We start from the raw sequence: 83,464 nt of genomic DNA on the forward strand, positions 1-83,464 counted from the left end.
AGGTCGTGGGCAGCGCGATCTGGGGCAAGCCGGTGCGCAGCGCAATCGCCTTGCTCAGGCCCGTCGTCGAGCCGCCCCCGATTGCCACCACCACATCGGCCCCAAGCGTCTGAGCGCGCAGACACGCCGCATCGCTGACATCAACGGGCGTGTGCATCACCGCCTCAGGGTGCACACCCACCGCGCGAGATCCAAGCAGGCGCGCGACCCGCTGGGCGTCGACTTCTTGCGCAGGCGTCGAGACGATCATCGCGCGCTCCACCCCGAGATTGGTCATCTCGGCGGGCAGCTCGGCAAGCGTGCCCGCGCCAAAGATCACCCGTGCGGGGTTTGCGGTGTAGAGAAACCGGGGTTGTGTCATCGGTCTTGGCCCTTCTGAAGCGATGCGAAAGGGACAGCGCCGCTCCCGGGGCCTCGTCGATTCGAGACCCGCGGGCTCTCGCGCCGCGGCATTCGCTGCCCTGCACCGTTTTTTACGGCGCTGTCGGGTTAAGCTTTGCACATCTGAACTACGGTAAAAATCAAGCAATTGCGCGAAACAGCGTTGCGCTCACAGCAATAATACTGCGCCGTATGTGAGATCTATGTTGATTTGTTACCAAAATAATACATGATTATTACCGTAACGGAGGGAAGAAACTCATGGATCGCATGACCGAACTGAAGATCTTCATATCGATTGCGGATGAGGAAAACCTGACTCGGGCTGCGGAAGCGCTGAGCATGTCGGTCTCTCGGGTCAGCCGATCGCTCACCGCGCTGGAGCAGAGGCTCGGGGTGCGGCTGATCCAGAGAAACACCCGCCAGCTCTCGCTCACCTCCGAGGGCGAGCGGTTCTCGCAAGCCGCCCGCGAGATCCTGATCTCGATGCGCGAGGCCGAGGAGAGCATCAAGACAGGCACCGGCCAGCCCCGCGGCACGCTGCGGGTTGGTGCCTCGCTGTCGTTTTCGCTGCTGCATCTGCTGCCGGTGATCGACCGGTTCAAAGAGAAATACCCCGAGATCCACGTGCATCTGCAAACCGGAAACCGCTATTGCGACGTGATCGAAAGCGGGCTCGACCTGATGGTGCGCGCGCGCCCCTCCGAGAATGACAGCACGGTGATGATCCGCAAACTTGCCGATTTGCCGCGCCAGATGGCCGCCTCGCCGGACTATCTCGCGAAATACGGAATGCCCCGCACGCCCGAAGATCTCGCGCGTCACAAGATGTTGCTCTACACCCTGTCAGACGATTGGGAGGCCCCCAACCTGACCCGAGACGGCAAAACGACCCGCTACCCGCTGAAAGGCGATCTGACCGCAAATGACAGTCAGATCCTGCGCCATGCAGCGCTGGCGAGCTCGGGCATTCTGGTGCAGCCCAGCTACATTTTGCAAAGCGATCTGGAGGCCGGGCGACTGGTGCCGGTGCTGCCGGAATGGTCGCTCGATCCGCTGCGGCTGACCGTGGCCTACCCCTCGCGTACCTTCTTGCCGCTGCGCACCCGGTTGTTCATCGATCATCTGGTCGAGTATTTCCGCCAGAAGGGCCTTGAGGATATCTGGGCGCAGCAGGCCAATGTCGTGCCGCCGCCCCATTCCGGTGGCGAGATGCGCTACGCCACGCATTGACGCGCCGCCCGGGCCTTGGGGCCGGACGGCGCAGAGATCGGTTTGCGTGCGTCAGGCCCGGGGATCGAGTGCGCGCGCGGTTGCGACCGCGTTGCCACGCTCGGGCAGGAATTCCAGCACCAAGCCGCCGGGCAGACGCCACCAGACCCGCCCGCGCGGATCGGGCGTCGCGCCATGGGCCTCTGCGCCCCGGATCGCGGCCTCGACATCCGAGCAAATCAGCCCGAGGTGATCGAGCGCGCCGGTCCCCTCCCCGACAGTCTCATCAAGGGTCAGCTGCACCCCGCCCAGCAGCCAGACCTGCTTTGGGGCCTCAGGGTCACCGTCGATTTTGACCACGGTCATCCCCAGCACGTCAGAGAAGAAATCCACCAGCGGGGCGAGGTCACGCACCCGCAAGGCGGGGTGATCCAGATAGGCTTCGGTCAGCGACACAGGTCGGTCCTTTCTTGCAAGATGAGCCGCCCCTCATCTCGAAGGGCGGCTTTGGTCAATTGGCGATCCGGCTTGGCAGCCAAAGCGCGATATCTGGCCAGATCGCCAAGAGCACGATCAGCACCAGCGTGCAGGCGATGAAGGGGGCCGAGGCCATGACCACATCGCTCATCTTCGTGCCTTTTGGCGCCACGCCGAGCATCACGAACAGCAAGAGCCCAAAGGGCGGCGTCGCAAGGCTCAGTTCCAGCGCCAGCAGCATCACCACGCCGAACCAGACCGGGTCGAAGTGATAGAGCGTCACCAGCGGCAGGAAGATCGGCAGGGTCAGCATCATGATCGACAGCTGATCCATGAACATCCCCAACACGATCAGCACAACCAGCATCGCCAGCAACATCGCATAGGCCGACAGATCGAAACCCGTTGCGAAGCGGATGATCCCCTGCGAGGCGCCCGAGAAGGCAAGGATCTGCGAAAATGTGGTCGAGCCCATGATGATGATCAGCATCATCCCGGTCACCCGAACCGATCCCATCAGCGATTTGCGGATCAGCTCGGGGGTGAGCTTGCGGTAGATCGCGGCGAGGATCAGCACGGCAACCGTACCGCAAGCCGCAGATTCCGTGGGCGTGGCCCAGCCCAGCAAGATCAGCCCGATCACCGCAAAGACCACCAGCCCCATTGGCAAGACGTCGCGCGCAAGCCCGATGAGCACTTCGCTCAGGCTGTGGTGCTCGGTGGCATAGCCCGGTGCCGCGTCGGGATCGAGACGGATCAGCAGCCAGATCGTGAAGAAGAACATCAAGGCCAGCACGAGCCCGGGCAACAGCCCCGCGATCAGCAGCGCGCCCACATCGATCCGCGCAAGCGAGCCCAAGAGCACCGCAAGCGATGAGGGCGGAATGATCATCGCCAGACCGCCGGTCGCAATGATCGGCCCCATGATCAGGCGCGGCTTGTAGCCTCGTTTGATCATGTCGGGCATCAGCGAGGTGCCTAGCATCGCGGTATTGGCCATCGATGAGCCAGACAGGGTGGCAAACAGCGTGCCGCCCCCGACCGTCAGATAGGCCAGACGTCCGCGCACGCCGCCAAAGCATTTGTCGAGCGCCGAGAACACTCTGAAGGCCAGCCCGGAGTGGAAGAGCAGCTCGCCCATGATCAGGAAAAGCGGCACGGGGGCCAGGGTGAAATTGGTGACCGAGGCGGTGGTGTTGGTCACCAATTGCTCGATCCCGGCATAGCCGCCCATCAAGACGAACACGCCCAGCATGTTGATGATCAAAAAGGCGATGGCCACCGGCATCCCGATCACCATAAGCACCATCAGGCCGCCGATCAGGAACGCAGCCGCGTCATACCATGGCATCATGTCAATGTCCTCCGCCGTCGCCGGAATAGATCTCGCCCCGCGCCAGAAGCCGCAGGAATTCGCACGCCATCAGCAAGAAACCTCCGCTGAGAAAGGCGTAGAGCAGCCAGCCCGGCATATTGACGGACCGCATATCGATGGTGCCTTGGCGCCAGTAATGCAGCGTCAGGGACGCCGAGACCCATGTGAGAAACAGCAAGGCCACAACCGAAAGCACCAGCACGACGCGATTGACCCAGACATGCACCCCGTGGGGCAGCATCTGGACAAAGCTCGTCAGCGCCACATTGCCCTGCACCCGCACGAGCCAAGGGGCCGCCGCCATCGTGGCGAAAAGCAAGACATATTCGACGATTGCGCTCACCGCCTGAAACGGTGGCAAGGCAAGATTTCGGCTGAGCACGTCATAGACGATCAGCACCGTGATCAGGCCAAGGCTCGCCGCTGCGAGCTGGGCCAGACCCAAAATCAGCCTGTCATAAAGAAAGAGAAGTGGTTTCATGCGCACCGTCCCCAAAAGCTGCCCGGAAAAGAAGACCGGCCCGGACAAGCCGGACCGGCGCTGCAGGTGTGTCCCTGCGATCAGTTCTTGTAATAGAGCTTCTTGAGCTCTGCGGCGTAGGGCGAGCCTGACTTCGCGAGACGATCCCAGACCGAGCCATAAGCCTTGGCCAGATAGGCCTCACGCGCGGCCCCTTTCAGCTCGATCGGCTGCATCCCCTCGGCATCGAACTTGGCTTTGACCTCCTTGGTCTTCTCCAGCCAGTCCTGATAGGATTTGCCTTCCATTTCGGTCGTCATGTCATTGAGCAGCTTGCGCGAGGCGTCGCTCATGCTGTTCCATTTGGCGGGCGAGATGAAGAGCCCCAGATCGGTCTGCAGAAAGCCCGGCTCGATGCGGTATTTCAGGAAGCGATCCCACGACCAGCCCACCATTGCAGAGGGCGGATAGCCGATCCCGTCGAAGGAGTGGCGCTCGAGCCCGGTATAGATATCAGGCACCGGCACGTTGACCGGCACGGCCCCCAGCGACTCCCAGAACGAGTTATAGAGCGGCGAGGCGCGCAGCCGCAGCCCAGAGAAATCAGGCGAACCATCCGCGTTCATCTTAGGCTTCTTGACGAGGAACAGGTTCAGCGGTGCGCCGGGCGCAAAGCGCGAGAGCACATGGACCTTGAGCTTTTCCAACGCGATCTTGCGGATCAGCGCCAGCCCGCCATTCTCATGGGTCTCGACAGGGCTGAGATTGGAACCAACCCAGGCATCGGCCTCGGGCATCGTGCCCAGCGCGTAGCTGATCGGCGACATCGTCATGTCGACCACGCCCCGCCCGACCGCGTCGATCTGCTGGAAGCCCGGGACCACTTCGGGACCGCCGACGATTTCGATATGCAGCACGCCCTTGCCGCGCGCATTCACCTCGTCGACGAAGGTCTTGAAGGCTTTCGAGGTGTCGTCACTGGACGGGAAAGCGGTCAGCGCGCGCAGCGTGTCCTCGGCATGGACCGGACCTGCAAGAAACCCTGCGGCGATCAGTGCGCCTACGGCAAGCGGCTTCGTTCTCCCAGATAGGAGGCTTTTGAGAAAAGACATTTTGTGATCCCTGTTGCTTTTGTCACGGGCATTCGCCCTGCATGGGACAAAGGCTAACACAGCCTCGCGGCTGCAGTTTTGCGACTTGCGCAAAACACCTTATCTGCACAAAACAGAGATCGCGCGCGAGCGCTGCCCGCATGCGGGGGCGCGCGTGTGGGTGCGGGTCAGGTCGCGCGCGGCGGCAGTTCTGCTTTCGCGCGGCTCGGGCTATGGCCGGTCCAGTTGCGATAGGCGCGCCAGAACGCGGTGCCATCGGCATAGCCCAAAGCTGAGGCAATCGCCTCGATGCTGGTGCGGCGGTCGCGCAGCATCGCCTCGGCCCGGCCCCGCCGATAGTCCTGCAGCATTTCGCTCAGCGTGGTGCCCTCCTCGGCCAGCCGGCGCTGAAGGCTGCGCCGCGACATCCGCAGCATCCCCGAAATCGTCGCGATATCGATCGGCTTGGCCCCAAGATTGAGCGCGATCAGCGCGCGCACCTGATCGCAGATCGACTGATCGCGATGCGTGACCTCGATCAGCTCGGCCAGATGGCGATCAATCAGCTCGATCATGTCGGGATCTTCCTCGCGGTAGATCTGATCGGCGGATTTGGGATCGATCACCAGCATATTCGCGGGCTGCCCGTACAGCACGGGGGCGTTGAACCAGCGCTCGGGCGAGAGCGGCGTCTCGGGGGCGCTATGCGAGAAATGCACCTCGAGCGGCCGCCAGCGCGGATCAAAGCCGCGCCGGATCACGCTGCAGATGCCCGACAGGGTAAACTCGCTGTCCTGACGGCTCGGGCTGATCAGCGGCGTGGTGATCACGTAGCGCAGGTGCAGCGTGTTGCCCTCCTGCTCGAAGCTCAGCTCAGTGCCGCTTTGCAGCGCCGAGGTGAAGCGGGCCAGACTGTCAAAGCCGCGCCGGATCGAGCTGCTTTGCACCGCGCGCAATCCGATTGGCCCAAGATTGCCCGGCCGCACGAGGCTGCCCAGCCGAATTCCCAGCAGCGGATCGCCCAACATCTGCGCCGCAGATTCAAAAAGCGCGAGGTAGCTCGTGAGCGCAACCGGGGCGTAGGGATCATCCAGAACGCGCGAATCAATCCCGTGGCGATGCAACAGATTTCGCATCGTGCTCAAGTCGTCATCAAACCGTGCCAGAATGGGCTTCAAAATTAGCGCCCGGACGGAGAGCAGCTTCGGCAGAGGGGCGAGTGGGCTCTTCATTACGACCTCAAATCCCGTTCACAGGCGCCATTTGGCGCACATTATCGGATCAATGGCGCGTTCTGCAATGGTCGGATCCCAATGCCCTGCCACTAAGAAAGGAACATCCAAAAAAAATCTTCAGGGAGTTTACTCATGACGGACGTAACTGGCGAAGGCCGGCTGAAGCGAAATTCCATCGGAACCGCGCATATCATCTTCTTTGTCGTCGCGGCCGCAGCGCCTATGACCGCCGTGGTGGGCGCCACCCCGCCCGCCTTTGCTTTTGGCAATGGCGCGGGCGTTGCCGGATCTTTCGTGCTTGCGGGCCTTTTGTATCTGATCTTCTCGGTCGGCTACACGGCGATGACCCCCTATATCAGCGGCGCGGGCGGCTTTTACAGCTACGTCTCACGCGGCCTTGGCAGCGCGGCAGGCATCGGCGGCGCGCTGATGGCCCTGATGGCCTATTTCGCGATCCAGATCGCGATCTATGCGCTCTTTGCGGTTTTCATGTCCGGCACGATGACCAGCCTCGGGATTGACCTGCCATGGTGGGTCTGGGCGCTGGCGGTGCTCGTCGTGGTCGTTCTGCTCGGGCGGCGCAACATCGTGATCTCGGGCCGCGTGCTGGGCGTGTGCATGATCGCCGAGCTGCTGATCCTGGTGCTGCTCGATGGTGCGATCGTGCTGCATGGCGGTGGGCCCGACGGGCTGACGCTGGCGGGTTTCCGGCCCTCGGAAGTATTCTCGCCGGGTCTGGGCGTGACCGTGGTCTTCGTGCTGGGCGCCTATGTCGGGTTTGAAGCCACCGCGATCTTTGCCGAAGAGGCGCATATGCCCGAGCGCACGATCCCGCGTGCGACATATCTCGCGGTGATCCTGATCACGCTCTTCTATGCTGGCTCGACCTGGGCGATCACCCAATATTATGGCGCAAGCGCCGTGCAAGGGGCCGCCGAAGCCTCGCTTGAGGGCTTCTATTTCGACGCCGCTGCCAACCTGCTCGGGCCGTGGTCTGTTCAGGCGATGAACATCTTGCTGCTGACCAGCCTGTTTGCCTGCCTGCTGTCCTTTCACAACACGCTCAACCGCTACTTCTACACGCTCGCCTCGGAAAACCTGCTGTGGCGTGCGATGAGCAAGGTGCATGTCACCCATGGCTCGCCCCATATCGCAGGTGTGGTTCAAGGCACGCTCGTGGCGATCATCATCGGCACGGCGGCGGCAGCCCAAGCCGATCCCTACACGGTCGTCTTCGCGTGGATGTCCGGCCTTGCGGTTCTGGCGATCCTCGGCGTGCAGGTTCTGGTCTCGGTCTCGGTGATCACCTTCTTCCGCAAGACCGAGCATCGGCTCTCCGGCCTGCGGGTTCTCGTGGCCCCAGCATTCGCCGCGATCGGCCTGATCGGCGCCTATATTCTGGTCTCAGCTAATATCTCGCTGCTGACCGGGAGCCATAACCCGATCGTGCTGTCCTTCCCGATCATCGTGGCCGGGTTCGGCCTGCTGGGGGTGGTCATGGCGCTGGCCCTCAAGCGTTCCAACCCGTCGCTCTATGACGGGCTCGGGCGCAGCTTCGAATAACGCCTCCAACCAAATCCGCCCCGATCCCGCACGCGCCCCTGCGCGGTGGGGTCGGAAGCCCCGCGCGGCGCCAAAGCGCGCCGTCCTAAACCCAAAGCCAATGCCAAAGAGTGAGCAGACTATGAACGAGATGTCCAAAACCCACGAACAAGATCTCCAAGCGGCGCTGCCCCGGATCGATTTTCTCTATCTCTCGGAAGACGACATGATCGCGGCCGGTGTGACCGACATGCCCGGCTGCGTCGATTGCATGGAAGAGATGTTCGGCCTGCTGCATTCGGGCGATTACCGGATGGCTGGCGCCAACAATGACAGCCACGGTGCAATGGTCATGTTCCCCGAAAACTCGCCCTTTCCGACCATGCCCAAACCCACCGCCGACCGCCGCTTCATGGCGATGCCCGCCTATCTGGGCGGCAGCTTCTGCACCGCCGGGATGAAATGGTACGGCTCCAATATCGCGAACCGCGACAAGGGGCTGCCCCGCTCGATCCTGATGTTCACGCTCAACGACGCCGATACCGGCGCGCCGCTGGCTTTCATGTCGGCCAACCTGCTGTCGGCCTATCGCACGGGCGCAGTACCGGGTGTGGGCGCACGCCATCTGGCACGCAAGGACTCGCGGATCGTGGGGATCTACGGGCCCGGCGTGATGGCGCGCACGACGCTCGCGGCCTTTATGGCCGCCTGCCCCAAGATCGATACGGTCAAGATCAAGGGGCGCGGCCAGAAAAGCCTCGACGCGTTCATCGGCTGGGTCAAGGAGACCTATCCGCAGATCACCCAGATCGAACTGGTCGACGATATCGAGGCGGTCGTGCGCGGCTCGGATCTTGTGACCTATTGCGCCTCGGGCGAGACGGGCGATCCGTCCGCCTATCCGATCCTCAAGCGCGAATGGCTCAAGCCCGGTGCCTTTGCCGCGATGCCTGCGTCGTGCGAGATCGACGCGGCGATGGAGGCCAGGGATGTGCGCAAGGTGGTCGACAATACCGGCCTTTATGAGGCCTGGTTCGAAGAGCTGCCCAAACCCGCGCATGTGCATGTGCCCGTGATCGGCGTGAAGTTCATGGACATGATCGCAGAGGGCCGGATGGACAAAAGCGAGCTTGAGGATCTGGCCGATATCGTCGCAGGTGCCACCCCCGGTCGCCAGAACGACGAAGAGATCATCATCATGTCGGTCGGCGGGATGCCCGTCGAAGACGTGGCATGGGGCACCCAGATCTACCGCAACGCGGTGGCAAAGGGCATCGGCCAGACGCTCAACCTGTGGAACGAACCGGCCCTGCGCTGATCGCGACACCCTCCCCCACGCGTGCCGCAGGCCAATTTCGGGCCTGCGGCACGCTCTGACATATGAGGCACAGATGACCCAAATCACCAAGATCAAGACCGGCACCAAGCTGGAAGAGCTCAGCAGCTACTCGCGCATCGTCGCGGTAGATAACTGGATTTTCGTCTCCAACACCGCCGGACGGAACCCCGAGACAAAGGAAATCCCCGAGGATCTCGAGGCCCAGACCCGTCAGGTCTTTGCCAATATCGAACGTGCGCTTGCAGCCGCAGACTCCAGCCTCGCCGATGTCGTGGCAACCCGCGTCTTCATTCAGGACCCTGCCGATACGCAGGCCGTAATGACGCTCTTTGGCGAGATGTTTCGCGGGGTCGACCCGACCACGACCGTGACCTGCCCGCCGCTTGGCTCAGGCGTCTACAAGGTCGAGATCGAGGTCACCGCCTATCGCGGCGCAGCCTCTGCACCGACCGAGCGCAAGACCATCGCGATCTGATCGCCCCCAACGTTTGACAAAGGAGAGTTTCATGGCACCTCGGATTGCTCCGGTGCAGACCACTCAGGACCTGCCCGCACGCAGCACCGTCGTCATCATCGGTGCGGGTATCGTCGGCCTCTCGGCCGCGCTCACGCTGGCCGAACGCGGCGTGCCGGTGGTCGTGCTGGAGAAAGGCCGGATCGCGGGCGAGCAGTCTTCGCGCAATCTGGGTTGGGTGCGCAAGATGGGGCGCGCGGCCCCCGATGTGCCGCTGGCGCAGACGGCAGACCGGCTTTGGGCCGGGCTGCCCGAACGCACCGGCCATGAGGTGGGCTATGCGCGCGCCGGGATCATGTATCTGGCGCGCACCGAAGAAGAGATGGAGATGCATCGCGGCTGGATGGCCTCGGTGGCCGATCTCGATCTGGACTCACAGCTTCTCAGCGCCTCGCAGATCGACGCGATGGTGCCGGGCGGCGTGGGCACATGGGCGGGCGGCATCCACACCGCCTCGGATGGCCGGGCAGAGCCGACGCTGGCCTCCAGCGCGATTGCCAATGCGGCCATCGCCAAGGGCGCGATCATCGTCGAGCATTGCGCTGTGCGCACGCTCTCGCGCGCGGGCGGCAAGGTGAGCGGCGTGGTCACCGAACGCGGCGAGATCGCCTGCGATCAGGTGCTGCTCGCGGGCGGTTTGTGGTCGCGCCGTTTTCTCGGCAATCTCGGGGCCAACCTGCCGACCCTGCCGCTGATTTGCTCGGCCTTTCGGACCGCGCCGATGGAGGGACCGACCGAGATCGCCGTGGGCGGACCCGATTTCTCGTTTCGCAAACATCGCGATGGCGGCTTCATCATCACCCAGCGCGGAGCCTTGCGTGCGCCGTTGACGCTCGATCACCTGCTGATCGGGCGGCGCTATCTCGATCAGCTCAAGGGCGGGGGCAAGTTCCTGCGTATCGCCGTGGGCCGCGAGACTTGGCGCGATCTGACGCTGGCGCGGCGTTGGGGGGGCAATAAACCCAGCCCGTTCGAGACGGTCCGGGTGATGGACCCGCCGACGATCCCCACGCTCAATTCCGAGGCGATCGACAATCTGCGCGCAGCATGGCCTGCCTTTGCCGATGTAAAGATCGAAGAGGCATGGGCGGGAATGATGGACATCACGCCCGATTCCCAGCCGGTGATCGGTCCAGTCGCCGCCATTCCCGGACTGACGCTGGCCACCGGTTTTTCGGGCCATGGCTTTGGCACCGGCCCCGCTGCGGGCCAACTGGCCGCCGAGCTTGTCATCGGCGCACAGACCGTGATCAGCGCGAGCCCCTACCGGCTCGAGCGCTTCGCGGCCTGAGCCCTCGATAGTAAGAGGACCGGGGGCAGGATCACTGCCCCCGGTTTGTCAGGTCACCATGAAGACCCGGATCAGCACCTGCTTGGGATCCATCGGATCCTCAAAATGCAACCGCTCCACCGTTCCGATAAACTGCCGCGTGTTCAGCCAGTCATAGCGGCCCTGCGCGACGGTGAATTTTACGTTGGAATAGGCATAGACCTCATCGGGGCCGGTCGGGCTGAGACAGACCCGGTTGTGCACGGTGATCACCACGCCATCCTCGGTCTCCATCTCATAGAGCGCGTCGAGTTCCACCGTGCCGTCTGAAAGATAGAGCTGGCGGTCGGCACCGCCCGCCAGAACGCGCCCGCGCAGCTGCGGCCCCTCGAAGATCCCGCCTCGGATCGGCACGATCATCCGCTGACCGCGCGGTGTCGGCCCCAGATCCCGAACCGGATCAAGATCGACGCGGGCATCATAGGTGAATTCGAATGTCGGCAGCACCAATGGGATTTTTGGCATCGAAGTATAAAGCGTCACGCAACCTCCCTGCCCCCGTTAGGGGCTTCCATTTAGGGGATCGCGCCCCCGCGGGGGCGCAACCGCTCAGAGTTTCGAGAGCAGCGTAAGATCGCCCTCGATCTCAAGGCCTTCGGGGGATTTCGGCCCCTTATAGACGATCTCCAACTCGTATTTGTATTTGCCGCCCTTGCGCCTGCGCCATTGCCCGCCCGAAAGCGTCGTCTGCGCGATGCCCGGGATATCGCTATGGGCAAAGTCGACTTTGCCGATGATGGTCTCCATATCGACATTCTGGAGCGCCTTGCGCAGGGCCTCGCTGTCGCCGGGCGCGCCGCTCGATTTGAGCGCCTGCACCGCCACTTCCCAGACCGCATGGGTATAGCCCAGAACCGGGGTCCATTGCCGTTGCTCGGCGCTTTCCCATTGCGTCGCGAGCGCCTGCGCGCTCTGCCCGGTCAGCGTGGAATGATAGGGAAGCTTGGGTGACCACCACACTTCAGTGGACAGCCCGTCGCCGCGATCGCCCAGCGCATCAATGCCGCCGGGGAACAGGAAAGCCCCCGCGACGGTCGCGATCTCGGGCTTGTAGCCGGTCTGCGCGGCAGTGCGCCAGAACGCTGCGAAATTATCGGCAAACATGAAGCCGCTCAGGATCTGGCAGCCGCTGGTCTTGAACAGGTTCACTTGGTTCGAGAAATCGCTGGTGCCCAACTTGAACATACCGCCATCGACCGTCTGATAGCCGCCTTTCGTCAGATAGGCAGGCAGACCGTGCTGCGGATCGGCAAAGCCGCGCGCGGCGGCCTGATCGACGAAGCTGACAGCGACCTTGTCATCAAGCTGCGCCTTGTAGGGGGACCACATCCCCAGATAGGTCTCGCTGATATCGGTCGAGGCAAAGCAGAAATGGAAGTTCCACGGCGTGCCATTATTGGAGTAGTTCTTCGGCCCGCCCAACATGCCCACCACCGCGTCGGCGGGCAGGATCGTGGAGAGGATCGGGGTCTTGTTCACAATCGCCATGCGCCCCGCTCCGATGGCGGCCACCGCATCGGATGCGACGATCAGATCGACCTTATTACTGGTCATCAGCCCAATCGCGGCTTGCGTGGCGGTGTTGACGTCGCTGCGGCTGTCGCGCAGCTCGATCTGCACCGAATAGGTCTTGCCGCCAATCTCCAGACCGCCGGAAAACAGCTTATCAAGCTGCTTGTGCACGAAGTCGGTCGCGATCCCGAAGAGCGCGCCCGGTCCGGACATCGGAGCGATCCAGCCGATCTTGATCGTACTGCTGCCCGAGGCATGGGCTGCCGGAAAATAGAATGACGCCGCACCAGCGCCCAACCCCATAAGGACCGTCCGCCGCGCAATGCGCGTGCCCCCCGCAGATGCGGGTTTCGTTGAGTTCATGACCTTCTCCCTTGCATTGACACTGAATGTCTTCAGCTCCTCCGTTGCTCATAATGCGAGAATGTGGCATCATGTCAATCAAATGATCGGATCATTTGATTGACATCCGGAGACGCCGCGTGATTACACAAGTTCAGGATGAAAGAGACAGATGCGAACGCCTGCGCCGGGGGCCAGCGCCGCGCAGGTCTACGGGTATCGCAAGGAGTTGGGTGTCAGCTCTGCTGCCAGATCTTGGTCAGAAGGGTGCGCAGCATGGCCCGCTCACTCGGATCCAGACGCGCCAGCAGGCGGTCTTCATGCGCGACGAGGGCCGCAAAGGCTGTGCGCGCGGTCTGCGCCCCCTCGGGCGTCGGGAACAGGTGCTGGATGCGCTGATCTCCGGGATCGGTCTCGCGATAGATCAAGCCGCGCTTTTCCAGATCGCTGAGGATCGGGACGATATTGGCGCGTTTGATGCGCAGGCGTCTGCAGGTATCGGCAGCACTCAGCCCCGGATGCTCGACGATACACATCAGCACGCTCACGGGCACCGTGCGCAGCTCTGTCGGGGCCAAAGCACTCAGCGCGCCTTGAAGATCAAAGATCGAGGCCTGCCGAAGGTGGAAGCCAATCAACTCGTTGAGCCGCTCCGCCCCGCCCTCGGATGCAGTCTCCGTCCGCTTGTCGCGCGCCCTGTCCGGCATCGCAGCCTCCCGTTTCAGACATCCGCCTGCTCACGGTGATATTGCTATACAGCATAGCAGTCAATTGCTATGCTTCATAACAATAATCGGTCCGCTTCGATTCGTAGGCCGATATGTCATTGGAAGGAGGAGTTTCACATGACCGCCGCATGCAGCCCGCTGGCAGGGCTTTTGCCGGCCCCGAGGCCCGCGCCTTCCCCGCTTTGAACGCACAGATACGGATTTTCCCGGACCGCCAGCCAGCGGCTCGGGCCCTTCAAGGAGACTATGATGGCTAATGATCACGATACCGTCGCCTATGATGTCGAGGATGGCATTGCATGGCTGCGCTTCAACCGCCCCGACAAGCGCAATGCGATGAGCCCGACGCTCAACCGGGCGATGACGGCAGCGCTCGATGAACTGGAATTTCGCGACGATGTTTCGGTGCTGGTACTGACCGGTGAGGGTCAGGCCTGGACCGCCGGGATGGATCTCAAGGAGTATTTCCGCGAAACCGAAGCCCATGGCCTCAAAGGCGTGCGCAAGGCGCAAAGCGAGTCCTATGGCTGGTGGCGTCGCCTGCGCTGGTACCAGAAACCCACGATCGCGATGGTCAATGGTTGGTGCTTTGGCGGCGGCTATGGCCCGCTTTACGCCTGCGATCTGGCCTTTGCGGCGGAAGAGGCGAAGTTCGGTCTCTCTGAGATCAACTGGGGTATTCTGCCCGGTGGCGGGGCCACCAAGGTCGCCGTCGAGCTGATGCCGATGCGCAAGGCGATGTATCACGCGATGACCGGCGAGATGATCGATGGTGCGACGGCCGCACAATGGGGCTTGGTGAACGAGGCTCTGCCGCTCGACCAGCTCAAGGCCCGGGTGACCGAGGTCGCCAATGTCCTCGCCGCGAAAAACCCCGTCGCGCTGAAGGCTACGAAGGATGCGGTGCGCCGCGTGGGCCTGATGGCCTATGACGAGGCCGAGGATTACCTCGTGCGCGCGCAGGAGGCCGCGAATTCCTTCGACAATGAGGGCCGCAAGGAAGGCATCCGTCAGTTCATCGACGAGAAGTCCTACAAGCCCGGTCTGGGGGCCTATGACAAATCGCGCCAGTCTTCGGACTGAAGCGGCCAAAAGGGAGGAGGAACATGATGGTGCTCAACACACCTGATCCGGTGGCCCTTGGCGCGGGTCTCCGGCCCGACGCGCTGGCCGCGATTGAGCTTGTGACGTCGCAACGCTGGAGCTACCGCGCGCTGGATCTCGACATTCAGCGCGCGATCACCGCGCTCAGCGCACAGGGCATCGGCCCGTCAGACCGGGTCGCCGCACTCGCGCATAACAGCGTGTACCTGATCATCCTGCAACAGGCGCTGATGCGGATGGGGGCGATCTTGGTCCCGCTGAACTGGCGGCTGTCTGCATCCGAGCTTGCGCGTCTGCTGGAGGATTGCGATCCAAAGCTGCTCTATTGCGACCGCGAAGTGCCGCCGCTGCCCGAGGGCTGCCGGGCGCTCAGCTTCGACAGCTTCCGCACGGCGCTTGCGACCGCCAACCCCGCGGCACGCCGCCCCCCGGGTTCGGCCAGCACGCCCTGCATCATTCTCTATACGTCGGGCACGTCTGGGACGCCCAAGGGCGCCCTGCTTACCCCGACCTTCCTGATGGCGACGGCGGTGAATTTCAGCGTTCTCGGCGAGGTCGGCGCGGGCGCCACCTTCCTGTGCGACACCCCGATGTTTCATGTCATCGGCATCGTCACACAGATCTGGCCCACATTGCTTCAGGGGGGAAAGATTGTCGTCTCGACCGGGTTCGACCCCGTCGAGACGAATGAGCGGCTCGGCGATCCTGAGCTGGGTGTCACGCATTACTTCTGCGTGCCCCAAATGGCCAATGCGCTCGCCCAAGCTGAGAATTTCGACCCGTCGCAATGGCGCAGCCTCAAGGCGCTGTTCACCGGCGGCGCGCCGATCCCGGCCAGCACGATCCATGCGTGGCTGGATCGCGGCGTGAAACTGGTCGATGGCTACGGGATGACCGAGACCGGCACCACGCTGGGCATGTCGCTTGCGCCAGAGCTGCTGCGGAGCAAGGCCGGGACGGTGGGCCTGCCCGGCCCACTCACCGCGATCCGGCTTGTCGACGAGGCGGATCGCGACGTCCCCGAGGGCACACCGGGCGAGATCCTCGTGCGCGGGCTGAGCGTGATCGAGGGCTATTGGAACCGCCCCGAAGAGCGCGCGCGCAGCTTCACCGAGGATGGCTGGCTGCGCACCGGCGATATCGGGCGGCGCGACAGCGATGGCTATATTGCCATCGTCGACCGGCGCAAGGACATGTTCATCTCGGGCGGGGAGAACGTTTATCCGCTTGAGGTGGAAACAGCCCTTAGCACCCATGCGATCGTGCGCGAAGTCGCCGTGATCGGCATCGCGGATGCGACATGGGGCGAGGTCGGCTGCGCCTTTGTCGTGATAGAGCCCGGCGCGCGGCCCGATCATGACGCGCTCACCGCCCATTGCCGCGCGCTGATCGCGCATTACAAAGTGCCCAAACGCTATGAGTTCGTGGAGACCCTGCCCCGGACGGCCTCGGGCAAGGTGATGAAACACGTGCTGAGCAAACAGCTCGCGGAGTGACGCGCGCTCAGAGACCTCGATCCCGGTGGCTCTGGGCTCCAAGACAGTGCGATGGCCTAAAAAACGCCCCCCGACCTTGCGGCCGGGGGGCTGAGCGTTCGGCGTCGAGGGAAGGAAAACCGCCTACTTGCCCAACGGGATGGCATAGGTGAGCTTGAAGACCCCGTCGTTCTCAAGCGTGTTGCGTGCGTAGATATCAGTCATGTAATAGGCGCTGAGCGAGCCCTTGCCGAGCTTCGTGGACACGCCCAGCCCCATGCCGACCTCACCGGCTTTGCCAAGCGTGGTCCCGCCGTAATACGCGCCGTGATTGCGGTCACTGGTCAACTGCCAGCGGCCATAGCCGACCAGCCCCGCGCTGAAGCCGCCCAAGTCCTTCATCGCCGTCCAGTCGACCTGAATCTCATTGCCCGAATGGTAGTCGGTATCCTTGTTTTTGCCGTAGACGTAATAGGTCGCCTGCGCCGTCAGGTTCCAACCGTCGCGCAGATAGCTGTAGCTTGCGCTCAGACCGGCGGAATAGCTGTTCGAGCCGATATTGGGCCGCACGCCCGTCACATCGAACGAACCTGTGGGAAGACCAAGGGTCAGGCCGGTACTCACGAAGATGCCCGGGCGTACCATCCAGGTCAGGTTGAGCGGAATGAGCGAGATATCCCCGACCGAATTCTTGGACGACTTCCCCCCCGGTGTGGTCTGCGCGACATGCACGAACGGCACGATCGCAAGGGCGGAATAGCGCCCGCCAAGGATGGTCTGGGTGCCGGCATATTGCAAGGTCAGCACACTATAGGCGACCTTGACCTTCACCGGCAGCGGGTGGCCCGATCCGTCCACGATATTCCCGCGCTGCGCGGTCCCGTTGATCGAGAAGTAAAATCCGGGCGGCGGGGCTGCGCCCGTCGGAATGCCCACGGTCGCGCCAGTTGGCGTCAGGGGCGGCGAGCCGGGCTCGCGGGCCATAGCCATCGGCGCGCTTAGCGCCAGCATGGCCGCAAGGGCCAAAGTCTTCTTCATCATTCTTGTGTCCTCCACTGTTTCTCCACGGTTTGTCAGACAAACCGCCTCCCTCCCCCCGGAGCGTAAGCTCCGGAGACAAACACCCGTTTTCGGGCGTATTCCTTTAAGTCAGGGTCAGCCTTTCGCGGGCGCGCGGGCGGCTTGCGCCTTGTCCTCCGTAGTTGGCTTGGGCCTGCGCGCAGCCAATGACGGGCCCGGAGGCCGACGCCGCGTCGGGAAAATCTGCAAGCCGGTGCGCTGCGCGATCACCCCCCAGATGCCCTGCGGGGCAAAGACCATCACGACAATCGCCGTGAGCCCCTGCAACAGCAGGAACATCTCTCCATTGTCCTGAAATGCCTGCTGGAGCACGAAATAGAGCGCAGTGCCAAGGATCGGCCCCTCCAACGTGCCGACACCTCCGATGATCACGATGAACAGGATCTTGATCTGCCAGCTCAGATCGAAGGCGCCCGACGGGTCGGCATACAGGATCGACAGGTAGTAGACCGCGCCGCCAAGCCCGCAGATCAGCGCCGACAGGATCAGGGCCGTGACCTTGGAGCGGCTCGCCCCGATGCCCACGCTGGCGGCGGCGACGTCATTGTCGCGCGTGGCCATCAGCCCCAGCCCGAAGCGCGAACGCAGCAGGATAAAGACCCCAAATTGCACCACGACCGCGAGCCCGATTGCCAGCCAGAACACCATGTCGGCGAAATGCGTCAGGTCCAGCTTGCTTGACTCCAGCATCACCCCGCGCGACGAGCCGACCCAGTCCCATTGACCGATCAGCAAGCGCACGCAATCGGCCATCACCCAGATCCCGATTGAGAAATAGGCATCCCGCATTCGGTGCAGGAACAGCGCCATCACAGCCGCCGTGGCCATCGTGACCAGCCCCGCCACGCCGAGTGCCAACGGCAAAGGCAGTCCGAAGGCATTCATCGACATGAAGAGCGAATAGGCTCCGATCCCGATAAACACCTGATGCCCAAAGGACAAAAGCCCCGCATAGCCGCTCAGAAGGTTCCAGCCCTGCGCCATGGCGAAAACGAGCAATATCTCCATCGGCAGGCGATTGTCCGAGGGCAGCCAGATCAGCCCCGCGAGGAGTGCGCCACAGATTGCGACGCCCGGAAGGTAGTCGCCCAAGAGGGCTGCGCGCGCGTGTCGGTTGGGCATCATATCTTTTTCCTCGCAAACAGAAACGTCACGTCGAAATGGCGCACGAGCAGGATCAGCAGGAAGGCAAGATGGCTGAACAGCGGCCCGGAATTGGGATTGAGCTTGAGCCCCACCACCTGAACGACGCCGAGAAAGATCCCCGCGATCAGCGAGCCGCGCAGCGAGCCCAGCCCGCCGATGATCACAACCTCGAAGGAGATCAGCAGCCGCTCCACGCCCGAATAGGGCGAGAACGATGAGCGCACCGCCAGCAACAGCCCCGCCACCGCCGCGAGCATGATCGCGAGCCCCATTGCGCTCGCATAGACCTTGCGGCGATCAAAGCCGAGCGTCTCGAGGATCTCGAAATCATCAGCCGCCGCCCGAAAGGCTCGCCCGATCGTGGTGCGCGTCATCAGCGCACCGACCGCAAGAAACAGCACGATCGCGATCGCGAAGATAATCAGCGGCAAGATCCCGATCGAGACCCCGAACAGCGTGATCCCCGCATCCTGAAGGCTGCCCAGATCGATGGCGCGGATATCGGTGCCAAAGACGCTGACCAGCGCGTTGCGGATGATGATCGACAGGCCCATCGTGGCGATCATCGCAGGCACCGGATTGGGTCCGATCAGCCGGTTGAGCAAGCTAAATTGCAGCAGCCAGCCCACCCCGAAGGCGATGATCGCAACCAGACAGACCACCACGAAGATGTTGAGCGGCATGACCGACAAAAGGGCAGCCCCCAGATAAGCGCCCAGCACGATGAATTCGCCATGCGCGATATTGACGACCCGCATGATCCCGAAAGCCAGTGCCAGACCGAGGCCAAAGAGGCCATAAAGCCCTCCGACCATGACACCGTTGATGATGGCTATAAGAAGGCTCATGCTGCGGTCTCTCCGAAATAGGCGGCCTTGATCGCATCCATCCGGATCTCGCTTGAGGCACCCTCAAGCGTCACCTGCCCCTTGAGCAGGCAATAGAGACGGTCGGACACGTCACGCGCCTTGACCGTGTCCTGTTCGACCAGAATGAGCGAAACGCCTGTTTCGCGGATGCGCGTGAAGCAGGTGTAGATGTCATTGATGATCGTGGGGGCGAGGCCCAGCGACAGCTCATCGCATAGCAAGAGGCGCGGATTGGTGAGCAACGCGCGGCTGATCGACACCATTTGCTGTTGCCCGCCCGAGAGGTTGCCCGCCAGAGAATAGCGCACCTCGCGCATCGCCGGAAACAGCTCATAGACCGCAGCGAGCGTCCACGGCCCCGGGCGTGCCCGCGCCGCGCCCATCAGCAGGTTTTCCTCGACCGTGAGCGAGCCAAACAGCCGCCGCCCCTCAGGCACCAGCGCCACCCCTGCGCGCGCGATCTTGTCACAGCGCAGCCCGGTGATGTCGCGGCCATCGAGCACGACCCGCCCGTTGCGCACCGGCGTCAGCCCGATGATCGCGCGCAGCAGGGTCGATTTGCCCGCCCCGTTCGCGCCGATGATCGCCACGGCCTCGCCTTGGCCTACACTCAGATCGACCCCAAACGTCGCCTGAAGGTCGCGATAAAAGACGTCGACTTTCTCAAGTGTCAGCAGTGTCATCGACCGCAATCCCCAGATAAATTTCGTGTACGATGGCCGAGTCCATCACCTCGGCGGGCGGCCCCTCGATCAGCTTTTCGCCGAAATGCAGCACCATGATCCGGTCCGCGACCGCCATCAGCGCGTGTGCGATATGCTCGATCCACAAGATCGTATGGTCTTGCTTGAGCCGCGCGACGATCTCGATCAGCGCATGAACCTCGCCTTCGGTCAGCCCGCCCGCGATCTCGTCGAGCAAGATCACCTTGGTGCCCACGCTCATGGCCTTGGCCAGCTCCAGCCGCTTACGGTCCATCAGGGGCAAGCCACCCGCGATCAGCGCCGCCTTGGCGTCGAGGCCAACCGTTTCAAGGATCTCCATAGTGCGCGCGGCGGCAGCAGCACCGCGCAGCCCCGGCCCATGGGTCACGCCGGCCAAGACGTTTTCATAGACCGACAGCCCGACAAAGGTCCGCGGCACCTGATAGGCGCGCCCCAACCCCTGACGCGCCCGCGCATGTTGCGGCGCATCCGAGATGTCTTGGCCGTCCAGCAAAATCCGCCCGCCATCCATCCGCGCGGTTCCGTCGAGCATGTTGAACAGCGTCGTCTTGCCCGCGCCGTTGGGGCCGATCACGCCCAGACATTCAGACGTGCCGACCGTGAAGCTCACAGTGTCGACGACGGTCTTGGTGCCATAACGCTTTTTGATCGCGCTTACCTCTAGCAATGAAGCGGCCTCCTTGTTGGTAATCGGATAGGAACAGATCGCTTGGGCGCGCGGGCACGGGGCTGACAGCCCGGCCCCCGCCCGCTCTCAGCTCAGTTCAGCTCTGACAGAAGCTTGAAGTCACTCGCGGCCTTGAAGACCGATTGATCACCGGCATAGGTCACGAGGAGGTCGTATGTGTAGGGACCGGAGCGCGCCTTGCGCCATTGCCCGCCCACCAGCGCCGTGCTCGCCAGACCCGATTTGGGCGCCGCCGCGAAATCGACCTTACCGACGATCGTGTCGATATTGACCTCGCTGAGAGCCGCGCGCAGAGCCTCTTTATCCTTGGGATCGCCCGAGGCCTTGAGCGCGGCCACCGCGACCTCCCACATGGCATGGGCATAGCCCAAAACCGGGGTCCATTGCGTGCCTTCCTTGTCTTCCCAAGCCTTTGCAAGCTGGGCGCAGCTCTGGCCCGTCAGGCTTGAAGTGTAGGGCAGCGCCGGGGACCACCAGATTTCAGTCGACATGCCATCGCCGCGATCCCCGAGCGCATTGATACCCGCCGGGAACAGGAACGCCCCGGCGACGGTCACGACCTCGGGGCGGTAGCTGCCCTGCGCCGCCGAGCGCCAGAACGACACGAACTGGCTTGGGAACATGAAGCCCGTCAGGTAGTCGGCCTTGCCGTCCTTGAAGCTTGCGACCTGATTGGAGAAATCGGTGGTCTCGGGCTTGAACATGCCGCCATCGATGGGGCTGTAATCATGCGCCTTGAGCGTCGGAAACACGCCATGCTCGGGATCTGCAAAGCCGCGCGAGGCGGGTTGATCCACGAAAAACACCCCGACCTTGTCATTGAGCCTCTTGCGGACAGGCTCCCACATCCCGACATAGGTCCGCCCGATATCCTTGGCCGAAAACAGGAAATGGAAGGTCCAGGGCTTGCCGTTATTCGAATAGGCCACCGGCCCGCCCCGCGCGCCCACCAGCGCATCCGAGGGGATCAGCGTCGAGAGCATCGGCGTGCGCGAGATCGCGGCCATCTGCCCGCCGGTGATCGGTGCATAGCCTTCGGTGGCCACGATCAGATCGACCTTGTCGCGCGTCATCAGCCCGGTTGTGACCTGCGCTGCGGTGTTGACCGAGCTTTGGCTGTCGCGCACGAGGATCTCGACCGAATAGCGCGATCCGCCGATCTGGAGACCGCCATCAAAGAGCTTGGCCAGTTGGTCTTTCACGAATTCCGTCGTCTCGCCAAAGCCCGCGCCGGGCCCGCTGATCTGCGCGACCCAACCGATGCGCAGCGTCTTGTCGGTGGCGGCATTGGCCGAGGGGAAACGCAGCGTGAAGGCCGCAGCCCCGGTTGCAAGCGACGCCTTCAAGACCCCCCGTCGCGTGAGCGCGGACCTTGAAAGCCCTGAATGTTTGATGTCCGTCATGCCGTCCTCCCTGAGCAGCATTGCGATATTTCGGCCGGTTTCCGGCTCATTTGACGAAAACCATACGAAGCGAAAAAGATAATGTCAATCACTTGATCGGATCATATGATCGGTTTAGCTTGCGCCATGGTCCGCACATCCGGGCCGAGACATTTGCGCCCGCGTTGGCCGCGCGCATAGGGAGGAGACAAGCCTTGGAAGACAAACAGATTTGGGAGCTGGACGCCGTCGCAACCGCGGCCGCAATTCGCGAGCGCAAGTTCACCAGTCGCGAGGCGGTGATGGCCGCGCTCAACCGCCTCGATGCGGTCAATCCGAAAATTAATGCCGTCGTCAATGTGCTGCGCGAGGAGGCTCTGGCAGCCGCCGATGCCGCCGATGCAGCCCTTGCCAATGGCGATCTGCTCGGTCCGCTGCACGGGGTGCCGATCACCACCAAGATCAATGTGGATCTGGCCGGTCAGCCCACGACAAACGGGCTGGTTGCGCTCAAGGATGCCGTTGCCCGCACCGACAGCGCCCCGGTTGCCAATCTCAAGGCGGCGGGTGCCGTGATCATCGGGCAAACCAACATTCCCGCCTTTTGCTATCGCTGGTTCACCAGCAATGACCTGCATGGCGCCACGCTCAACCCGTGGAACCCGAAGATCTCGACCGGCGGCTCAAGCGGCGGGGCGGCGGCGGCAGCGGCAACCGGCATCGGCACACTGGCCCATGGCAATGACGTCGCAGGCTCGGTCCGCCTCCCCGCCGCCGCCTGCGGTCTTTACGGGATGAAGGCCACGATGGGCCGCATTCCGGGCTATACCGAGGGGCCGGTCGAAAAGCCGATGACGATTCAGGCCGGGGCCTCGGAGGGGATCATTGCGCGCAGCGTGCGCGATATCCGGCTGGGCCTAGAGGTGTTGGCACGCCCCGATCCCCGCGACCCCGATCACATAGTGCCCGCAGCGGCCAGCTCAGACGAGGGCCGCCCGTGCCGGGTCGCGCTGTTTGCGGGCAGCTCAGAGCTGCCGGTCCACCCCGAAGTAGAGGCGACCCTGCGCCGCGCCGCGCGCTGGCTGGAAGAGGCGGGCTATATCGTCGATGAGGTCGCCCCGCCGCGTCTGGCCGAGATGGGGCGGCTCTGGATGACGCTTCTTTATGCCGAGACGGGCGTCTCTGGGCGCGAGATGCTGTTGGAGATGGGGGGCGAGGACTTCCGCACCGCTTATCTCCACACCGAGGCCAATCTGCCCACGCTCGATATGGCCGGTTTCGTGCAAGCCTGGTTGACCCGCCACACGATCGAGCGCGCGTGGTCGCAGTTCTTCCAGACCTATCCGCTCGTGCTCACGCCGATCTCGTGCCAGCCGATTTTCCCCGTTGACTACGATCTGCAAAGTCGTGATACGGTTGGGGAAATTATGACGGCTTACAGCTCTTTGCCTGCGATTGCGGGCCTCGGCCTGCCCGCTATTTCCGTCCCCGCCGGGTCCACGAATGGTCATCCGGCCGGGGTTCAGATCGTCTCGGGCTGGTTCAACGAGGAGCGCTGCCTGCGTGCGGCTGAGATCATGGAAGCGCAAATCGGTGCGATCGCTCCGATCGACCCAAAGGCGGATTAAATATCATGGCTCCAGCGCAGGCGAATAAAATGAAACTTCCTGCGCGGAGCCGCCGACCGGCGCGCCCGCAGAGCGATGGCAAACGCGAACAGATCGCCGCCGCTGCCCTGCGGGTGATGCTGCAAAAAGGCGTGTTCGACATCACGACCCGCAAGATCGCCGCCGAGGCGGAGATCAGTGTCGCCACGCTGCATTATCACTTCAACGACAAGGAAGAGATCATCTTCTCCGTGATGGAGAATTTCGTCTCGCAGTACAGATCGCGGCTGAACGACGCACTCGGCGACAGCACCGATCTGCCCCAGCGCATCGAAGTGCTCATCCATTTCGTCTGCTCCGAGATCCGGCGCGCCCCGGCCGAGCAGATCTTGCTACAGGAAATGTCGCTCTACATGCTGCGCCATCCCGAGGGCCAAGATCTCGCACGCGCCAAGGACGAGCATTTCCAAGATCTCTATGCCAGCGCCTTCTCGCAGCTCGTGGAGGACACGCCCGAGGCGCAGCAAAAACTGCGCGCGCTGAGCAACCTCATCTATACAAGCCTCGTGGGCCTGTTCAATCAGTGGCTTGCCACGCAAGACGATCCGCTGTTCGCCCGCTCCGCCGACAACCTGATTATCGCCGCAAAAGCATTTGCAGCGGCGCAGGGCCTGTCCCGCTAAGCGAGGGGCAAGGCCACCGGCAATCTCGCGCATGAGAGGCCATCACTGGCCCGAAGCGCCCGCCTAGCCTACGCGCACGCCCTTCACCCAAGTCCCCCGCAGCGCACCCGAACCGTTCAACCGGCGCACGCGGATCAGATCGGCGCGCTTTCCCAGCTCCAGACGTCCGCGATCCGACAGCCCGACCGCATCGGCGGGCGCCGAGGTCACACAGGCCACGCCGCGCGCCAGATCGTCCCAAAGATCCCCCAGCAGCAGCGCCGAGGACAGCAGCGCCGAGGGCACATAATCCGACGAGACGATATCCAGCAGATCGGCCTCGGCCAGCTCATGGGCCGCCACATTGCCCGAATGCGAGCCGCCCCGGATCAGGTTCGGCGCGCCCATCATCACCGCGATCCCTTGGTCGCGGCAGGCCTGCGCTGCCTCACGCGTGGTCGGAAACTCGGCAAATTGCACGCCCTGCATGGCTGATTGCGCCACCTGATCGGCGGTGGTGTCGTCATGGCTGGCCAGCACCGCGCCAAAACGCCCTGCCGCTGCGACCGCCGCCTCCATATGGCGCGCGCCCAGACGCTCTCGCAGAGCGATCTGACTCGCGACGTGATCTTCGAAATCGGCCTCGCTCAGCCCGTGCTTGCCGCAGACATAGTCGCGCAGCTTCTCAAGATCGCGAAACTGCCGCGAGCCGGGGGTGTGATCCATCAAGCTCACGATGCCCACCCGATCCTCGGGGCCGAATTTCGCAAGCTCCTCGATCAGCGTCTCGGAACAGGCTTCGGCGCGCAGATGCAGGTAATGGCTGATGCGCAACCCATCCGCATCGCGCATCGCGAGGATCTCGCTGGCAAGCGCGCGGGCATATTCGTTGTAATCGGTGCGATTGGTCGATGAGGCCCCGATCGAACCCACCCGCAGCGCGTCGAACACGGTCGTGATCCCGACCGAGGCCAGCTCGGCATCATGGGCGATAATCGCCGCCGAATGGGGCCAGTTCACCTTCGGGCGCGGCTCGATATGGCGCTCTAGATTGTCGGTGTGCAGCTCTATCAGCCCCGGCATCACCAGATCGCCCTCGCAATCGACGGCGCCTGCGGGCACGCCCTGCCCCGGCTCGATCCGGGCGATCTGCCCATCCACGACATGAAGCGCACCGCGCATCACCTCGCGCGGCAGAACAAGGGTGGCATTGGCGAGGATGAAATCACTCATGAGAGGCTCCGTTTGAACGTCTTGCCGCTGTCGCATTGAAGTGTCACATCACTGTGGCACTTTGATGGGAAAAGGCGGTTATGGGATATTATACGCGATACGCCATCTACTATGCGCCGCACGATGAGTTGATGCAGGCGGGCTCCAACTGGTTGGGTTGGGATGCCGCCGCAGGGGCTGAGGTCGCACAGCCTGAGCTGGACGGGATGGCGCCGCCGCTCTCGCAGATCACCGCCGCGCCGCGCAAATACGGCTTCCACGCCACGATCAAAGCGCCCTTCCGGCTGGCCGACGGCCTGACCGGGGATGATCTTGGCGAGGCGATGGGGGCGCTGGCCGGGCAGCTGGCCCCGGTCACGCTCGACGCCTTGGAGGTCGCGCAGCTGGGCGATTTCGTGGCCCTGCGCCCTGCAGGCGATGTGACGGCGCTGCGCGCGCTGGCCGCTACGGTGGTCGAGCGGCTGGACCGCTACCGCGCGCCGCTCAGCGAGAGCGAGCTTGCCAAACGCGATCCGGCTGCGTTGAGCCCGCGTCAGGCCGAGCTGCTGGCGCGGTTTGGCTACCCTTATGTTTTCGAGCAATTCCAGTTGCATCTGACGCTGAGCGGCCCGCTTTCGCCCGATCTGGCAGAGGCGCTCTCCGCGCAGGCCCGTCGCTACTTCGCCCCCTATCTCGGCGCGCCGCATGTGATCGATACACTGTGCCTCTTCGGCGAGGATCCGCAAAGCGGCCATTTCCATCTGTTGCATCGTTACGCCCTCACCGGGTGAAGGGCTGCCAGCATGCGCTCAACCCCTTGGGCGCAGCTGCCGTCATTGATCACCCGGCGGACCGGCAGCCCCTCGGGCAGATCGGCGCAGCTGCGTGCGATGCGTTCGGCGATCTGCTGCGCGCTTTCGCGGCCCCGCTCGGCCAAGCGGCGGGCCAGCAGCTCGGCGGGGGCTGTCACCTCGATCACCTGCAGGGCGGGAAACTGCGCGACGGCCTCGGAAAGCGCCGCGCGCGATCCGTTGAACAAGACCGTGCCGCCCGCCGCCATCGGTTCAAGCTCGGCCCATGCCACACCGTAGCGCAGCCCATGCGCGCGCCAATGCAGCGCAAACTGATCTGCCGCGACCCGGCGCGCAAATTCCGCCTCATCAAGGCTTTCGAACGGCTCACTCCCTGAGGGCGGGCGCGTCACCGAGCGGCGCGCCCAAGAGAGTGTCGGGTCGCGGGCCAGCGCGCCCCGGATCAGCGTATCCTTGCCCGCCCCCGAAGGGCCCACCACCGCAATCAACTGCCCGGTCATGCCGCCCCCCGCGCAGAGGCCGGCGTGAATTCTGTCACATCGACCTCGCGATCACAGACCTGCGCGCGCGCGGCCTCATCGTGGAAGATGCCGATGATCGCAGCGCCGCGCGCCTTGGCCTGCTCGATCAGACCCAGCACGACCGCGCGGTTGGTCGCATCGAGCGAGGCTGTGGGCTCATCGAGCAAAAGCGCCGGATAACCATGCACGAAGCCGCGCGCGATATTGACCCGTTGCTGCTCACCGCCCGAGAAGGTCGTGGGCGAGAGCGCCCAGAGCCGCTCGGGGATGTTGAGCGCACTCAGCAACTGAGCCGCCCGCGCGCAGGCCTCTGCCTCGGGCAGACCAAGCGCCAGAAGCGGCTCGGCCACGACCCGCAGCGTAGGCACGCGCGGCACCACGCGCAGGAACTGGCTGACATAGCCCAGCGTGTCGCGGCGCAGCGCGATGATCTCGCGCGGGGCGGCTTTGGTGATATCGAGCCCGCCCACCCGGATTGCGCCGCCCGCAGCCAGGTAATTGCCCCATATCATCCGCATGAGGGTGGATTTGCCTGCCCCCGACGCCCCGGTGAGCGCCACGCATTCGCCCGGCAGAACACTGAGATGTGCGCCCTCCATGACCGGGATCGTGATGCCACTCTGATTGTGCAGCGTGAAGGATTTGGAGAGATTTTCGATCTCGATCATCGGGTTACACCTGCAAGACGGAAGAGACGAGAAGTTGGGTATAGGGCGCTTGCGGATCGTCGAGCACCTGATCGGTCAGCCCCTGCTCGATGACCCGGCCCGCTTGCATCACCATCAGACGGTCGGCCAGAAGTCGCGCGACGGCCAGATCATGGGTGACAAGGATCACCGACAGCCCCATATCGCGCACGAGCCCGCGCAGCAGATCCAAAAGCCGCGCCTGCACGCTGACATCGAGCCCGCCCGTGGGTTCATCCATGAACACAAGCCTCGGTCCGGTGACCAGATTGCGCGCGATCTGCAAGCGCTGCTGCATACCGCCCGAGAACTGGCGCGGGCGATCATCGATCCGGTCCGCATCGATCTCGACCCGGCCGAGCCAGTCGATCGCCGATCCGCGGATCGCGCCGTAATTGCGTGCGCCCACCGCCATCAGCCGCTCGCCCACATTGCCACCCGCGCTCACGCCCATACGCAGCCCGTCGCGCGCGTTTTGATGCACAAAGGCCCAGTCGGTGCGCCCCAAAACCCGGCGCTCGGCCTCGCTCATCGTGACAGTATCGCGCCCATTGTAGAGCACGCGCCCCTGATCGGGTGTCAGATGCCCGGCCAGACAGCTCAGCAGCGTAGACTTGCCCGAGCCGCTCTCGCCCACGATCCCCAGAACCTCACCCGGCCAGAGATCAAAGCTCACTGCCTCGCAGCCGATCCGCGTCCCGTAATATTTGCTCAGCCCCGCAACCTGAAGCAGCGCAGTGTTCCCGAGATCCTTCATACCGCCTCCTCCGGGCTCAGCCGCCCGCGATGGCCCTGCGCCCGGCGAGCCTCGCAAAAATCGGTATCAGAGCAGACAAACATCCGCCCGCCCCGGTCATCGGTGATCACCTCATCGAGATAACTCGTGGAACATCCGCACAGATCGCAATCGTGATCGGCCTTGGAGGCCATGAAGGGATGATCCTCGAAATCGAGGCTCACCACCTGCGTGAAGGGCGGCAGCGCATAGATCCGCTGCTCGCGCCCAGCCCCGAACAGCTGGATCGCGGGGCTGCCTCCCAGTTTCGGGTTGTCGAATTTCGGGATCGGCGAGGGATCCATCACATAGCGCCCCTCGACCTTCACCGGATAGGCATAGGCCGTCGAGATTTCCCCGTGACGCGCGATGTCCTCGTAAAGCTTCACATGCATCAGCCCGTATTCCTCAAGGCTGTGCATCTTGCGGGTCTCGCTTTCGCGCGGCTCCAGAAAGCGCAAAGGCTCGGGGATCGGCACCTGATAGACCAAGATCTGATCGGCGCGCAGTGGTTCTTCGGGGATCCGGTGGCGGGTCTGGATCAGGCTCGCCTCTGCCGTGTGGGTGGTGGTTTTCACACCGCCCGTGCGCTCGAAAAACTTACGGATCGAGACCGCGTTGGTCGTATCATCCGCGCCTTGGTCGATCACTTTGAGCGTATCTTCGGGCGTCAGGCAGGCCGCGGTCACCTGCACCCCGCCCGTGCCCCAGCCATAGGGCATCGGCATCTCGCGCGAGGCAAACGGCACCTGATAGCCCGGCACCGCGATCCCCTTCAGGAGCGCGCGGCGGATCATCCGCTTGGTCGCCTCGTCGAGATAGGCGAAGTTATAAGCCTGATCGGTCATTCTGCAGCCTCCCTTTCGCTTGCGCCCGCCGCCTTGCGCAGCCGCCGGATCAGCTCCAGCTCGGATTGGAAATCGACGTAATGGGGCAGCTTGATATGTTCGAGAAAGCCCGTCGCCTGAATGTTGTCGCAGTGATAGAGGACGAATTCGGCATCCTGCGCGGGGGCGCCGGTATCCTCCTCGCCCAGCTCCTCCCAACGCAAAGCCCGATCCACGAGGCTCATCGAGATCGACTTGCGCTCGTTTTGGCCGAACACCAGCCCGTAGCCGCGGGTGAATTGCGCAGGCTCGGTCTTGGAGCCGGTGAACTGGTTGACGGTCTCGCATTCGCTCAGCTCGACCGTGCCGATCTCCACGGAAAAGCCCAGCTCTGGGATCTCCATTTCGACCGCGCAGCTGCCGATTCGCAGCTCACCCACGAACGCATGGGTGCGCCCGTAGCCGCGCTGCGTGGAATAGGCCATCGAGAGCACAAACCCCTCATCGCCTCGGCTCAGCGCTTGCAGGCGCAGCGGGCGGTCGGCGGGCATCTCGAGCGGCTCGCGCGTCAGATCGCCCGGCACAGCCGCGCTTGGCGCGAGCGGCTCCATCAGCCCGTCCCGGTCCAGCAGCGCGAGCACATGCGGCGCGGGCTGATCATCGGCGGGCTTGCGCCCGGCCTGCTGCACCTCCCCTTCGGCGGCCAGTTTGAAGTCCAAAAGCCGATGGGTGTAGTCAAAAGTCGGCCCCAGCACCTGCCCGCCCGGCACATCCTTGAACGTGGCCGAGATCCGCCGCGTGATCGCCATCGCCCCGGTCTCCACCGGCAGGCTCGCGCCAAAGCGCGGCAGCGTCGTGCGATAGGCGCGGATCAGAAAGATCGCCTCGATCAGATCGCCGCGCGCCTGCTTGATCGCAAGCGCTGCCAGATCGGGGTCATAGAGCGAGCCCTCCGCCATCACCCGGTTCACCGCAAGGCTCATCTGCTCGCGGATCTGGGCGACTGACAGCTCAGGGATGGCAGGATCGCCCCGGCGCGCCTCGGCAAGCCAGTCATGGGCGGCGTCAATCGCGCGCTCGCCACCTTTGGTCGCGACATACATCTAAAGCGCCTCCACATTGCTCGAACGCGGCAGGCCGAAAACCGTATCGCGCGCGGTGAACAGACAATCAAAGCCCAGCGGGAAGCCTGCATGGTTGGCCTGAAATGCCGCAATATCGGGCAGATAGGCCTTGACCTGCGTCTCGATCCCCGGCCCGCTCAGCCGAGCATTGGGCGGGTTAGACCCAGCCTCTTCGACGATCAGCGTGGCGGCACGGTCGGGGTAGTCGGGCGTACCCATGGCAAAGCGCGCGACGGGCTGCAGCGCCTCCCAAGCACCCAAAGCGAAGGCGGCCTCCTCAGCGCCCGAGAGCGGTGCGCCGCAGTGAAAGGCGATCCAATTTCGGATCTCGGGCGTGTCATGCGAGGGCGCAAGATGAAGGCGCGTCGATTGATCGACCAGCGTGAGCAAGACCGCCCCTGCCGCCGGAGAAAGCGGCGCCGGAGGGGCTGCCCCCTCAAGCTGCTGGAGTTGACCGGGCCGCGCCATCGCATTCAGCACCGCGCGGAAGGCGCGCGCCGATTGCTGTGCGACCTCTGCAAACCCGCCTGACAGATCGCTCATTGATCTTCCCCCCGCACCATCGTGAAAAACTCGACCTTGGTGGCCGCCGCCTTCTCGGCCCGCTCAGTGTGGCGCGCGGCTTCCTCGGCACGCAGGGCGCCCAGAACAGGCGCCACCAATTCGGAGCCCGCCACACCCAGCGCATCGAGGGCAGCGGCGCGCAGCGCATGGGATTTGTCTCGCCCTTGCACATAGGCATGGCCCACCGCGCCGCCCTCCAGACGCACAGAGCAGCGCGTCACCGTCATCTCGCCCAGATTGAACGGCCCGCCCGAGGCCCCGACCCGCCCGCGCACCATTACGGCTCCGGCCTCAGGCGCACGCAGCAGCGCATGCGCCGGGATCTCGGGGAACAGCTCTGCCAGCCGCGTCGGGGTGGCCCGGGCCAAAAGCCCCATGCGGTCGCGCCGCTCTATGTCGTCTTGCGTGAGTTTGGACATCTTGCCGATTTGTCTATTTTACTATACAACTAGACAAATATGCACCGATTCCCGGCCCGGAGGCAAGCGACAGTTCCATGACACGTCCCACCCCGATCTGGTGCCAGATCGCCGATACCCTGCGCCACGAGCTGACGACGGGGCTTTACCCTTCAGGCGCCAAGCTGCCGACAGAGGCCCAGCTCTCGGCGCGGTTCGGCGTCAATCGGCACACGGTGCGCCGCGCACTGGCGACGCTCGCCGATGAGGGCTGTGTCGTGGCGCGGCGCGGCGCGGGCGTGTTTGTCGCCGATGCCCCGCCTGCGGATTATCCGATCTCGCGCCGGGTGCGGTTTCAGCGCAACATCGCGGCCTCGGGGCGGACGCCTTCGCGCGAGGTGCTGCGCATCGAGACGCGGCTCGCGGCTCCCGAAGAGGCCGCAGCGCTCGATCTGCCCGCGCAGGCGCAAGTCCATGTCTTCGAGGGGATTTCGCTGGCCGACGCGGTGCCGCTTGCGCATTTCCGCTCGATCTTTCCCGCCGAGCGGTTTCCGACGCTGCCGGTCGCGCTGACCCGGCATGGCTCTGTCACGGCGGCTTTGCGCGAGGCGGGGCTGCCCGATTATCTGCGCCTCACGACCCGGATCGCCGCGACCCGGGCCAGCGGCACACGGGCGGGGCTGCTGCGGCTGCCAGAAGGCGCGCCCTTGCTGCGCACCGAGGCGATCAATGCCGATGCCGATGGGCAACCCATCGAGTTCGGGATCAGTTGGTTTGCCGGGGAGAGGGTGACGCTGACCATCGGGTCCGACGACGAGGATGACGCGCCTGCCACGCCCTAGCCTTTGTATTTCGCAACAAATTCGGCGGCGGACATAGCGCGAAAATCGGCCAAGGCCCGGTGCAGGCGCCTGTGCTCCCAATCCCACCACGCAAGATCCAGCAGGTCTTGAGCGACCTCATCTGAAAAGCGCGCCTTCAAGGGCTGCGCATTCACGCCTGCCACGATCATGAAGGGCGCCACATCCTTGGTCACGACCGCGCCTGCCGCGACCACCGCGCCCGCCCCGATTGTGACCTCGGGTTTGATGATCGCACCGTGACCGATCCAGCAATCGGGACCGAGAACGGTGCGCCGCCCGGCACGATGTTCAAAGAACTCGGCCCAATCCTCTTCGCCCTCGAAATAATCGGCGGAGCGATAGAGGAAATGGTGCTGCGCGGCATTGCGCCACGGATGATCTGTCGGGCCGATCCGGGTGCAGGCGGCGATATTGGCAAATTTCCCGACCGTCGTATTCGCGATATCGGCAAACCGGTCGCAATAGGCGTAATCGCCAAACTCGCAATTGCGCACGCGACTGCCCTGCCCCAGCTCACAATAGCGGCCAAAGCGGGAATTATGCACGTCGCAATCGTCGGGAATATGGGGCGTGTCGGGATCAAGCTTGGGCATGGTCGTCTCTCGAAATGGCGGTCTGTACTTGGGCGACACATCGCGGCTCGACCGGAGGATACCAAGACGTCCGGCGGTAGTTTCGGCGGCGCTTCAGTCGAAATAGTCGGAATTGCGCGCCACCAGAGTGGATAACACAGCCAGAACCGAACGCAGATGCGTTTTCGCAGCCGTCACCGCGCCCGCAACGTCGCGCGCTTGAATGGCGTCCGCAATGGCCTGATGCTCACTCAGCAGGTCATAGAGATGCGGATGATCGCGCAGCGACAAAACGCGCAATCGATCAAGCTGCATCTTCTCATGCTCAAGCACCCGCGCGGCGCGCGCAAACCCCGTGGCCCGCGCAAGTGCAAGGTGGAACGCATCGTCTTCGGCCTGAAAGGCAAGATCATCACCGCGCTCGAGCGCACGGGCTTGCGCCTTCAGCGTCGCCGTAATCTCGGCCTGCGATGCCGGGCTCGGCCCATTTGCCGCCAGCGCTGCCACATTGGCCAATTCCAGCGCCTCGCGCAGAAACTGGGCCTCGCGGATCTTGCCCTCATTGAGCAGCGTGACGAAATTTCCACGGCTCGGCAATGTGGTCACAAGCCCCGCATCGCGCAACTGCGCCATGGCCTCGCGCACGGGGGTCCGGCTTGCGCCGAAACGGCTGGCGACCTCGGTCTCAGACAGGATGCAACCGGGCGGCAGTTCCATCCGCAAGATCGCGGTCTTCAGCGTCTGGAAGATCTGTGCACCCACAGGGCGCGTCAGATCCAGCTGCGTCGCGGCCAGAGAACTCACATGACCCGCGACGGCCTGAGCCGCAGCCGCCTGCTGGGGTTTGGGTGTCTCTTCGCGCGCCATGTCATCCCTCTCACATTCAACCTGTATACTGGTATTCTGCGTATTTACAACCGGTATACTGGTCTGCTATCGAGACAGGGCCGGGTGGAGTCGGCACGGAGGAGGAGACTATGCGCGCAGCGCTGATCGGCCTGGGAATGGTCGCCAAAACGCATGTCGCAGCGATTGCTGCGACCAAGGGGCGGATCACGCTGGAAGCTTTATGCGCGCGCCATCCCGAGCGCGCCGAAGCTTTCGCCCAAGAGGTCTCGCAGGCGGGACAGGGCACGCCCAAAGCTTATAAATCCGTGGCCGAGATTGCCGCCGATCCCGATATCGATTTTGCCATCGTGTTGACGCCGCCCAATGCGCGGATCGAGGCGGTCGAGGCGTTGGCTGCAGCTGGCAAGCCGATCTTGATGGAAAAGCCTGTAGAGCGCACGCTGAAGGCCGCCACCCGGATCGTCGAGATCTGCGAGGCGGCACATGTTCCGCTGGGCATCGTCTTGCAGCACCGGATGCGCGCCTCGGCGCGGCGGCTCTCGGAGATGCTGGCTGAGGGCGCGCTTGGCGAGATCGGGCTGGTCGAAATTACCGTGCCGTGGTGGCGCGAGCAAAGCTATTACGATGAGCCCGGACGCGGCACCTATGCCCGCGACGGCGGCGGGGTACTGATCTCGCAGGCCATTCACACGCTCGATCTGGCGCTGAGCCTCACAGGTCCCGCCACCCGCGTGCAGGCGATGGCCCGCACCAGCCGCCTGCACCGGATGGAGGCTGAGGACATCGTGAGCGGCGGGATCGATTATGCCAGCGGCGCGGTCGGCAGCCTGTTTGCCACCACCGCAAGCTATCCCGGCTCCGCGGAATCGATCCTGCTGCACGGCACCAAGGGCTCGGCCCGCATCGTCTCGGGGCAGCTTGATCTGAACTGGCGCGACGGTACGACTGAGAGTTTTGGCGAGGGCTCTGGCACCGGTGGCGGCGCGGACCCGATGGCCTTCACCCATGAGTGGCACCAAGCCATTCTGGAAGATTTCGCAGACGCTCTGGAGCACAACCGTGCCCCCATCGTCACCGGACGCGCCGCTCTGGCCGTCCATCACCTGATCGAAGCCCTTGTGACCTCATCGCGCGAGGGCCGCGCCATAACCCTTTCGGAGATTTCATGACCCGACCGATCCGCTTCGCCGCGCTAGGCATCGACCACCGCCATATTTTCGGAATGGCGCAGAACCTGATGGATATCGACGCGCAATTCGTCGGTTGGTGGACCGAGGGCAGCCCCGAGCCGCTGGAGGGCTTTGAAAAGCGCTTCCCCGATGTGCCCCGGATCGCCACGAAAGAAGACATCCTTGCAGATGACACCGTCGATCTGATCCTGATCTCGTCGATCCCGCGCGATCGCGCCGCGCTTGCCATCGCGGCGATGCAGGCGGGCAAGGATGTGATGACCGACAAGCCCGGTTGCATCACCCTTGAGGAACTGGCTGAACTGCAAAAGGTGCAGGCGCAGACGGGCCGGATCTGGTCCATCGATTTTTCCGAACGCTTCGAAGTGCCCGCCGTGACCCGCGCCGCCGAGTTGGTGGCCGAGGGTGCCATCGGGCGGGTGATCCAGACCGTGGGTCTCGGGCCGCACCGCCTCAACGCACCGACGCGCCCCGAGTGGTTCTTCGAGCGCGAGTCCTACGGCGGTATCCTCACCGATATCGCGAGCCACCAGATCGATCAGTTCCTGTTCCTCACCGGCTCGACAGATGCCCGGGTCGAATGGGCGACGGTCGCCAACCATGCCCATCCGCAATGGCCCGGCCTTCAGGATTTCGGCGAGCTGGTTGTTCGCTCGGATCAGGGGCACGGCTATGTCCGCGTGGATTGGTTCACCCCCGATGCGCTGCCGACATGGGGCGACGGGCGGCTGACGATCCTCGGGACCGAGGGTTATATTGAGCTGCGCAAATATGTCGATGTGGGCGGGGCCGAGGGCTGCGACCATCTCGTGCTGGTCAATGGCGATCGCTGCGAGAAAATCCAGTGCTCCGATGCGGGCCTGCCCTATTTCGCGCGTCTGCTCCATGACATCCGCGAGAGAACCGAAACCGCGATGCCACAGGCCCATGCCTTCAAGGTGATGGAGCTGGCGATCAAGGCGCAGATGCTTGCCGAGGGAAAATCGGCATGATCGGCGTTGCAATCATCGGCGCCGGTATCGGGCGCGAGCATCTCGATGGCTACCGCGCCCTGCCCGACCGCTACAAAGTTCACGCCGTGGTCGATCTTGATACCGCGCGCGCACAAGCGGCCGTGGGCGAAGATCCGATCCGGGTCGAGACCCAGATCGAGGCGGTGCTAGAGAACCCAGAGATCGAGCTGATCGACGTCTGCCTGCCGCCGCATCTGCACCTGCCCGTCTCGCTTCAGGCGCTTGGTGCGGGCAAGCATGTGATCTGCGAGAAGCCTCTGGTGGCCTCGCTGGCTGATGCAGACCGGCTGATCGCAGCGGCGAAAGAGGCGGACCGGATAGTGACGCCGGTCTTTCAATATCGCTACGGCCCCGCGATGGCGCAGCTGCGCGCCCTGATCGCGGCGGGTCTGACCGGAAAGCCCTATGCGGCCAGCCTTGAGACCCATTGGATGCGCGGCCCGGACTATTACGCGACCCCGTGGCGCGGCACGTGGAAGGGCGAGAATGGCGGCGCGGTTCTGGGCCATGCGATCCACAACCACGACCTGATGATGATGGTGATGGGACCGGTGGCGCGGCTGTCCGCGATGTGCGCCACGAGGGTGAACCCGATCGAGACGGAGGACTGCGCGGCGATCAGCTTCGAGATGACCTCGGGGGCGGTTGTGACCTCTTCGATCACGCTCGGGGCCGCTGACGACACCACGCGGATCCGGTTCTGCTTTGAGGGTCTGACGGCTGAATCCGGCACCGCCCCCTATGCGCCCGCAACCGATACATGGCGTTTCACCGCGCGCGCGCCCTACGCCCAGGCGGCCATCGACGAGGTCTTGGCCACGGTGCCGGCCGGGCTCTCGGGCTTTGCCGGGTTCCTTGAGGCGACGGCGGATGCTCTGGAGGGGAGACCAGAGCATGCGGTGACCCTCGCGGATGGACGACGCTCTATCGAGCTGGTCACGGCTGTCTATCAGGCCGCCCGCGATGGTGCGCGTGTCGCCCTGCCGCTGGGACCGGATGCTCCGTTCTATCGGGGCTGGATACCAAGCGAGACGTAAACGAAACCAAGGGAGGAAAGACAATGATCCAGAAACGCAAGATCGCCGCAGCGGCGGTGGCAGCCACATTCCTGGCTGCCACCGCCGCATCGGCAGAGGTCCAACTGCGCTTTGAATGTGCGCAGGACGGCAACGAATGCGATACGATGATGACCATCTTCAAACAGTTCGAGGCCAAGCATCCGGACATCAAGGTGAAGATGGATCTCGTGCCCTATAAGGCGATCCTCGAGAACCTGCCGGTGGACCTTGCCGCAGGCACCGGTCCCGATCTTGCGAAAGTCACCGACCTTGGCGGCTTGCACAAATACTATCTCGACCTGTCGCCCTATGTGGAAAAGACCTATTGGGAAGACAATTTCGGCAAAACACTCGACTGGTACCGGGCCGGGCCTCAGGACAAGGGCATCTACGGCCTCCAGACCCAGCTGACGATCACCGGCGCCTTCGTCAACAAGACCTTGTTCGATCAGGCAAACGTCGCGCTCCCGGGCAAGGATGCGACATGGGATGACTGGGCCAAGGCGTCGCGCGAAGTGGCCAAGGCCACCGGAACGCGCTATCCGATGGCGATGGACCGCTCGGGCCACCGCTTTGCCGGCTTGGCGATCCCATATGGTGCGACCTATTTCGACGCCGACGGCAATCCCGAGCTGAACGATCCGGGCTTTGCTGCCGCCTCCAAGCAATTCGTCGCTTGGAACGCGGACGGCACGATGGACCGCAATGTCTGGGCCGGTCAGGGCGGCACGAGCTATGCCGATGCGACGAAGGAATTCGTCAATGGCGAGCTGGTCTTCTACTACTCGGGCAGCTGGCAGATCCAGAAATTCGCAGACCAGATCGGGGATGCGTTCGACTGGGAAGTGGTCCCAGCCCCCTGCGGCCCGGCCGGTCCCGGCCATTGCTCGGGCATGCCGGGTGGCTCGGGCGTGGTGGGCTTCAAATCCACCAAACATCCCAAGGAAGTGGCAGAGCTGCTGAACTACCTCGCCCAGCCCGACAATTATGCGATGCTGGAAGCCAAGTCGCTCAACATTCCCGCCAATGCCACCGTGGCCAAGGCTGGCGTGAAATATGAAGGTGCGACCCCGGGTGCGGCCAAGGCGCTCAATGCCTTCAGCGCTCAGGTGCCGACCATCTCGCCGGTGGGCTATGCCTATCAGGGCTACAAGAACAACCGCGCGATGTTCAACATCACGGTGACCCGTCTGACGCAGGCGATCGTCGGCGAGCTGAGCCTGACAGAAGCGCTTGATCGGATGAGCGCCGATCTCAAGCAAGCGGTCAACGCGGCACAATAAGCCACGATCCTCTTGGGGGGCACACGCTTGCCCCCCATCACCGCAACCAGCAGGGGGGAGACACCGATGCTGAGCCTGATCACGCCACTGATGCAGATCATCGAATGGCCGATGCGCGCGCTACAGCGGATCTTGGGGCCGCGCAAACTGGCTTGGGTATTCCTTCTGCCAAACCTTTTTCTATTCGGCTTTTTCACCTTCCTGCCGGTGATCCTGAACTTCTTTTACGCGACCACCGGGAGCGACCATATTCTGCTCGAGGACCGTCCCTATGTCGGGATGCGCAACTTCGACGAGCTGATGAATTGCACCAGCTATCTCGATCCCAATAGCTGTCAGATCGATCTGTTCTGGCGCGCGGTGCATAACACGCTTTGGTTCATTGTGCTTCAGGTCGGGTTCATGGTGTTCTTCTCGATGACGACCGCGCTGATCCTGAACCGCAAGATCCGGGCGCGCGGCTTTTTCCGCGCGGTGTTCTTCTTTCCCGTCCTGCTCTCGCCTGTCGTGGTGGCGCTGGTGTGGAAATGGATATTGCAAGACCAAGGCGCGCTCAACGCAGTGCTCGATCATTTCGGCCTGCAAACCGTCAACTGGATGCTCAGCCCTACATGGGCCTTTGCCTGGTCGGTGTTCATCTCGGTCTGGTTCCATATGGGGTTTTACACGCTGATCCTGCTGGCCGGGCTGCAGTCGATCCCGCGCGATGTCTATGAGGCCGCCGCAATGGATGCCGCCTCGCCGTGGCGGGTGTTTCGCAAGATCACGCTGCCGCTGTTGATGCCCACGATGGTGGTCGTGCTGGTGCTCTCGCTGATCAAGGGCGTGCAGACCTTCGATGAGGTCTATGCCTTCACGGGCGGCGGTCCGGGTTCGGCCACGACACTGGTGATCCAATTTATCTATCAAAACGGCTTTGCCGGGGCGCCGCGTCTCTTCGGGCTTGCCTCTGCCGCCTCGATCCTTGTGGCCATCGTGCTGATCGCGCTCACGGCGGTGCAGCTTTGGATCACACGGAGGAACGCCAATGGCTAAGCGCGCCCGTAGCCCCTTGCATGCCCAAGCACAACTGGAGACCCAGCCATGACCGCCTTTCTCACCCGCACCCGCGGCCGGAAGCGCCTGCATTGGACCGACTGGATGGCCTATGCCTATCTGACGCTTGGGGTGCTCTTGATGTTCGGCCCCGTGCTCTGGCTGGTGCTGTCCTCGTTCAAGACCGAACGCGAGTTGCAAAACTACCCGCCCCGCCTGCTGCCTTATGTGCAGAAGATGGAAACCGTGCCGGGCTATGACAAACCGCTGCCCATCTACAAGGTCACCGCCGGTCCGCTGGCGGGTCAGGAGGTCGCCCAGATCCGGCGCATTGGCCTGATCAGTCAGGTCGTGAAACCCAGCGACCCCAAGACGGTCCTGAAAGTGCCGTTCAAGGATCGCAAGGCGGTCGAGCATGTGGCGCTGGCCACCTCGAACTATTCCAAGCTGTTCGAGCGGTTCAATTTCTTCCGGTTCTTCTACAACTCGACCTTCATCACCGTGATGGCCACGCTGATCACCTTGCTGGTCAATTCCATGGCCGCCTTCGCGCTCTCGAAATACCAGTTTCGGGGCCGCGGGTTGGTGATGGCGCTGATCATCGGCACCTTGATGATCCCGCCCACCGTGGTGCTGGTGCCGCTGTTCCTGATCGTGCGGGATTTCGGCATGATCGACTCGCTCTGGGGGGTGATCATTCCGGGGGCTGCCACCCCGACAGGTGTCTTCCTGCTGCGCCAATATATGCTCACCATCCCCGATGAGATCCTTGATGCGGCGCGCATGGACAAGGCCAGCGAGTGGAAGATCTACTGGCGCATCATCCTGCCTCTTTCAGCGCCCGCAATCGCAGTGCTGGCCATCTTGTCGATCATGTGGCGGTGGAACGATTTCCTCTGGCCCCTGATCGCGCTGCAAAAGCAGGAAAACTTCACGCTTCAACTCGCCCTCAACTCGTTTAGAGGCGAATTCACCACCGATTGGGCCAGCCTGCTGGCGATGACCGTGCTGACGCTGGTTCCGATCGTGGTCGTCTTCGCCTTCTTGCAGAAATACATCGCCACCGGCATTGCCTCGACCGGCGGAAAATAAGGAGACGCCCCATGTCCGATCTCGAACTTCGCGGCGTGACGAAAGCCTATGGCAATGTCGAAGTCATCAAAGGCATCGACCTCAAGGTGGAGGATGGAGACTTCTGCGTCTTCGTCGGCCCCTCCGGCTGCGGCAAGTCCACGCTGTTGCGCATGATCTCCGGCCTTGAGCCGATCAGCGGCGGCGATGTCTGCATCGGCGGCGATGTGGTCAACGACCTTGGCCCCGCCGATCGCGGGCTGGCGATGGTGTTCCAAAGCTACGCGCTCTATCCGCATATGACGGTGCGCCAGAACCTCTCTTTCGGTCTGGAAAACCTGCGCGCCTCCAAGGCCGAAATCACCGAGCGCGTCACCGCCACCGCGCAGATGCTGCAAATCGAGATGCTGCTCGACCGGCGGCCCAAGGATCTGTCGGGCGGTCAGCGCCAGCGCGTGGCCATTGGCCGTGCCGTGGTGCGAGAGCCGCAGATTTTCCTCTTCGACGAGCCGCTCTCGAACCTCGATGCCGAATTGCGCGTCGAGATGCGCGGCGAGATCAGCCGCCTGCATCGGCGCCTCAACAACACCATGATCTATGTGACCCATGATCAGGTCGAGGCGATGACCATGGCCGACAAGATCGCGGTGCTGCGCGACGGGCGGCTGGAGCAATTCGGTCGACCGCTCGATCTGTACAACACGCCCGACAATATCTTCGTCGCAGGCTTCATCGGCAGCCCGAAGATGAACTTCTTCCCCGGTCGCGTCGAGGCGGGCGGGCTCAGGCTTGAGACCGGCACGGTGGTGGCCCTGCCGCCCGGCAAATTCATGCTGAACGAGGGCGAGCAGGTGACGCTCGGCATCCGGCCCAACGGGATGCAACCGGCGGAGACGGGCCTGCCCCTGACGGTCTCGGGCGTGGAGCGGCTGGGCGGCGAGTCCTATCTTTACGGCACGGCCTCGGACGGTACGGCGGTCACCGTCCACTGCGCCGGTCAAACCAAGATCGAGCCGGGCACCCAGATCGCTCTGACGCTGGAGACCGGCGAGGCGCATGTGTTCTCCACCCAGAGCGGCCAGTCGCTTTTGCGCAAAGGTGCCTGAGCATGAAACAGACGTGGCGTTGGTTCGGCCCGCAAGACACCGTTGGTGTGGACGAGATGCTTCAGGCCGGTGTGCAGGGCGTGGTCTCGGCGCTACATCACCTTCCGCCCGGAACCGTTTGGCCCATCGAAGAAATTCGCAAAAGGCAGGCGCAGATCGCGACCCGTGCGGATGGCACGGCCTCGGGGCTGAGCTGGGATGTGGTGGAAAGCCTCGTGGTCTCGGAAACGCTCAAGACCAAGGGCACAGGCTACGCCGAGCATATCGCCGCATGGAAGCAATCGCTTGAAAACCTTGCCGCCTGCGGGATTAAGGTCGTGTGCTACAACTTCATGCCGATCCTCGATTGGACGCGCACCCAGCTGCGCGCACCGCGCCCGCATGGCGGCACGGCGATGCTCTTCGATCTGGTCGATTTCGCAGCTTTCGACATCCATATTCTTGCCCGTCCCGGCGCGGCCGAAGACCACGGCCCGGAGATCGCGGCAAAAGCCAATGCGCGGTTTGCCCAGATGGACGCGCGCGGTCGCAAGGATCTGAGCGGCAATATCGTGGCGGGCCTGCCCGGTGCGAATGACAGCTGGACGCTGGAGCAGATCCGCGAGCTGCTTGCGAGCTATGCCGCGATCACGCCCGAGCGGCTGGCGGCCAACCTGATTGATTTCCTCTCGGAAGTGGTGCCCACCGCAGAGCGGCTTGGCCTGCGGCTGTGCTGTCATCCTGACGATCCGCCCTTCCCGCTTCTGGGCCTGCCGCGCGTGATGTCGAGCCTGAGCGATTACACGCGCATCCTGAATGCGGTGGACAGCCCCGCCAATGGTGCGACGCTCTGCACCGGCTCGCTCGGGGTTGCGCCCGGTTTCGATCCGGTGCGCTTCATCACTGAGCTTGGACCGCGCATCCATTTCGTGCATCTGCGCAATACCACCCGGATTGCGCCCGCCACCGCGCAGCGCTCGAGCTTTTACGAGGCCGCACATCTGGAGGGCGACACCGATATGGTCGCCACGATCCGCGCGCTTCTGGCCGAAGAAAACCGAAGGGCCGCCGAAGGGCGCGCCGATGCCCAGATCCCGATGCGCCCCGATCACGGGCAGGACATCCTCGACGACCATAACCGCGCCTCGATGCCCGGCTATCCGTTGATCGGACGGATGCGCGGGCTGGCAGAGCTGCGCGGCGTGATGGCGGCGCTGGCCTGAGCGGGGCGGCCCTCCCCTCTCTTCGCGAAACCCCGCCGCCCGCACCGAATTTCTACTCCGGCCCTGCGCGCGATCTGTGCTACGGTCCGCGCAGGGAGGCGGCGCGCCATGACAGATGCACGGCATGTCGAAGAGATCGGACGGGTGTTGGAGGGCAGCCAGACCGGACGGGACAACTTTGTCTCGGCCTCATGGCGGCGCTGTGTCGAGCTTTATGGCATGGATCCCACGCGCTCGGACCCAGCCTATATCGTGACCGACGCCGAGCTGCGCGATCACCGCAAACAGGCGGAATGGATGATCTCGGCGGCGCGCTCCGGGCTGCAATCTCTGTTTCGGCAGGTTGCGGGGCAAAATTACGTTTTGCTGCTGACCGATGCCAAAGGGGTGTGCGTCGATTTCTTTGGCGATGAACTCTTTACCGACGATCTGCGCAGCGCGGGCCTCTATCTGGGATCGAACTGGTCGGAGGATCTGGCTGGCACCTGCGGCGTCGGTGCCTGCCTTGTCACGCAAGAGCCGGTGACGGTCCATCAAGACGACCATTTCGGCAATGCACATACGGTCTTGTCCTGCACCGCAGCGCCGATCTTCGACAGCCTCGGACATCTCGCGGCGGTGCTCGACATCTCGCTTTTGCGCTCGCCCACCCCCAAGAGCAGCCAGAACCTTGCGATGAGCTTGGTGAGCACGGCGGCGCGGCGTGTCGAGATGGCCAACCTGATGGCCGAGAGCCCGCGCGACTGGGTACTGCGTCTCTCTTCAAGCCCGGAATTTCTCGATGTCGATCCCGAGGCCGCCGTGCGGCTCGACGGCTCGGGGCGGGTGCTGGGCTATACCCGAGCCGCGCGCCGGTTGTTTGCAGATAGCGGCCCGATGATCGGACGCCGGATCGACGAGGTCCTGAGCGTCAGCGTCGATGATCTGCCCGATCTGATGCGCGACCGCCCCACCGAAGAGCGGGTGATCGAGATGCGCGATGGCGGGGCGCTTTTTGGCCATGCGATTGCGCCAAAGGCCCCGCGCCAGCACCATCCCGGGATGCGGCGCGGCGGGGCGCTTGCGGGGCTGACGGGGGGCGATCCCGAGATGGCGCGCCTTCTGGGGCAGGCCGAACGGCTCGCGCCGGGCAACGTGCCCATTTTGATCACCGGCGAGACCGGGACCGGCAAGACAAGGCTCGCCCGCGCCATCCATATGACGAGCAAGGCGCAGGGTTTCATCAGTCTGGAATGCGCCGGGCTGAGCCCGGAGCTAGTGGCGCAATCCTGTCTCGCCGCCACCGGCCCCACGACACTTCTGCTGCGCCGGATCGAGGAGCTGAGCGCGCAGACCGCGGTCGCACTTGCAGGCCTCATCGACCGCAAGCCCGACCTGCGCCCGATCTCGACGAGCTGTCTGCCGCCCGCGCAGATCGCCCTGCCGCCGGTGCTGTTTCACCGTCTGGCGGGGTGCGCGCTGACCATTCCGCCGCTGCGGATGCGGCGCGATCTTGATTGGCTGATGTCGCGCCATCTGCGGCGCCATGCCAGCGACGCGGTCCGTCTGTCGCCCTCGGCGCGCGCGGATCTTCTGGGGCGGAGCTGGCCGGGCAATATCCGTGAGCTGGAACAGGTTCTCGACGTGGCAAGCGCGCTTTGCGTGGGTCCGGTGATCGACCTGCCCGATCTGCCCGCCCCGGTCGAGATCGGGACGCCCCGCGAGCGCGCGGCCCTTGCCCCCGCCGATCCGCAGGAGGTGTTGGAGCAGGTTCTGGACGCCTGCGACTGGAATATGGCGCGCGCGGCCCGACGGCTGGGCGTCAACCGCTCCACGATCCTGCGCCGGATCCGCAAGGCCGGGTTGCGCCTGCCCGAGTGATCCGTTGCGCCGCTGTTGCACGCGCAACATGCCGCGCCGCAGCAGGTGGATTTGCGCCCGCCTGAGCCTCACATCCATAGATCGCGCCGCCTGCACGCGCCGATACTCCTCTCTGAGACACGCGCAGAGGAGGAGACGCGATGCTTGATACGACCGTAAACACCCAGACCCAAGAGATGCTCGACAGCCTCAACGCCGCGCTGGAGAGCGGCGATGTCGCGCGGGCCGCAGCCCTGTTTGCCACCGACAGCTACTGGCGCGACCTTGTGGCGGTGAGCTGGAACCTGAAGACCGTCGAGGGGCCTGCGGGCGTGGCCGACATGCTCACACATCAGCTTGCGCAGACCCGTCCGGGTAAGTTCGAGATCCAGTCGGGCGAAATCCCCACCAAGGAGGGTGGTGTGATCACGGCATGGGTCACGTTCGAGACGAAAACCGGGCGTGGTTGGGGCCTGATGCGGATCCGCGAGGGTCGCATCTGGACGCTGCTGACGGCGTTGCAGGAACTCAAGGGCTTTGAGGAAAACCGCGGCACGCGCCGCCCGATGGGGGCAGAACATGGCGCGCGCAAGAACCGGCTGTCGTGGAAAGAGCGCCGCGCGGCGGAAGAGGCCGATCTGGGCTATGGCACCCAGCCCTATGTCGTCGTCATCGGCGGCGGTCAGGGCGGCATCGCGCTTGGCGCGCGTCTGCGCCAGCTTGGCGTGCCTGCGATCGTGCTCGACAAGCATGACCGGCCCGGCGACCAATGGCGCTCACGCTACAAGTCGCTTTGCCTGCATGATCCGATCTGGTATGACCACCTGCCCTATATCAAATTCCCCGACAACTGGCCGGTCTTCACGCCCAAGGACAAGGTGGGCGACTGGCTGGAGATGTATACCAAGGTGATGGAGATCAATTACTGGACGCGCTCCGAGGTGACGCGGGCCAGCTATGATGAGACCTCTGGCAAATGGACAGTCGAGGTCAATCGCGACGGAGAGACGGTCACGCTGGAGCCCACGCAGCTTGTGCTTGCGACCGGCATGTCGGGTAAGCCGAACATGCCGGAATTCCCCGGAATGGAGACGTTCCAAGGCACGATCCAGCACAGCTCGCACCATCAGGGTCCCGAGGCGTGGGAGGGCAAGAAGGTCGTCGTGATCGGCTCGAACAACTCCGCCCATGACATCTGCGCGGCACTTTGGGAGAGCGACGCGGATGTGACGATGGTGCAGCGCTCCTCTACCCATATCGTGCGCTCCGACAGCCTGATGGAGATCGGCCTTGGCGCGCTTTATTCGGAAGAGGCGCTCGCCAACGGGGTCACGACCGAGAAAGCGGATATGATCTTTGCCTCCCTGCCCTATAAGATCATGCATGAGTTCCAGATCCCGCTTTATGAGCAGATGCGCGAGCGCGACGCGGAGTTCTACGCAGGGCTTGAAAAGGCCGGCTTCGATCTCGATTGGGGCGATGACGGCTCGGGACTGTTCCTGAAATACCTCCGCCGGGGCTCGGGCTATTACATCGATGTGGGCGCGAGCCAGTTGATCATCGACGGGGCGGTCAAGCTCGCCAAGGGTCAGGTGGATCACTTCGAGACGGACGCGGTGGTGCTCGCGGATGGCACGCGCCTGCCCGCCGATCTGGTGGTGTTCGCGACCGGGTTTGGCTCGATGAATGGCTGGGCCGCCGATCTGATTTCGCAAGAGGTCGCGGATAAGATCGGCAAGGTCTGGGGGCTTGGATCGGACACCACGAAAGACCCGGGCCCCTGGGAGGGCGAACAGCGCAATATGTGGAAGCCCACGCAGCAGGAACACCTGTGGCTCCATGGCGGCAACCTGCACCAATCGCGGCATTACTCGCTCTATCTCGCGCTGCAGCTCAAGGCGCGCATGGAGGGGTTGGAGACCCCCGTTTACGGGCTGCAAGAGGTCCATCATCTCTCGTGATCCCAAGCCCACTGCTTTCCCCCAACCGCTCCGGCCCCTGTGGCCGGAGCCAATCCAGACCATCAAAGGAGACCCCCATGAAAGCCGCACGTTGGCATGGCGTGAAAGACATTCGCGTCGAAGAGATCGAGACCCCCACCGCCGGCCCCGGAGAGGTTGCGATCAAGGTCGCATGGACCGGCATTTGCGGCAGCGATCTGCATGAATATCTCGCCGGTCCGATTTTCGTGCCTGTCGAGCAGAACCACCCGCTGAGCCATGACAAGGCGCCGATCACGATGGGCCACGAGTTTTGTGGTGTGATCTCGGATCTGGGCGCGGATGTAAGCGGGCTTGCCATCGGCGACCGTGTCGCGATTGAGCCGATCTTCGCCTGCGGCACCTGCCCTGCCTGCCGTGAGGGCAAGTATAACCTCTGCGACAGCCTCGGCTTCGTCGGCCTCTCGGGCGGGCATGGCGGTTTCGCTGCGACCTCGGTCGTGCCTGCGCGGATCGTGCATAAGATGCCCGATGACCTCTCGATGGAACAGGGCGCGCTGGTCGAGCCCGCAGCGGTCGCGCTCCACGCGGTGCGGATGTCGAAGATCAAGGCGGGCGATGCGACGGCGGTCTTTGGCGCAGGCCCGATCGGGCTTTTGGTCGTCGAGGCCCTGCGCGTCGCGGGGGCGGCCCAAATCCACGTGGTCGAGCCATCTCAGGAGCGCCGCGAAAAAGCGCTCGAACTGGGGGCGACCAGCGCGATCGATCCAATGGCCGAAGATCCCGTCGCCAAGATCCGGGACGCGACCGGCGGCGTGCATGTGGCGTTTGAGGTCACGGGCGTGCCCAAAGTCCTGCCGCAATGCATCGACAGCACGCGCCATGAAGGGCAGACGCTGATCGTCTCGATCTGGGAGGGAGATGCGTCCTTCCAGCCCAACACTGCCGTTCTGAAAGAGCGCCAGCTTCAAGGCACCATCGCCTATCGCAACGTCTATCCGGCGGTGATGGAGCTGATGGCGCAGGGCTATTTCAGCGCCGACAAGCTGGTCACCAAGCGGATCTCGATTGACGAGATCGTCGATCAGGGGTTCGAGGCGCTGGTGGCGGAGAAATCTCAGGTGAAGATCTTGGTCAAAGCGCCGGACTGATCGCTCTCATGGCGGGCGCGCGCCTTCTTAAAGGCGCGCCCGCCATATCTCACGCATCACGACTGAAACAGCAGCAACACAAAGGCCATGAACATCAACAGATGGACCGCGCCTTGCAGCAAATTCGTCCGCCCGCTTGAGAAGGTGATGATGCAGATCGCGAGCATGGTGATCAACAAAACGAGCTGGGTCGGTGGCAGCCCAAGGTTCAGATCCAGCCCAAGAAAACTTGCGACGACAAACATCACCGGCACGGTCAGACCGATGGTGGCCAGAACCGATCCAAGGAAGATATTGATCGAGCGCTGCAGGCGGTTGGAAAGGGCCGACTTGACGCCGCCGACCGCTTCGGGCGTGGCCACAAGAATGGCCATGAGCACGCCGCCCAAGGCTTGCGGTGCGTGCAGCGTCTCAATCACATAATCAATCGGATAGGCGAGCTGCTCCACAAGATAAACCACGGGCACGATATAGACCAACAGCAAAAGGAGATGACGCAGCAGCGACGATTGGGAGGCCGCGCCCTCCGCCGCACCCTCGATCTCGTCTCCCGGCGTCGAAAAATAAGACCGATGGCGGCCCGTCTGTATCGCCAGGAACACCACGAAAAGCCCTGTCGACATTGCCCCCACCATGACTTTTTGCATGGTCGACAGGGTCGGCCCCGCCGTCGCGATGGTCACATCGGGCAGGATCAGGGTAAAGACCGCCAGCGGCACGATGACGCCCAGATAGGCATTCGCGCTTTGCAGGTTGAATTCCTGCTCCTTGTGCCGGAGCGCACCGAACAAAAGCGCCGTGCCGACCATCCCGCCAAGCACGATCATGATGACGGAAAACAGCGTATCGCGCACCAGATCGGGGTTGTTCTCGCCATGCATCATCACCGCCGTAATGCTGCACACCTCGATCCCGGTGATCGAGAGCGTGAGCACGAGCGTGCCGAAGGGCTCACCCAGCCGCTCGGCGATGGCCTCCGCATGACGCACCACGCCCATCGCCGTGCCCATGACGACAAAAAAGAGCACGCATAGCAGCCCCGCAAGGCCAATCGGCAGCTGCACCAGCGGCAAGATCACATCGCCGAAAACCGCGAAAATCAGGACGGTGATCAATGTGACCGCCAGAAACCACTCCTGTGCCCAGGGGTTGCGTCTGGCCGGACCGGGAGCGCGGGTCGAGGGCTGCGATTGCGTGGCTGACATGGCGTTCTCCTGCAAAAATTGGGATTGGCTTAGCTGCGCGTCCTCTCGGCAATGCTCGCGACGATCTTACCCGACTAGAGCGCATCGAACAGATGGATCAAGAGTTTATGCCGCATTTCCAAGAAATTAGACCCGTCTGCCAGCAAAGAATGCGCTCGGATAGCGCGATCAGATCAGCCGCCGCCTCCAGTGTCGGCTGCGCAATCGCCGGGTTTGGCCTCCAGCGCCCAAGCATATGTGAGACCATAGGAGGACTAAGTCCTTGATTCTGATGCATTTTAGGAACGCTGCGCGGTGCCACCCCAAATCACGCGGGCATCGCCTGCGCCTCGACATGTCCCGACGCCGGTTGCGGTGCGGCAAAAACCTCACGCGCATGCACGCCCAGCATCACCAGCGCGGGCCAGAGCAGATAGGCCTCGATCTCGATATTCTCGCCGAATGACAGCAGCACGAAGACCATGCACAAACCCATCGGCAAACGTCCCCGCGGCCCGAGTGCCGCGTCGCGCATCGCGAGCGCCGTTTGCCAGACCAGCGGCACGGCCAGCGCCAGCAGCCCCACCAGCCCCTTCACGAACAAAAGGCCAAACCACGTGTGATGGCTTCCGATGGGCATATATTCAACGACATGTGGGCCGGGATGCACGGTGCCATGACCGAACCAGACGGCCTCTTGCTGCCAGCGCTCATGCGCAATGCGTTGCAGGGTCTCGCGCACACGGGTGCTGTCAGCGCGCGCGCCTTTGAAGGCGGACACAGCCCCTCTGATCGTGCTTGCAAGCCACGGACCGAGAATGGCAAGCGAGGTCGCAAACCCCGCCAGCGCCATCCACGCCCAGCTGCGCAGCACGAGCGGCATCATGCGCGGCCCCAATGTGCAGGCGACAAGCCCGACCATCCCCATCCGCGATTTCGAGGCAACGATCATCAGCACCCCCGCCCCAATGCCCGCCGCGCGCCAGCGCCGGTCCGGGTCTTCCAGCCCAAAGAGGACCGCAACGACCCCAAGCAGCGCTGCGAAGGGCGACCACGGCGCGAAGAACTGCCAGCGGGGCGTCCAGGATGCGGGATCATAGGTGAACAGGAAGACCGAGAAATATTCCGGCCCCGGCCCGCCCACCGCCTTGAGCGGCGAGGTAAAGATACGCTCGGGCAATCCTGCATAGGGTGCCATCAGCATCAGCGGCGCGAGGCAGAGCGTCACCAAGCCAAGCCGGTTTTGCGCGCGCACAAGGATCTCGCGCCGGATCGGCAGCACCGCGCCCACCAACGGAAACAGCGCCAGCAGCGCCCAGCCCTTCGCCCAGCCAATCGAGGATTTGATCGTCTGCTTGAGACCCAGATCCCAGTTCAGATGCCCCGCCCAAAGCGCGATCAGCATCACCGACATGCCCAAGAGCCACGCCCAGATGACGGGTGGCACGGGGCCGGTCGCGCGCAGATCCTCGCGGATCGCGGGGCCAAGATACAGCGACAGCGCCGTGAGCACCGCCAGCACCCAAGCGAGCACCGGCCCCACCACGTAAAGCGCACCGATGGCGTAAAAGGGCCAAGTCCAGAGGATCGTCTTCCAGATCATCGCCTCGGCGGGATTGGCGGGGGCAATCGTCATTTGCCCTGCCCTTTGGCGAGAAGCGACTCGATGAAGGTCCGCCGCAGCCAGCCCATCGCAAGCGCCATCAGCAGCAGCAGGCTGGCCGCGACACCGGCTGCAATCGCAAGCTTCTTGCGCGGCGAGGACGGGCCATCGGGGCGCGTCGGATCTTCGAGCACCTGAACCAGCGGATAGGAGGCGAAAATATCGGTCTTGCTTGACTGGCTGCGCGCGATGGCAGAGGCGAAAACCGCCTCGGCCACGGAGAAGTCTCGCTGCAAATCCTCAAGCCTCGCAGCGAGAGGGGCCAGCCGGTCCAGCCGGTCGGATTGGAGCTGGTACTGCGCCTCGAGCTTTGCCAGCTCGGCTGCGAGCCCGGCCCGATCCGCCTCATGGCGCACCAGCTCGGTCAGCAGCGCGCCGCGCCCATTCCCCAGCGCCCGCTCCAGCACCGTACCGGGCGCTCCGAGCATCTCGGCACGCCTGCGCGCGCTTGATTGCGCAGCCCCCAGCGCCGCCTGCGCCTTGACGACATCTGGGTGACGCAGACCATAGCGCGAGCGCATCTCGGCCAGATCCGCGGCGGATTGCGCGACGGCCTCGAGCGCTGCCAAATAGGTCGCGTCATTGTTCAACCTTAGGATGACTGCGGCCGAAGCCGCCTCGGTGCCAAGCTTGGTCTCAAGCGCGGTCACCGAGGCCGCTTTGCGGGCATGTTCCGCGCGCAGTTTCTCGATCCGTGCGCTCAGGGCTTCCGTCTCCAGCACATCGCGGTTGAACTGCTCGACCGAGCGGAGCCCCGTCTCTTGCTGAAGCGCGTCGATCTTGGCACGGGTGGCTGCGACCGAGCCCTGATATTCCGACATCGCGGCCAGACCGCCCTCTTGGCGGTTGTCGAGCTCGTCGCCGCGCAGCCGGTCGATCTCGGCAAAGAAGGCCTCCAGCAAGGCGGCGTTGCGCAGTTGGGCGGCCTCCGGGCTCGGCCCCGTCATCTTGATATGGATGAAGGCGGTCTGATCCACGAGCTCGACCTGCGGCTTGCCAAAGGCAGGCGCGCTCGTGCCCAAGCGGCGCGCGGCATCACGCAGGACCCGGTCCGCCGCGAGCAGGCGCTTATAGGTCTCCGTGGGGCTGATCGCGTTGCTGGAAAAGGCGGAATTCGCATAGCTCGACGCCTGACCGATATCGGCCAAATTGACCGAAGCCGAGGCGCCCGACCCCGGCAAGATCAGCGACATATGGCTAGAGTAACTCGGAGCGGCCGTCTTGAGATACCCCGTGATCGGCGCCCAAATCCCCGCAACACCAAGCGCCGCGATCCAGACATAACGCGGCAGTCGCGACCTGTCGGTCGCAGAGCCGCCGACAAGGGCGCGCCGCAGCGAGGGCCGCGTGCGACGGCGCGGAGGGCGCAGGCTTTCTGCAAGCAGGAAAGACGGGATAAGGGGCATCGGGCAATCTCCTTTGCCCGGAGATTACCCCTTTCCCCAATCCCTTGCGCGGGCGAGGGAGGCTGGCCAAGCCGCGCATCCGCGTCCGGACCTGTCCGTTCGGATAGGGTCGCTCAGAACAGCCCGGCATCGCGCGCGACAATCGCGGCCTGCGTGCGGTTGTTCACGTCAAGCTTGCGGTAGAGCGTCTTCATATGCAGCTTGATCGTGGGCTCTGTCAGATCGAGATCGCGCGCAATCTCCTTGTTGGATTTGCCCTCGGTCAGCCCTTTGAGCACCTCATTCTCGCGCTGGGTCAGCCGTTGCGCCATCGGATGCGCTTCGGGCTGCTCACTGGCGCGCATGAAATCGATCGGTGCGTATTGCTCGCCCATCGCCATGAATTTCACAGCGTTCACCAGCGATTTCGCAGGCAGGGTCTTGGGAATGAACCCGGCCGCCCCAAGCGCCAGCGCCTGCTCGGCGATCTCGCGCGTGGCTTGCCCCGATATCAAAGCGACGCGCTGCCCGCCTTTGAGCGCCAGCACCACTTCAAGGCTCTCAAGCCCGCTCATCCCGGGCATTTTATAGTCGAGCAACACAAGATTATAGGCAGCGTCAGTATGAATGCGCGCGCAGGCTTCTTGGAAATTCGACGCGCTGCTGACCTCGATTCCCTCTTCGGTCTCGAGAAAGGCGACCAATGTGTCGCGCAGAAGGTCGTGATCGTCAGCAATCAGGATACGCATAAAAATGTACTCACCTAAGGGTTGAATCACCCTATCTGAAACCCGCGGCACAATTAAGGCAATATTTACCATTCGCAAGCACACAAGCCGATAGTGTGACTATCCGTTCGGATAGGCCCCCTCTCCGTTCTCCCCAAAAGCGATCCGAAAAGGATCACACCTTATCCCTTGGCGGCAGATCCCTGCCCTAACGCGCGGCCTTGGTATCCGGGCGCGAAATTGCGCGGGCTATAAGGCAAAGGGCAATGTCGGGAAAAGACCGATCATCCAGGAGAATCCGATGAACGCCCTTACCGATTTCACGACCGACGCCCCCGTTCAGGCCGCAGGCCCCTTCGCAGGCTACGACATGTCCATGATCGAGACCCTCGTGCGCAAGTCGGTGCTGGGTCAGCCGCTCGTGGATGCCGACACAGAAACCGCCATTGCCGCACTTCTGGACGGATCGGACCGCTGCGTGTATTTCCTGAACGCACATTGCGCCAATCTGCAGAACCGCGACCGCGCTTATGCCGCAGCCCTCGCACGGGCCGATGCACTCCTGCCCGACGGGATCGGGGTGGATATGGCGGCCCGTATGACTGGCACGCGACTGAGCGAAAATCTCAACGGCACCGACTTCACCCCGGCTCTGCTGCAAGAGGCGGCGGCCCGCGGGTTGTCCGTTTTCCTGTTCGGCGCAAGCCCCGGCACGGCGCAGGCCGCAGCCGCCAAGCTCAGCTCGGACATTCCGGGGCTGCAGATCGCAGGCACGCGCGATGGCTATGAGGGCGCTGCGGATTCGCAAGCCGCCATCGCTGAAATCAACGCCTCGGGCGCAGATATCTTGCTGGTCGCGATGGGCGTGCCGATGCAGGAATTGTGGATCGACCGCCACTTGGACGACCTCTCGCCGCGCCTCGTGCTGGGCGTGGGCGCGCTGTTCGATTTCCTCGCAGGCAATGTCTCGCGTGCGCCGAGCCTGCTGCGCCGTGCGCGGCTCGAATGGGTCTGGCGGCTTGCGCAAGAGCCGCGCCGCCTCGCGAAACGCTACCTTCTGGGCAATGCGAGCTTTTTGATCCGCGCGGGACGTCACGCGCTCCATCATGCGGGCCGCGACGCGGTGCTCAAGCGCGGCTTCGACATCGCCTTCAGCGCCGCCCTGATCGCGCTCATCTCGCCGATCCTGTTGCTGGTGGCCGCGTTGATCCAGATCGACAGCCCCGGCCCCTTCCTGTTCCGTCAGGTCCGCATCGGCAAGAACGGCAAACCGTTCACGATCTACAAATTCCGCACCATGTTCACCGATGCCGAAGCCCGGCTCGCCGCGATCCGCGCGCTTTCCGACCGCGAGGGCATCTGCTTCAAGGCGCGCAACGATCCGCGTGTGACCCGCGTCGGGCGCATCCTGCGCCGCTATTCCATCGACGAGCTGCCGCAGATCTTCAACGTGCTGTTTGGCCAGATGTCTCTGGTCGGTCCGCGCCCGGCCCTCGCCTGTGAAGTGGACGCCTATCCGGCGCGCGCTTGAGCGTCTGAACGCGCGTCCGGGCATCACCGGGATCTGGCAAGTGTCGGGGCGCGCCGATATCGGCTTTGACAAGATGGTCGATATGGATGTGGCCTATGTCCGATCGCGCAGCTTCCTGCTGGATATGCTGCTACTGTCGATGACCGCGCGGGCCGTGATTTCGGGGCGCGGCGCCTACTGAGCGCCCCCTTTCCTATCCGTTCGGATAGGCCCCCATCCGCATGAGCGGATGAAAGTGAACGACAATAGTGACAATGTGCCTTCAACCTCCTCTCCTCAAGGAACAGACCCATGCGCCTTATCCAGTCAGTCTTCGCTCCGGCCCTCGCGCTCGTCATCGCGCTCGCCTCAGCGCCCGCAATGGCAGAGCCCCTGCCCAAACCTACCGGCCCCGTGCTCCTGACGATCAGCGGCGATATCGAGATCACCAATACCGATGAGGGCACCGCCGCCTTCGACCTCGCGATGCTGCGCGAGATCGGCCAGAGCGAGATCGAGACCACGACGATCTGGACCGAGGGTCGTCACCGTTTCACCGGCGTCTCACTCAAGGCGCTGCTTGAGCGGGTGGGTGCGAAGGGCAAGATGCTCAAAGCCACCGCAATCAACGATTACAGCGTCGAGATTCCGACCTCGGACGCGGTGCGCAATGGCCCAATCGTCGCCTATGAAATGGACGGCCAGACCATGTCGCGGCGCGAAAAAGGACCGCTTTGGGTGATCTACCCCTATTCGTCATCGAGTGACTATCGGAGCGAAGTCATCTATTCCCGGAGTATCTGGCAACTCGACAGGATCTCGCTCGAATGACCCCAGCCGAAGGCCCCCCCGTCCGCGCCAAGTTCGACAAGGCGCGGATCGGCAGCGGTATTCTCCTTACCCTCGCGGCGATGTGCCTTATGGCCATCGCCTTTCTTGCGCTCGAGATCACCCGCGAGCTGCGCTATCTCAGTTCAGCCAATTCCGACAATGTGCACTGGACGCTTTCGCAGGCCGAGGTGGAATTTCTCGAATTGCAGCATGCGGTCGATCGCTCCTTGCACAGCGACAATAGCGGGCTGGATCGGGTGGTCGAGGAATTCGACATCTTCTACAGCCGCATGGACACGCTCGCGCGCGGTCAGCTTTACGCGCCGCTGCGCCGCGATCCCGCCTTTATCGAACCCGTGACGGCGGTGCGGACGCAGTTGGATGCGATGATCCCCATCATTGATGGGCCGCGCGATCAATTGCGCGATCGGCTTGACGATTTTGCCCGTGAGCTACATCCGCTCCGGCTGGAGGTGCGCGATCTGGCAACAGCCGGGCTCAAGCATTTTGCGCGCAGCTCCGATGCAAGCCGGGTCTCCGTCTCGGTGACGCTGCTTCGGCTTGGGATCGTGACCGGGGTCTTGCTGCTGGCACTCGCCATTTTGCTGTTCAACTACCGGCGCGTGATGTTCCAGATCGCGCGGCGTGGACGCGAGCTTAGCGATGCCTATGCGCGGCTCAACACGATTCTTGAGACCTCGCTCGACGGGGTGATCGTGGCCGAAATGGACGGGCAGATCCTCAGTTTCAACCCGGCTGCCGAACGGATGTTTGGCCTTGAGGCCCCGGATGTGATCGGGCGTGGCATGGGCGAGCTGATCCTATCCGACCCTGAGCGCGAGAGCGATGCGGCGGGCATGGAACGGGCGCGGCCGAATGGTCCGCTTCACGTCATTGGCCAAGGAAGGGTCAAGCTTGAAGCCAAGCGCGCGAATGGCGATTTGTTCCCGCTGGAGCTGGCCATCGAGCGGGCGAGCACCCGCGAGGGCACGCTTGCCGTGGCCTTCCTGCGCGACATTTCCCTCAGGGTCGCCGCCGAGAACGAGCTGGTTCAGGCCCGCGACCGGGCGCTCGCAGGCGAACAGGCCAAGTCGGAATTCCTCGCGATGATGACGCATGAAATCCGCACGCCGCTCAACGGGGTGCTGGGCAATCTGTCGCTCCTCAAAGGCACCCAGCTTGGCACGGCGCAGGCGCGCTATGTGCGCAATATGGAAATCTCGGGCGAGCTGTTGATGCAGCATGTCGATGCGGTGCTCGATGTGGCGCGGTTCGAATCCGGCGTCGAGACCATGCGCGCGGATGTCGTGCATCTTGGCCAGTTGATCCAGGACATCGTGGATTCGCAATCGAGCGGTGCCGAGGCGCATGGCAACAGCTTGCAATGGGGTTGGGTTGGCGCGCCGCTCACATGGGTGCGCATCGATGCCTCGCGGCTGCAACAGGTGCTGCTCAACCTCGTGGGCAACGCGATCAAGTTCACCCGCAACGGGCGGATCACGATTGAGGCCGAGGCCAATGAGGCAGGTGCCGAGATGCGGCTCGACCTGCGTGTCATCGATACCGGGATCGGCATCGCGCTGGACGATCAGGCGCGGGTCTTCGAGGATTTCCAGACCGTGAAGAGCAGCCAGACGCGCGCAATCGGGGGCACGGGCCTTGGCCTGAGCATCGCGCGGCGGTTCGTTCAGGCGATGGAGGGGGAGATCGGTCTTGAAAGCACGCCCGGAGAGGGCAGCGTCTTCTGGCTGCAAATCCCGGTGGAGGTCGCGCAAGCGCAAGACGCCCCCGCGCCGGATGCGACCGCAGCCGTGCCCGCCCGCGCGACGCCCGCGCTCAACGTGCTTTTGGTCGAGGATGACGACATAAACCTCGAGATTGCGCGCGAATTGCTGGAGCGGATGGCGCATCAGGTGAGTTGCGCGCGCGACGGGCAGCAGGCCGTCGATATGGCGGAGCGCACCCGCTATGACCTGATCTTGATGGATATTCGGATGCCCGTCATGGACGGGCTGGAAGCCACGCGGCGCATCCGCGCAAGCGAGGGAGCCAGTCGCGACGTGCCGATCATCGCGTTTTCCGCCAATGTTCTGCCCGAGGCGAAAGAGCGGTTCGCCGCAGCCGGAATGTCGGGCTTTCTGGGCAAGCCGCTCAAAGGGGCGGAGCTGTCGGACTTGCTCGCTGAGTTTTTCGCGTCCCCCAGTGAGGCGGCGAGTGCACCGTCGGAGGCGCCGCCTGCCGTCCCGCGCAATCCGCTTGAGGCTTTGGCGATCCGTCACTCGGATGAATTGCAGCAGTTCTTCGACTGGCTTGACGGGGTCTCTGTTGCGGCTGCTGAGATCGCGGCGCGCGCGCATAAGCTCGCGGGCAGTTCCGCCGCTTTCGGTCAGGCCGATTTGCACGCCGCGCTGATCGCGCTTGAAAACGCGGCGGAGGGGGCATCCGACACGCAAAGCTTGGCCCCCGAGATCGCGCATGCGCGGATGGCGTGGAAGGCCGCGCCCACGCCGCAGCTCGGCTGACGGCGCATTACTGCGAGATCAGACCGACCGTCGCCACAGTGCCAATGGCGCGCGCGGCTTCGGTGACATTGGTCACGCCGCTGTCGTAGCAGGCAATGGCATCGCCCGGCAGAAGATAGGGATCGTAATCGTCGCGATCCGCGCGCTGCAGCATATCCTCGATATTGCGCTCGATCACCGTCGAGACGCCGGTCAGCGGATCGCGCGTCACCAGCACGGCCGAGCGCTTGGCATTGGTCGAACGGGTGCCCCCCACGCAGTTCGTATCGACCACGGCTTGCAAGAAACGCGTGCCATAGGGCACTTCGCGCACCTCCCGTCCGATGGCCGAGGGCGCATTTCCGGTCGCGGGCTGCGTCAGGTTTGACAGGAACAGCGACACGCCGGGCGGGCTGACCGGGCTCGGGCGCATCAAATCATCCTGGAAGCATTGCCGCGAGGGCACGACGATCTCATCGCCGCTCAAAAGCATCACATCCACGGAATTGCGCCCCTCGAACACGCCGCGCATATCGAGCACATAGCGCTGCCCGCCGCGATGCAGCTCAATCGCGGAGAGATCGGCATCGGGGCGCACCCCGCCCGCCGCGCGCAGCGCGCCCGAGAGGTTGCGCGCCTCGGTCGAGGCCCCCAGCGCTTGCTGGCGGGTGGTATCGACCCGCTCGCCGGATTGGCCGATCTCGACGGAATGCGGCTCGAACACCGCGCCCGACACCGCGACCGAAACCGGCGCGAAATCGGCCACGCGCACCGAGATGCGCGGCTCTTCCTCATAGAGCCCCTCTTTGAGCAAGGCGCGGCCCAGATCATCCTCGATCTGAGCGGGGCTGCGCCCCTGCGCGCGCACCGGCGCCAAGAAGGGCAGCTTGAGCATGCCGTCGCGAGAAATCACGTAATCGCCGTTGAAGGTCTTGTCGTCCCCCACGCGCACATTGACGAGGTCATTGCGAGACAGGCGCTCTCCGGTGAGCGCATGGGCGGTGATGCCCGCGCTTTTGGAGGCCGATCCGCGCGCAGGCTGGCACCGCTCGGAATTGAGCCGCTTGGAGATCAGCGCCGTGGCCTGCGGGTCGTACTTCCCCGGATCGCGATACTGCGCCTGATAGCCGCCCCCGTCGCGGACAGGGCCGATATTTTGCGGCGACGGTGCCGGGCTGCACCCGAAGGTCAGGAGCGCTCCGATACAAGTGCCAAGCAGGCGTGTGCGGGTGATCGACATGTCCATCCTCTCCGGGCGGGGTTACTCGCTCATAACGCGAACATCCCGAGCGACCAAGCCTCCCATACGCGTCAGGCCCTATCCCGAAGGATAGGTGTTGCTCCCCCACCGCGCCCCTCGCCCCTCCCGGCGCGCGCGCGACAGGATACGGCGTTCAAAGATATTGGTTAGCAGACGCTTAACGGCCCATGGCCCCTCACAGAAAACGCAAACCAAGATGCCCTCGCAAGCCAGAACCCTTTTCGGTCATCTCGTGGCCTACGGCGCCTCCGAGCTCGCCTCCAAACTTTCCCGGCTGGGTGTCGTGATCGCGGTCGCACGCACGCTAGAGGTGAAAGAGATCGGGATCGCCGCGGCCGCGCTGGCGATTGGCGATCTGCTCAAATCGCTCACCGAGAACGGGATCGGCCAACGGTTGATCGCGGCCCGCGACGAGGATCTGCCCGCCCTGTGCAACCGTGCCCACCAGCTCTTCTGGATCTGGGGCTTGGGGCTTTTCGCAGCCCAGGCAGCACTGGCCGGGCTCGTCTGGGGGCTGAGCGGCAACACGATGCTTGCACTCCTGATCCTCGTGCTCTCGGGCGAATATCTTTTCATGCCGGGCGGGCTTGTGCAGACCGCGCTGGCGCTGCGCAAGGGACGCCTGAAGAAGACCGCAGCGATTGCCGGAGGACAGGCAGTTCTCGCCAATCTCGCCTCGATCGTGCTTGCGTTTTATTGGCCCACAGCGCTCGCGCTTGTGCTGCCGCGCCTTGTCACCGCGCCGTTCTGGCTGATCTCGATGCGCCGCCTGCATCCGTGGCGCCGCGACCCTGCGGCGGGCATGGCGCCTGTGCGACCGTTCGTGCAGTTCGGCTGGGCGGTCCTTGGCACCGAGATCGTCAAGACCGCGCGGCTGCATGCCGACAAGCTGCTGATCGGCGCGCTGCTTGGGCCTGAATTGCTTGGCTTCTACTTCATGGCCTTCAATGCGGGGCTGAGCCTTGCGACCTCTTTCTCGACCGCCTTTGCCGCCGTGCTCTTCCCGCATCTTTGCACCAGCGCGGACCGTGCAGGCGCGTTGCGTCAGGCGCTTCTGGTCTCACTTTGCCTCGTGGCCCCTGCAGTGATGGCGCAATCGCTCGCAGCCCCGTGGTATGTGCCGATCCTGCTGGGCGAGCGTTGGGCCGAGCTGGCCCAGCCCATCGCGATCCTCTGCCTCGTTGCGATCCCCACGATGCTTTGGACCGCCGCCGCAGGTTGGATGCGCGCCGAGAACCGCCCCGGGCGCGAGCTTGCGGCTACGGCTGTGCTGACACTTGCGCTGATCGCCAACACCGTGATCACCGCCCCTTTCGGGCTTGTAACCATCGCCTGGGGATATCTGGCCGTGGCGAGCGTCACGATGCTGGCCCTGTCCCTCCCGGCGCTGCGCGCCGCCCTGTCGAGCCCCCGCCCTCAAGCCGCGCAGCTCCCCCTCCCCCTGCCGATGAAAGCCTGAGCCATGACTGTGATCTCTGTCATCATTCCCGTCTACAACGCCGCCGCCACGCTGCCCGCCACAATCACGGCGCTGCGCGCGCAAAGCCTGCGCGAGTGGGAGGCGATCTTGGTCGAGGATGGCTCCAGCGACGAGAGCTGGCAGGTCGCGCAAGCTCTGGCCGCCCGCGATCCGCGCATCACGCTGCTGCGCAATCCCGGCAAGGGCCCAAGCGATGCGCGCAATTTCGCAGCGCTCACCATCGCCCGCGCCGAGATCCTCGCCTTTTGCGACGCTGATGATCTGTGGATGCCGGGCAAGCTCGCCTCGGTCATGGCGGCGTTTGCCGATGGCCGCCATGCCTGTTTCGGACGCATCCATTTCTTCAACACCGATCCGCGCGACAGCCGCACCCGCTCCACCGTGCCCAGCGGTCCGGTCAGCCTGCCCGCACTAATCGGCGAGAACCCGGTCTGCACGATGTCGAACCTCTCGATCCGCCGCGAGGTCTTTGCAGCGCTTGGCGGGTTGCGCGCCGATATGGTGCATAACGAGGATCTGGAGTTTCTGGTTCGCCTCGTCGGTCACGGCTATCGGCTGCAAGGGATCGATGCCGATCACGTTCGTTATCGGATGAGCCCCTATGGGCTTTCGGCGGACCTGCACCGGATGCGCGAGAGCCGGAATGAAGCGCTCCGCACCGCTGCGATGTTCGGGGTGCCGATCACGCCCTGCGCCGAGGCCGTGCACCTGCGCTATCTCGCGCGCCGCGCGCTGCGGGTGGGGGCGCCTGCCTCGGTCACGCTCGGCTTCGTGCTTGAAGGGCTCGGATGCGATGCCCGCGCCTTCCTTTTGCCGCTGCATCGGGGCCTCGCCACGGTCTGCGCCGCCTTCATCAACCCAGTTCTGCCACGCGCCCTGCGCCGCGCCCTTTTTGCCAATTGAGGAGATCTGCCATGCCTTATGCTTCTATCGTCGTCCCGACCTTCAATTCCAGCGCGACGCTGGGTGAGACGCTTGATGCGCTTCGCACGCAGAACTTTCGCGACCTTGAGATCATCGTCGTCAATGACGGCTCCACCGATGACAGCGTCGAGATCGCGCAACGCCATGCCGCGCGCGATGGCCGGGTCCGTATCGTCGAGCAGCCCAATCGCGGACTGGCAGGGGCGCGCAACAGCGGGATTGCCGCCGCGCGCGGCGCTGTGATCGGGTTTTGCGATGCCGATGACCGCTGGATGCCCGGCAAGCTTGCAGCGCATGTGGCCCATTTGCGCGCGGCCCCTCTGGTCGGGCTGAGCTATTCCGGCTCGGTGCTGATCGATCAGGCGGGCAAGCCGTTCGGTCATGCGCAAAAGCCCCGGCTGCGCGATGTCACGACCGCGCATGTCTTCAAGCGCAACCCGGTCGGTAACGGCTCGGCCCCGGTCTTCCGGCGCGAGGCGCTTGAGGCGATCGCATGGCGTCCCGCTTTCGAGACGCAGCGCGATTGGGTCTTTGACGAGACCTTCCGCCAATCCGAAGATATCGAATGCTGGCTGCGCTTCGGGCTGAGCACGGATTGGCTGATCGAGGGCGTCCCCGGTCTGCTCACCGAATACCGCGTCAACGCCACTGGCCTGTCGGCGCGAACCGAGGCGCAGCTTGCCTCGTGGGAGCGGATGGTCAGCAAGCTGCGCCCACGCGACCCGGCCTTCTTCGCGCGCCACGAAGGGGCCGCGCGGGCCTATCAACTGCGCTACCTTGCGCGTCGCGCGATCAGCAGCGGCGATGCCGACACGGCCTGCACCTATATCGACCGCGCGCTTTCAAGCTCCCGCCTGCCGCTGCGCGAAGAACCGCTGCGGACGGGCACGACATGGCTGGCCTCGCGCCTTCTGCGCCATCTCGGCGATGCCCCGATCCGCGCCGTCCGCAACATGCGTGCCGCGCGCGGCTGATCCCCTTTTGCCTCAGTTTATATTTTACCAAGGACACCACGCCATGACCGATCCCCGCCCCCTCGTTCTCCACCTCGTCGATGATGCCACCCCCGGCGGTGTCACCCGCGTCCTCGACCAGATCCGCAGCTGCACGCTGATGGCCCGCGATGCCCGCCACGAGGTCCGCCCCGTCTCGCGCAAAGGCGGTCTGCCAAGGGTTCAGGCCGATCTCATCGTCTCGCATCTCGCGATCAGCTGGCGCAGCCTGCCCGCGTTGATCTCGTTCCGCGCCCGCCATAGCGGCACGCCTTTGGTCCATGTCGAGCACAGCTATACCGAAGGCTTCACCGCGCTCAACGTGCCCTTCAAGGCGCGCTTCTTCACGCTGCTGCGCACGGCCTATGCGCTGTTTGATCGCGTGGTCGCGGTGAGCGCACCGCAGGCGAACTGGCTGGCACGCCGGGGGCTTGTGCGCTCGGATGTCTTGCAGGTGATCACGCCGGTGGTCGATCTGAGTGCTTTCCGGGCGCTGAACACACCGCAAGGCCCGGCGCTGCGGATCGGGGCCATCGGGCGTCTGCACCGCCAGAAGGGCTTCGATACGCTGATCGACGCGGTGCGCAGCCTGCCCCAGCGAGAGATTTCGCTGCATATCCACGGCACGGGTGAAGAAGAGGCCGCCCTCAAAGCGCGCGCAGCGGGCGATCCGCGCATCGTCTTTCATGGCCATTCGGAGGATCCGGCGGCAGTGATGTCGCACCTCGATATCGTCGCGATGCCGTCGCGTTGGGAAGCGTTTGGCCTTGTGGCCCTTGAGGCGCGCGCCGCAGGCAGGCCCATCGTGGCCTCGGGCGTGGACGGGCTGAGCCAAAGTGCGGGGCCGCAGGCGCTCATCGTCTCGACCCCCTCCGCCGAGGCTTGGGCTGCGGCGCTGTCAGCCCGCCTCAAGCGCGGCTCCACGCCCGGCGCAATGGATCGCTGTGCGACAGCCGAGCGCGAATTTGCCGCCGCTTGGGGGCAACTGCTTGCGGATCTGGCCGCGCCGCAAGAACTGCATATTGCAGCTTGATCCCCTTGGGGGCGTGCGGCGCTCTCGCGCCCGCCGAGGGCGTCCGCGCGCCCCCGGCGAAACGGAGCGACGACGGCCCGGACAAGACCCGTTTGAAGCGCTGGAGCGCGCATGCGTCTTCGCCCGGATCATGGTCAGCCTGGAAACCCGAAACGCCGATCATAAGACGATTACATTCGCCGATAGCCAGAAGCCCCGCCGTCATCGCACCGCCCCAATCTTCCACGGAACCAACTCGTTATCGCCATAGCCGAACTCTTGGGAAGTCATGCGCTGCCCTGAGGCGACATCCAGCAGCAGATCATAGATCTGGCGGCCCATCTCACTCAGCGACGTGCCCTGCTCGACCACGCCGCCGCAATCGATATCTTCGGGCACCGCGCGAGAGCGGGTCCAGCGCGGTCAGCCCGTTACGGGTTCCGCCCGCCTCCATATCCGTCAACACAACCGCGACTGTATCGGCGGGGATCAAGTACCATCAGGTTGCGGGTGGACATTGGCCCACTCTCCTTTTGCGACATTCGCGTCGAGTTCCGGGGCGCTGTGATCGGGCGCGCAGGCGCGCCCCCTCGCGACGGATTGCCCGTCTCGGTCAGCCGGGCCTTGGCTTCGCGAACCTCCACCAGACCCGGCCCAATGATCGGACCCAACCCCCTATTTGAACAGCTTCAACAGGCCCTTCGCGGCCTCCTCCTTGAGCTTTTGCTTGGCGGCATCCTCGGTGCTCTGGCCATCCTGCGGCGAGATCCCGAGCTTCTTGGCAATCTCGGCATCGGCCTTCTGCTTGAGCGTCTTCTTGGCCGCATCGACCTTGTCGCCCGAGATCGCCTTCACATCGACGCCGTATTTCAGCTTGGCCCAAGGCCCCTTGATCGTGAGCGGCACCGTCACACCGCCCGTCCCACTGGAATTGCCCAACGCGGTTGGCGTGACCGTGTAATCGAGCGATTGCGCGCCGATATCGACCCGACCCTTGCCCGCCGCGCTCAAAAGCGGGGCGTTGAAGGTGAGATCATCATTCGAGAGCACCCCATTGGCGATGTTGAAACTGGCGGTGATCTTGTCGAAGATCGTCTTGGCCCCCTTGCCTACGTAATTCAGGTCGAGCGTGCGCAGCATACCCACCAGATCGAGCCCTTCCAGTGCGCCCTTGCCGAAGGCCAAATTGCCCGAACCGGAAAGCGAACGCATCAGCGCGGCCTCGCTATTGCCGGACGCCAAGAGGTTCACCTTTAGATCCGCCTTCGCATCGAGGCGCTTGAAATCAGCCAGATCGCTCAGAAGCGGCTGCATCGAGATCCCCTTCGCCGCGAGATCCGCAGAGGCCGAAAAGCCGCTGCGCGCATTGGCCACCACTTGGCCCGTCACATCGCCGCCATAGGCTGAGACCTGACGCAGATCCACCACCGCGCGGCCATTGTCGAGGCTGACCTGCGCCTTGGTCGGGCCGAGTTTGGTCGCGCCGAGATCGATGGAGTTTGCAGTCAGGGCGATTTTGCCATCCAGCGCGCGCAGCCCCGACGCGTCGATGGGGGCTGTCGACCAGCCGCTGGGCCCCGAGCCGGACGCCCCGCCCGAGCCGCGCGGCTCCGAGCGGCCCAGCGCCGAGAGATCCAGCGCGCCCGCATCGATCTGGGCGTCAATCCGTGGCCTGCCCGTGGCGAAGGACAAATCCCCCGCGATCCGCATCGCATTGTCGTCCAGCGTGAGTTGGCCGCCGCGCATCTGCAAGGTGCCATTCGCGCCCAGCGTCACATCGCCTTTCGCGGCAATCGTGTCGCGCCCCAGCCCTTTGGGCAGATCCGGCGCGGGTTGCCCGAACATCGCGGCCAGCGCGGCGGGTTCTTTGAGATCGGCAGAAAGCGCGCCTTTTGCTGCCAGAGGCGACGTCCCGAAGCTGCCTTTGAAGTCGATGGAGGAGGTATCAAGGGTCAGCGCCAGATCGGTCGGCACCGCATCGCCCGCAAGGAAACTTGCGAAGGCGCCAAGCGTGCCCTTTGCCTTCACCGCCTTGCCATTCAGCTTCCCCGTCAGGCTCACATTTGCGGGCCCGGTAAAGTCGGGCAGCGCGAGGCTCGCGTCAATACCGGTCAGCGCAAGGTGCTGGCCGCTGGCGCGGTCGATCCATGTCACCGAGCCGTCGCGGATCTCTCCTTTGTCGAGACTGAACGCACTCACCCCGCCGCCCGCGCTTGGCTGCGCTTGTTTGGTACTGCTGGTCGAGGCTTTCGGTGTGAACTGCCAGTTGCCAGTTCCGTCCTTACGCCGCTCCAGCAGGATATTCGGCGACAGGATGGTCACTTTCGAGACGCGGATCGCACCGCCGATCAGCGCGCCCGGATCGATCCCGATCTGCAGCCCTTTGGCCGAGAGCATCGGCCCGTCCTTGGACCAATCCGCATTCGCGATCTCGACCGGCCCGGTGCGCACGCCAAGCTGCGGCCAGAAACTCGCATGGACGGACCCCGTGATCGTGAGCTTGCGCCCGGTTGCGGCCTCAAACCGCGCCTCTGCGATCTGGGCGATCTTGGTCGTGGGCAGCATCACGAGCGCGCCTCCAAGACAGAGGGCGATCAGGACGATGAGCGCGAGAGCGCGAAAGAGCCAGCGCATGGGGCCTCCGTGGCGAGTGATGTCGCGCTTACGCTACGCATCGGGCGCATGGAGTTTCAACCCGGAACCGCAGCACGTGGCTCAAAGCTCCGTGGTTCCGGGTCCGCGCGGCACGCCCAACCCTTCGGTCACCTGACGTGGCGGAGAGCGGAACTTATCACGTCGGCCCTTGGTTACCCTGTCGAACTCTAAGGAGGCATCATGTCTACGATTACGACACGCAATCCCGCGACCGGCGAGACCATCGAGACCTACCCGATGATGTCGGTGCAGGACGCGACCGCGAAACTGGAAGCCGCCCATGCCGCGTTTCTGGAATGGCGCACCCTGTCGCATGCCGATCGCGCGCCCTACCTGAGCAAGATCGCCCAAAAGCTGCGCGACTCGGCAGAGGAGTTGGCGGCACTGATGACGCGAGAGACCGGCAAGCTGTTGGCGGATGGCAAGCGCGAGGTCGAGATCTGCGCCGCGATTTTCGATTACACCGCCAAGCATGGGCCGGACGCGCTGGCCGATGAAGAGCGCACGCATGGCCCCAAGGGCTCGCGTGGCGTGGTCAGCTATCAGCCGCTTGGTGTGATCTACTCGATCCAGCCGTGGAACTTTCCGCTCTACCAACCCGTCCGGGTGCTTGCCGCAAATCTGATGACCGGCAATGCCTGCGTGCTCAAACATGCGAGCATCTGCACGGGCACGGGGCTGCGGCTGCGCGAGCTGTGCATCGCGGCAGGCCTGCCCGAAGATCTGTTCCAAGTCATCCTGATCGACCACGACACCAGCGACACGCTGATCGCCCATCCCCTCGTACGCGGCGTGACGCTGACGGGGAGCGATACGGCTGGCCGCCATGTCGGTGCCGTCGCAGCCAAGGCGCTGAAAAAGACCGTGCTGGAGCTGGGCTCGAACGATGCCTATCTCGTGCTTGAAGACGCCGATATCGAAACGGCGGTGAAGTTCTCGCTCATGGGGCGGCTTTATAACAACGGCCAGACCTGCGTGGCGGCGAAACGCTTCGTCGTGCCGGACAAAGTCTATGATGCATTCGTGACGGCCTATGTCGCGCAGATGAAGGCGATTAAGATGGGCGATCCCACCGATGAAGACAGCCAGCTTGGTCCGCTCTCCAGCCAAGACCAGTTGGACGCGGTCAGCGATCAGGTCAAAGACAGCCTCGCCAAAGGTGCCCGCGCGCTTTGCGGAGGCGCGGTCCCGGAGGGCCCCGGCGCCTATTACCCCGCCACCGTCTTGGTCGACGTAACCCCCGGCATGCCCGCCTATGACGACGAGATCTTCGGCCCCGTCGCCGCCATCATCCGCGCCAAGGATGACGAGGATGCGATGCGCATCGCCAATGACAGCCGCTATGGCTTGGGTGGAGGCATTTTCTGCAAGGATGAAGAGCGCGCCCTGAGGCTTGCGCGCGATCATTTCGATACGGGTATGATCCGGATCAACTCCTTCGGGGCCGCCGATCCAAACATGCCCTTCGGCGGGGTTAAGGATTCAGGCTACGGTCGCGAACATGGCGGCTTTGGCCTGAAGGAATTCGTCAATGTGAAAGCGATCTTTTTGCCATGATTACTCTACACGCTCTGGAATATTCCCGCGCCACCCGCGTCCTTTGGCTACTGGCCGATCTGGGACAGACCTGCAACCGTATCGATTATCCGCGCAGCGAGAGCTTTCGCGCGCCCGAGGCCCTGTCCAAGGTGCATCCTTTGGGCAAATCCCCGGTGATCGAGGATGATGGGCTGATGATCGCGGAATCCGCGACGATTCTGCGCTATCTCGCGGCGAGATACGGCGATGATAGCCACACGCCGCCCCGAGATACGCGCGAATTCTGGGACCATGAGGTGCTGTTCGACTATGTCGAGGCCTCCTTCGCCGAGGTCGCCTTGCAGGCCATCCTGCCCGCATTCTCTGGCAAACCGGCGCCCGACGCGGCGAAGGCCGCGCTCGACAAGCATCTCGACTATATCGCGCAGGCCATCGGTGACGGGCCGCTTCTGTTTGGCGACACAGCGATGCTGGCGGATATTCAGCTCTCCTACATCATCGCCTTGCTGGCCCGCTTGGACCTGTTGGCGGATCATCCCAAGATCGCCGCCTACTGGGAAGCCTTGCAAAAGCAGCCCGGCTATATCGCAGCCCTGCGCGCTGCCGGGCCGATGGCGCCGCCCGCCTGAACCTCCCGAAAGGACGCACAATGACCAAGACCATTCTCATCGCCGGTGCGACCGGCAAAACCGGCGTGCTCCTGACCCGGATCCTGCTGGATCAGGGCCACAAGGTCAGCGCCTTGGTGCGCGAAAGCTCTGACACAAGCGCTCTGCCCGAGGGCACCGATCTGCGGCACGGAGATCTGGCCGACCTGCAACCGGGCATCTGTGACGGCGTCGATGTCGTGATCTTCGCCGCAGGCTCGGGAAGCTCGACCGGGCCGGAGATGACCGAGAAGGTCGACCGCGCGGGCGCAATGCGGCTGGTCGATCTGGCGAAAGAGGCAGGCGTCGCCCGCTTCGTCATGCTCAGCTCCATCGGGGCGGATCAATCCGAGCCGACGGGGAAGCTCGCGCATTACCTCAAGGCCAAGCACGCCGCCGATGAACATCTCAAGGCCTCAGGGCTGACCTATGCGATCCTGCGTCCGGTCTCATTGACCAACGACGCGCGCAGTGCCGAGATCGTGCTTGGCGAACAGGTCGACCGGACCGCCAAGGCCAGCCGCGCCGATGTGGCAGCCGTGCTGGCCGAGGCCGCCACAACCGGCAAGCATGATGGCAAAGCGCTGGACATGCAGTCGGCCTGATATGTGAAAATGTGGGGGCGGTCTCTTTTGGCGCGGCCCCTCTGACACGGTTCAGGCGGCAGAGACGCGAGAGCGCCAGAAGGCCGCAAAACACTGTCTCGGTTTATGGCCGCTTGAGGCCACGGTCAGGCACTCTGCGCCTAGCGCTCCACCGCGTCCGCATTGATGCGCACATCTCCAAACGGCGCGCAACCGCCCCGATCCGCCAAGGACTGGCCCCCGTCAGGATCGGTTCTCGGCCTTTACCTCGCCCGTCTCGGTGTCGTTGTAATCGTTGGGATCAAAATCTTCAGGGTCAAAGCTCTCCTCCGCATCGGCGATACTGGTCACATATGACGTGCCTGTTTCTTCATCGAAGATCAGGCCGTAATTCGAACTCCCCTCCGATCTGAAACGCAGATACTCGTGAATGCCCGCATAGAGGGCCACGAACAGGAAAGGCAGTAGGATCAGAGCAGCAAGCAACTGAGCGTTAATAGCAGACCTCCTTAAGGATGTATGGCAAAGACGGGCTTGGGTGTCGCGGTCCGTCTGGCCGATGTTGGTGCAAGGAACCATCATCATGGTGCTAGTCCCACCGATTGGTCAATCGGTGGGATCTTACTCTCCTGACTATATTGGGCCGGAGGCGGTCGAGATCAAGTTTGGCAAGGCGCTGGCCCGCAGTGCGGCATGCCCAGCCCGCTCCCTTTCCGGCCCTGCTTCTTTGTGCAGCGTGAGGACAAGACGACAAACCGCAGGCAAGGGCCGCGCATGCGCCCCGGCCAAACGCGTCGTCTTGCTCCCGCTCAAGTCACATCCGCATGCGTGGCACATCGTTCGGATCCAGCTGCAACTCGATCAGCAGCGGCTTGTCCCGGGTCTCAATCGCGTTAATCGCCTTATCGAGGTCTTCGTTGCAGGAGACCCGCACCCCTTGCCCGCCCAGCGCGGTTGCGACCTGCGCGAAAGAGGGCCAGTCGAACATCGTCAGGCCGGGGTCCATCTTGCGGTCGAGGAACTGGATATGCTCGGCCCCATAGGCAGAGTCATTCGCCACGATCACGATCAGATCCTGCTTCATCCGAACGGCGGTGTTGAACTCGTTGAGACCGCCCATCATGAAACCCCCATCGCCAGTGAAGAGCACGACGGGGCGATCCGACACGGCATAGCCTGCGCCAATCGCGACCTGCAGCCCAAGCCCGATCGATCCGAAATTCGTGGTGGCGAAAAAGCTTTGCGCGTTCGGGCAAGAGATGCGGCACCAGACCTCGGTCATGAAGCGCCCGCCATCAGTGGTGAGAAAGCGATCTTTCGGCAAGGCCTCTTCCAGCCGGTCCAAGGCATATTCGAAATTCACATATCCCGCAGCCGCCTTCTCCGGGTTGCCCTTGGGATGGGCGGTCAGCGCGGGGATGTCGAGCTCGGATGTAAATCCGCTGCCGGGGATCTCGGCCTCATTCAGCCACCACAGGATATTGTCCGCAGTCAGCCCCGCATCGGCCACAAGTGCCGCATCGGGGTGGAAATTCTTGGCCACCTCGGTGACGGTGTCGTTGATCTGGATGACCCGCTTGCCCTTCATCAACGCCCCCTTATCGGTGGTGAAATGATGCAGGGACGTCCCAAAGGCGATAATGCAATCGGCCTTGCCAATCGCCTCATAGGCCGCAGGGGTCGAGAGCGTGCCGAAAATGTCGATGTTATAGGGGTGATCCTTGAACATCCCCTTGGCCTTGAGCGTCGTGGCCAGCGGCGCCTCCAGACGGTCGGCCAGCGCTTTGATCTGCGCAACCGAATCCTTGGCACCGATCCCCGCCAGAATGATCGGGCGTTTCGCGCTGGCGATCATGCCGATGGCTTGGTCCAGATCATCACCTTCGGGCACATAGGCGGGCGCAGTGTAGGCCGGGAAGACATGGCGGATGTGTTCGACCTCCTGCCACATGAAATCGACCGGCATGTTCAACACGATGGGCCGCTTTTCCACCTGCGCGCGGTAGATTGCGTGGGCCACGTCATAGGACGCGGTCTCGGGCGCGCGCAGTTGCTCGAACCCTGCCCCGGTGATCTTGACCGTCTCGCGCTGGTCGATGTTTTGCAGGTTCTGCGGGTTCGACACGGCCGTATCACCCGCCAGCAAAACCATCGGAATATGGGCGCGGGCCGCTTCGGTCAGGGCTGTGACACAGTTGGTCAGGGCCGGGCCATGGGTAATCGTGGCGATGCCGACCTTGCCCGCAACGCGCCCATGGGCCAGCGCCATCAGAACCGCGCTTCCCTCATAGGCCACGGGGACGAAGCTTGCCCCGGTGTCACGCACGAAATGGTCCACCATGAAGAGATTGGCATCCCCCATAAGCCCGAACATCGTGTCGAGGCTGTGATCGGCAAGAGATTGGGCGATGGATTGGTAAACGTACATTTTGCGGCTCTTCGGTTTCTTGTGAACAGGTCACCTGAAACTGTAGCGCAGCAATGGCGCGGAAAATGCGCAGAATTGATAGGATATTAGATAGATATGGAACAGATCGCGCATGAAATATCACATCAGCGCGCAAGTTCCGCATGACGGCGCACCGACGCAGTGATCCCCGACTCAGCGCTTAGAGCACCAGTGATCTTGTCAGCCTATCTCGGGCGAACCCCGCAGATTTTTCTGACTGCGCCAAATATGCGCGTCGACATCTCGCTCAGAGAATATTCACCGCAGAAGCGCGGCGGATCTGGCATGCACTCCATTTGTATGCGGCAGGCCGCCCGGCACTGCTTGCGGCAAACAATAGAGGCTCGCCCCTCTTTACAGAGCTCGATTCACAAGATTGACATCGATGACATTTTCGCTGTATGACATCGATGTCTTTTGGGACTCGCAGCGATTTTCCTGCTTGGGAGGAGGCCGTCTTGTCGACGATTTACGATGTAGCAAAACTGGCTGGCGTTTCACCCAAGACGGTGTCGCGGGTTGTGAACGGGGATGCGCCCGTCGGCAAAAAGACGCGCGATAAGGTGGAAAACGCCATTCGCGAGCTGAAATACGTTCCCTCAAGCGCTGCACGCATGATGCGCTCCAACAGATCGGGGCTGATCGGCGTTGTGACGGGGGCGATTTCGCGCACGGCGGAACTGGCCGACCCGAAAGGGCTGCCCGACCTTTTCATCTTGCAGGGCATCCAACAGATCGTGGCGGAACGCGACCTGACGCTGATGATCGCCGATACGGCGGGGCAAGTTGAGAAGGTGCCCTCTCTTCTGCGGACCTTTCAGCAGCATCGGGTCGAAGGGCTGATCTATGTTGCAGACTACCACAAAAAAGTGGCGTTCGAGCCCACCCCCCCGGACTGCCCGCTCGTTCTCGCCAATTGCTACGACGCCGAGGCGACGCCCGCGATCCTGCCCGATGACGAAGCCTGCCAACGCAGCCTTGTCGAGCGCCTGATCGCGCATGGGCACCGACGGATTGGCTTCCTAACGCTCGATCCGGCAATGGATGCGGTCTCGCTTCGCGTCGCGGGCTATCGCGCGGCGCTCGACGCTGCAGGCATCGCCTATGAGCCGGAATTGGTGGAAATCGGCTATCGAAACAGCGATGCCTTCGCGCATCAGCGGCTGAGCGAGGCGCTTGATCGGTTTCTCGCCCTCCCCCGGCGCCCAAGCGTCATCTGCTGCGGCAATGACGAAATGGCGATGCGGCTCTACGGTCTTTTGCGCACGCGCGGCATCCGCGTGCCCGAGGAAATCTCGGTCGCCGGTTTCGACAATTACCGTGCAATCGCCGAAACGCTCTATCCAACGCTGAGCACCGTCGAGCTGCCCTATGCAGAGATGGGGCGGCGTGCGGCGAAGCTCTTGCTTTCCATGATCACGGAGAAAGCCTCCCCCCCGCACGAGCCCGTGCGTGTGGAGGGCGGCGTGTTCTGGCGCTCCTCCGTGATCGACCTCGAACCAGATCGCCAGACATCCAAGGGAGGATGACATGAAACTATTGAACGTAACGGCCGGGGCGGTCATCGCCGCCACCGGGTTCTGCAGTGCTGCCTTCGCGACCACCGATTTGACGATGTGGTATCATGGCGCTGGCAACAAGGTGGAAGGTAAAATCGTCAACCAGATCATCGACGACTTCAACAAGAGCCAGTCGGATTACAAGGTCTCGCTGCAGAGCTTTCCGCAAAACAGCTACAATGGCTCTGTGACGGCGGCCGCGCTGGCAGGCAAGCTGCCAGACATCCTTGATATGGACGGTCCTGTTATGCCGAACTGGGCTTGGTCGGGCTATCTGCAGCCGCTGCCGATCCCCCAAGATCACTTCAAGGCTTTCCTGCCCGGCACCAAGGGCATCTATGACGGCAAGCTTTATTCGATCGGCCTGTGGGATGCCGCCGTGGCCCTTTATGCGCGCAAATCCACTATGAAAGAGCTGGGCCTGCGCACGCCGACGCTGGACAAGCCCTGGACCAAGGACGAGTTCATGCATGCGCTGAAGGCCGCGAAGGCGAGCGGCAAGTTCGACTACGCAATCGATCTGGGCATGTCGGATAAAAGCGAGTGGTACTCTTATGCGTTCCTTCCCTTCCTCCAAAGCTTCGGCGGCGGGCTGATCAACCGCGAGACCTATGACAGCGCGGAAGGGGTGCTCAACGGCAAGGATGCGATCGCTTGGGGCAACTGGTGGCAATCGCTGTTCACCGACAAGCTGGTACCGGGCACCAGCCAAGACCCGGCCGCGCATGAGACCGGCTTCATCGACGGCAAATACGCCTTCTCGTGGAACGGCAACTGGAATGCGGTCAAGACGATGGCCAAGGTCAAGGATGTCGAATTCCTGCCTGCCCCCGATTTCGGCCATGGCTCCAAGATCGGCGCCGCCTCCTGGCAGTTCGGGATTTCGGCCAGCTCCAAGCATCCAGAGGGCGCAGCGGAATTTATTAAATTCGCGACGCAGGACAAGTATCTCGCCGACTTCTCAGAGGCGTTGGGCTTGATCCCGGCCACCAAATCGGCCGCGCAGATGACCCAGATGTATGCCGACGGTGGCCCACTTGCAGTGTTCTATGGCCTGTCCGCCGCGCAAGCTGAGAAGCGTCCGGTTACCCCCGGCTATGTCGTCGAATCCAAGGTGTTCCAGAAGGCCGCAGCCGATATCGCGGACGGGGCGGATGTGACCGACACGCTTGACGGTGCCACCGACCAGATCGACGCCGATATCAAGCGCAACGACGGCTACAAGACGCACTGAACCGCCACGCATCGGGGGCGCCTTGCGCGCCCCTCATCCCCCACACCCCGAAACCGGGAGACCGCGCCATGCGCTCGTCGCTCACTTCCGCGAACCGGGCGGGATGGGCCTTTGCCCTGCCGGGCATCGGGCTGATCCTTGCCTTCATCATCACACCATTTTTTCTGGGCGTCGGCTTTTCGCTGAGCAACCAGCGGCTGATCTCGCCCAATCCAACGCGTTTTGTCGGCCTCGAGAACTATCGCCAGATGCTCGATATCGCGGTGGTCAAGCTGCAGGCCAAGACCGATGCCGCCGGCAAGGTTATCACGAATGCCGAGGGCGAGACCGAATTTCCCCGCCTGCGTGCAATCACGCGCAACCCCGACACGCCGCAATATCGAGGCATGCAGGAATGGTTCCGCTGGGTCTCGGGCGATACGGCGCATGTGGTGATCGCAAGCGACGTCGTCTTTTGGAAAGCGCTGCTCAACACCTGCATCGTCGTGCTCGTGGTGGCGCCGGTGCAGGCCGCAATCGCCCTGGGCCTTGCGCTGCTGATCAACCAGAAATTGCGCGGGATCACGATCTTCCGCACGATCTACTTCATGCCCGTGGTGGTCTCGATCGTTGTCGTCTCGCTGCTCTGGCGCTTCATCTATTCGGGGCAGAACGGGCTTTTGAACAACATGCTCTCGCTGATCAGCTTCGGGCATTTTCAGCCCGTCGACTGGTTGGGCAATCCACATACGGCACTTGGCGCGATCATCACGATGTCGATCTGGCAGGCGGTAGGCTTTCATATGGTGATCTGGCTGTCGGGCCTGCAAACGATCCCGCCCACGCTCTACGAGGCCGCCGCAATCGAAGGCTCGTCGAAATGGCAGACCTTCCGCTATGTCACGTGGCCGGGGCTGCGCCACACCGCCGTGCTGGTGCTGATCGTGATCACCATGCAGGCATTCGCGATCTTTGCGCAGATCGACGTGATGACCAAAGGCGGGCCGCTCGATTCAACCCAGACCTTGGTCTTCCAAGCGGTGCAACGCGGCTATGGCATGCAGAACATCGCGGGCGGCTCGGCGATCTCGGTGATCCTGTTCGTGATCGTTCTGGTGATCTCGATGATCCAACGCTGGCTGACAAGGGAGCGCTGAAATGAGTGTCATTGGTTCTGACAACCGTAATTTGCGGCTGGGCGTGCGCTATCTCGTGCTGATCCTGATCGCGCTGATCTTCGTGCTGCCGCTGCTGTTCATGGTGATGTCCAGCTTCAAGCCCAGCGATGCGCTGCTGCGCGACTCCTCGAGCTTGCGCGCCTTCCTCCCGGTGGGCCAGCTTAGCCTCGACAATTACACCGGCGCCTTCGAACGCGCCCCCGTGGGGCTGTTCGTCTTCAACTCGATCTTTGTGACCGGGACGACGGTGCTGTTGTCGCTGTTGATCTGCTCGCTGGCCGGGTTCTCCTTCGTGTTCCTGCACTGGCGCGGGCGCGACCTGATGCTCTCGATCATACTCGCGACCTTCATCGTGCCCTTCGAGACGATCGCAATCCCGCTGTTGCTGGAAGTGTCGAAACTGCCTTGGCTGGGACTGGACGGGCTGAGCTGGGGGTGGCTTGACAGCTACCGCGTCCAGATCATTCCTTGGATCGCGGACGGGCTGACGATTTTCCTTTTCGTTCAGTATTTCAAAGGCCTGCCCGGCGAGCTGATCGAGGCGGCCCGTGTCGAGGGTGCGAGTTGGTTCCAGATCTATCGCCGCGTGGTGATCCCGCTTTCGGGTCCGGTGATCGCGACCGCCGCGATCCTGAAATTCCTCGTCATGTACAACCAATATCTCTGGCCGCTGATCGTGGTGCAGCAAGAGCAGTACCGTCCGGTGATGGTCGGCCTGCAGTATTTCTTCCAACTCAACCCCGCCTGGGGGGAGATCATGGCTTACCTGACGCTGATCACGGTGCCGGTTCTCGCCTTCTATCTCGTGCTTCAAAAGGCGTTCATCGCCTCTATCGCCTCGACCGGCGTGAAAGGATAATCCGACATGGTTCTCGCACTCGACAAGCAATGGGTCTGGGACAGCTGGTATGCCCATGACGGGCAACGCTGGCATGCCTGGTTTCTCAAGGCCGATAAGGCGCTCGGCGATCCCGAGTTGCGCCACTTCAACGTCAGCCAAGGCCACGCGGTCTCAGACGACCTGATCAACTGGCACCATCTGGGCACCTCGCTGTCGCCCGCCCCTGCCCCGGCCTGGGACGACATGGTCACCTGGACCGGGTCGGTGGTGCGCGACGATGACGGGCTGTGGCACCTGTTCTACACGGGCGGCCAGAGATCCGAAGGCGCGCTCTATCAGCGCATCGGTCACGCGACCTCGCAGGATCTGAACAACTGGGAGCGCGTGGACTGCGGGCTCTGCCTCGACCTGACGGGCCCCAACGCCGCGCAATATGAGGCCGAACACATGGTCGGTCACTGGCACGACCGGGCGATGCGCGACCCTTGGGTGATGCGTGATCCGGCGGGCGATGGCTGGCTGATGTATTTCACCGCCCGCGCGCCCGGCATCGCGGAGGCGAATGCCGCAGGTGCCATCGGCTTTGCCACCTCTGCCGATCTGATCCACTGGGAATTGCAGCCGCCTGTCTTCATCGGCGGGTTCGGCCAGCTCGAAGTGCCGCAGGTCTTCGAGGTGGAGGGGCGCTGGTACTGCCTGTTTTGCACCGCCGCCCAGCATTGGAGCCGCGCGCGCATCACTCAGACCGGCATGACCCCGGTGACCGGCAACCATTACCTGATCGCGGACGACCCGCGCGGGCCATGGCGGATCGCGCCCGGCTTCCTCGATGGCGCAAACCCGTGCCGCCGCTATGCCGCACGCATCCTGAAGACCGACGAGGGCTTGGTTATCATGGGGTTCGACGACAATGGCCGCGACCAGTTCATCGGCCAGATCCGCGACCCGGAGCCCGTTCTCGTGGACGCAGAGGGCTATCTGCAAATCGATCCCGACGCCCAGCAGGGAGGGAAATGACATGGCGGGCATCAAGCTGCAAAACTTGCGCAAGAACTATGGCGCCCATGAGGTGATCCGCGGCGTCGATATCGACATTGCGGATGGCGAGTTCTGCGTCTTCGTCGGCCCCTCGGGTTGCGGGAAATCCACGCTCTTGCGGATGATCGCGGGGCTCGAGGACATCTCGGGCGGCACGCTCGAGATCGGCGGCAAGCGCGTCAATGACGTGCAGCCCCGCGAACGTGGCGTGGCGATGGTGTTCCAGAGCTACGCGATCTTTCCGCATATGAGCGTGCGCGAGAACATGGCCTTCGGGCTGACCATCTCGGGCGCATCGAAATCCGAGAAGGCCGAGAAGGTGCAGCGCGCCGCCGAGATCTTGCAGATGGAGCATCTGCTCGACCGCCGCCCCAGCCAGCTTTCAGGCGGTCAGCGCCAGCGCGTCGCAATCGGGCGTGCGATCACGCGCAACCCCACGGTGTTCCTGTTCGACGAGCCGCTCTCCAATCTCGACGCCGCACTTCGGATGGACATGCGCATGGAGATCGGCAAGCTGCACAAACAGCTCGGTGCGACGATGATCTACGTGACCCATGATCAGGTCGAGGCGATGACGCTGGCCGACAAGATCGTGGTGCTGCGCGACGGGCTCGTGATGCAAGCGGGCTCGCCGATGGAACTCTATCACAACCCGGCCAACCGGTTCGTCGCAGGTTTCCTCGGGGCGCCGTCGATGAACTTCCTCGAGGTCGAAATCGTCGAGGCCGATGGCGAGACTGCCAAGGTGGCGCATAGCTCCATGGAGCCGATCATCGTGCCTGTGCGCGGGCGCAGCTTCGCGCCCGGCGACACCGGCCTGCTGGGCCTGCGCCCGCAATATGTCACCGCTTGCGCCCCCGATCAGGGCATCTTGCACGGACAGGTGTCTCTCGTCGAACGGCTGGGCAGTGAAACGGTCGTCGATTTGACCATGCAAAACGGCAAGAGCCTGATCGCCGCGTTCAGCGAAGACAAGCAATTCGAGCGGGGCGAACGGATCGATCTGGCGTTTGAGCCTGCCCGAACGCATCTGTTCCACCCCGACGAATGAGGGCCGAGGCTCGGTGACGTTGACGATCTCGCGCGGCATTCCCGCGTCGGTCGCCAACGTCACCGGATCCTGTCCACCTTAAAACTGCGTGATGACCGTGGCACCGACGGATTGGAACCTGTCCATCTCCATCAGAGCCTGAGGCGCGTCTGCGAGGGTGATCCGATCCCCGACCAGACGCGCCGGGTCGAGCGTTCCGCAGGCCACCATATCGAGCATCGCGCCATAGCGATGGGCCTGCATGCCGTGCGAGCCAAGCAGCGCGATTTCCTGCCCGACAATTTTGGGCATCGGCACGGTGGGGGCAGCGTGCTCGCCAAGCATCAGGCCCACCTGAATATGCTTGCCCCGCCGTTTCAGGCAGAGGATCGAATTGGTCATCGTCACCGAATGACCGAGGGCGTCGAGCGAGACATGCGCCCCGCCGCGGGTGATCTCGTGGATCGCCGCGGGCACATCACCGTCGCGGCCATTGATCACCGCCACCGCGCCAAGCTCACGGGCCAAATCCAGCTTCGCCGGATCGAGATCGACGCCGATGACATTTGCACCGGCGGCGGCGGCGATCATGACCGCCGACAGTCCGACGCCACCACAGCCATGCACCGCCACCCACTGCCCCGCGCTGACGCGGCCCAGATCGATCACAGCGCGGAAGGAGGTTGCAAACCGGCAGCCAAGGCTGGCTGCAGTGGCGAACTCCATGGTTTCGGGTAAAGCCACGAGGTTCAGATCGGCCTGATGGATGGCCACATATTCGGCGAAAGAGCCCCAATGGGTAAAGCCCGGCTGTTCCTGATGGAGGCAGACCTGCTGATGCCCGGCATGGCATTCCGAGCAGCTGCCGCAGCCGCAGATGAACGGCACAGTGACCTTGTCGCCCACCCGCCAATTGCTGACGTCCTTGCCTATGGCCACGACCCGCCCGGCCAGCTCGTGTCCCGGGACATGGGGAAGCTCGATATCGCTGTCATGCCCCATCCAGCCGTGCCAGTCGCTCCGGCACACACCGGTTGCCTCGACCTTGAGCACGACGCCATGCGGCTCGGGCGTCGGATCGGGCACAGTGACGCGTTTGGGGGCTTGTTGGAACGCCTCGAACAGCACGGCTTTCATCGGTGTCTCTCCTCGCGGGTATAGAAATGATTTCCGGTATCATAGCCATATCCGGGGAAAGACCTTTGCCAATCTTTCCCGGCATTGCGAATATGAAGGTAGAACCAACTCAAATTTCTTCATCCAGAAGGAGACTCTGCCCCGTGACAAAGATCGACTCAGTCAATGCCGAGATCCTGAAATTGCTTCAGGACGATGGCCGCATGAGCAATGCCAAGCTGGCCGAGCACCTGTCTATGAGCGAGACGCCTTGCTGGCGGCGCCTGAAGCGGCTGGAGGAGAGCGGCATCATCGAGGGCTACCAAGCCCGGCTCAATCGCCGAAAGATCGGGCTTGGGGTCATGGCCTTTGTGCAGCTGCGCTGCTCGGAACATGACGCAGCGGCCACGGCGGAATTCCAGCGCATCATCGAGACCTCGCCCAACATCCTGGCCTGCCACAATACGACCGGGGCCGATGACTTCCTGCTCATCGCCGTCGCGCGCGATCTCGACGACTACAGCACCTTCGTGGAGACCACCCTGCGCAGATTGCCCGGAGTGACCAGCATCCGGTCGAACCTGTCATTGCGCGAAATGAAATCTTCGAGCCATTTGCCGATCACACACGGCGAGAGATGACGGCTACGTGCCTCGACACGCAGGGCAAATGGCGGGCGGTGGCATAGGCCGCGGTATTTCGGTGTCCGCTTTGAAAGCCCCGCGCACCGAACGCGGCAGAGGCATGATGGAAGCTGCGCAAACCTGAGGCGACTTCCCGACCGGAGCCGTGCGCGGTGCGTCAGGCGATACGCAGTTTTTCGCGCGAAATGTTGCTTGCTGCCGGGTCGCGACTGGTTGCGCGCCCCTGTGCGGCGGCCCCCCTGCTCGACGCGTCAACCCGCTGCAGGCGCAATATGACCGAAGCGCTCGGGGAGGGATTTTCTTGCAAGAAACGGCCGCACGGTCTCTCCGTAGCGGCTTGCAATAGCGCATCGGTCCTCCGGCCGCGCGTCTTGCAGGTCAAACAGGGCGCGCAGCTCGGCCAAGGCGGCAGGGTCGAGCATTCTTTCTGCCATTGCCGCGGGATAGAAGCTCTCTGAGGGGGCATTCTCGGCAAAAACAATCTGATGCGCGTCAAACAACAGGTGAATATAGGTGACGCATCTGCGGCCATGGGCGATCCGCACGCGCGATTTCGGCGCCTCCACCAGATGTTTTGCGCGCACCAGAGTATCGCGGCCCAGGAGCATGCCATGCTGCGGTGAGACCAGCAGATCGCGCTCGCAGCCCAGCACGCCCTTCGGGATCAGGATCGGTCGCAGCTTGGGATGTCTCAACAGGGCGGAATGATCCAGATGCTTGCGCCCGATCCAGCGAATGCGCTGCGGGCCGTTGTCCATAGTGGTGACCAGATCGCCCACGCAAAGCGCCTCGATCAGCCTGTCGCCTTGCGGGGTGCGGATCGCGGTGCCGGAGGTGAAACACACGACGCCTGTGTTTTCACTGGTAAAGCTGGTGTTATCTGCGCTCGCGCCCGTGAATGTAACGCTGCCCTCCATCGCAGTGTTATCAGAATAATCGATGGCATTGCCATGGATGTCAGCCGTGTTCGACTGGTTCAGGATGCCGTCATCGGCCTGATCGCCATAGAGCTCCCAGATATCGTCGTAGAAATTCGAGAGATCGATGAAGTCGTTATTCGTGCTGTCCGCATCGCGGAGCGAGCCGGTGTTTCCGACGTTGAAATCGGTGATCGTGTCATTGCCGTCACCGGCGTTGAAGACAAAGAGGTCGTTGCCGTCGTCGCCCGTGAGGCTGTCGTCGCCGTCGCCCCCCGCGAGCGTGTCGCCATCTGCGCCACCATAAAACGTATCATTGCCGGACCCGCCGATCATCAGATCATCGCCCGCGCGTCCCTTGGCGTAGATCCCGGCACTGTCTGATGCCCCAAGCAAGCTGTCATCCTGCTCGGACAGGAAAAGATTTTCGATCTCATGGAAGGTGAGCGTGCCCATGCCATCGGTGATCGTACCCGCCTCATCTCCGGAATAGGTCGCGGTGACCGGGCCGGTGATGAAGGTTTTCAGCGAGTCGTCGTCGAGACCACCTTCGCCACCGACGATGGTATCATCGTCGAGGCTGTAGACTTCGATCAAATCGGCGTCGTCGCCCGCATCGACGCTGTCATCGCCACTCCAGAGCCCGATTGTATCGTTGCCCGTGCCGCCGATCAGAGTGTCATTGCCTCCGTCGGCCGTGAGGCGATCGTCGCCAGCGCCGCCGTCGAGACGATCCGATCCGTTCCAGCCGCGGAGCGAGTCATTGCCTGCGCCGCCGATCAGCGTGTCGTTGCCCGATCCTGCGATCAGCGCGTCGTCGCCTGCCCCGCCATCGACATGGACCGAAACGCTTTGGCTGGAATTGTTCAAGATGTCGGCAAAGCCCGTCAGGGTGAAGGCTTCGATCTCAGTGAAGCTGAGCGTGTCGAAACCGTCGGTGAGCGATCCGGCCTCTGCGCCCGTGAAAACCACGTCGACGCCGCCCCCCAGCGCCGATGCGTCGATGCGGTCCACGCCGGTCGCATCCTCCCCGCCCTGAATCGTGTCGGCGCCGAAATCGTCCTCGATGAGGAACAGGTCGGATCCTTCATTGCCGAACATCCAGTCCGCCCCGGTCCCGCCGAGGATCGTATCGCGGCCATCGCCGCCTGCCAGCGTGTCGCTGCCCGCGCCACCGTCGATCAGATCGTCTCCGGCCTCGTTCGCGAAGAAGCCGCCGATGACATCGTTGCCATCTGCGCCCATAAGGCTGTCATTTCCGGCCCCGCCGACCAGACTGTCCTCGCCACTGCCGCCATGAAGCGACTCGTCGCCCGATCCCCCAAGCAAGGTGTCCGCGCCGGCACCTCCATCCAGTTCTTGGTAGACACGCGACGCAGAGGCATCGATGACATCGTCCGAGGATGTCCCGATCACCTGCTCGATATTGAGAAAATCCCCCCAGGCATTGGCACCGACCCCGGCATAGGAATAGCTGCCCGCCTCATCACCCGAAAAGGTAACCGTAACACCACTGGTGGAGATCCAATTCGAATAGACGAGAAGATCGTGATCAGCACCGCCCTCGCCGCCATCGATCCAATCGTATTGATGGTCGTCTGTGATCAGAATGAAATCGACCCCGTCACCGCCGAGGATGGTGTCCGACCCGGCATCGCCCGACAATGTGTCATTCCCAACACCGCCAGAGATGAGGTCGTCACCGCTCTGGCCCGTGACGCTGTCATTGCCGTCTTGCCCGTAATAGGCCTTGTCCCCGGTATCGCCCAACCAATCGCCGATTACGTCATCGCCAGCCCCACCATAGACGGTATCTGTGCCCTGCCCCGAAATGATCGTGTCATTGCCATCGCCGCCCTGGATCAGGTCATCGTTGCCATCGGTCCCGTCAATCTGATCGCCTTCGCTGTCGGTAAAGCCCACGCCCATTGAATCGTCGCCACCGCTGCCTTCGACGCTGCCAGGGGTCGCGAAATGGCCATCACATCTCTCGGCGATCAGGGCGCCGTCATTGGCTGAGAGACCGTCAAGTGTCAGAGAACGGATCGGTCTGGCCTCAAGTGCCGCCTGATCGGCGTTATAGGTGGGCTCCGGCGCCAGATACAGGTTCCCACTGGTGTCCTGAAAGACGACCGCTGTGATGGGTGCCGTGCTGCCATCAAGATATGTGATCGTCGCATTATAGACCGCGAGGCCATCAAGCGACTGATCGACGCCACCGTCGATACGGAACATATCGTTCGATGCGCTGTTATTCGTATCTTATAAGGTGGGGTCGTTGCTGCCAAAGCCAGTGCTGCCGGGCGAAAATCTGGCGATATGCTCAAAGAGCGGATCGCCGACGCTGCCATAGGTATTTCCCACCAAAGCGCTGGCGTTATCCGTCGTATTATCGCCCTCTGTGGGGTCTATATCGACCCCAATGCCCAGATAGATTACGTCAAATATGGTTGCCACGCCAAAGGTCCTAATTGATGAGCGCCTCTATGGCATCGGGTTTGCGACACGCGTCTTACGCGATTAGGATTATTGCGGGAAAAGGTTTCGAAATTGACCTTCTGCGCTAACTATTTGGCGCGGATTTAAGACAGTTTGTACCGGTTTGGCGGGAGTTGTCCGGGGCGCTCACAGAGCGCCTGCTGTCAATAAATGGCCGTCCGAGGCAGCTCCAACCGTCGAGACCGAGACAAGGGCGTTCTTCTCGGCGTATTGGAGCGCTTTTGAGCGCGCGGATGCCTCCGCAATCGGCGCGCTTTGGCATGAGCTTGGCCTCTTCCCCTGACGGATCGGCAATTTTTCGATGGATCGTGCGGCATCTCGAAGCCGCTGCATGTCTAGATCTTGCGCAAGACGGGCGGCCAATGGCACATCTCGCGGACAATTGCGGATGACGAAATGTCGGCATGGGGCAACGCGGGCGCGGAGAGCGAGAAGCCGACCTTGATCTTGCGAAATCGCGGAGCGGCAAGGGCACGCATCGGTGATCTTTGCGTCAAAATTGCATGACGCCGCCCGCTGATCTGCGGCAGAGAGCTCTCGCTCCCCCCACACAGAGGGCAAAGCCTCCTCAGCGCACGCAGGTTTCCGCCTGCCGCACGCTTTCGGGTCGATTGAATCTTCAGACAAGAGCGCGGCGCAGTGCTATGTTGCGCTGCCGGTCGTGCGCCCCCGTTCGGGGGGCGTGGGGCCGGAGTCTCCTTTTTTGAAAGACGCAAA

Annotated in this window: 77 protein-coding genes (1 of these 77 only partly in view); 40 read left to right on the plus strand and 37 right to left on the minus strand. The window is 63.4% G+C overall.

The window, feature by feature from the left end; translation table 11 throughout:
* Positions 1 to 361 carry the 5' end (the start) of a maleylacetate reductase gene (locus DL1_RS03810; protein ID WP_038062688.1) on the minus strand. Its footprint begins 707 nt before the window's first position, so only the first 361 of its 1,068 coding nucleotides appear in the window; its start codon is at positions 359 to 361; its stop codon lies beyond the left edge, outside the window.
* A gap of 281 nt (positions 362 to 642) precedes the next feature.
* Between DL1_RS03810 and DL1_RS03815 the strand changes: the two genes are divergently transcribed.
* On the plus strand, positions 643 to 1,614 hold the full coding sequence (locus tag DL1_RS03815) for a LysR family transcriptional regulator (RefSeq protein ID WP_074854911.1): 972 nt from the start codon (positions 643 to 645) through the stop codon (positions 1,612 to 1,614).
* Positions 1,615 to 1,665: 51 nt separating this feature from the next.
* Here DL1_RS03815 and DL1_RS03820 read toward each other — a convergent pair whose 3' ends face one another.
* From DL1_RS03820 to DL1_RS03840, 5 genes are all read right to left on the minus strand, one after another.
* Entirely contained in the window at positions 1,666 to 2,049 is a 384-nt protein-coding gene (locus tag DL1_RS03820) for a VOC family protein (protein ID WP_038062690.1), read from the minus strand.
* 55 nt (positions 2,050 to 2,104) lie between these two features.
* Positions 2,105 to 3,424 (minus strand): TRAP transporter large permease, encoded by a 1,320-nt coding sequence (locus DL1_RS03825; protein WP_342726728.1) that lies wholly within the window; start codon positions 3,422 to 3,424, stop codon positions 2,105 to 2,107.
* Position 3,425: 1 nt separating this feature from the next.
* The gene (locus tag DL1_RS03830) at positions 3,426 to 3,926 is read right to left on the minus strand and encodes a TRAP transporter small permease (protein ID WP_038062693.1); all 501 of its coding nucleotides are present in this window, start codon (positions 3,924 to 3,926) and stop codon (positions 3,426 to 3,428) included.
* 80 nt (positions 3,927 to 4,006) lie between these two features.
* Positions 4,007 to 5,017 carry a TRAP transporter substrate-binding protein DctP gene (gene dctP / locus DL1_RS03835; protein ID WP_051693295.1) on the minus strand — a complete coding sequence of 337 codons (1,011 nt, stop codon included), beginning with the start codon at positions 5,015 to 5,017 and terminating at the stop codon, positions 4,007 to 4,009.
* Between the two features lie 167 nt (positions 5,018 to 5,184).
* Positions 5,185 to 6,228, minus strand: a complete 1,044-nt coding sequence (locus DL1_RS03840) for an AraC family transcriptional regulator (RefSeq protein WP_051693296.1) — start codon at positions 6,226 to 6,228, stop codon at positions 5,185 to 5,187.
* A 135-nt stretch (positions 6,229 to 6,363) separates the two neighbouring features.
* Between DL1_RS03840 and DL1_RS03845 the strand changes: the two genes are divergently transcribed.
* The 4 genes from DL1_RS03845 to DL1_RS03860 all read left to right on the plus strand — a co-directional run bounded on the left by DL1_RS03845 (position 6,364) and on the right by DL1_RS03860 (position 10,917).
* Positions 6,364 to 7,794: an APC family permease gene (locus DL1_RS03845; RefSeq protein ID WP_038062696.1), complete on the plus strand. Its 1,431-nt coding sequence runs from the start codon at positions 6,364 to 6,366 to the stop codon at positions 7,792 to 7,794.
* A 121-nt stretch (positions 7,795 to 7,915) separates the two neighbouring features.
* Positions 7,916 to 9,091 (plus strand): ornithine cyclodeaminase family protein, encoded by a 1,176-nt coding sequence (locus tag DL1_RS03850; RefSeq protein ID WP_248642583.1) that lies wholly within the window; start codon positions 7,916 to 7,918, stop codon positions 9,089 to 9,091.
* 73 nt (positions 9,092 to 9,164) lie between these two features.
* The gene (locus DL1_RS03855; protein ID WP_038062699.1) at positions 9,165 to 9,587 is read left to right on the plus strand and encodes a Rid family hydrolase; all 423 of its coding nucleotides are present in this window, start codon (positions 9,165 to 9,167) and stop codon (positions 9,585 to 9,587) included.
* Between the two features lie 31 nt (positions 9,588 to 9,618).
* Entirely contained in the window at positions 9,619 to 10,917 is a 1,299-nt protein-coding gene (locus tag DL1_RS03860; protein WP_038062701.1) for an NAD(P)/FAD-dependent oxidoreductase, read from the plus strand.
* Between the two features lie 48 nt (positions 10,918 to 10,965).
* Here DL1_RS03860 and DL1_RS03865 read toward each other — a convergent pair whose 3' ends face one another.
* From DL1_RS03865 to DL1_RS03875, 3 genes are all read right to left on the minus strand, one after another.
* Positions 10,966 to 11,439, minus strand: coding sequence for a DUF3237 domain-containing protein (locus tag DL1_RS03865; protein WP_051693297.1), 474 nt, complete (start codon positions 11,437 to 11,439; stop codon positions 10,966 to 10,968).
* Positions 11,440 to 11,505: 66 nt separating this feature from the next.
* Positions 11,506 to 12,831, minus strand: coding sequence for an ABC transporter substrate-binding protein (locus DL1_RS03870; protein WP_051693298.1), 1,326 nt, complete (start codon positions 12,829 to 12,831; stop codon positions 11,506 to 11,508).
* Between the two features lie 215 nt (positions 12,832 to 13,046).
* The gene (locus DL1_RS03875) at positions 13,047 to 13,517 is read right to left on the minus strand and encodes a MarR family winged helix-turn-helix transcriptional regulator (RefSeq protein ID WP_051693299.1); all 471 of its coding nucleotides are present in this window, start codon (positions 13,515 to 13,517) and stop codon (positions 13,047 to 13,049) included.
* A gap of 270 nt (positions 13,518 to 13,787) precedes the next feature.
* Between DL1_RS03875 and DL1_RS03880 the strand changes: the two genes are divergently transcribed.
* Both DL1_RS03880 and DL1_RS03885 read left to right on the plus strand, forming a co-directional pair.
* On the plus strand, positions 13,788 to 14,621 hold the full coding sequence (locus DL1_RS03880; protein WP_038062703.1) for a p-hydroxycinnamoyl CoA hydratase/lyase: 834 nt from the start codon (positions 13,788 to 13,790) through the stop codon (positions 14,619 to 14,621).
* Positions 14,622 to 14,644: 23 nt separating this feature from the next.
* Entirely contained in the window at positions 14,645 to 16,138 is a 1,494-nt protein-coding gene (locus DL1_RS03885) for an AMP-binding protein (protein WP_038062704.1), read from the plus strand.
* 123 nt (positions 16,139 to 16,261) lie between these two features.
* Here the strand turns inward: DL1_RS03885 and DL1_RS03890 are convergent, their stop codons facing one another.
* The 6 genes from DL1_RS03890 to DL1_RS03915 all read right to left on the minus strand — a co-directional run bounded on the left by DL1_RS03890 (position 16,262) and on the right by DL1_RS03915 (position 22,028).
* Entirely contained in the window at positions 16,262 to 17,158 is an 897-nt protein-coding gene (locus DL1_RS03890) for a SphA family protein (protein WP_038062705.1), read from the minus strand.
* 114 nt (positions 17,159 to 17,272) lie between these two features.
* A complete protein-coding gene (locus DL1_RS03895; protein ID WP_051693300.1) occupies positions 17,273 to 18,322 on the minus strand; it encodes a branched-chain amino acid ABC transporter permease in 1,050 nt (349 codons plus the stop codon).
* Positions 18,319 to 19,191, minus strand: coding sequence for a branched-chain amino acid ABC transporter permease (locus tag DL1_RS03900; RefSeq protein WP_038062709.1), 873 nt, complete (start codon positions 19,189 to 19,191; stop codon positions 18,319 to 18,321). The genes DL1_RS03895 and DL1_RS03900 overlap by 4 nt, the downstream gene beginning before the upstream one ends.
* The gene (locus tag DL1_RS03905) at positions 19,188 to 19,895 is read right to left on the minus strand and encodes an ABC transporter ATP-binding protein (protein ID WP_038062712.1); all 708 of its coding nucleotides are present in this window, start codon (positions 19,893 to 19,895) and stop codon (positions 19,188 to 19,190) included. Before DL1_RS03905 ends, DL1_RS03900 begins: the two co-directional genes overlap by 4 nt.
* Complete coding sequence (locus DL1_RS03910; protein ID WP_245739597.1) at positions 19,876 to 20,604, minus strand: ABC transporter ATP-binding protein; 729 nt, start codon at positions 20,602 to 20,604, stop codon at positions 19,876 to 19,878. Before DL1_RS03910 ends, DL1_RS03905 begins: the two co-directional genes overlap by 20 nt.
* 92 nt (positions 20,605 to 20,696) lie before the next feature.
* Entirely contained in the window at positions 20,697 to 22,028 is a 1,332-nt protein-coding gene (locus tag DL1_RS03915; RefSeq protein ID WP_038062718.1) for an ABC transporter substrate-binding protein, read from the minus strand.
* A 194-nt stretch (positions 22,029 to 22,222) separates the two neighbouring features.
* Here DL1_RS03915 and DL1_RS03920 point away from each other — a divergent pair, with 194 nt between their 5' ends.
* Together DL1_RS03920 and DL1_RS20730 are read left to right on the plus strand one after the other, a co-directional pair.
* The gene (locus tag DL1_RS03920) at positions 22,223 to 23,635 is read left to right on the plus strand and encodes an amidase (protein WP_038062720.1); all 1,413 of its coding nucleotides are present in this window, start codon (positions 22,223 to 22,225) and stop codon (positions 23,633 to 23,635) included.
* A 29-nt stretch (positions 23,636 to 23,664) separates the two neighbouring features.
* Positions 23,665 to 24,297, plus strand: coding sequence for a TetR/AcrR family transcriptional regulator (locus tag DL1_RS20730; RefSeq protein WP_051693301.1), 633 nt, complete (start codon positions 23,665 to 23,667; stop codon positions 24,295 to 24,297).
* Positions 24,298 to 24,360: 63 nt separating this feature from the next.
* Here the strand turns inward: DL1_RS20730 and DL1_RS03930 are convergent, their stop codons facing one another.
* Positions 24,361 to 25,509 carry an alpha-D-ribose 1-methylphosphonate 5-triphosphate diphosphatase gene (locus DL1_RS03930; protein WP_038062722.1) on the minus strand — a complete coding sequence of 383 codons (1,149 nt, stop codon included), beginning with the start codon at positions 25,507 to 25,509 and terminating at the stop codon, positions 24,361 to 24,363.
* An 80-nt stretch (positions 25,510 to 25,589) separates the two neighbouring features.
* Between DL1_RS03930 and DL1_RS03935 the strand changes: the two genes are divergently transcribed.
* A complete protein-coding gene (locus tag DL1_RS03935; RefSeq protein WP_038062725.1) occupies positions 25,590 to 26,279 on the plus strand; it encodes a DUF1045 domain-containing protein in 690 nt (229 codons plus the stop codon).
* On the opposite strand, the gene phnN is transcribed toward DL1_RS03935, so the two are convergent.
* From phnN to phnG, 7 genes are read right to left on the minus strand one after another with little or no spacing between them, the layout of a single operon-like run.
* Positions 26,261 to 26,800 carry a phosphonate metabolism protein/1,5-bisphosphokinase (PRPP-forming) PhnN gene (gene phnN, locus DL1_RS03940; RefSeq protein WP_038062727.1) on the minus strand — a complete coding sequence of 180 codons (540 nt, stop codon included), beginning with the start codon at positions 26,798 to 26,800 and terminating at the stop codon, positions 26,261 to 26,263. The genes DL1_RS03935 and phnN overlap by 19 nt on opposite strands.
* On the minus strand, positions 26,797 to 27,489 hold the full coding sequence (gene phnL / locus DL1_RS03945) for a phosphonate C-P lyase system protein PhnL (protein ID WP_038062729.1): 693 nt from the start codon (positions 27,487 to 27,489) through the stop codon (positions 26,797 to 26,799). The genes phnN and phnL overlap by 4 nt, the downstream gene beginning before the upstream one ends.
* 4 nt (positions 27,490 to 27,493) lie before the next feature.
* The gene (gene phnK / locus DL1_RS03950) at positions 27,494 to 28,264 is read right to left on the minus strand and encodes a phosphonate C-P lyase system protein PhnK (RefSeq protein WP_038062733.1); all 771 of its coding nucleotides are present in this window, start codon (positions 28,262 to 28,264) and stop codon (positions 27,494 to 27,496) included.
* Complete coding sequence (locus DL1_RS03955; RefSeq protein WP_038062736.1) at positions 28,261 to 29,130, minus strand: alpha-D-ribose 1-methylphosphonate 5-phosphate C-P-lyase PhnJ; 870 nt, start codon at positions 29,128 to 29,130, stop codon at positions 28,261 to 28,263. The genes phnK and DL1_RS03955 overlap by 4 nt, the downstream gene beginning before the upstream one ends.
* Positions 29,127 to 30,212: a carbon-phosphorus lyase complex subunit gene (locus tag DL1_RS03960; RefSeq protein ID WP_038062738.1), complete on the minus strand. Its 1,086-nt coding sequence runs from the start codon at positions 30,210 to 30,212 to the stop codon at positions 29,127 to 29,129. Before DL1_RS03960 ends, DL1_RS03955 begins: the two co-directional genes overlap by 4 nt.
* Positions 30,213 to 30,776, minus strand: a complete 564-nt coding sequence (gene phnH, locus DL1_RS03965) for a phosphonate C-P lyase system protein PhnH (RefSeq protein WP_038062741.1) — start codon at positions 30,774 to 30,776, stop codon at positions 30,213 to 30,215.
* Positions 30,773 to 31,216 carry a phosphonate C-P lyase system protein PhnG gene (phnG, locus tag DL1_RS03970; protein ID WP_038062744.1) on the minus strand — a complete coding sequence of 148 codons (444 nt, stop codon included), beginning with the start codon at positions 31,214 to 31,216 and terminating at the stop codon, positions 30,773 to 30,775. The genes phnH and phnG overlap by 4 nt, the downstream gene beginning before the upstream one ends.
* Positions 31,217 to 31,293: 77 nt before the next feature.
* Between phnG and phnF the strand changes: the two genes are divergently transcribed.
* Positions 31,294 to 32,037: a phosphonate metabolism transcriptional regulator PhnF gene (gene phnF / locus DL1_RS03975; protein WP_038062746.1), complete on the plus strand. Its 744-nt coding sequence runs from the start codon at positions 31,294 to 31,296 to the stop codon at positions 32,035 to 32,037.
* On the opposite strand, the gene DL1_RS03980 is transcribed toward phnF, so the two are convergent.
* Both DL1_RS03980 and DL1_RS03985 read right to left on the minus strand, forming a co-directional pair.
* Positions 32,034 to 32,651, minus strand: a complete 618-nt coding sequence (locus DL1_RS03980; RefSeq protein ID WP_038062747.1) for an LbetaH domain-containing protein — start codon at positions 32,649 to 32,651, stop codon at positions 32,034 to 32,036. The genes phnF and DL1_RS03980 overlap by 4 nt on opposite strands.
* A 93-nt stretch (positions 32,652 to 32,744) precedes the next feature.
* Complete coding sequence (locus DL1_RS03985) at positions 32,745 to 33,497, minus strand: GntR family transcriptional regulator (protein WP_081856245.1); 753 nt, start codon at positions 33,495 to 33,497, stop codon at positions 32,745 to 32,747.
* A 110-nt stretch (positions 33,498 to 33,607) separates the two neighbouring features.
* Here DL1_RS03985 and DL1_RS03990 point away from each other — a divergent pair, with 110 nt between their 5' ends.
* The 11 genes from DL1_RS03990 to DL1_RS04040 all read left to right on the plus strand — a co-directional run bounded on the left by DL1_RS03990 (position 33,608) and on the right by DL1_RS04040 (position 47,367).
* Complete coding sequence (locus DL1_RS03990; RefSeq protein ID WP_038062748.1) at positions 33,608 to 34,648, plus strand: Gfo/Idh/MocA family protein; 1,041 nt, start codon at positions 33,608 to 33,610, stop codon at positions 34,646 to 34,648.
* Complete coding sequence (locus DL1_RS03995) at positions 34,645 to 35,661, plus strand: Gfo/Idh/MocA family protein (protein WP_038062751.1); 1,017 nt, start codon at positions 34,645 to 34,647, stop codon at positions 35,659 to 35,661. The genes DL1_RS03990 and DL1_RS03995 overlap by 4 nt, the downstream gene beginning before the upstream one ends.
* Positions 35,658 to 36,719 carry a Gfo/Idh/MocA family protein gene (locus DL1_RS04000; protein WP_038062754.1) on the plus strand — a complete coding sequence of 354 codons (1,062 nt, stop codon included), beginning with the start codon at positions 35,658 to 35,660 and terminating at the stop codon, positions 36,717 to 36,719. Before DL1_RS03995 ends, DL1_RS04000 begins: the two co-directional genes overlap by 4 nt.
* A 23-nt stretch (positions 36,720 to 36,742) precedes the next feature.
* Complete coding sequence (locus DL1_RS04005) at positions 36,743 to 38,023, plus strand: ABC transporter substrate-binding protein (protein WP_038062756.1); 1,281 nt, start codon at positions 36,743 to 36,745, stop codon at positions 38,021 to 38,023.
* 66 nt (positions 38,024 to 38,089) lie between these two features.
* On the plus strand, positions 38,090 to 39,058 hold the full coding sequence (locus DL1_RS04010) for a carbohydrate ABC transporter permease (RefSeq protein WP_038062758.1): 969 nt from the start codon (positions 38,090 to 38,092) through the stop codon (positions 39,056 to 39,058).
* 48 nt (positions 39,059 to 39,106) lie between these two features.
* Positions 39,107 to 40,150, plus strand: coding sequence for a carbohydrate ABC transporter permease (locus DL1_RS04015; RefSeq protein ID WP_038062761.1), 1,044 nt, complete (start codon positions 39,107 to 39,109; stop codon positions 40,148 to 40,150).
* 11 nt (positions 40,151 to 40,161) lie between these two features.
* Positions 40,162 to 41,235: an ABC transporter ATP-binding protein gene (locus tag DL1_RS04020; RefSeq protein WP_038062765.1), complete on the plus strand. Its 1,074-nt coding sequence runs from the start codon at positions 40,162 to 40,164 to the stop codon at positions 41,233 to 41,235.
* A 2-nt stretch (positions 41,236 to 41,237) separates the two neighbouring features.
* A complete protein-coding gene (gene uxuA / locus DL1_RS04025) occupies positions 41,238 to 42,437 on the plus strand; it encodes a mannonate dehydratase (protein ID WP_038062766.1) in 1,200 nt (399 codons plus the stop codon).
* Between the two features lie 108 nt (positions 42,438 to 42,545).
* On the plus strand, positions 42,546 to 44,297 hold the full coding sequence (locus DL1_RS04030; RefSeq protein ID WP_038062768.1) for a sigma-54-dependent Fis family transcriptional regulator: 1,752 nt from the start codon (positions 42,546 to 42,548) through the stop codon (positions 44,295 to 44,297).
* Between the two features lie 140 nt (positions 44,298 to 44,437).
* Complete coding sequence (locus tag DL1_RS04035) at positions 44,438 to 46,237, plus strand: NAD(P)/FAD-dependent oxidoreductase (RefSeq protein ID WP_038062773.1); 1,800 nt, start codon at positions 44,438 to 44,440, stop codon at positions 46,235 to 46,237.
* A gap of 77 nt (positions 46,238 to 46,314) precedes the next feature.
* Positions 46,315 to 47,367, plus strand: coding sequence for a 2,3-butanediol dehydrogenase (locus DL1_RS04040; protein WP_038062775.1), 1,053 nt, complete (start codon positions 46,315 to 46,317; stop codon positions 47,365 to 47,367).
* 56 nt (positions 47,368 to 47,423) lie between these two features.
* On the opposite strand, the gene DL1_RS04045 is transcribed toward DL1_RS04040, so the two are convergent.
* The 4 genes from DL1_RS04045 to DL1_RS04060 form a co-directional block, all read right to left on the minus strand.
* Positions 47,424 to 48,572 (minus strand): calcium:cation antiporter, encoded by a 1,149-nt coding sequence (locus DL1_RS04045; protein ID WP_038062777.1) that lies wholly within the window; start codon positions 48,570 to 48,572, stop codon positions 47,424 to 47,426.
* 307 nt (positions 48,573 to 48,879) lie between these two features.
* Complete coding sequence (locus DL1_RS04050; protein WP_051693302.1) at positions 48,880 to 50,187, minus strand: capsular biosynthesis protein; 1,308 nt, start codon at positions 50,185 to 50,187, stop codon at positions 48,880 to 48,882.
* A complete protein-coding gene (locus tag DL1_RS04055; protein WP_038062779.1) occupies positions 50,184 to 51,620 on the minus strand; it encodes a GumC family protein in 1,437 nt (478 codons plus the stop codon). Before DL1_RS04055 ends, DL1_RS04050 begins: the two co-directional genes overlap by 4 nt.
* A gap of 113 nt (positions 51,621 to 51,733) precedes the next feature.
* Positions 51,734 to 52,348: a response regulator transcription factor gene (locus tag DL1_RS04060; protein WP_038062782.1), complete on the minus strand. Its 615-nt coding sequence runs from the start codon at positions 52,346 to 52,348 to the stop codon at positions 51,734 to 51,736.
* Positions 52,349 to 52,628: 280 nt separating this feature from the next.
* Between DL1_RS04060 and DL1_RS04065 the strand changes: the two genes are divergently transcribed.
* From DL1_RS04065 to DL1_RS04075, 4 genes are all read left to right on the plus strand, one after another.
* A complete protein-coding gene (locus DL1_RS04065) occupies positions 52,629 to 53,858 on the plus strand; it encodes a WecB/TagA/CpsF family glycosyltransferase (protein WP_342726706.1) in 1,230 nt (409 codons plus the stop codon).
* Positions 53,827 to 54,039 (plus strand): sugar transferase, encoded by a 213-nt coding sequence (locus DL1_RS22290; RefSeq protein ID WP_342726704.1) that lies wholly within the window; start codon positions 53,827 to 53,829, stop codon positions 54,037 to 54,039. Before DL1_RS04065 ends, DL1_RS22290 begins: the two co-directional genes overlap by 32 nt.
* A gap of 110 nt (positions 54,040 to 54,149) precedes the next feature.
* Positions 54,150 to 54,668, plus strand: a complete 519-nt coding sequence (locus DL1_RS04070) for a putative pterin-binding protein (protein ID WP_038062785.1) — start codon at positions 54,150 to 54,152, stop codon at positions 54,666 to 54,668.
* On the plus strand, positions 54,665 to 57,190 hold the full coding sequence (locus DL1_RS04075; protein WP_245739596.1) for a hybrid sensor histidine kinase/response regulator: 2,526 nt from the start codon (positions 54,665 to 54,667) through the stop codon (positions 57,188 to 57,190). Before DL1_RS04070 ends, DL1_RS04075 begins: the two co-directional genes overlap by 4 nt.
* Positions 57,191 to 57,197: 7 nt before the next feature.
* On the opposite strand, the gene DL1_RS04080 is transcribed toward DL1_RS04075, so the two are convergent.
* A complete protein-coding gene (locus tag DL1_RS04080) occupies positions 57,198 to 58,409 on the minus strand; it encodes a polysaccharide biosynthesis/export family protein (protein ID WP_038062788.1) in 1,212 nt (403 codons plus the stop codon).
* A 217-nt stretch (positions 58,410 to 58,626) separates the two neighbouring features.
* Between DL1_RS04080 and DL1_RS04085 the strand changes: the two genes are divergently transcribed.
* From DL1_RS04085 to DL1_RS04100, 4 genes are read left to right on the plus strand one after another with little or no spacing between them, the layout of a single operon-like run.
* Positions 58,627 to 59,889, plus strand: a complete 1,263-nt coding sequence (locus DL1_RS04085; protein ID WP_038062789.1) for an oligosaccharide flippase family protein — start codon at positions 58,627 to 58,629, stop codon at positions 59,887 to 59,889.
* 3 nt (positions 59,890 to 59,892) lie between these two features.
* On the plus strand, positions 59,893 to 60,813 hold the full coding sequence (locus DL1_RS04090) for a glycosyltransferase family 2 protein (RefSeq protein WP_038062792.1): 921 nt from the start codon (positions 59,893 to 59,895) through the stop codon (positions 60,811 to 60,813).
* An 11-nt stretch (positions 60,814 to 60,824) separates the two neighbouring features.
* Positions 60,825 to 61,808, plus strand: a complete 984-nt coding sequence (locus DL1_RS04095) for a glycosyltransferase family 2 protein (protein ID WP_038062795.1) — start codon at positions 60,825 to 60,827, stop codon at positions 61,806 to 61,808.
* A gap of 43 nt (positions 61,809 to 61,851) precedes the next feature.
* Entirely contained in the window at positions 61,852 to 62,859 is a 1,008-nt protein-coding gene (locus DL1_RS04100) for a glycosyltransferase (RefSeq protein ID WP_038062801.1), read from the plus strand.
* Positions 62,860 to 63,060: 201 nt separating this feature from the next.
* On the opposite strand, the gene DL1_RS21150 is transcribed toward DL1_RS04100, so the two are convergent.
* Both DL1_RS21150 and DL1_RS04105 read right to left on the minus strand, forming a co-directional pair.
* Positions 63,061 to 63,237: a UxaA family hydrolase gene (locus DL1_RS21150; RefSeq protein WP_081856246.1), complete on the minus strand. Its 177-nt coding sequence runs from the start codon at positions 63,235 to 63,237 to the stop codon at positions 63,061 to 63,063.
* Between the two features lie 276 nt (positions 63,238 to 63,513).
* Positions 63,514 to 65,472, minus strand: coding sequence for an AsmA family protein (locus tag DL1_RS04105; protein ID WP_038062804.1), 1,959 nt, complete (start codon positions 65,470 to 65,472; stop codon positions 63,514 to 63,516).
* Between the two features lie 201 nt (positions 65,473 to 65,673).
* On the opposite strand from DL1_RS04105, the gene DL1_RS04110 reads away from it, so the two are divergent.
* From DL1_RS04110 to DL1_RS04120, 3 genes are read left to right on the plus strand one after another with little or no spacing between them, the layout of a single operon-like run.
* On the plus strand, positions 65,674 to 67,050 hold the full coding sequence (locus DL1_RS04110; RefSeq protein ID WP_038062806.1) for an NAD-dependent succinate-semialdehyde dehydrogenase: 1,377 nt from the start codon (positions 65,674 to 65,676) through the stop codon (positions 67,048 to 67,050).
* The gene (locus DL1_RS04115; protein ID WP_038062808.1) at positions 67,047 to 67,661 is read left to right on the plus strand and encodes a glutathione S-transferase family protein; all 615 of its coding nucleotides are present in this window, start codon (positions 67,047 to 67,049) and stop codon (positions 67,659 to 67,661) included. Before DL1_RS04110 ends, DL1_RS04115 begins: the two co-directional genes overlap by 4 nt.
* Before the next feature lie 20 nt (positions 67,662 to 67,681).
* A complete protein-coding gene (locus DL1_RS04120; protein ID WP_038062811.1) occupies positions 67,682 to 68,284 on the plus strand; it encodes an SDR family oxidoreductase in 603 nt (200 codons plus the stop codon).
* 222 nt (positions 68,285 to 68,506) lie between these two features.
* On the opposite strand, the gene DL1_RS04125 is transcribed toward DL1_RS04120, so the two are convergent.
* Together DL1_RS04125 and DL1_RS04130 are read right to left on the minus strand one after the other, a co-directional pair.
* Entirely contained in the window at positions 68,507 to 68,848 is a 342-nt protein-coding gene (locus DL1_RS04125; protein ID WP_342726694.1) for a hypothetical protein, read from the minus strand.
* A gap of 229 nt (positions 68,849 to 69,077) precedes the next feature.
* Positions 69,078 to 70,691: a thiamine pyrophosphate-binding protein gene (locus tag DL1_RS04130; protein WP_038062813.1), complete on the minus strand. Its 1,614-nt coding sequence runs from the start codon at positions 70,689 to 70,691 to the stop codon at positions 69,078 to 69,080.
* A 479-nt stretch (positions 70,692 to 71,170) separates the two neighbouring features.
* Between DL1_RS04130 and DL1_RS04135 the strand changes: the two genes are divergently transcribed.
* From DL1_RS04135 to DL1_RS04160, 6 genes are all read left to right on the plus strand, one after another.
* The gene (locus DL1_RS04135; protein WP_038062815.1) at positions 71,171 to 72,241 is read left to right on the plus strand and encodes a LacI family DNA-binding transcriptional regulator; all 1,071 of its coding nucleotides are present in this window, start codon (positions 71,171 to 71,173) and stop codon (positions 72,239 to 72,241) included.
* A gap of 1 nt (position 72,242) precedes the next feature.
* Entirely contained in the window at positions 72,243 to 73,505 is a 1,263-nt protein-coding gene (locus DL1_RS04140; RefSeq protein ID WP_038062818.1) for an ABC transporter substrate-binding protein, read from the plus strand.
* A gap of 68 nt (positions 73,506 to 73,573) precedes the next feature.
* Positions 73,574 to 74,641: a carbohydrate ABC transporter permease gene (locus tag DL1_RS04145; RefSeq protein WP_038062821.1), complete on the plus strand. Its 1,068-nt coding sequence runs from the start codon at positions 73,574 to 73,576 to the stop codon at positions 74,639 to 74,641.
* A 1-nt stretch (position 74,642) separates the two neighbouring features.
* Positions 74,643 to 75,521 carry a carbohydrate ABC transporter permease gene (locus tag DL1_RS04150; RefSeq protein ID WP_038062824.1) on the plus strand — a complete coding sequence of 293 codons (879 nt, stop codon included), beginning with the start codon at positions 74,643 to 74,645 and terminating at the stop codon, positions 75,519 to 75,521.
* A 6-nt stretch (positions 75,522 to 75,527) separates the two neighbouring features.
* Positions 75,528 to 76,520: a glycoside hydrolase family protein gene (locus DL1_RS04155; RefSeq protein ID WP_038062827.1), complete on the plus strand. Its 993-nt coding sequence runs from the start codon at positions 75,528 to 75,530 to the stop codon at positions 76,518 to 76,520.
* Between the two features lies 1 nt (position 76,521).
* A complete protein-coding gene (locus tag DL1_RS04160) occupies positions 76,522 to 77,592 on the plus strand; it encodes an ABC transporter ATP-binding protein (RefSeq protein ID WP_038062830.1) in 1,071 nt (356 codons plus the stop codon).
* 78 nt (positions 77,593 to 77,670) lie between these two features.
* On the opposite strand, the gene DL1_RS04165 is transcribed toward DL1_RS04160, so the two are convergent.
* A complete protein-coding gene (locus DL1_RS04165) occupies positions 77,671 to 78,708 on the minus strand; it encodes a zinc-dependent alcohol dehydrogenase family protein (RefSeq protein ID WP_038062833.1) in 1,038 nt (345 codons plus the stop codon).
* 143 nt (positions 78,709 to 78,851) lie between these two features.
* On the opposite strand from DL1_RS04165, the gene DL1_RS04170 reads away from it, so the two are divergent.
* Positions 78,852 to 79,328, plus strand: a complete 477-nt coding sequence (locus tag DL1_RS04170; protein WP_038062835.1) for an Lrp/AsnC family transcriptional regulator — start codon at positions 78,852 to 78,854, stop codon at positions 79,326 to 79,328.
* A gap of 254 nt (positions 79,329 to 79,582) precedes the next feature.
* Here the strand turns inward: DL1_RS04170 and DL1_RS04175 are convergent, their stop codons facing one another.
* Both DL1_RS04175 and DL1_RS20735 read right to left on the minus strand, forming a co-directional pair.
* Positions 79,583 to 82,483: a Hint domain-containing protein gene (locus tag DL1_RS04175; protein WP_051693303.1), complete on the minus strand. Its 2,901-nt coding sequence runs from the start codon at positions 82,481 to 82,483 to the stop codon at positions 79,583 to 79,585.
* 27 nt (positions 82,484 to 82,510) lie between these two features.
* On the minus strand, positions 82,511 to 82,705 hold the full coding sequence (locus DL1_RS20735; RefSeq protein WP_051693304.1) for a hypothetical protein: 195 nt from the start codon (positions 82,703 to 82,705) through the stop codon (positions 82,511 to 82,513).
* Positions 82,706 to 83,464 lie beyond the last annotated feature (759 nt).

The sequence above is a fragment of the Thioclava dalianensis genome, from assembly GCF_000715505.1.
GTDB classification, from domain to species: domain Bacteria; phylum Pseudomonadota; class Alphaproteobacteria; order Rhodobacterales; family Rhodobacteraceae; genus Thioclava; species Thioclava dalianensis.

What these genes read in the sequence shown, in the direction of transcription:
- DL1_RS03825 (WP_342726728.1), bottom strand. Translation starts at nt 3,424, where the DNA reads ATGATGCCATGGTATGACGCGGCTGCGTTCCTGATCGGCGGCCTGATG.
- DL1_RS03995 (WP_038062751.1), top strand. Translation starts at nt 34,645, where the DNA reads ATGACCCGACCGATCCGCTTCGCCGCGCTAGGCATCGACCACCGCCAT.
- DL1_RS03815 (WP_074854911.1), top strand. Translation starts at nt 643, where the DNA reads ATGGATCGCATGACCGAACTGAAGATCTTCATATCGATTGCGGATGAG.
- DL1_RS03960 (WP_038062738.1), bottom strand. Translation starts at nt 30,212, where the DNA reads ATGTATGTCGCGACCAAAGGTGGCGAGCGCGCGATTGACGCCGCCCAT.
- DL1_RS03870 (WP_051693298.1), bottom strand. Translation starts at nt 12,831, where the DNA reads ATGAACTCAACGAAACCCGCATCTGCGGGGGGCACGCGCATTGCGCGG.
- DL1_RS04145 (WP_038062821.1), top strand. Translation starts at nt 73,574, where the DNA reads ATGCGCTCGTCGCTCACTTCCGCGAACCGGGCGGGATGGGCCTTTGCC.
- DL1_RS04175 (WP_051693303.1), bottom strand. Translation starts at nt 82,483, where the DNA reads ATGTTCCGTATCGACGGTGGCGTCGATCAGTCGCTTGATGGCCTCGCG.
- DL1_RS03935 (WP_038062725.1), top strand. Translation starts at nt 25,590, where the DNA reads ATGGGATATTATACGCGATACGCCATCTACTATGCGCCGCACGATGAG.
- DL1_RS04110 (WP_038062806.1), top strand. Translation starts at nt 65,674, where the DNA reads ATGTCTACGATTACGACACGCAATCCCGCGACCGGCGAGACCATCGAG.
- DL1_RS03895 (WP_051693300.1), bottom strand. Translation starts at nt 18,322, where the DNA reads ATGATGCCCAACCGACACGCGCGCGCAGCCCTCTTGGGCGACTACCTT.
- DL1_RS04105 (WP_038062804.1), bottom strand. Translation starts at nt 65,472, where the DNA reads ATGCGCTGGCTCTTTCGCGCTCTCGCGCTCATCGTCCTGATCGCCCTC.
- DL1_RS03840 (WP_051693296.1), bottom strand. Translation starts at nt 6,228, where the DNA reads ATGAAGAGCCCACTCGCCCCTCTGCCGAAGCTGCTCTCCGTCCGGGCG.
- DL1_RS04130 (WP_038062813.1), bottom strand. Translation starts at nt 70,691, where the DNA reads ATGTACGTTTACCAATCCATCGCCCAATCTCTTGCCGATCACAGCCTC.
- DL1_RS04035 (WP_038062773.1), top strand. Translation starts at nt 44,438, where the DNA reads ATGCTTGATACGACCGTAAACACCCAGACCCAAGAGATGCTCGACAGC.
- DL1_RS03875 (WP_051693299.1), bottom strand. Translation starts at nt 13,517, where the DNA reads ATGCCGGACAGGGCGCGCGACAAGCGGACGGAGACTGCATCCGAGGGC.
- DL1_RS03930 (WP_038062722.1), bottom strand. Translation starts at nt 25,509, where the DNA reads ATGAGTGATTTCATCCTCGCCAATGCCACCCTTGTTCTGCCGCGCGAG.
- DL1_RS03885 (WP_038062704.1), top strand. Translation starts at nt 14,645, where the DNA reads ATGATGGTGCTCAACACACCTGATCCGGTGGCCCTTGGCGCGGGTCTC.
- DL1_RS04095 (WP_038062795.1), top strand. Translation starts at nt 60,825, where the DNA reads ATGCCTTATGCTTCTATCGTCGTCCCGACCTTCAATTCCAGCGCGACG.
- DL1_RS04045 (WP_038062777.1), bottom strand. Translation starts at nt 48,572, where the DNA reads ATGTCAGCCACGCAATCGCAGCCCTCGACCCGCGCTCCCGGTCCGGCC.
- DL1_RS03985 (WP_081856245.1), bottom strand. Translation starts at nt 33,497, where the DNA reads ATGGCGCGCGAAGAGACACCCAAACCCCAGCAGGCGGCTGCGGCTCAG.
- DL1_RS03915 (WP_038062718.1), bottom strand. Translation starts at nt 22,028, where the DNA reads ATGACGGACATCAAACATTCAGGGCTTTCAAGGTCCGCGCTCACGCGA.
- DL1_RS03955 (WP_038062736.1), bottom strand. Translation starts at nt 29,130, where the DNA reads ATGACCGATCAGGCTTATAACTTCGCCTATCTCGACGAGGCGACCAAG.
- phnF (WP_038062746.1), top strand. Translation starts at nt 31,294, where the DNA reads ATGACACGTCCCACCCCGATCTGGTGCCAGATCGCCGATACCCTGCGC.
- DL1_RS03860 (WP_038062701.1), top strand. Translation starts at nt 9,619, where the DNA reads ATGGCACCTCGGATTGCTCCGGTGCAGACCACTCAGGACCTGCCCGCA.
- phnK (WP_038062733.1), bottom strand. Translation starts at nt 28,264, where the DNA reads ATGAAGGATCTCGGGAACACTGCGCTGCTTCAGGTTGCGGGGCTGAGC.
- DL1_RS04150 (WP_038062824.1), top strand. Translation starts at nt 74,643, where the DNA reads ATGAGTGTCATTGGTTCTGACAACCGTAATTTGCGGCTGGGCGTGCGC.
- DL1_RS04005 (WP_038062756.1), top strand. Translation starts at nt 36,743, where the DNA reads ATGATCCAGAAACGCAAGATCGCCGCAGCGGCGGTGGCAGCCACATTC.
- DL1_RS03845 (WP_038062696.1), top strand. Translation starts at nt 6,364, where the DNA reads ATGACGGACGTAACTGGCGAAGGCCGGCTGAAGCGAAATTCCATCGGA.
- DL1_RS03880 (WP_038062703.1), top strand. Translation starts at nt 13,788, where the DNA reads ATGGCTAATGATCACGATACCGTCGCCTATGATGTCGAGGATGGCATT.
- DL1_RS04000 (WP_038062754.1), top strand. Translation starts at nt 35,658, where the DNA reads ATGATCGGCGTTGCAATCATCGGCGCCGGTATCGGGCGCGAGCATCTC.
- DL1_RS04115 (WP_038062808.1), top strand. Translation starts at nt 67,047, where the DNA reads ATGATTACTCTACACGCTCTGGAATATTCCCGCGCCACCCGCGTCCTT.
- DL1_RS03900 (WP_038062709.1), bottom strand. Translation starts at nt 19,191, where the DNA reads ATGAGCCTTCTTATAGCCATCATCAACGGTGTCATGGTCGGAGGGCTT.
- DL1_RS20730 (WP_051693301.1), top strand. Translation starts at nt 23,665, where the DNA reads ATGAAACTTCCTGCGCGGAGCCGCCGACCGGCGCGCCCGCAGAGCGAT.
- phnN (WP_038062727.1), bottom strand. Translation starts at nt 26,800, where the DNA reads ATGACCGGGCAGTTGATTGCGGTGGTGGGCCCTTCGGGGGCGGGCAAG.
- DL1_RS04085 (WP_038062789.1), top strand. Translation starts at nt 58,627, where the DNA reads ATGCCCTCGCAAGCCAGAACCCTTTTCGGTCATCTCGTGGCCTACGGC.
- DL1_RS04060 (WP_038062782.1), bottom strand. Translation starts at nt 52,348, where the DNA reads ATGCGTATCCTGATTGCTGACGATCACGACCTTCTGCGCGACACATTG.
- phnH (WP_038062741.1), bottom strand. Translation starts at nt 30,776, where the DNA reads ATGAGCGATCTGTCAGGCGGGTTTGCAGAGGTCGCACAGCAATCGGCG.
- DL1_RS04020 (WP_038062765.1), top strand. Translation starts at nt 40,162, where the DNA reads ATGTCCGATCTCGAACTTCGCGGCGTGACGAAAGCCTATGGCAATGTC.
- DL1_RS04140 (WP_038062818.1), top strand. Translation starts at nt 72,243, where the DNA reads ATGAAACTATTGAACGTAACGGCCGGGGCGGTCATCGCCGCCACCGGG.
- DL1_RS03850 (WP_248642583.1), top strand. Translation starts at nt 7,916, where the DNA reads ATGAACGAGATGTCCAAAACCCACGAACAAGATCTCCAAGCGGCGCTG.
- DL1_RS04015 (WP_038062761.1), top strand. Translation starts at nt 39,107, where the DNA reads ATGACCGCCTTTCTCACCCGCACCCGCGGCCGGAAGCGCCTGCATTGG.
- DL1_RS04165 (WP_038062833.1), bottom strand. Translation starts at nt 78,708, where the DNA reads ATGAAAGCCGTGCTGTTCGAGGCGTTCCAACAAGCCCCCAAACGCGTC.
- DL1_RS04125 (WP_342726694.1), bottom strand. Translation starts at nt 68,848, where the DNA reads ATGATGATGGTTCCTTGCACCAACATCGGCCAGACGGACCGCGACACC.
- DL1_RS04100 (WP_038062801.1), top strand. Translation starts at nt 61,852, where the DNA reads ATGACCGATCCCCGCCCCCTCGTTCTCCACCTCGTCGATGATGCCACC.
- DL1_RS04090 (WP_038062792.1), top strand. Translation starts at nt 59,893, where the DNA reads ATGACTGTGATCTCTGTCATCATTCCCGTCTACAACGCCGCCGCCACG.
- DL1_RS03905 (WP_038062712.1), bottom strand. Translation starts at nt 19,895, where the DNA reads ATGACACTGCTGACACTTGAGAAAGTCGACGTCTTTTATCGCGACCTT.
- DL1_RS04070 (WP_038062785.1), top strand. Translation starts at nt 54,150, where the DNA reads ATGCGCCTTATCCAGTCAGTCTTCGCTCCGGCCCTCGCGCTCGTCATC.
- DL1_RS03855 (WP_038062699.1), top strand. Translation starts at nt 9,165, where the DNA reads ATGACCCAAATCACCAAGATCAAGACCGGCACCAAGCTGGAAGAGCTC.
- DL1_RS03890 (WP_038062705.1), bottom strand. Translation starts at nt 17,158, where the DNA reads ATGATGAAGAAGACTTTGGCCCTTGCGGCCATGCTGGCGCTAAGCGCG.
- dctP (WP_051693295.1), bottom strand. Translation starts at nt 5,017, where the DNA reads ATGTCTTTTCTCAAAAGCCTCCTATCTGGGAGAACGAAGCCGCTTGCC.
- DL1_RS03830 (WP_038062693.1), bottom strand. Translation starts at nt 3,926, where the DNA reads ATGAAACCACTTCTCTTTCTTTATGACAGGCTGATTTTGGGTCTGGCC.
- DL1_RS04055 (WP_038062779.1), bottom strand. Translation starts at nt 51,620, where the DNA reads ATGCCCCTTATCCCGTCTTTCCTGCTTGCAGAAAGCCTGCGCCCTCCG.
- DL1_RS04155 (WP_038062827.1), top strand. Translation starts at nt 75,528, where the DNA reads ATGGTTCTCGCACTCGACAAGCAATGGGTCTGGGACAGCTGGTATGCC.
- DL1_RS04040 (WP_038062775.1), top strand. Translation starts at nt 46,315, where the DNA reads ATGAAAGCCGCACGTTGGCATGGCGTGAAAGACATTCGCGTCGAAGAG.
- DL1_RS04120 (WP_038062811.1), top strand. Translation starts at nt 67,682, where the DNA reads ATGACCAAGACCATTCTCATCGCCGGTGCGACCGGCAAAACCGGCGTG.
- DL1_RS04050 (WP_051693302.1), bottom strand. Translation starts at nt 50,187, where the DNA reads ATGACGATTGCCCCCGCCAATCCCGCCGAGGCGATGATCTGGAAGACG.
- DL1_RS04075 (WP_245739596.1), top strand. Translation starts at nt 54,665, where the DNA reads ATGACCCCAGCCGAAGGCCCCCCCGTCCGCGCCAAGTTCGACAAGGCG.
- DL1_RS03990 (WP_038062748.1), top strand. Translation starts at nt 33,608, where the DNA reads ATGCGCGCAGCGCTGATCGGCCTGGGAATGGTCGCCAAAACGCATGTC.
- DL1_RS04160 (WP_038062830.1), top strand. Translation starts at nt 76,522, where the DNA reads ATGGCGGGCATCAAGCTGCAAAACTTGCGCAAGAACTATGGCGCCCAT.
- DL1_RS04030 (WP_038062768.1), top strand. Translation starts at nt 42,546, where the DNA reads ATGACAGATGCACGGCATGTCGAAGAGATCGGACGGGTGTTGGAGGGC.
- DL1_RS04065 (WP_342726706.1), top strand. Translation starts at nt 52,629, where the DNA reads ATGAACGCCCTTACCGATTTCACGACCGACGCCCCCGTTCAGGCCGCA.
- uxuA (WP_038062766.1), top strand. Translation starts at nt 41,238, where the DNA reads ATGAAACAGACGTGGCGTTGGTTCGGCCCGCAAGACACCGTTGGTGTG.
- DL1_RS04010 (WP_038062758.1), top strand. Translation starts at nt 38,090, where the DNA reads ATGCTGAGCCTGATCACGCCACTGATGCAGATCATCGAATGGCCGATG.
- phnL (WP_038062729.1), bottom strand. Translation starts at nt 27,489, where the DNA reads ATGATCGAGATCGAAAATCTCTCCAAATCCTTCACGCTGCACAATCAG.
- DL1_RS04080 (WP_038062788.1), bottom strand. Translation starts at nt 58,409, where the DNA reads ATGTCGATCACCCGCACACGCCTGCTTGGCACTTGTATCGGAGCGCTC.
- phnG (WP_038062744.1), bottom strand. Translation starts at nt 31,216, where the DNA reads ATGTCCAAACTCACGCAAGACGACATAGAGCGGCGCGACCGCATGGGG.
- DL1_RS03980 (WP_038062747.1), bottom strand. Translation starts at nt 32,651, where the DNA reads ATGCCCAAGCTTGATCCCGACACGCCCCATATTCCCGACGATTGCGAC.